Below are 115,343 nucleotides of genomic sequence, written 5' to 3'. Positions count from 1 at the left end.
GCTGGACATTTCGTGGGTCGGGCGCCGCTGGCATTTCTGCTCGCCGGCGCCACCATCTTGATCCTGAGCATTGGGATTGCCGCTGCCGTCTATGATCGGGCCTCGGCGGAGCGCGCCGAACGCGAGGCCAGCGCGCTGAGGCGAAGTGAAGAACGCTTTCGGCTCCTGGTGGAGGGCATCGCCGATCACGCCATGTTCATGATCGAGCCGAATGGGTCCGTCGGAAACTGGAATCTCGGGGCGCGCCGGCTGATGGGTTACGGCGACGACATCGTAGGGACCAGCTACGCGATCCTTCATACCGACGAAGACCGCGCTTCCGGGGCGCCAGCACGTGCTCTCCTGGAGGCGGAGCGGTACGGCAAGTCAGCAGTGGAAGCCTGGCGCGTGCGCCGGGATGGCAGCCGCTTCTGGGCAGAGGCAACCCTGGTCGCGGTACGGAACGAAAGCGGCTTGATCACCGGGTTTGCCAAGATCGTGCGCGACATCAGCGAGAGGAGACGGGCACAGGAAGCGCTGGATCGGGCACGCGAAGCGCTGACGCTGTCGCAGAAAATGGAGACCATCGGTCAACTCACCGGCGGCGTGGCCCACGATTTTAACAACCTGCTCGCCGCCGTTCTCGGCAGCCTCGAGCTCCTGAAAAAACGCCTGCAAACAGACGATCCGAAGATACAGCGTCTCGTGGACAACGCGATGCAAGGCGCGCAGCGGGGCGCACTGCTAACCCAGCGCTTGCTCGCCTTCGCTCGCAAACAGGATCTCAAGCCGGCTGTCGTCGATATCGCCGCACTGGTGCGGGGCATGGCGTCACTGCTGAAATTCGAGGCAGGCGTCCGTATCGACACACTCTTTCCGCTGGACCTGCCAAACGTAAAGATTGACGCCAACCAGCTCGAACTGGCCATCCTCAATCTCGCCGTAAACGCGCGTGATGCGATGCCGGCCGGTGGCCTGATAACCATCTCCGCCAGAGACGAGCAACACGAAGCTGGCGCTCCCCGCTACGTGGCGCTCTCGGTGAGCGACACGGGCTGCGGCATGGACGAGGAAACGCTGAAGCACGCTCAGGAGCCGTTCTTTACGACGAAGGGTATCGGCAAAGGCACCGGGCTCGGACTATCGATGGTTCACGGCCTCGCCGAGCAGTCCGGCGGCAGGCTCGTCCTGAAGAGCCGCCTTGGAGTGGGCACGACGGCCGAGATCTGACTGCCGGTGGCTGAGGAGGAGGCCGCGGTGCCAGCGCCGCGAGCGGAGTCCCCGGCACCCATGCTTCGGGCCGACCACCGGCTTTCCGTGCTTCTGGTCGACGACGACCCTCTCGTGCTGGAGAATACGGCGGCAATGCTGGAGGATCTCGGGCATGCAGTGGTCGAGGCACGCTCGGGCGAAGAGGCATTGGATCTCCTCCGCCGCACGCAGACCATCGAACTCGTCGTCACCGACTATGCGATGCCGGTCATGACCGGCCTGCAGCTTGCTGAAGCCGTGGTCGTGGAGCGTCCCGGTACGGTCATCCTCCTGAGCACCGGATATGCGGAGCTTCCCATCGACGCGCGTTCCAATCTGCGCCGCCTGTCGAAGCCGTTCGATCAGGCTGCCCTTGAGAAGGCTATCGAGGGAGCGATGCGAGAGCGGGAGAGCGCGAGATCTGTCGTCGCCTGACGGTGTCGGGCTGACGGCCGCCGATCGGTGCCGCCAGCACATTTGCCTCCAGCTCCCCGACCAACCAATATGATTGCGTTGAGCCATTAGATCGTGTTTCGACCGGAGAGAATAACGGCGCCTCAGCGACGAGAGATTGCCGCTGTCCCGGTGAAAGCATGCCGGTGCTTGGCAACCGTGTTGCCGATTCGATAAAGGGCTAAATTCAAGTCAGCGTCGCGCGCGGATTCACAACCGTGTACCCCCTCAAAGAACGCGCGTGTATTCTCGTTGCGCGTCCACCTGAGTTGCCGTCGTACGCCATCCAAACGTCGCCCCCGATGTGCTGCTCGAGGACGAAAACGTGCCCGCGTCTTGCCGCGACCATTCCTGGTGCTGGCGACGTACGCGGAAATCTCAGCCAGTTTGCCGCGAGATTCAATTCCGGAACGATGCGACCAAACAGGCGCAGGGCTGCGGCACAACCGCAGAATGAGGAGGGGCAGCCCGCGGGGCGGCCGCCAACGATCCGAGTGCTGACGGGACTATCAGACGCCGCAATATTTGTATTGGCGACGACGGAGAGTTGTTTGGTTCGGTGTATCTGCAATGAGTCTCGCACCTCTCTTCGCTGGTTCGGGATTTGCGCGTAGTTCGAGAAGTCGCATGGCATGGTGACGTTGCATTCAGAGGCGTGCTGCATGCGATAGGGTCGTGCATCGGAATTGAGCGAGGTGATCACAACGAGGCAGCACGCAGAAATAACTTGCTTGAACATCGCAGGCTCCGGGATTGATGGATCCTGCCCCGAGCAACGAGCAACTAACAAAGATTGGCTGAAATGGGTCAAAAGAGCGGCCCAATGCTGGATCAGGGGCCGGCTATACTTCTGGAGTAACTCAAAACGCGTCGTTGAAGAGCGCCTTCTGCCGCAAGTGGGGCCGTGAACGCTGCGCCCGCTTCACGTGTCGATCATGGCCACGTAGTCCACGTGAAGAGTAATTGGTCCCTTCGATCCGTCCAGAATGACGCGGAGGCTCTTCGGATAGTATCCGGCCCCAACCACGGTCCCGGTCTTTCCAGATAAGCGAGGACCGGCTGCCGGCTTTACCTGAATTCGTGAACCCGGCGGAAACTTGACGTTCGTTTGGGCCGACCCTGACATGACGTCCTCGGCAGCAAATGAGCTGATTCTACTCGAAAAATCGCCAGCGCGCGGCACAGCGAACGGGTGGGACAAATTCGCTTCGCGTGCGCTATCAAAAAGAGCTCTCCAGCCACGGTGCTAAAGAGCGGCAAGGCAACCCAGCGCCTAATACTTCCGCGATTCGCAATTGCCCCCGCAAACGAGCTCGCCTTTGGTGCTAAAATACCGGCTCACAGGAGCGCTGATCCGCTTGGATTTTCTCTCTATTTGCGCCACGCCCTTTACTGAACAACGGAAACGCTTCGATGAGAACATCCGTCATCGGAGGTAATCCACGGACATCAATCCGGTTTGCTGCCCGCTACCGGCATTGAACAATTTCGTCGGCGTTGTGCCAGATTCAACATTGATCTTCTCGGCCTCGATTGGCCGCATATCGTTGAATCGTCTTTCAAAACAAGTTTTCCCGCAGATCCGGCGATCAGCGTTGGCGCGTTGTTGTGCAAACTTTCAGCACAATAATCCCTTGGTTACGCCCAATGGAACGGAGATTCCTGCCTCAAACGTAAACATACGTTCACCTCGGTGGGACGCACGATCGGTTGTCGGGCGCTCAGACCTACAGGTCACTGGGGGCTTTCAACACTGACAGGGGAATATCATTGGCAACATTACACTACGCTGCGGGCGGGGGTCTGGACTCGCAAGGTAACTTCGCACCAGCTGAAGCTGGCTTTAATCTCGCAGATGTCCAGTATGTCGACCAGGTGAATGCACTGCCCGACGGTGTGCAGGGTCTGGTCTGGCTCGATCAGTACCACGGCGTGACTCAGGACTTTATCGACCAGGTGACGCCGTTCCTCAACAATCCGAAAGTGTTCGGCTTCTACCTTGTGGATGAGCCTGATCTGACCGGTCAGTGGGGACCGCAAGCCGACCCCGCGGATCTGAAGGCTGAATCCGACTGGATTCATCAGCACGATCCCGGGGCCAAGACGTTCACCGTCCTGATGAACACTGGATCATCGGACGATCCGAACTACATGAACAGCTACAACCAGGCGAACACCCACATCGACTACTTCGGTCTCGATTGGTATCCGGTGTGGACGGACCGTCCGAACGTCGACCTCAGCACGATCGACAAGTACGTCTCTGCCGCTGAGCAAGCCGGAATCCCGCTCGACTCCATCGTTCCGGTTTATCAGGCGTTCGGCGGTGGCGGCTGGTCCACCGAAACCGGCAGCAAGGTCGCTGTGCCGACTGCCGCGCAAGAGCAGGCAATGATCGATCATTGGGCGGACCTCGTTCCCAATCCGGCCTTTGACTATGCTTACGCGTGGGGATCGCAGAATGGCGACACTGCGCTCGAGAATTTGCCGGCACTGCAGCAGGTGTTCCTTGCGCACAATACGAGCCATGGCACGGGGGGCGCGACCGCTCCGCCTGTTACCGATCCGGTGACCGACACGCCGCCGCCGGTGGACGCTGGCGGTAGCACCGGCACGGACGGCAGCACGCCGCCGGTTGACAACGCTGGCGGTAGCACCGGCACGGACGGCAGCACGCCGCCGGTTGACAACGCTGGCGGTAGCACCGGCACGGGCGGCAACACGCCGCCGGTTGCGGACGGTGGCGGTAGCACCGGCACGGACGGCTCCACGCCGCCGGTTGCCGATGCTGGCGGTAGCACCGGAGGCACCCCTCCCGTCTCGGGCTCGGACGGAACGACTGATCCGTCAACCGGCGGTTCGACGGATACTGGCGGCTGGGGTGGTCATCACCACGGCGGCGGCGGCGGCTGGTGGGGCGGTTCGTCCTGGCAGGCGGGCAACGGCGGTGGCGGGCACAACCACAACGGTGGTGGGCTCGATTTCTCGCAGTGGCTCAATAATGCCAGCACGTCGTCCGCATCCGGAGATCATTCCTGGTGGCGGGGTCACACTGCGACGTCGAACACGACTGCGGATGCCGGTTCGGGGCAGACGGATACGACGGACACGGGCTCGTTCGTAGCGCATCTGGCTGATCTGATGTCTCACCACAACGATCATCACGGGTGGCACTCGTAAGCTCGTAGGTCGTCTACATCGACAAGGACATGCGCGCGGTGCGCTGCGCGCATGTCCACTCTGGGGAGTTCCTCGCGACCACCGGGGCGGTCGAGAGGCGGGGTACCATTCCGCGCACGGCGGAATGTTGAAATGCGGGCGTCTTGACGCTCGATCGCATGCAATTTTTCAACCGTTTACCGCCGCCCGGCCAAGGGCGGCCCGGATATGCACATGCACGCTTCGGCAAAACAGTCTGCGCTCGCGGATGTCTTCCGTCGGATACGTCCCGGCCTGCTCGCGGCGGGTGGACTATCCATCTTCATCAATCTGCTGGTGTTCGTGTCGCCGATCTACACCATGCAGATCTACGATCGGGTGCTCACGAGCCGAAACGGGATGACGCTGCTGCTGCTCTCGCTCATCGCGCTCGTGCTCTTCATCAGCTACGCGACGCTCGAGCATTTTCGCAGCCGGGTTCTCGTGCAGACCGGATTGCGCTTCGACCGGTTCGTCTCGGGCGAGACGTTCGAAACCGCGCTCGGGCAGGCGCTGAGCACGAGCAGCTCGCATCATGTTCAGCTGCTGCGCGATGTCGACACCTTGCGCGAGGTGCTGTCGGGGGGCGTCATCACGTCGCTGATGGATGTGCCGTGGACGCCGATCTTCCTCGCGATGTGTTTCCTGCTCCATCCGCTGATCGGCCTGGTCGCCCTGATCGGCGCGATCATCATCCTGACGCTCGCCTTCCTTAACGAGCGGGTTACGAAGGCGCCGCTGAATGCGGCCGCATCGAAGAACCTTCACGCACTGGACCGGTTGACGTCCTCGCTGCGCAACGCAGAAGCGATCCGCGCGCTTGGAATGGGACCCGCGGTCCGCGCCGCCTGGGCGGTAACTCATGGTCAGGCGTTGCTGGAAAGCGCTACGGCCGGAGAGCGGGGCGGGACCTTGCTCGCCATCTCCAAATTCCTGCGCATGGCGATTCAGGTCGCCATCATGGGAGTGGGCGCGTATCTCGCGATCCAGCAGGAGATTTCCGGGGGCGTTCTGTTCGCGGCTTCGCTGATCATGGGACGCGCGCTCGCGCCCGTCGAGGCTGCAGTGTCGCAATGGAAGGCGCTGGTTGCCGCGCGCACATCATATGCCCGGCTGGATCGCGCGCTTGCGAACCGCGCGACTGAGCGACAGCCGACACGGCTGCCGGCCCTGGTCGGCGAAATCTCCGTCGAGGCGGCGACGGTGCTCGTCCCCGGATCGCAACTGCCGGCCATCGCCGACGTCTCGTTCCGGCTGGCCCCTGGCGAAGTCGTCGCCGTGGTCGGCCAGTCCGGCTCCGGAAAATCGTCGTTGGCGCGGGCCCTGGTCGGCGCCTGGCCGCTGGTGCACGGCTGCGTGCGCATCGACGGCAACGACGTCAGGCATTTCGATCCCAATTTCCTTGGACAGAACCTCGGCTACCTTCCGCAGGACGTCGAACTGTTCGCCGGTACCGTGCGTGACAACATTGCACGTTTCCGCGACGACGCCTCCGACGAGGCGGTCGTCGAGGCAGCGCAGCTGGCGTCGGCGCACATGATGATCCAGCGTCTTCCCAAGGGCTATGACACCGTCATCGGGGATAACGGCGCAGGTCTTTCGGGCGGTCAGCGGCAGCGCATCGGGCTCGCGCGCGCACTGTTCGGCAAGCCGGTGCTGGTGGTGCTCGACGAGCCGAACGCAAATCTCGATGGCGACGGCGATCGCGCGCTCGCCGATGCGATCCAGCGGCTGAGGCAGAGCAAGGTGACCATCGTGATCATCAATCACCGCCCGAACCTGCTCGCTGCGGTCGACAAGATCGTGTTCATGCACGAGGGACGGCTTGGGCAAATCGGCACGCGCGAGGAAATGCTGCCTGCACTGCTCGGCAAGACGGTTGCGCCGATGCGGCGCGACGTGCGCGAGCCCGCCGAACATCATCGCGCCGATCGTCATCACCATGCTGACGGCAACCATCGAACCGATGGCGCTCACCGTCCGGCACAGCTTTCAAATCAAGTGCGTCAGGCGCACGCGACGAGGCAATAATGGATAATCTATTGCGGCGGGGACCGGACGCTCTTCACGACGAACTGGCGGAGCTTTTGAAGCAGTTCAACAAAGCAGATAAAGTGGCGCAGGAGCCGCGACCTCCGAGCAAACTCCTTGCGAAGACGGAGACCATGACAAGGTCGCTGGTCGATCTTGCCAAGCTGGTAGATCTTGCCAAGCTGGTCGATCTTGCCAAGGCGAAACTGCCGACCTTGTGGCCCCGGGGGGCAATGGGCAACGATGAGGATCCGTCGGGCGATTGGCAGACCCCCGCGCGGCGAGGCTTCCTGGTCGTCTTCCTGACCTTCGGCGTATTTGGCGGCTGGACCGCCCTCGCATCGATCGACGGTGCCGTGGTGGCCCCCGGCTCCGTCGTTGTCGAGAGCGACCGTAAGGTGGTGCAGCATCTCGAGGGTGGCATCGTCCAGAACCTGTTGGTCACAGGCGATTCTCATGTCGCGGAAGGTCAGGTCCTGTTGCGGCTCGATCCGACCCAGGAGCGGGCCAAGGAAGAGATCGCACGCTCGGCGGTGTACTCGGCGGTTGCCGAGGAGGCGCGCCTACAGGCGGAATCCGAAGGCAAGGACAGCATCACGTTTCCGACCGAGCTGCTCCAGAAGACGTCCGATCCGAACGCGATACGCGCAATGGGTGATCAGAAGCGGCGCTTCGATGAACGTCGCGCTGCACGAAAGATCGAGATCTCGATCCTCGAGGAACGTATCGCGCAGGCGCAGCGGCAGATCCAGGGGAATACCGCGCAGAACAAGGGCGCGCGCGCGCAGTTCGACAGTGTCAGTCAGGAATACACCAAGCTCAAGCCGCTCGTTGATCAGGGCATCGTACCGTTCGCGCGCGTCGCCACGCTGGAGCGCTCCAGAGCCGATCTCGAGGGCAAGATCGGCGCATATGAAGCGGATATCGCTCGCTATGGCCGCATCATCGACGAGTCGCGGCTCCAGATCGATCAGGTCGGGCAGAAGGTGCTGGAGGAAGCGACCGGGAAGCTCACCGACACGCGCGCCCAGCTTGCTGATGCGCGTGAGAAGCTGCGCGTCGCGGTCGATGTTCTGGCGCGGATGGAAGTACGCGCACCGCGATCGGGGCGGATCGTGAACCTCAAGCTTCACACGATCGGTGCCGTGATCAAGGCGGGCGACGTGCTGATGGAGATCGTGCCGGACAACGACGTTCTCGTGGTGGCCGCAAGGGTGTCGGCACTTGATATCAACCACGTCCAGCTCGGCCTTCCGACCGAGGTGCGGCTTCCCTCGTTCAAGGCGCGCTCCACCCCGATCGCTGTCGGCGAGGTTCTTTCGATCTCGGCCGACGCCACGCGCGACGATGTCACCCATCAGCCCTATTACGAGGTGAAAGTCTCGGTCCAGGTGACGCAATTCCCCGACAAAGTCCGCGAGAAGCTCAAGCCGGGCATGATGGCCGACGTCCTGATCGCAACCGGAGAACGCACAATTCTTGCTTATCTGACCCAGCCGATCACGGACGCGATCCGGCGCGGGATGCGGGAGAGCTGAGAACGTGTAGGCTGTGGCTGGTCGGCCCGTGCGAGGGCCGCTGGGTTCAGGGTGCTACGCTGCAATGCCAACGATCATTGTGGAGGAAGTGCTCGAATCCGGCTATCCCTTCGCGTACGCCATGACGACGCGACCGGCGCCCGCGTAGTCCAAGACCACGCTGACATTCTCGTAAGCGTCGTTGCGTTCGAGCAGGGTTGCCACCTGTCGATCCTGGTCGCGACCCACCTCGAACAACAGCAGTCCTCCCGGCCGCAAGTAGCGAGGTGCGTCTTTTGTAACGCGCATATGGATGCTCAGTCCGTAGGGCCCCGGCGGCGAATGCCTCGCGCGGCTCGTTCATGAGTAGAGAGGCGCGATCGCCTTTGAGCCGGGATTCCGAGATATAGGGTGGGTTGCAGACGATCATATCGATGGTTTGCTCGAGTTGCAGGCCTGCGAGAGCTTCGAACAGATCGCCCTGGAGCACGGTGATGCGGGTCTCGGCGCCCTGGCTCGCGGCATTGCGTCGCGCGAGCTCGACACATCCGTCAGTCAGATCGCTCGCCCAGACGCGAGCGTCGGGAATATTGAGCGCGATCGCGCATGCAAGATTGCCGGCGCCGCAGCACATGTCGACGATCCGCGGCGAGGGGAGGTGTGCTCGGCGCAGTGCTTCAACCGCGGTCCTGCCAAGTAACTCCGTCTCCGGCCGAGGCACCAGCGCGCCGGGAGCAACCTGCAGTTCGATTCCCATGAACTGGGTACGTCCTCGCTCGTAAGCCTCGGCTACATTGATCGTCTCGCTCATCGCATTCACACCTCACGCGTGACGTCCTCCCTGTCAGCCGTTCAGCCCGACTTGCGGCTATTCAGCTGGGCGGCCAGGTGCAGACCTTTGCAAATCGCCGGCGAACGGCGTCCAGACCTGTCAGTTCAAATGTTTCCTCGTAGGGCGCAGCCGTTCCAGCATACACTTTCGTCAGAAGCCGGCCCACCCCTGGCATGGAGTTGATGAAGCGAACGGCGTCGCCCGGAAAGGTGAGACTTCGTCCGCCATCAGCAACCCTCCAGCGTTGATCGACAGGCGGTTGATCATTGATCTGGAATACGACCCTTATGTCGGTGCCTGGAGTTTTGGTCCAGGAACTCGCGGCGGAGAGCAAGACCTCGGTCCGATTGGCGCGACAATGAATGGCGAGCGACGAGGGCCCATCCTTCGCGCCGGCTCGCGCGGTGGTCCGGGCGGAGATCTGCGGCTTGTGGTCCACCGGTGATGTCGTTTCGCTCAAGATCCAGTTGGGACTTTGCGGCGGAGCTTGGAAGGACTGCTCAGGTGCTTCCCCAATCTGCTCGTCGACGCAAGTCATGTGCTCCATTCCCTGAAACTGCGTACATGCCCTCGAACGATCTGGCGTGTTGCCGGCTTGCGTGCAGCTTAGATGACCGGTACCCACGAGCAAGACGGCCGCAAGGGTACCGGTTCGCTTCATCGCGATAGTCCGACTGTCGCGCTGGGCGAGCGATCGAGCCATTCCTGCGCCGGACCAAACCGGGCAAGAGTGGGGACGCTGGCGCGGAGATTCACGTCCTTCCATTTTGTATCGAAGCCAGCGGATTGCAGCCGGTCGAGCCGTCCGAACAGGTGGTCAACAAAGCGCACCATGCGCCGATAGCGATCGGTCTGCGGCTGCCAGTTGTAGGCCGCAAGAATCGTCGGGACGGCAATGGTCGCGACCCGCTTGTCCGCCGGCACGAGGTTTGGATAGTCCTTTGAATCGAGGGACGACGGAAGATAATAGTCTTCAAATCTGGGGTCGTATTCGATCGGCAGGAACTTGAAGCCATCATCCCAACGTCCTTTCAAGAAGGCGTCGACCGGCTTTGATGTGATGAAGACGACCGCTGCGATTTCGCCGCTCTTCATCTGCTGCAATGCGACCTGGTGGGGAATGAACATTTTTTCGACGTTCAGTCCCAGCCGACTGAAGATCAGCGGACCAGAATATGCGGCTGCCGTACCCTGGGTGTTGAAATTGACCTTCTTTCCCTTGAGGTCGTCGAGCGACTTGATCTCGGGACGCACGAAGACGTGCAGCTCGGCCGGGAAGAGGTTGAGAACATAGACGATGCGCTTTTCGATCGACGGAACCTGCGCCTTGTACTCGTCAAGGGCATCCATGTTGATGATCGCGGCATCAACGCCCTTGAGATAGAGCAGCGAATTGACGTTCTCGGTCGCGCCGGTCGTCACGATCGGAATGACGTGAAGCTTGTCCTCCTCGTTGGCGACGCGTGCGATCTCTGCGGCGAGCCGAAGCGGTGCGCCCTCGATAAGTCCTCCGGCGAGTCCCACCGTCCATGCATTGATACGTTCCTTTGCGGCCGTATCGGCATTCCGCGGCGCGGTCGGCGCCGGCGGGTCGCGCGGCGAGCGAGATTGGGCATTGGCAGCAAGCTGCAGGCCGACCAGTGCCAATGCGACCGTGAACGCGAGCTTACTCAATGACATGGGGCCTCTCCATTCTCTGGTCTGGCTTCCGAGGCTCGCTCCAGCAGCTATTTGAGCCCCTTGATCCGTCCTTCTGCATCTCGAATGCCGCCGGCCTGGGCTCGTTCATACAGCTCGCGCGCCTTCGCGGAATCGCCGGCGACGCCGCGAGCGTCCCAAGATTGCAGTACGTGAGGATCGTAAGTTTCGGCCAGCATAAAGGCTGCTTGCGCGCTGCCATGTCCAAGCACGTATTCCAGCAAGCCGCGGGCACCGTTGATGTCGGACTGCCGCAACAATGCGCTGGCGCGCGCGAGCAGTCGCTCCTCGTTCGCAAGCGGGGGCGCGGTACTCCGCTCGCGGCGGCCTGTCGCTCCACCGAGGCCATGGCCTTGGAGTCGGCACCGGGCAGGGCAGCCCCCTTTGTGATCTGCGCGCTCGGTTGCGTCGGGGCGGAGGCAGATGGCGCGGGCGGAGGCGAAGCGGCGGGCCGGAGGCTGCTCTGGCTCGGTGCGCGGCCGGTGGGCTCACGCGATGGCGCCGCCACAACCGCGGAGGCATTCCATGCGGCCAGATGATCCCGGACGGATGCGAACGTTGGGAGCGTTGCCGCGCCGCTGCCCGGTTGTTCCTTTTCGCGCTTGGCTGCGGTCTTTGCGGCGGCCTCGGCGGTTCGTGCAGCCTCCGACGTTTCAGCCCGCGCCAGGTCGCGTTGATCCTTCAGCGACGCCGCCTCGCGCGCGAGAGCGTCCGCGCGACCGCGCTGCTGTTCGACCTCGCGTTTCAGTGCCAGTTTTTGCTCGGCGTCTGCAGCTCGGGCGGCAGCCAACTCGGAGCTCGCGGTTTGCGCTGTACGGAGTTCAGCCTGAAGGGGCTGCAGCTGGCGGTCCGCGCTTTCAGCTCGGTCGCGCTGCTTCTCGACCTCTCGTTTCAGTGCCAGTTTTTGCTCGGCGTCTGCAGCTCGGGCCGCAGCCAACTCAGAGCCCGCGGTTTTCGCTGTGCGGAGTTCAGTCTGAAGGGGCTGCAGCTGGCGGTCCGCGTTCTCAGCTCTGTCTCGCTGCTTCTCGACCTCTCGTTTCAGTGCCAGTTTTTGCTCGGCGTCTGCAGCTCGGGCCGCAGCCAACTCAGAGCTCGCGGTTTTCGCTGCGCGGAGTTCAGCCTGAAGGGGCTGCAGCTGGCGGTCCGCGTTCTCAGCTCTGTCCCGCTGCTTCTCGACCTCTCGTTTCAGTGCCAGTTTTTGCTCGGCGTCTGCAGCTCGGGCCGCACCCAACTCAGAGCTCGCGGTTTGCGCTGCACGGAGTTCAGCCTGAAGGGACTGCAGCTGACGGTCCGCGCTCTCAGCTCTGTCCCGCTGCTTCTCGAGCTCGCGTGTCAGCGCCAGCTTTTGATCGACATCTGCAGCGCCGCCCCTCGCGGTCTCGGAGGCCGCGTTCCGAAGGGGGCCGAGTTCGCTGATCAGGGCTTCTGTCTTGTCCTGCTCCTGCTTTAGTTCGCGCTCGAGAGCCTGCCTTTGTGCGGCCTCCGCCGCGGCAGACTTCGTGGCTTCGGATGCTGCGTTGCGCGAGGCCTCAAGCTCCGAGCGAAGCGAGGCAAGCTGGAGGGCAAAGCGTTTGGCCCCATTCCGTCGGTCGACCGGACGCTCCTGCTTCGGTTCGGGTTCGGGCGCCTGCATAGCCTTTGAAGCCGCAACCCTTGCGACGTCGAGCTCCGCCTTCAGGAAGGAGATCTCACGTGACAGATGATCGGTCTTTTCCCGCTCCTGTTCGAGCGCCTGCGTTTGCTGAATACCAATCTCCATGGCGCGGACAGTGTGCGTCTGGGTCTGCCGCGCCGCGTCGAGCTCCACTCGAGCCGCAGCCAATTCGCGCGCAAGCTTGTTCGCTCGTTGCCGCTCCTGATCCAGCAACAGGTTCTGGTTGAGCCGCTCCGTCTCGGAAGCTGCTTGAGCCGCATTTGACACCGGGGGCGGCGTAGACGTCATGTCCTGCGCAGGGGCATCGGCAGCCGCGCGGGGCTGCTCGGTCGCGGTCTTCGCTCCGCGCGGTCCGGTCGCGGCGGGCCTGCTTCCAGCGGGCTGTGTCGCGGCGGGTCGCGCCTCGTCCGCGCGTTGGACGAGCTTCAGCCTTTGTTTAATCCCATCGATCTGCTCTGGTCCGCGCGTACATCTGCACAGATCGAGCATCGCCGGTGTGATGTAGGAGGCACCCCGGTCGCCAACGTCCTGGGATTTGGCATCGGCAGTTCCTGTCAGAACCGGCAGAAAGCAGGTGATCAGAACCACCATGAGCCGGCCGGCTCTGTCGCATGCGCGCGAGCCGTCAGCGATGTCGAACAATCCGAGTTCGCGGAACGCAAATTGCCGGTGCCTGGGCCGGCGCGCAGCTTTGCTCAGCGCGACGGCTGTTCCTTTCGACAAGTCGAATCCGTGTACCCCCATTGCGACGCCCAACTGCTTGGTAGGGACCATGATGCTTGGTAGCTTGGTAGGGATCATGATGCTTGGTAGCGATCATGGCATGTCGTTTATGACGGCGCTTTCATCGACGCGATGTCGATGTCGCAGTTGCGGTAGCCAAAACGGAGTAGTGCGCCGACAATGGGAATTAAGTAGATCGGGCGGAGCTTTGGCCAAAGCTGCTTGCCCCCACGGTTGCGCTTAAATAGCTTGCGACGTGCACGCTTCGTCACACACGCAGGAAGCACAGTCATGAGCAGATCATTTGCCATTTTTGCCGGCGTGGCGGCTGTCGGACTGGTTCTCATTAGCGGCATCGAAACCCGCGGTTCTGCGCAAACCACCCTCTCCACCAAGAATCCCGGCACTGCCGCCAGGAACGCAAATGCCAAGATGGGTGTTGCGACACCTCGGAAGCAGCCGCCGCATCGACTTGTCATCCATGTCGACGTCAACGATCCGGCCGTCATGAATCTCGCTCTCAACAACGTCAGCAACGTCGTTCAGCACTACGGCGACCTCAGTCAAAAGGTCGAAGTCGAAGTCGTCGCTTACGGGCCAGGACTGCACATGCTGCGAGACGATACCTCGCCCGTGAAGGGGCGCATCAAAATGATGACCGAAACAACGCCCGAGCTTACGTTCTCGGCCTGCGGAAATACACGAGAGAACATGACCAAGAATGAGGGCAAAGAAGTGCCTCTCATCACGCAGGCGAAGGTCACCAAATCCGGGGTTGTTCGCCTGATGGAGCTTCAGGAGCAGGGCTGGAGCTACCTGCGGCCCTGATGATCGTACGCGGCACCCCCAAGCGCGAGACGGCGGGTTCGAGCCAGGTTTGAGCCGAACCCGCGTGATCTCCCCGTGCTGTCCTGTGGTGGGCAGGACCGACCCCTCAAAAAGCATTGTGTTGTGGATCAGGAGCAGGACGCCCCGATCGCGCGCTCGATGACGGGGCGATTGATCGAGAGGTGGGGCTCGACCACCAGATCAAGATGTCCCCCGGCGATCGGAATCACGTCCAGTTCTTCAAACAGGGAGTCCCATCCGAGGCGCGGCGTCACGCCAGGCCGATGGCAGGCAAAGACAGTTCCCTTGATGGCCAGACGAGGCTTGGCATCCTCGACCCAGCGTCCGAACGCGCGCATCCGGAGAATCTCCTCGAGCTCGAGCCTGAGCATGAAGCGCGTGTTTGCCAGGCGGGGCCATGTAATGGTGTCGATGAGCCTGCAGAATCGAGCCTCCTGGCCCAAGCGAGCGGCGAACTTCGCCACCGAGCGACAGAACATGCGGTAGATCGTCACTCGATGGGATCGAATCCGCTGTAGCGTGCGAGAGAGGGCTTCTCGGTGATTTGCTCTGCGAGGGCCGACATTGGTGTCGAGGATGCCCAGGAATTTGACGGCACGACCTTGTTCGATCAACCGGCTTGCGACTTCGAAGGCGACGCCGCCGCCCAGGGAATAGCCGATCATTCGGACGTCGCCGCGTGGTTGGGCTGCATTGATCTGCTCGACGGCCATCGCGGCCATCTCCTGCACGGAATCGCGTCCCGCGAGGCTCCAGCTCAGATCTGGATAGCGAATCGGAATCACCCGCGCCACCTTGCCGAGCTGAGCGCCAAATGCGGCCATGCTCGGGCCATAGCCCATGGAGCCGGGCAGTATGACAAGACCTGGGAGAATCTGGTCGTTGAGACGCTGCCGCACCGGTGGCTCCACCGTCGCGATAGCCCGGATCATGTCTTCGGCGCTCATATCGACCGTGAACGCTTCCATGCTGACTTCGCGGCCGATGAGGTCTTCGATATCCATGACGCAGCGCAGGAGCTTTAGGGAATCGCCGCCGGCCTCATCCCAGCGTCCGGCAGCTTCCGGCACGCCGAGGATACTGGTCCACACCTGCTGCACGATCCTGTTGGCCTCGGCCATTCCTTGCATCGTCGGCACAGGCGCGGGCGAGGTCGTTTTGCTCTCGAGATCGAGCAGTTTCAGCTTGGCGTGATCGATCTTACCTCCTGGAAGGCGCGGCATCTCCTGTATCTCGTGCAGCCTGGTCGGATGCAAAGCCGCAGGAACAGCCTGCCGGATGCTGTTGCGAACGTCGGTCCTGAAGTGCGCTTTTGGCGGATCGGCCGGCGATGCAAACAGGACCAGCTCGTTCGCGTCCGTCACGACGGCGACAGCGTCCTTCACATAGGTGAGCTTGCGCAACGCACTCTCGAGCTCGGCCGGCTCAACGCGCTGGCCATTGATCTTGAGCTGGCGTCCCTTCCGTCCAACGATCCGCATCAGTCCGTGCGTATCCACGATGACGAGGTCGCCGGTCTGATAGATGCGAGACTTTGGGTCATCCGGGGAGGGCGATGCCGGAGAAAGCCGTCCGTCTTCCCAGTATCCGAGCATGACGTACCTGCTCTTGATTACCAGTTCGCCGACTTCACCCTGCTGGGCGGGCTTCCCACTTTCGTCGACCACGGCGTACGATATGCCGGGAAGCAGGTAGCCAACAGGAACGCTGACGCCGTCCTCTCGCCATTGCTTGGGAAGAAACCACTGGGTGCCGGTGGTTTCCGTCGACAGATAGCTGACCTGGATGAAGCAACCCGGTGGTATCGCTCGCCGAACGAGCGCGATATCGGTCCACAGGACCTTCTCCCCGCCGATGCGGATCATGCGAAGCGAGTCGAGATCGCCTGGCCGGCTTGCGTTGATCAGTGCGCGCACCAGGGCTGGTACAACGTATGTAATCGTCACCTGTTGCGTGGTGATCTGGCGAAGAACGCTGCGCAATCCGAGCGCCTCGACGTCGACGATGTGCAGTCTTGCCCCCGTCAACAAAGCCGACAGCATCTCCCGGCAACCAGCGATCGTGGTGGGGCCGCTCAGAGGCATGAAGACGTCTGCTGCACCTATGTGGCAGGCGTCCACATATTGCTGGACGCGCTGGAGCAGGTTGCGTTGGCTGTTCACGACCCCCTTCGGAGCTCCGGTGCTGCCGGAGGTATAGAGCACTACGGCAGGCGCATCGACCGAAACCTTGGGGAGTGTTGAAGTTGCTGCGGAAGGGTCGCTGGCGCCGGCGACGTCGAGCCAGCGCAGGCCGTGCTGTTGGATCCACCCGGCGGAGCTGTCGCCGTCTTGCCCGATCAGCACGGAAATCCGGGCGGCCGCGGCGATAGCCGTGAGCCGCTGAACTGGATCGCGGGGATTGAGTGGGACAAGGACTCGTCCGGCCGCCATGCAGGCCAGCATAGCGATCGGCTGCCAGGCCGAGCTGCGCAATAGCCATCCGACGGCTTCCTGCTCCGGGATCAGCGCGCTGATCGCCTGGGCCAAGGTCAAGACGCGGGACAACAGCTGCGCGTACGTGAAGCTGTGATTGCCGTCGCTGATTGCGACCCTGTCGGCGAACTTCGCCGTCACCGCAATCAGGTGTTCGATGGCGGGAACGCAGGCAAAGCCGGCTTCCAGGGGATCGAATGATCGATCGACCGGACCGTTCAGATCGAGAGGGACTTCCACAGGGCTCAGCCAGCTCAGCGTCGCTGGAGCTTGCTGAACGGTCGAGGGCAGGTGCGCGTCAAGGGCGTCGCATGGATCGCCCGACGGATCGCCAGATATCTGAAGCCGCATCACCGTACCCGTCATTTTGCTGTCCCAACGTATTTAATCAGGCCTGGGCACGCATACTTCAAACGAAGGATGCCGGTTTCGCAGCCACCGTCTGGTCGATCGGCTGGCTGCCATATCGGAAGACCCGGGTGATTAACCCAAGCCGCCTGGGGTCATTGCCGTGGTCTCAGGCCAGATGCAGCGTGGTCGGAAACATTGATTACAGGTTCGATGCTTGTCCACCGTACCGCCGTTGTTTTGAAGCTGCGATAGTAATGCATCAAAGTCGATGTTGATGACGGCTCCAGATCCGAGGGCGCGAGCTCGGACGGTACTCCGTGCGTCAGGACACACCAGAGCTTGACACGAGAATCGAGATCCGACGTCCCGGCAAACCGGGTCAAAGTGCTTCGCACGACGTCGCGGCTCGTGCTTCCGGCGCGGACGGCAAGTAGAACGTGATCCGCCCAGGAGGCGAGGAGGCGCACTTCCGGCGCATCATCCAGCGATGGTGCGTTGATGACGACGAGATCGTAGGTGTTTCTGAAGTGCTCGAACAGCGAGGCGACTTTCGGACCCGCCAACGGCCCCAGGCGACTGCCCTCGGACAATCTTGACGATATGTAGTCGAGTCCAAGCTCCGGGATGTGCTGGACGGCCTTGGCGGCCGCTCCGTCGTGCGCCAACAGCTTGAACAGATCTGCAGCCTCGCCGCCGACGCGCCGGGGCAATTGAGAGAAATCCAGGAACAGAACGCGCTGTCCGAGTTGCGCCGCACAAAAGCCGAAACTCCAGGCGATCGCGCTCTTGCCTTCACCGTGCAAGCTGGATGTCACCAGGATGACATGCGGCGTCTGTGGCGAGACCGGATCGGCGGCCATGAGGGATACGACGGTCGAGCGAACGGCCCTGTTATGCGAGACAGCCGATTGCTCTACGAAGCGCTGCGGCGAGATGCTCAGCTCCGGCGGGATCGAGGGGATCAACCCGACGCACGGGATGTCCAATGCCTCTGCAGCTTCCGCCTCCGTGTGCAGACTTCGATCGAAGTACTTCAGGATGATCGCGACGAGGCATGCCAGGAGAGCGAAGATAATCGTGATCGGTGGAACAAGGAGGAACGGGTTCAACGAGCTCGGAAAGTCGGGTGGCGGGGCGTCCGCGATGACGGTCACGTCTGGCTCGGCGACCACGCCCTTCGTGGTGAGATCCTGTCGCTTTCGTATCAGTGTTTCATATTGCTGCGCCAGCGTGGTGATTTTCCACTCCAGCGCGGCGGCGGCCTGTGCGGCTGCCGGTGATGACGAGGTCTGACCTGAGTGACTGGCGTCCCATTCCGCCTTCGCCGTCGACAATTCGCGCTGAACATTCGCCGATTGTGCTGCGATGGCGTCCAGAGCCTGGAGCTCCACGGCCCGCTTCTGCCGGACTAGCTCGTCAGCGTAGGATCGGGCGACCAGGTTTGCGACGTCTGCGGCCCGTTGTGGATTGGGGTCGCTGGCAATTACGCTGATAACTCTGGACCGGCGCTCCTGGCTGACCTTCAGGCGCCCTTTCAATGCTGCCACCGCCGCGCCGTCGCTCGGTTGGTCTTTCCGGAAGGAGAGGAACCCCTTTATCTTTGACAAGGCAGTGCGGAGCATCGAAGCCGTGCCGTTCTCGTTGGCCGGGTTGTCGAGCATCCTCAGTGCCGGCAGGAGCCGCCGCAGATACGCATCGGATGACATGACCGTTACGTGCGTATCGATCGTCGGGTCGTCCGAACCGCCAGTCGGCGTGGAATTGCCGGGTGCACCGGCATTGTCGGCCGCTCCGCCACTTCGAGCGCTCACGACAAGCTGTGCCGTTGCGAGATAGGTGGGTGACATGAAAATACTACCGAGCACTGCGAGCAGCGCGCCCGCGCCGATCATTTTGACGATGAAGAGCTTGTATCGCCTGATGCTCTCGAAGACATGCTTGAATGCTGCGATGGCGTCATCGGGAGGTGACTCGTCGCCTTTTGACCGGCCCTGGGACAGGACAGTCACCGGCAGAATCCGTTTATTTGTGAACGCTTCCATCGCCTGCTCCTTATTGCGCCGGTTCCATCACGCCTGCTGTTCGCGAAGGCCCGGAGGTAACTGCTGAGTCGAGCCAGGACTGCAGCATCAAGACAGCCCACAGCGGTCGTGAGAAATCGCGGCGACCGCTAAGATGTTGAAGCCAGCACTCCTGCACGCGGGAAACGTCCAGAAGATGCTGGTTGCGAAGGCGCGACTCCGAAAGGAGGTCCGACGCCCACGAACGAAGCGGTCCCTTCAGCCAGGAGCCGATCGGCACGTCAAAGCCCTGTTTCGGTCGCTCGAAGAGGTGGCGCGGCAGGTAACGGCCAAGGACCTGGCGCAGGAGCCATTTTCCCTGGCCATGACGCACCTTCGCCGAATTCGGCAGCGCCCAGCTGAACTCGACAACGCGATGATCCAGAAGCGGGCAGCGAGCCTCCAGGCTCGTGGCCATGCTCGCGCGATCAAGCTTCACGAGAATATCGCTCGGGAGATATCCAAGCATATCCCGAACGATAAAATCAGACAGCAGATCGTTGAGCGGCGGGATCGTGTCCGGCTCCGAGCCTGCCTGGGTCCGCGTCAACTGCAGTTCGGAGAGCCGCGTCGACCGACGGTACATCTCGCCGACGTCGTTGCTGCCGATAAGATCTGCCAGGCGGTTGATCCGGTCGCCGTGTGTCATCCTCTGCAACCAACCTGGAAGACGAAGTGTTTCGACGACGCTTTCGCGCATGCCGCGCCCGAGCAGCGCCACACCGCTCGCGGCCATGGTCCGGATCGATCGGTTGGAGTTCAGCAGAGGCGCTAAACGGGCGGAAAGTACGTGCCTGGAATACCCTCCGAAGCACTCGTCACCTCCGTCGCCCGAAAGCGCAACGGTGACGTCCTGCCGTGCAAGTCGAGATAGAAGCAGTGTCGGGATCTGCGATTCATCGGCAAACGGCTCGTCCCAGATGGTTGGAAGTTCGGGGATGACCGCTCTGGCGTCCGCGGAGGTGAGACGTAGCTCGGTATGGCTGGTGCCGAGGTGCCGCGCCACGGCCGCAGCGTTAGCCGTTTCATCAAAGGCGCGCTCACCGAATCCGATCGTGAAGGTCCGTACCGGGCGCGCCGATTGGGCCTGCATCAGGGCCACGACGGTCGAACTGTCTATTCCGCCCGACAGGAACAGCCCGACCGGAACGTCGGCAACCATTCGGTCGGCGACCGCGGCCTTGAGCAGATCGCAAGCCTGGGAGACGAGTTGCTGGTCATCTGCAGTGGCGAGCGCTGCGCGGCCCGTGTGCGCGACATCGGCCAACGACCACCAGGAGCGCGCGCGTTCTTGTAGAGCTGCGGCATCCCGGCAGACCAAGAGGTCCTCGGCACGGATCGATAGGGCGCCCCCGGGTGGAATCTTGAAGACGCCTCGCCATATGCACTGGTCTTCCGGCAACCATCCGCGCGATAGAAACTCCGCAACCGCGCCCGGGTCGATCTCCTGGTGAAAGTCGGGGAATGCCGCGATGGCCTTCAACTCCGACGCGAACACGACCGCATTTGACGTCCGCGCGACGTAGAGCGGCTTTTTCCCCATTCGATCGCGGGCCAGGTGCAGCGTGCGGTTCCGGCGATCCCACAGGCCGATTGCGAACATACCATTGCAGCGCTGGAGAGCCTTCTCCAGGCCCCATTTCTCGATCAGGGCCAGCAAGACCTCCGTATCACTATTGCCGGTGAAGCGCTTGCCTGCGCCCTCGAGCTCTTGCCGCAATGGCTTGTAGTTGTAGATCTCGCCGTTGAACGTAATGACGAAGCGGCCGTCGCTCGAAAGCATTGGCTGCCGGCCCGCATCGGAGAGATCGATGATGGACAGCCTGCGATGCCCGAACGCAACGCCGGCGTCACGATCGCTCCAGAACCCGTCCGCATCAGGACCGCGGTGGCGCAGGCGAGCCGTCATCGGCCCGATCGCCGCCAGGTCGGCGGATCGAGAAGCATGCGGCGTCTGAAGTATTCCTGTAATTCCACACATTGCTTAACTTCCAACTCGCGCTTGCGCCAATGAGCGCCGATCCGAGCCCAGGATGAGGCCCAGCGTGACGGCAAACCACACGGTCGGGTGCCGCAGAATGAAATGGCTGATGCTGAAGACGGCGAGTGCAAAGATCAGGACAGCCAAGGCGTCGAGCCGTGCGCGAAGCAGGAGCGCAAACGTGCCGACAAGCAGGCTGACAATGGCGATCACGCCAGGCAGTCCACCTTGGGTGAACACGTCCAGGAGGGTGCTGTGAGCTTCCACCGGGAGTGCTACGCCCTTGTCCGTGATTCCGCTTGGCTTCTCCAGATGCGGCCCGGGCCCAAGGCCAAGCGACCCGGACTCCAGTCCGGCATGCAAGGCGTCTTGCCAAAGACTTAGCCGCAGATTGGCGGTTGCCTTCGTTGCCTCACCGCCACGATCCTTCATCATGCCGGCGGCCAGCCCCTCGACATCATTCGCCGTTGCCATCCCGTAGGGGAGCAGTGAGAGCGAAAGGGGAATTATGGCGACAACGACGATCGCTGCAGCTGCGAAACGCAAACTCCATCGATGTTCGGGGGATGTCAGCCAGCTTCGCAAGCGCAGCGCAATGAGCAGCGGTATCGACAGCGACATCGAGATAAGAAAGGTATCGCTCTTCGTCAGCCGGCCGACGACGAATGTTACGATGCAGCTAAACACTGCGACGAACCGGCCAAACCGCTTGGCCGTCAGAGCCATGTGAAGCGAGAGTGGTGTCAAAACCGCACAGTAGATTGCAAGCTGGTTTGGATTCTCCGACCACCCGCGGAACCGGTCCCAATACCATGGATCGACCGACGAGATGCTGAGGTAGCCCCAGCCCAATGCAAGTTGCACCGCCACGGCGACGATCCAGAATCCGATCAGGAACCACAGCGATTGGCGTAGGGTATCCTCGGGTCTCAACGTTGCAGCCACCAGGCACGTGAGGGCCGCCACGAGGAGATATGCGAAGATGTCGTGCACGACGAGCTCTGGGTCGACGATCTCCGGGCGCAGCAATGCAAGGAAGCCCCCGAAACTCTGAATCAAGACAAAGCAGCCCCAGAATACAACGAGCCAGAGCAGAGCTTGGGGGTTGTAAATTCTTGAACCCACCAAGAGATGCAGGGATGCGAGACCGAGCCAGAGGACGAGGCAGGCTTCCCCGATGCCCAGGGGGAAGCTGGGAAGACGCAGCTGCGAGGCTGTCCCAAGCACGAGGCCAAGCGCAAGAAGGGCACTGCCGATCATTGTATTTCACTGCTGCTGTGCGCCGCCGGCCGCCAGCCACTGGAATAGCTGCGGGGAAGCAGCTGCGTGTAAAGCTCGGCATAGCGATCGGCGACGACGTTGAGGTCGAACTCCTTGCGCACCACGTTGATCGAGCGTTGACCCATCGTCTTTGCACGCGCGGAATCCTGAAGAAGGTCGAGAATTGAGGCCGCGAGCGCGCGCGGGTCGCGCGGCGCTACAAGTTTACCGTTCCAGTCCTCGCGGACCACGTCATCGCACCCCGGCATGCGGGAGGCGACGATTGGTACGCCAGCCAATCCGGCTTCCAAAAGAACACGGGGAATGCCTTCGCGATATTCAGTTGGAAAGGCAAAGAGGTCGGCGATTCCCAGAAGCGCGGGAATATCCGATCTGGCGCCGGTCGCAATCACATATGGTGCGTGCGCCTCGATCAGCTCCTGACCTACGGCGAATGGACCCTCGCTTTCGCGCGGACCGACGAGCAGAAAGCGGACATTCGGGCGGACCTCATGCACGAGCTTTGCCGCTTCGAGGAGCGTTGTGATTCCTTTTTGGACAGTTAATCGGCTTACTGTCAGGACAATCTCGGCATCGCCGAGCCCGAGTTCGGCGCGCAGCGCGGCAGGCGAGGCCGTTCGCGCTTGCGCCGCTTCGAAAGCGCCGACATCGATCCCCGAGCTTCCGATGATAACAGATGAGCTCTTTCCAAGCAGGCGGTGTCGTTTAAAGAAGCTGCTGTCGGCCTTGTTCTGGAAAACCGTCGCCGCGGTCCAGCAAGCAGCCAGGCGTTGCATCGCCAGATAGACGGGGCGGAAGGCCAAGGCTCTCAGTTCTGTCGATGAGAATACCCATCCCATTCCGTTGATCGTGCGCACAACCGGTACGGAGCCGCGAAGCGCCAGCGGCGCAAACAGATTGGGCTTGGTATCAAACGTCTGGATCACGTCGGGCCGAGCGCTCTTCACGAGCCGCGTCAGTTGACCCATGGCCGCGCGATCGGCAAAGCCGACGCCAAATCTGTCGAACTGATATTGATGATACGGGATTCCGGTCTTCGCGAATGCAGATGCTGCACCAGTGCCGGCCGCGCTCACGCGCAGGCCGCGGTTCTGCAGAGCCGCCAGGAACGGGATACGCAAAGCGTGATCCTCGCCTCCTACGCAAAGCAAGTGCAGCGCCATGTTGGTTCCTTCTAGCCCTTTGAGCAATCCCGCCAAGATGTTAATCTTTGCGGAGGCCCCCGGTTTTCCCGGCGAAAGTTTGACAGGATCAGGTTAGGACGTGGCCGCGGCCTGTCTTCATTCATTCGCATGACAGCGGAAGTGAGCGGTTGGCGGACGTGCTCGAACAGGGCTGAAAAGACGACGCGGCGCGAGTGCATGTTTGCTGAACGCGCCGCGAAGCACGTCGATCTCCGACCAGTCGAGACAACGCGACACCGTATTCCGCGTCCACGCTAGGGCAGGACGGCGAGGCGGCCCAGTAACGCGATCAGGTCTGCTTGCCGGCGTGTCTGTGTTTTGACAAACAGGGAAGCCAACTGGGAGCGTACTGTCGTTCGACTCAATCGTCGCGAACGAGCAATGTCGATCAGGTTGTTGCCTCGCGCCAACTCGAGAGCAAGCTGGGTTTCGGCAGCGGTGAATCCAAACAATCGCTGCAGCGTCCGCGGCGAAGGCTCCGGATGCGCGTCGAGATCCAGCAGGATCAATGCGATGGTCTCGTCGGACCACGCATTCGCGACCTGGTTGATCAGCGCGGTAAATCCTTCCTTGGTGGATGTTGCCAACCAGGAAGTCGAGCCTGCCGGAAACTGTGCGCCGGCGCGGTGGACCAGTTGCTTGACGGCGCCATAGAGCGTTTCGTGGCTCGCATCCACGCGCGCTTCGCGTTCCAATATTGCACGGCCGGCCGGACTGAGCTCGATAACCTTGCCGCGTCTGAGCAAGACCTGTCCGCAGCCGATCCGCGCGAGCACCCCGCGCAAGCCGTCCTGCTTGGGGTTCTGGGCGTCAGAGTGAGCAGATGAAACGGGACTGGAAATATTGAATATCGATTCAGAAGAATGACGCTGTAGAGCAATGGTAGACCTTGGCAATGCTTGGCTTAAGTTCAACATTTTATTCCCCCGGCCGCGCTGACCCGATGGAGTGAACGTGCCACAAAGATTCCCAACTTCTGCCACGCCTGGCAACGTTGAATGGGGGGTAACCCCGCGGCCGTCGGAGGGGGTGAAAGTTGCCGATCTTCCGGGCATCGACCCGGTTGTGATCAACGAAGAGGTAGCAACGCGGGTTGAAGGGGTAGCAAGGCGGGTTTAAGCCTCGCGGGAGCAGCCATGGGGGTATGCGGAAGCTACTCCTGAAGGAGCGCCCTGCTTACTCTTAAGGGAGTACCTCTGTTCGTGCTCAGTTCGAGAAGGCCGGCGCAGGGCGCAATGTGACTTCGATCACATCGCCGGGCTCCACGTCGAAGTCGACGGATGCGGTTATCCTGTCCCACTGCTGACCGAGCCGCCGCACGACGATCACGTCGGGATTGAGCTCACCTGAATTGACGGGGATGGCACCCGAGCCGCCGATGGGCTGCAGTTTCTGGCTGAGCGCCTGCATTCTCACGCGCAAGTCCGCCAATCGAACGTTCGAGTCTTTCTGCTCCCTGAGCAGATTGATCGTGCGCTGGCTGGTCACACGTCCCGCTTGCCGCAGGAAGTCCTCACGCTGGCGCTGGAGCCGCATGAGTTCGACGCTCGTCTGCAGGCGTCGGGTCGACGACAGCAACAGGGCACGCCGGCTTTCGCTGACACGAGGACTTGCAAGCAATCCGGAGCCGAACGCCTTCATGACCCGTTCGAGCTCCTCTTCGTCGGCCTGCACGCCCTTCTCTTCACCTTCCTGTTGCTTCTTGAGCGTAGCGAACTGCGCGTCCGTCTGCTTTACGGCGTCGTCCAGGAAGCGTTGTTCCGTGCGGTAGTCGCTTTGTGAGGTCTTCAGGGAGTCCTTCTCGGCTTGAACGACCGAACCGATCACACCCGCGGGCAGCGAAATGTCGCTTGGAGGTGTGGCGTCGAACGTGTCGCGGCCATCAAGCTCCGCGCCGGTTCGGACGATATGGAAGTATTCCTTGGTGTATTCGGTGGCGAGAGACTGGTAGTCCCGCACAAGATCCGCAGGGTCGGTGGCGCCGGGCTGCATGCCACGCGACCGCAACAGGCTGAAGCCGCCGGCCACTGCCACGGCCTGGCGCACGGTCATTGAAGCCCGATACGTCTGCTGTCCGGGCGTGAGCACATCGCCGGAAACATAGACCGGCCGATATTCCACGACGCTTGCTATGACGTCGCCGGGCTTGACCACGAATGCCTGGTCGCGTCCGTCGGTCAGGCGTTGACGCAGTATCCGTGCCTGCAGCAGCGTCTCGATGCGGTTCTGCATCTGCGCCGGGGTCAGGCCGGCAACTTCAACCGTCCCTCCGCCCGGAAGCGGGATGGTGCCGTCGATCTGGATCTGCGTGCGGTTGCGTTGATCGGGGAGGCCACCGATCGAAATCTCGATGGTATCACCCGGTCCCAGCTTGTACGGCGCGGCAAGGGATAGCCCGCTTGTCGCGAAAAACAGAACTGCCGCGCATGAGCCCAGCAGGAGGGTGGAAGAGGGTCTGCCTTGCTTCTTGCACTTCATGGACGAACTCCCGATGTAACCGAGCCTTCGCCGCTCGCGATTTAGGGACGCCGATATCGGATCCTTCAGCCGGCTCTCTTCAAATCCGGGATGAGGGCGGTCGGAAGGAAGATCTCGTAGTTTCCGAAGAAGTGCCTCTGCTCCTCGACGTGGTCGAACAGGCCCTGGCTCAAGGCAGCGAGGATTTCGCTGATCCCTTGCTGAACGCTGATCTCGGGCGTGAAATTCAATACCCGACGGATCTTGTCGAAGTTCACGCGGTAATTCCGGGGATCGGCGCCGCGCTCCTGATAGGTCACCTTCGATCGCGGAATGTGCCGCATGATCTCCTCAACGACCATCAGCTTGGTGAAGTTGTTTTCCTCGCAGCCCACATTGAAGACTTCGAAGGCGACCTTGCTGGTGGGCGCGCGGAGCACTTCCTCGATCGCGCGGGCAAAATCACGAACATGGCAGTAAGGACGCCAGGTGTTGGGATCGAATACCAGCAGTTCTTTTCCCAGGTGCAGTTCACGCACAAATTCGTTCACCGTGAGATCGAAGCGCATTCGCGAGGAAAGACCAAAGGCCGTCGCAAAGCGGAGAACCGTTGGATGGAATCCAGCCTTTCCCTTGAGACCGAGGATCTTCTGCTCCATCTCCACCTTGTGCTTGGCGTAAAGGGAGAGTGGTGCGAGCGGGTAATTCTCGTCGACGGCCGTGTCTACTTCCACTAGCCCATAGTTCGAGCAGGTGGACACGAAGATCAGCCGATCGACCGGATGGTGTTGCATCGCGTCGATGAAGGACGCGACGCCATTGCGATTGATGGCGTGACTTTCATCGGGGTACTTGCTCGTGATCGGATCGCCGACGAGCCCGGCGAGGATAACGACGTCATCCACACCCTTCAATGCTTGATTGGCGAAACGGGGATCGCGAATATCGCCTTGCATGAACTCGTATTGCGGAACGCTCAGATAAGGCCAGGCACAGCTCTCGTTCTTGTAGATGAGCTGATCCAGGCAACGGACGTGCCAACCCTTTCTCAGAAGATGGCCCGTGATCACTGAGCCCACGTAACCAGCACCACCTACCAGAAGCACAGTTCGCTTTTCAGTCGCCATTTGATCACCCGTCTACTTTTGAAATAAGTTCGCACCGACAGATCCGCCAGTTGGCGCTATGCCGCTCTGGCTCTCCGGTCGGGGTCTTCGCATGCGGTTGAGAAGCGGCTCCCCCACGGCGATCCAGCCGGCCTGAACGATCCACCGGAGATCGGACGTGACGGTTCGATTGGAATAATATGCCAGGTCGATCTTCGCCTTGGCGGGAAACAGAACCTCCCGATAGAAATCCGCCACATTGCCGTCCGGCGGGAACAGCTCATTTTCATGCCGGAAGAGAACCTGGCACGGCCCGACGAGGCCTGGCCGGTGTTCCAGGATCTTTTCGAATCCGTTCCTGAAACAGTCGGCAAATACGAGCGTCTCGGGTCGCGGGCCGACGAAAGACATGTCACCCCGCAGGATGTTCCAGAGCTGCGGTAGCTCATCCAGCTTGAATGCAGCCAGCAGCCCGCCGATCGTCGTCATGCGGTTGTCGTTCACCATCGTGAGCGGACTTCCGCGATCGTCGCAATCGGCTCTGAACTTCCGGAACTTGTACATGCGGAACGGCGCCCCGTTCAGCCCGAGACGGAGTTGCGAATACAGTATCGGTCGCCCGCCTTCGATCCAGACTGCAAGCGCAATGACCAACAGGATCGGCAGCGAGACGAATATGGCCGTCCCGGCACCGAGGACATCGATGACGCGCCGCAAACGCACGGCCGGAGCTGCCGGCCCAGCGCATCCCGCATTGACCGTTTCGCTCATGCCTGTTCGACCTCCGCGGGACAGGTTGCCCGAAGTCCATCCGCGAGGCTGTCTGCCACGTGATCGACGTCGGCGGGAGTCATCGCGGGATGGAGCGGCAAGGTGAGCTCACGTCCGCAAAAATCCTCAGTGTTGGGGAGGCTGATGCCCGGATACTGGTCCTGGTAGAACGTCAACCGATGCACCGGCGGATAGTGAATGGTCGTCTGAACGCCGCGCTTGCTGAGCTGCTCGATCAGGGGCTGCCGCGCGCTTGCCGCGGGGAGAAGAACCGGCATGAGATGGTGGGCCGATACCCACGACGCGTTGAATGGCACCAGGACCGAAGGGCAACGCTCGGCGAGCCGCCGCCGATAGTGCAGCGACAGATGCCGCCTGGCGTCGTTCCAACCTGCCAATTTACGCAGCTGCACCAGGCCGACCGCGGCGCGCAACTCGTCCATGCGGTAGTTGAATCCAAGAAGCGTCACGTCGTACTCGGGGCTGCGGCTGACGAGGCGCTGGCGCGTGTTGGTGGTCATGCCATGCGACCTGGCGCGCTTGATCATGTCGTTCAATATCCGGTGACGCGTTATGATTGCGCCGCCTTCAGCAGTCGTCATGTTCTTGTTGCCGTAGAAGGAGAACGCGGCTGCATCGCCAAACGTGCCGACCCCCTTGACGCCGGGTGCATGCGCGGCGTCCTCGATCAGGAGCAGACCCTTGCTGCGAGCGAAGGCCTGCCACTCGTCTCGATCAGCGAGGTAGCCCCCAAAATGCATGAGGATCACCGCTTTCGTCCGCGAAGTGCACTTGCGGAGCGCATCGGCCGCGGACATCAGGGGAACTGCCCCGGATTGGACATCGACGAACACGGGCCGTGCTCCGACGTAGAGCACGGCATTGGCCGTGGCAACGAACGTGAGAGATGGAACGAGGACTTCGTCGCCGGGGCCGACTCCGAGCGCATGCAGGATGAGGTGAAGTGCGGCCGTGCATGATCCGACTGCAATCGAGTCCTCGGCGCCATGCATGCGTGCAAACGTCTGCTCGAACTCCCGTACGCGGTCCCCCATGGTGATCCAGCCGCTATCGATCGCGGCAACAAGAGCTTCCTTTTCGTCAATTCCCAGGGCCGGTTCTGATACCAACAGCATGTGTTCCTCTTCCCGTTCATTCCCCATGCGAAGGGTGACGCTGCGTCACGCAGCCGCAGTTGCGAATGCAGTCGATTGCTCGTCCCACGCAATGTCCTGGGCTTTCAGGAAGTCCTCGACCCGGCCAATGTCGAGCCACAGGCCAGTATGCTTGAAGACGTTGACGCGGGCTTCTTCCTCGAGCATCTGGAACATCAGGTCGTCGAATCCGAAGGGGACGCCCGATGGAATGCGCTCGAGGACGACCGGATTCATGCAGTAGATTCCCATGCTGACGAGGTTCGTCAGCTCCGGCTTCTCGCGAAATCCGGTCACGCGTCCATCGATTTCATCAATCACACCGAAGTCCATCTTCGTGCTCCGAACGGAGGTTCCGATGGTGATGTTGGCGTCGGATTTTCGGTGATTGTGGATCAGCTGGTTCAGGTTCAGGTCTGTCAGGACGTCACCGTTGAGGACCAGGAACGGCTCGTTGAGCTGTTCTCGCAGCAATGACAGCGGGCCGATCGTGCCGAGCGGCTCGAGCTCCTGCGTATACGTGATCTGCATGTTCCACTGGCTGCCGTCACCACAGACGCTGCGGATCAGGTGGCCCAGATAACCGGTGGTGACGAAGACCTCTCCGATCCCGTTCCGTCTCAACCATTTGAGAACGAGCTCGAGGACGGGACGGGCGCCGATTGGCATGAGGGGTTTTGGCAAAATGGACGTATGTGGACGAAGTCGAGTTCCTCTGCCGCCGCACTGAACTACCGCTTTCATCTGAACCTCCATGTACTCAAAAAAATACGCTTCAAAAAAAACGAGATATGCTTCTCAAGGAAAAAGGTAGGAGCAAACCATGCCTGCGTCTTCGTTCGTTTGCATGAGAGCGTTGGAATCGGACGGCGGAGGAATGCCGGCGGGTTGTCCACGCAGTCGTGCAGCCGAGGCGTACCTCTCCGGAAGACACGGGATCCGCCTTGGCCAAGGGGCTAATGCGGAAGGGTTCGCGAAGGGCGAAAAAACGCCGCACTCGGCGGCCGGGTGAACCCCCGGGGCGCCAAGCCGCGATCGAGTCACAGGACAGCTCGTTTCCTCTGCTTGCCGAACGCGCCGGTCCGTCAGGTATCGGCGGCCAAGTTAACCTTGCTGGCGATGTAACGTGCCATGCCCCGAATTGAATCGAGATTCTCGGGCAGGATCTCATTGTCGTCGACGGCGATGCCGAAAGTCGTCTCGATGAACCCGACCACCTCGAGCACTCCAGTCGAATCGATGATCCCCTGGTCGAGCAGGGAAGCGTCGTCGTTCAGCGCCGCGATGTCGCTGATGTAGAAATTCGATGTCAGAAAAGCGCGGATCTGCTCCTTGCAGCGGTCGGGTGCCAAGACCAGTGTCATTGCGTTGGTGCTCCATGAAAGCGGGTGCGTCGATTGGTCGTCCACAAGCTATCCCGTGATGAGCTCTCTCTTGTTGATCTTGCCCGTATCCGTGCGGGCCAGTTCCGGCACGATAACGACGTACTTGGGGACCATGAAGCTCTCGAGGCGCTTGTGACATTCGCGCTGGATCTGCTTGGCGTCGATCGGCCGCACCTGGTCGATGACCACGAATGCCTTGATCGCGTGGCCGAGCAGATCATCGGGAACGCCGACGACTGCCGCTTCCCTTATGCCGGGAATGTCCAGCAAAGCGCTCTCCACCTCCTTGGGCGCGACCTTCTCGCCGCGTGATTTGATGACCTCGTCGCTCCGGCTGACGAAGTACAGATATCCGTCGGCGTCCATCTGACAGTAGTCGCCGGTGTAAAGCACCTGCTCGCCGGGAAGCGGTCCGGGCTTGAGTTTCTTCGCAGTAGCTTCGGGCTTTCGCCAATAGCCCTTCATGACGGTCGCACCGCGGATCACCAGCTGTCCGGCGATGCCGGCGCCGACCCGTTGATCACGCTCGTCGACGATCCACATTTCGGTATTCGGGATGGCAATTCCTACGCTCGACGGCTTCCGATCGAGATCCTCCGGCGGCAGGTAGGTGCAGCGTTTGCATTCGGTAAGACCGTACATGGAGTAGATGCGGGCGCCGGGGAACGTGTGTCTCAGCTGCCCCAGGTGCCGGACCGGCAGTGCGGCACCGGTGCTCGTCACGTAGCGAATGCTGGATAGATCGTAACTCTTCAACGACTCAAGCTGCAGCAGAGTCGAGAACATCGTCGGCACGCCGGGAAAACCCGTCACTCTCTCTTCTGCAATACGCCGAAGCGTCTCGGCGGGGAAAGCAAACGAGCGTTCGAGAACAAGGCGTGCTCCGGCGCGTACGGCCATGATCATCTGATACAGGCCGTAGTCGAAGGCGAGTGGCAGAGCGTTGAGGATGACCTCATCGTCACGGACGTCGAGATACGACGAAACCGACGTACACGCCGTCATCATGTTCCGGTGCGTCAGCATCACCCCTTTGGGCTCGCCGGTCGAGCCCGAGGTGTAGACAATGGCGGCGAGATCGATATCGATGCAGCGGCGCGCGGGTGCTGCGTCGTGCTCGGTGGCCGTTACAGTGTTCCATCGCACGGCATGCGGCAGCGCGTTCAAATCGGCGTCGTCGATAGGGCCGGACACGATTACGCGGCGCAAGGACGGGCAATGTCGTGCAGGTTCGCGGAACGTTGCGTAAAGGCGCGTTTGCGTAATGAGCGCAGTCGGCTGGCAGTCGTTGAGGAGATAGCCGAGCTTGTCGGGTTTCGTGAGAGGATTGATGAGGCATACGATCGCGTTGGCCTTGAGGACGGCCCAGAAACTGACGGCTGCCTCGACGGTGTTGTCGGCAAAGATCATCACACGATCGCCGCGCTCGACGCCGGCCTCGACCAGGTGGTGCGCGACCGCATTCGACCACGCCTCGAGCTGGTCGTAGGTGACCCGATGACCGTCGCAGACGAGCGCGACCTTCGCGCCGTCTTGATGGGCCGCGTGGATCAGGTAATCGTGCAGGAGCGGCACAGGATCGTTGATCATGCGTAAACTCCCGGTACGTCCTGGTGGTCGACGTCCACGCTGAGCTCGAGACGGTGCGGTGCTTCCTGCCGGTCCGCGACGAACTGCTGGAACAGGAGCTGAGTGGACAGGACGCCGACGAGCGCCATGTTGTCGAAATTGGACAGGTCGCCATCGCCGGCGTGCGCATGGGCTTGGCATTTGGTGCGCAGCCGCTCGACCGCCACCGGGTCGAAGATGTTGGCGGCGCGGACGCTTGCACTTGAAAGAGCTTCGTCGACATAAGGGGGGGCATCCCTGTCGACGAAGCAGAGCGCATTGGGGGTCCGGTAGGGCTGCTTCTTGCGTGTGACGATCTCTGGTGGAACCTGCGACTGTGTTACACGCTTAAGGACGTGCTTCTCGTCGAGGATGCGAAGTTTGCAGGCGTCGGGAAGGGAGTTCGCGAGCTCGACGACGTCGTCGTCAAGGAATGGAAAGCGTCCTTCGACCGAGTGCGCCATCAGCATCCGGTCTCCCTGGGAGGAGAGCAGGTAGCCGGCCAGGAGCGTCTTGGTCTCGAGGTACTGATCTTGTGCAAGCGGCGTCCAGCGGGAAAAATCCGGCGGCAGACGATCGAGCAATTCGGTCACCGGGTCGGCTCGCGAAGTCGCCGCGCGCATGTCTGCGGAGAACAGGCGCTTGATCGCGCTGGTGCTGCGCCAACGCGGAGAGTGAGCGAAGCCGGGCGCATCCGGGGCAGAAATGCCGTGTCCGAAGAACTTTAGCGCGATGGCCTGCATGTGGACCGGCGATCGAGAGATGTAGGGATAGAGCCGGCTCAGGAGGGCGGCGCGCCGCGTTGAGGCCGGCTGACGGCCCCAGAAACGGCGGATCTTGCCTTCCCGAAACACATCGTAGCCGGCGAACATTTCATCTGCGCCTTCGCCGGTCAGCACGACCTTGATGCCGCGCTCGCGTACGAGCTTCGAGAGCAGGAACAGCGGTGCAGGGGCGGTCCGCAGGATTGGCCGCTCAGTGTGGTAGATGACCTTGGGAAATACCTCGGCGATATCCTGCCGCGAGACCATGAGCTCGTGGTGCTCGCTCGCAATCGTGCGTGCCATTAGGCGTTGATAGGAGGTCTCGTCATATTCAGCGTCGGAAAAGCGCACGGAAAACGTCTGGAAGCGCCTGCCCGCAAACCGGCTCCCCAATGCCGCAACAAGCGAACTGTCGAGACCACCGGAGAGATAGCTTCCCACGGGGACGTCGGACCGCACCATTCGGAGCGCCGTAGCCGCCTCCAGTGCACTACGCACAGAATCGATCACATCGTCATTGCAGCCGGCGGACGAAACGCGATGGTCGTCGGACCGGGTCGCATAGCACGGAGTCCAGAATGCGCGGTCCCGGACCGCGCCGCGCACGTAACTGCGGACGTGTCCCGGTTCAATTTCCGTGATCCCCTGAAACACGCTTTGCGGCGGCACGGTGCTCCAGAAGGTAAAGGTCTGGTCGATGCCTGCTGGATCGAATGCCCGAGGGATTGCCGGATCTGCCGCGAAGATGGCCTTGATCTCACTGGCGAAGTAGAGTTGGCCTTGATGGTTGCAGATATAGAGCGGACAGATTCCGGTCCGGTCACGGGACAAGACGAGGCGGCCGGCGGAGGCGTCCCAGATGGCAAGGGCCCATTGGCCGTTCATCCGTTCGAATGCTGCCTCGCCCCAGGCGCGATAGGCCTGAATCACGACCTCCGTGTCGCTGCGGGTGCGGAAGCGATGGCCGAGCGAGATCAGCTGCTCGCGCAGCTCGACATAGTTGAAGATCTCGCCGTTGAACACGATCCAGGCGGGCCCGCCGGGATCGGAGAGAGGCTGTTGTCCGCCCGCTATGTCGATGATCGAGAGCCGGGCGTGCGCCAGGCCCGCGCGTTGGTCCCGGTAGAGGCCTCGCTCGTCTGGCCCGCGATGTGCAAGCGCCCCGGTCATCCGCAACAGCGCTCTCCGCGAAGGACTCGGAGCGTTCGCACTCAGCGCCACGATGCCGGCGATGCCGCACATGCCGTCTAGTCCTCGATTACCGCATCAACGAGTAGAGGCGGGCTGTGAAGATAGCGCGTCGCCCGACGCTTGGAAGTGATGTCCTTGAAGACCTTCTGCACCTGCGCTGTCGCCAGACCTACGGCCTCGGCCACGTTGTCGGCGGAAATGCCGTGGTTGACCGCGTACATGCAAACATCAGTCAATCGATAGGGGGCAGCGAAATAGAACTCCTCCTGGCTCTGCGGCAGCGAGAACGTGTCAGACGTCGGCGGCCGTCGCCTGATCTCGTCGTCGATGCCAAGGTATTCGGCCAGTTGGTAGACCTGGCTCTTGTAGAGATGCGCAATCGGCATGACGTCCGCGTCCCCGTCACCCTGCTTCACGAAGAAGCCCTGATCGTGCTCGAGCCGGTTTGGCGTACCTATCACGGCATATTTCAGACGGTCCGCGTGATAGTACTCGGTCATCTTGCGGACCCGTTGCTTGTAGTTGGTTGCAGCAACGATCTGCAGGTAGACCTCGGGCGGAAGACGCACGGTGGAGGTTTCGCCGTCCGGGTCTTGTACGGTCAGACGGGTGATGTTGATGCCGGCGCTCTCCGAGCCCGAGCTGAGTACCAGCTTGCATTTCCAGTCGGCTCCGTATTCGGGTACGACGGCTTGGATCGCCTCTCGCTGCCGGCGGTATGCGCCCAATGCTTCGAGCGCCGGTGCGATGTCTTCGACAACCGTCGTGAGGCGCAGTTGCGTAGCAACGACCCGGCCGAGCCTCAGCGAATCGGACGACGAATCGCGCTCGGGCATCAGCAGACCGAGGACCTTCGTATTTCCAAATGCGCGCGCACAGAGCGCTGCGACCACGGAGCTGTCGATGCCGCCGGACAGTCCGACGATGGCTCCGCGTCGGCCAAGCACGCCAAGGACACGGTCGCGCAAGAACGCGACGATGCGCGCGACCTCCAATGGCGCATCCAGGACCAGGGCGTCTTTACTGAACGCGGGTTCGGTTTGGCTGTGGGCTGCTTGCAAGGTCACTTGAACAATCCGCCTCTCTCTGGGGAAACTCGGCCGGTGAGTAGGTTTGCGACAGCGCCTTCTGGACGAGGTGCAAGTTCATCGCGAGGTAAGGCGGCATGACCAGATCGGTGTGAGTGCCTGCGCTTGGGACGACATCGATCTGGGCAAACGCACGATCCCATCCCAGAGTTTGCGGCATCTTCTTTCGCTGGCATCGGAACAGAACGGCGGAGAACGGCAGCATCGATTTCGGCTCCGCCAACCAGCGGAAGTAGGCCTTCGCGCGCAAGACTTCCTGCAATTCCTGCTTGAGCCTGAACGACGTGAGATCGAACTGCCCCCTCGCGCGGCGATCGAGCATCCGGGCCAGGTTAGCTTCATGGCCGATCGCAACGGTTGCCTTGGCGAGGGCCCGGCAGACCATCCGGGGCGCGGTGACCCGGTTGTTGCGGATTCGACGGATCGTGCGGGTCAACGTCTCCCATGCAGAACTGCGCTCGCCCATGAGGCTGGTGTCGAGAATTCCGAAGAACTTCACCGAGCGGCCGGCGGCAAACATTCGCGTCGCGACCTCGAAGGCGACCGCCCCACCGAGGGAATGACCGAGAAGTCTGATGTGGCCGCGCGGCTGGATGCGATTGATCTGCTCCACGGCAGCAGCAGCCATATCGCAAACGCTGTCCTGACCCTGCAATATCTTGCCGAGATCCGGGTAGCGGATCGGAACGACATGTGCAATTTCGCGGATTGAGGCTGTCAGGGCGGCGAGGCTGGCTCCATAACCAAGTGAGCCGGGCAGTAGGAAAAGCACGGGCGGCGCCGCCGCCACAATGCACGAGGGCGGAGAAGCCAAATCCTCGCCTGTATCAATCAATGGCCGTAGCTTCATTGGCATGCAACCGACTGACCGAGCTCCAAAATTGGAGTATGAAGACGTTGAAAATCCTCTCATCATTCATTCGCATGAAGCACATGGTCGCGCCCAGGAAATTGGTTATCTTCGCTCCAGCGCGTCTGTCGTCCATGTGCCGCCTCCTCGAGCGGACGCGAAGTTCGGGGCGTGCTCTTTCGACCCTCTGGGTCACACAGGCCCATTGATCGGTGCGCCCGACGTCCGCGCGCCGCCAGGCCCATTCAAGAGAAACAGCGCCACGATAATTCCCAGGGCGTAGCCGGTAGCTCCTCCGGCGGCCATCATGTAGATCACCTGCAACGGGTCGAGGCCGAGGTGAGCACCGATGAGAAGCGGGCCAAATACGAACACGGCCCGCACCAGATCAACCAGCAGACGCAGTTCCTGACGGCGAAAAAGAGTCGGAACTTCCTGAATGGGCGTCGACAAGGCTTGTGCGGCGCACATGAGCGCTAGGGCGCCCATGATCTGACCCGTAGGTATCCAGGATTCTCCGAGCAGCGGAACGACGACGTAGGGGGAGATAAATCCAAGGCCGAGCACCGGCAGAACGATCAGGCCGGCCGCAACGACCAACAGGCCGCATGCGGTGCCGAGCAGATGATGACGGTCGAAGTCTTTGCTGGCCTCGGCGACGAAGACATTGCTGAGCGGCAAGGCGATCAGGGTGACCGGACCGGTCACGAGACGGGCGGCGACGCCAAAATGCCCGGCGAATGCGGTACCGAATAGCGAGCCTATGAAGATTGCGGGGAGATTGATGATCGCGAATCCCGCAAGGGCCGAGGGCAGCTCGAACAGGGGAAATTTGTACTCTCGCCGCGCCGTCGCCGCGACCGAACCCCACGGGGCTTGCGCGATGCGGCGGATGTCCTCCCATTTCAGGAGCCGGACGCAGAGAAATGCGATCAACACAGCCTGGCTCAGGATGTGGGCTTGGATCATTGCGCCGTCCCCGAGGTGCGCGAGGCCGAAGCTCACCTGGAGCACTGCCATCGACGCCGGCAGGATCAGGCGGCCCATGCCGAAGTCACGCATATGATTGAAGCGCAAGCACCAGCAGTTCATTGCGTCGGCAACGCCGACCGCAGCCATCCCGATGGGTACGAGGTAGGTAAGATGTTGCAGTCGTGCTGGCACCACGTCCGACAGCAGGTATCCCGCGGTTAGCACAACAGAGGTCGTAAAGCAGACCGCCACGAGCGTGAGCTTGAGCGCGACCAGCGCGTGAGCTCTGTCCTCAACCACATACAGAGACGTACTGAAGCGAAGTCCGGCTATCGCGCCGACGATGTTTACGATTGAGAGATAGATCGTGAATATTCCAAAATCCTCCGGCGAATAGAGCCGGGTAAGGATGGGAATGGCCGCTACGAGCATGAGCTGGCCGGTGAGTGCGAGGGCGGAGACGCCCGCCGCTGCACGAACAAGAGCCCTTGTCCGCGTCGGACCGGTCGCCGGTTTCGCGGCCATGAAGAACTTCCTCGGTCCAGAATTCATTTCAAAAACGGCAAGATCGTCGCGACGACGGTGCGATCTATTTCGATTCGATCGTAGGATGGAGAGGGGTGCGCGCCATCATTCGTTCGCATGACGCTGACTGAAGTGTCGCGGAATCGAAGGAGAGTTTGCATGAACAGCTCGTGCTTGCGGAATAGACGACGCATGGAGCCCGATCGTGGGGCCGGAACCCAGCTGTGATGCGCGTGGCTTGTGGGCGGATGATGGATGCTCACGCAAGCCGCGCCGACGGGAGACGCCGATCTACAGGCGATGGGGACGTGAGCTGTGCAAGCCGAAGGCCGGTCCGCGCGAGCAAATCCGACAAGGCGGATGGTCTGACGGCGATAAGGTTATCGTCGTCCGGTCCGGGTACGTCAGGAGACGCCGGCTCCAGTCGTCCCGCCCTGAGATGGAAGAGCTCAAACCCGTGATCGGTCAGTCGGTCATACAGCTCCGCACGCGAGGTGCCGGCCCGCCGAAGGTTGAGCTCAGAATCCTCTATGTACAGACATCGGCAATTGGAAATGGTCTGGGCGGCGCCCTTGAGAAGATCGACTTCGAACCCTTCGACATCGACCTTCAGGAGATCGATCGCCCGATTTCCGACGATCGAATCGAGCGTTCGTACTGGAACTCGGAGCGCCGCGATGCCGGCCGGAGGAGTAGCGCATGCGAAGTTCATGTCGTCACTCCGAAAGTCCGTGAAGACGAGCTCGCCTTCCGTGCTGCCGATCGCCGTGTTGTGGACCTCGACGGTCAATCCGTTCAGGCGAATGTTGCCCAGCAGGTATTTGCAGATGCGCGGATGTGCTTCGATAGCGATGACTCGTCCGGACCGGGCAACGCGCATAGCGGCCGCGAGGCTCAACTGTCCGACATTTGCGCCGACATCGACGAAGGTTTCTCCGGGCTGCAGGTAAGATCCGACGAAGTCGGCGTCTTCGGCGCGAAGGTTCCGGTTGCGCCAGAGTCCTGCGGACATGGAGCTGGGATAGAAACGCATTCTGTATCCGGCAGGAAAGCCGAAGGTGATAAAGCGGCACAGTCCGCTCACCCACAGTCCGCGCGATAGCAGGAATCGAGCCTTGTCGGGCTCCTCTTGAATTCGAGCGAGCAGTTGATGCAATTTGTGCAAGGGGCCACCCATCTCTAGCGGTTAGCTGCTCGGCAGAGCCTAGGCTGACCGGAGCGCCCGGCCATCCTTCATTTGCATGATGGTATCGATCGTTCGATTCTGGATCTCCCGGTCCCGCCGTGATCTTGCCGACCTAGCTGACCGCTTCGAGACCTCGCGTCTGGGGATGATCATCGTCATGCGAATGAAGGATGACCAGTCCCATGCCGCTACCTAGCGTTCGTCGTGTGTAATTCGGTCGGTCTTGACGTTCACTGCTTGTCAAGAAGGACACGGTGCAACGCGATGAGGTCGGTTTTCTGCGGAGCGGATCGCGGGTTCGTCAGGGTCGACTGCTTGAATGACATGAACTGAGCTTGAGGGAAAAGCGATGAACCTGTTGCAGCACGACGGGTCGGAGGGCATTCGAGATCCGGACGCCCGCCCCATGATTTCGGTGGCCATACCAACCTTCCGTCGACCGGATATGATACGCCGTACGATTGAAAGCGTGCTGCAGCAGAACTACGCCGACTGGGAAATGGTGATCAGCGACGACGAAGGTCCCAAAGGCGTCAGTTGGAGCATTCTGTCTGAATACGCTCGGAGCGATTCCCGTATTCGAATTGTCCAGAACCACCGGGGACGGGGCCAGGTTGAGAATACGAACAGCGCAATGCTCGCATGCCGCGGTCATTGGATCAAAGTGTTGCATGACGACGACTGGCTGGTGCCGGGATCGCTCGAGACTTTTGCGGAATTGGCGAGGACGTACCCCACCGCTGCGTTCATGACCTCCACATCTCATCTCGTTCAGGATGAAGGCATAAAATACCGCCGGGGAGGGCAGGTCACGCTGTATTCGAGCCAGCAGTGCCTGACGGATCTCTATTTGGTCGGCAAGACCCGGGTGCTGGGAATTGTTCCGTCGACCCTGCTGATCAACAGCGAGGTCATCCAGGCGGGTTGTCTGATGCGAAACTACAAGTCGATCCGGTGGGGAGTGGACCAGCTGTTCTTCGTCGACCTCGCCTGTCATGGCGACATGGTGGCGATCGACGACGGCTTGATCTTCTACGATATGACGGACCACGCGAACATTACCGCTTCCAAATCGTTCTCTCAGATCGATGAGGAGACCCTTGATCTCAAGAATCTGACCTGGAGCCTGGTCGAGGACAAGCAAGGGCTTCCGGATCCCGAAACGGTCGTGCGTGCATTGCGGGTTGCAAGATTGCGCGGAAGATTTCGCCACCAGTCCTGGGGGGCGACGATCCGGGACGCGCTCCAGATCCTGCGTCCCTCGGTTATCAAGGCAGCCAACAAGGCGATCCGGGCGCGAGCGCGTACATCGGCAGCGGGCTCACTAGCTCGTGTGGGTCACGCCTGACGGAGCCGCCGCCGATCATTATCGGGACAGGGCGCTGGTCCGATCGGGGGCATCGAGACGTGTTACGAAGTCGAACACGGGGCCGCCCGCTACCCCCCAATTGCTCGACCAGATCACCTGGGAACCGTCGGGCGACGGCGAGCCGTGAGTCTCGCTCCAGTAGTCGTGCGGGACGTTGCGTGTGTACGCGATGCGTCGGAATTCGCCACTGCCGTCAATTCGCAGAGCAATGACTTCCCGAGCGAAGGGCGCAAACTTTGGTAGCTGGGCGATCTCGGCTGGATCGCCGCCATAGCTTAGAATCACCCAGCCGGGCCAGTGGATCGCGCGCGTGGACGCATGCGAGGCCTCTCCACGCGGAGCAAGGGCGGTAACCACGCCGTCATCCAGCCGGCGCTTGATCACCTGGTATATGTCGGGATCAGCTTTGCTGATTCCGACGTATACCTCGCGTCCGTCTGTGTCCACGGCCATGTCGCCATGACTCGGACGATGATGTTCGGTCCAGCTCTGCACCAGATCGCCTGCGACGGTATAGATGAATGCCTCATCCTTTCCGTCGACCCAGCGGCTGCATCTGATGTAGCTGCCCAGGGCAGATATCTCGCAAACGCCGTCTCGCCCGGGCAGTTTCCCCACTTCGATATCCGGAAACTTCTGTCGGCTCACGAGGTCAAACGCGAATGCGACGACGACGCCGTCGGCGCGCGTGCCTCGCACGGCGATGCGCCGGCCATCCTGAGAGGGATTGCCCTTGCCCGGTCCGAACTGAAGGCCGCGATAGCCCTCGGCCATCAGCATGATCTCTTCGGCATTGGTTCGCGGCGTCCAGAGCGAGATCTTGCGCCCGATCACGCATATCATGCGCTCGGGATCGCGCGGGTGCCATTCGCACTCGTCTTCACGCTGCCGGCGGAACAGCGGAACGTATGTCCGTCCGTCCAGAAAGCAGAGCCCGTTACAACCGTTGGCGATCAGAAGCAGAGTCTGGTCGGCGTTCCAGGCCTGCGCGCTCGAATATCGGTGGGTGCAATAGGCTCGTTGGCAGGCCAGGCCAGCGCCCAAGGGCCCCGGGGTTGTTATCCGGACGATCGTGGCGCCGGTGTCGGGATCGGTGACCGGAACGAGATAGTCGGGCAAGTTCATGCTGCTGGCAGTAGTCAGCTTGGTCTTTGCAAGCGTCTGTGCGGCGGCGATGCCCGCCAATGCAAGCACGACGGCCACGGCGCCGGCCAGGCCAATTCGCGTGTAGAGGGACGGAGACATCCGTATCTTGCTCCATGGCAAGCAGGGGGCTCGGATCATCCGGGTGGGCAAGCGATCGATACAAGGTTCGATGCTTGCCGGTCACCAGGCTCCTGCGGGGACCAGGACTATTGGTTCGACGATGCGTTCTAGCCGCTCGGTCCCAGCGCGCATCATTTGAATGCAGGAGACGCCCCACGAAATGTTGCCGCTCCACGGGCAGGTCCTGATCCTCTCGATCGATAGATCAGTCCGGCGCGGTTAGCCGGGCGGCGCGTATAGGCGCCGCCCGGAATTTGTCGAGGGCTTGATGGGCGTCAGGCCGATCCGCCAGGTTAGTCCGGCTCTGCGGCGCCGATTTCGTGACGTCCGCGGTCGCTTGAGACGAGGCTGAGCGTAGGTTCCCGATCGATTGACAACGGCAGCGCGTGACCATTCGAGACCCGCACCAGTGATCCGTTGTTCATTCCCCAAATTGCGGCCTGCGTCCTATTCTGGACCCGTATCTTGCGCAGGATCGCCTTGACGTGAACCTTCACGGTGGCCTCGGCAATATCGATCTTTCGCGCAATGCACTTGTTGGAATTGCCCTCGATCAGATAGGAGAGAATCGCCCGCTCTCGCGGTGACAGATGAGGTGCTATCCGTTCTTCGGCAGCAACGAGGAGATTTGATCGCTCTTCGATCACTGGCTGAAGCTGAGGCTCGCGATCGAAACCGCTATCGAGCACGAATGACAGGAAAGCCGGTGGAAACACCGTCTCGCCCATCGTTACGAGTTCGATGGACTTGATGAAAGCGTCGCATGAATTGACGTCGACGAAATAGCCGCTGGCGCCGGCCTTGTAGGCCGCGATCAACTCATCCGGCCGGTAGTGGTCCGAAACGATCGCTACGCGCGCATCCGGATAGTTCTCTCTTACAAATCCGATGTGCTTCATGGCTGCATCGAATTCGCCGGTGCTGTGGATAATCACAAACAGGAGCTGCTGATGTGCCTGGAGTGTGCTTGTAACTTCATCGGTGCTCGAGGCCGACACCGCAATTTGAAAATCTGCCGCATGCAGTATTTGAGAAATTCCCTCTCGCAGCAAAATGTTTCGTCCGATCAAAACAACTTTGCAGGATTGCCGCCTCCTCATCTTACCCTCCGCAACCAACGCAATGACACAACTTGAATGAAAAACACGCAGGAAAAGGAACAAAGCATTGCATAGCCCGGTTTTTCTGATTTGCAGAAGCCGGGCGCCGTTTAGTTAATAATTGCTGAAGGTTAGATTCGATCTTTCGATTTTGCCTATATACCTTTGGTTATAGGCCGATGGGTCCCCAAGCTGTTGGTGAACGGCCGTCAGAGATTGACTTGGGGGCGAAAGAGAATACTGATTCAACCTTTGAATGTTCGCCCTGAGCGGGTGAATCCGTTCGCGAAAGCCTTGCTCCATCGCGATGCTTTCGAACTTGCCAAGTGGCAAGACCGCTCTCCAGCGGTTGTGAGCCGAGACCACCGGGTTCATACGGCCCTTTGATCCGGCGAACTTGATGTATATTGCGATCACAGACTCGTGCGGTTATTTGCCTCATAGGTCCGCTACGCCAAATGATACTTTAGGGAATTGCTCGAAGTTTATTTGTTGGTGATCAATTGATGTTGGAGCGGCAAGGGCGGGGGCCTGTAGCTTCAATCGCGGGAATTTTGGGGGCGGCAGGTTAGGGAGCGCCCGATGCGTCGTGCGACTGTAGTGATTGCAGACCGACACCCAATGGTTTTGCAGGGTCTCGCAAGTGTTCTCGGTTCAGAATCCGATTTTGAGGTCGTTGCATCCTGCGGCGATGCTGCGAGTTGCATCCAGGCAATTTTGACGCTTGCGCCCGACATAGCGATCATGGATGCGGCAATGCCGGAGCTGACCGCGCTGATGAACAATTCGCTCAGCCATTCGGACAGCCGACCAACGCGGTTTGTGTTCTTCGCGCCCAGCGAGGACTATGATCTCGTGTTGGCGGGCGCCCCCGCCGGGTACAGTGTCCTTCTCAAGGAGATGACAGGCCAAGCCGTGGTGCAGGGCTTGCGAGACATTGCCAACGGCCAGACCGTTGTTCCGTTGTCGCCCACCGATCAGGCCGCGCCTCGCGAGCACAGTCCGAATCCGGAAAGTGCGCTCGCGGTGCTCACCGAGCGCGAGCGGCAGATCATGCGCCTGGTCTCTCGTGGCCTGTCCAACAAGGAAATCGGCCGCCGGCTCAACATTGCGGACGGCACCATCAAGGTTCACCTCCACAACATTTTCCAGAAGCTTGAAATCGGCAATCGCACTGCGCTTGCGGCCCTCGCCATCTCGCAGGATGACCGCGCCAATTCGGCGCAGGACAAACCGGCGCATGCTGGATCGGATCCGGTGCCCGGGGAACGCTAAGACATCATCTCGCACTGTTTGCAGTGCGATATGCGGGCATTTCGCCGAAGCCCAGCCGAGCGACTATTGCACCTTCAGATTGCGCAAGCGCCGGCAAAGCTGCGTTTTCGGTCTCTTATCCCTCGATGGAGAACTGAAGAACGAACAGCGACCGGCCGCCAAGCTCGGGGCTGTCGCTGACTTCCACCTGCCAGGAAATGTAATGCAGGAGTGGGTCCATCACGTCGTGCTTGAGGATCTCGCCGCTCAGTTCGATCGCAGTGGTCCGTGCCGCGGAAATGTCGGGGAGATCAAGTCCGACATCGTCGAGCACTGAATGACCGTCGTGGATATGAAAGAAATACCGCGGCATGGATGTCTCCGGACAACGCGAACATTCCGATGACTGCAGCGAGCCCCCCGCATCACGGTCAAGATTTCGCATCGCAGGGGCGCGCATAGCAAGCGGCTATTCTAGGAGGGCTCAATCATCATTGATGGGTACCCCGACGTTGATCTCTATGATCACGAATTCAGAATGAACAATTGCTTCTCGAGGACTACGATGATGTTGCGTCGACGGAGCCCACTTCGGCGCAGCGTTGCGGCCCCGGCCCTGCGAATCCCCAATGCCCCCGCCGGGGCCGCGCTCTTTTCTTCGCAAGTTCCGCCTGGTCGTCCATCACCGCCGCGCAGAAGTTGCAACCGATACTCCGATCGATCGGGAGCGGACGGTTTGACCCTTGGGGAGATGATCTCGAAAAATCATATCCGGTAGTAGTCGCGATACCAGCGGACGAAATTGGATATGCCGGTTTCGATAGGGGTGGAGGGCGAAAAGCCGGTATCGCGCATGAGATCGCCAACGTCGGCAAACGTTTCCGGAACATCCCCAGGCTGCATTGGCAGCATTTCCTTCGCCGTGGTTCGTCCCAGCTCTTTCTCGATCAATTCGAGGACGTGCATCAGCGCTTCCGGGCGGTTATTGCCTACATTGTAGAGCTTGGCCGGTGCGCCCGCCGCATCGGCGTTGTCCTCCGGAGCGCGCTCGATCAGCCGCGAGATGACGCGCGTGACGTCGTCGACATAGGTGAAGTCGCGCCGCATCTTGCCATGGTTGAAGAGCTTGATCGGCTTGCCTTTAACGATCGCGTCGGCGAACAGGAATATCGCCATGTCGGGCCGGCCCCACGGGCCGTAGATCGTAAAGAATCGTAAGCCGGTGACCGGGAGCCGGTACAGGTGGCTGTAAGAATGGGCCATCAGCTCGTTGGCTTTCTTCGTCGCGGCATAGAAGCTGACGGGGTGGTCGGCCCTATGCCGGGTCGAAAATGGCAACTCGGCATTGGCGCCGTACACGGACGATGATGATGCGTAGATCAAATGACCACAGGCGTTATGCCTGCAGCCTTCGAGGACGTTGAGGAACCCCTCAAGATTGGCGTCGACATAAGCGTGCGGCTGATCGATCGAATGCCGGACGCCGGCCTGAGCGGCCAAATGGACCACTCTCGCAAAACGATGTTTTGCGAACAACTCGGCCATCGTCGACCGATGTCCAAGATCGATCTGCACGAAGGAAAAACGCGGATCGCGGCGCAGAATGTCGAGACGCGCGCGCTTCAAGGCGGGATCGTAGTAGCTGTTGATGTTGTCCAATCCGACGACCCGGCGTCCCTCGTCGAGCAGCCGACGGGCGACATGAAAACCGATGAAGCCAGCAGCTCCGGTCACCAGAACGTCGTCGGCAACTTGTTCTGAGCGAGATGACATTCGCTGTCCAAGTTAGATGGAGTTTCGAACGGCGAAGAAGGCGCCATCGATCGCAGAAAGTTAACTCTCAATCGCGCCGCATCTCGATTGCGCAAATGAGCACACCTGACGATGGCGGCGGAGCCGAGCTGCCAGCAGCCGCTCGAACGGACTACTCCGTGCATCCCCGCCACTGTCTCAAATTCCAGGGGCGTAGCGTATGTAATGTCCGAGCGAACCCCGTCATCATCCATTTGCATGAAGATGAAGCCAGGCAAACCTGCAGAGATGTTTCGGCGGCGGGCTTGCCCGACGTGGCCGTCGGCTTGGAGTACGCGCTGTCGAACGATCGACGTCGGTGACTTGAGCGCAAACGGCGTGGTCAGGGGTGCTTGCGATGAAGATGGTCCGTGTTGATGCTCTCGGCGCGAATGTATCGAGCATCGGTTTCGGCTGCGCGTCGCTCGGGGGGCGCGTTGGGGCTCGCAGGGGGATCGAGGGGCTCGAGCGCGCATACGACGCCGGAATAACCTGGTACGACGTGGCGCCTTCGTATGGCGATGGGATGGCCGAGTCTATTTTGGGCCAGTTCGTATCCAGCAAGCGCGGCAGCGTCCATATCTGCACAAAGGTCGGGATGCGCCCGCGTGATACCTCCGCCGTTAAGCGGATCCTGAAGCCGATCGCGCGCGCCGCTCTTGCGGTGTTTCCCGGGATCCGACCGCGCCTCTCCGCAATGAAATCGAAGCCCTTCAAAGTGCCGCTATCGGCCGAGCTGATCAGGACGAGCATCGAGGATAGCCTGAGGCGACTTCGCACGGATTATGTAGATGTGCTTGCTCTCCACCGTCCCACCCGCGAAGAGGTCGTTCGCGAAGACATCATTCGAGCGGTCGAGCGCATCGTTCAGGACGGGAAAGCCCGCGCAATTTCGATTGCGGGCAATAACGAGGGCGGAATTGACGACCTCCATGAATCTCTACCATATCGGCTGATACAGATCGCGAATAATCCGCTCGAGCCGAATCTTCAGAGATCGACGGAGATTGCGCGGCGCAGGACGTTTGTCACGTATGGATCATTCTCGAGCGTCGATCCGCTTGTCGCGAGGCTGGGATCGGAGAAGGAAATACTGAACGGCCTTTACGAGATGGGATACCGGGGCGACCTCACCGAGATCGCTGCTGCCTTCGTCGTGGATTACGCGCTGGCAACGAACTCTACAGGAGTCTCACTGTTTTCGATGTTTCGGAAAGAGCATCTCGCGTTCAATCTGCGCCGGTCAGCGCAAATCCCGGCGCTTCATCAGCTCAATCGCATCGTCGCCGAGCTCTCGAACGGGCCGCGGCAAACCGAACGATTGGTCATGCGTGCGTCGGTGTAGCGATCAAGTGCGGAGCTTATGGGCATGAGGTCTACTCCGTCATCATCATACAATCGGCGGCTGCGCGTGCTAGAATTCGCGTCCCACGATACTACTCGCCAATGTTGTCGACGATATTCGACAGGCGCGCGGGCGGCCGGGAGGCGGCTAGCTTGAGCGTCTCGCCGAAGCATGCGCAGCAGGGCAGGCCAAAGGTGAGGGGGCCAGGCCGATGCCGTCGCGTTAGGAGATTGCCCGCAATCGTGGTTGCGCTTGGTGGGCCCGTTGGTAGTTGCTCGGAGAGAGGCCATGTGCGGAATTGTTGGTGTCGTCGGGCGGGGCCCAGCCTCTGCTCTTCTTTTGGATGCGCTGAAGCGGCTTGAATATCGCGGATATGACTCAGCCGGTATTGCTACTCTCGAGGACGGTTCGCTGACGCGACGTCGTGCGGTCGGAAAGCTCGTGAACCTCAAGAGTCGGCTCGACTCGGAGCCGCTTGCCGGGCGGATCGGAATTGGTCACACCCGCTGGGCAACGCACGGCCGTCCCGATGAGACGAATGCGCATCCTCACATGGTTGATGGTGTGGCGATCGTGCACAATGGGATCATCGAGAACCATCGAGAGTTGCGCAATGATCTCAAAGCGGCCGGTGCACATTTTGCGACCGAGACCGACTCCGAAGTGGTTGCGCATCTCGTTAGCCGCGAGCGGAAGAACGGATACGAGCCGGTCGCAGCGGTGCGTAAGGTGCTCCCGCGCTTGAGCGGAACGTTCGCGCTCGCCTTCCTGTTCGAGGGGCACGACAATCTCCTGATCGGTGCCCGAAAGGGCTCGCCGCTTGCTGTCGGCTACGGTTGCGGCGAAATGTTCCTGGGGTCGGATGCGATGGCGCTCGCGCCTCTGACGGACATTGTCGCCTACCTTGAGGACGGCGACCTCGCCGTCGTGACCCGGGAGCAGATCGAGTTTATCGACGTGAACGGCGCGCGCCTGCGCCGTACGTCGGCCAAAATCGCTGGTGCCGCCGTGATTGTTCACAAGGGCGAGCACCGCCACTTCATGGCGAAGGAGATTCACGAACAGCCGAAGGTGGTTGGGCAGACGCTTGCGCAATATATCGCACCCGACGGGACGATCAGGTTGCCGGCAGGCGTGGATGCGGACCTCAGGACAGTCGATCGCGTGTCGATTGTAGCTTGCGGGACCTCCTTCTACGCCGGTCTGATTGCGAAGTACTGGTTCGAGCGCTACGCCAAGCTCCCGGTCGAGATCGATATTGCTTCGGAGTTCCGCTATCGCGATGTTCCGTTCGGCGCGGGCAATCTGGCGATTTTCGTGTCGCAGTCCGGCGAAACGGCCGACACGCTCGCTTCGTTGGAGTTCGCCAAGACCCACGGCCAGCGCGTTCTCGCTGTCGTCAACGTGCAAACCTCGACGATGGCTCGTTCGAGCCACATCGTAATGCCCACATTGGCCGGTCCGGAAATAGGGGTCGCATCGACAAAGGCGTTCACCTGTCAGCTGGCAATCTTGCTCTGCATTGCAATCGCTGCCGGTCGCAGTCGCGGTGTGCTCTCGGCCGAAGAAGAGCGCTCGCTCGTCCGGACCCTTGCCGAGATTCCAGACTATATGGCCCGCGCGCTCGAACTGGAGCCGAAAGTCCATGAGCTCGCGCGTGAGATCGCCAGGGCCAGAGACGCTCTATTCATAGGCCGGGGCACCAATTATCCGCTGGCATTGGAGGGAGCCCTCAAGCTCAAGGAGGTCACTTACATTCACGCAGAGGGCTATGCGGCCGGTGAGCTCAAACATGGACCGATCGCGCTAATCGACAAGGGCTTGCCGGTCATCGTCATTGCGCCGTACGACGCGACGTTCGAAAAGACCATGTCGAACATGCAGGAGGTGATCGCCCGCGGGGGCCGCATTATCCTCTTGACCGACGAGAGAGGTGCTTCACTCGCCGCGTCCAGTGGTTGCTCGGTCTTGGCCTTACCGGATATGCCCCCGATCGTGGCGCCGCTGGCTCTCGCGGTGCCGCTACAGCTCCTTGCCTATCACAGTGCCGCGATTATGGGGACCGACGTGGACCAGCCGCGGAATCTCGCGAAGTCCGTGACCGTCGAATAGTCGGTCCGTTCGCGCCACTTCCGCTTCAGAAAGAGGTGCTGTCGAAAGCAGGATGCTGGTCTGACAGACCGGGGCGCTCCGAAATGGGTGCCTCTTTCGACCAGTCCGCGTTCCCGGCGGCTCGGGGTAAAATCTGGTGGCCTTCGGGCTCAGGTTAAGCACCGATGTCCGCAGGGCAGGCGGCCCCGCTATATTGTAACCGCGTTGGCGGGGCCGCTGCTGCCGAGAAACGAGCTAGGACCTGAGGTCTGCTTCCATCCGGCGAAGCGAGTGGGTCGTCTCGGGGGCAATGCGGCGCGGGACTCGAGATACGCAACTCCTCAGAACCAGCCGCCTTGCGCGCGCTCCGCAGCCGGATCCTCGCAGACTCTTCGGCATCAGGCCGCAAGGGCAGCCCGATCAGGGAGTAGTCCTTTCGGGTTATTGGAAGAATGTTCTGCTTCGAGATAGCTTCAGGCAAGCCCGTCCGGTCGACGAGCTCGTTTGGCATGCTACGTGCGCTTCGCGAGGGATCATGTCGGTTTTGACGGGAACAGCCGGCGCGGACATTCGACGCGGTGATATGATTAAGGTGATCAAAGGGAGGCTGTTCCCGGCGCTCCTTTACGAGCAACATGAGGGCGGCGCCGCCGAAGATATTCCCGAGGGCGCCCGTGCCTATTGCCTCAAAGATAAAGTCTGGCGAACGATGCCTCCGGGCTTCCGCCCCTCCTAGAGCTTGCTGGCAAACCAGCATCGCAAATGGCCGAGCCAGGCTCGGCCAAGTCGTGAGCGGGCGGGCGCCGCAACCTTCGCGGTAGGTCTGGACCGCGGCGGAGCGCCGTGTGTGCAGACTAGCTGCAGCTCAGCGGCAACGGCTGGTCGGGGTGCAGCTCGTACCAATCGTAGCAATCTGGATAGGCGCCGTAGAATCCGTATCCGGATCGATTGCGACCAAAGCGGTGGAACGCATGTTGGCGCAGGCCGATGCCGCCGTTGCCGACATGACCGCCGAATCCGAGATGTTCGCCGCCAAAGCCTCCATCACGCGCCATGCCACCGAAATGCGCGCCGCCGCCCCCGAAGCCCATATGTCCGCCGCCAAAGCCACCACCGCCAAAACTGGCGTGGCCGCCGCCGCCAAAGCCACCACCGTGGCCACCGCCGCCGCCACCGCCGTGCGCCTCGGCCGCGCCGATGGCCAGGGTCGAGGCAAGCGCCGCCGTTGCCAAAATCATGATTGCTCGTTTCATGGGACACTCCTTTCGTGTCGATCTGCCTGGTCATCCATGCAGTCCGCTTCCGCGTCGTGCCGTCGCCAAAAGCTCCTGATGACAAGGCTCGTGATGAAAGGAGAGGTAGGAGCGATGCGCGGCAATCCCACTAAATTCGACTTCAGGAACGAGGCGCACCGGTAGGGAAGGTGATCCTGCCGCGGGGGCCGCGGCTCACAGAAGGGGCGGGCCGAATGTTCCAGCCCGCCCCCGTCGTTCGATGAGGAGCGGCCGACCGAGGCGCCCGGCCGGCCAAGGAAATGCCGTGATCAGAAGCTGCCCGTGCCGGGCTCGCAAGGCACGTTGTTGCCGGTCCACGGCGCCGTCGCGAAAGCGCCGACGCGCGGCGCGGGAACGCAGGCGCGGCCTCCCTGCTGATAGAAGGGCGCATCCGGTGCGGCCGTATCGGTTGTCATCGCCGGCTGTCGCATGACGGAATGGTGCTCGCGCGCCATGACGGGTCCGCCGAGCACGGCGGCTGCAATCAATCCCGTCGACAAGAGTTTGAGAGTGGTCATTTCGGCTTCTCCTTTGATGACATCAGGCCGACCAAGCGGCTCACCATCAACGTATGGACGGCCGGGCGTCGTCCAAATGCACGAATTGCTCACCTGATTTCAACGGCCTGTGACCCGGCGCGGCGCTGCAAGCACGATCGTGCGAATGCGCAACATCCGTTGCCTTGAGAGTAACGGGGAGCGCATCGCAGGCATATGTTCATGAAAGCGCAGTTCAGAATGGAGGCGGAAGATGATCACGACGACAGCGAGACGTATGGCCATCGCGCTGGCCCTGTTGGCGACGGGCTCGGCGCGCTTCCTGAATCGCTATTTAGTGGTGCCCCATGCTCCGCAGGACTATCTCGTCAGACAACGAGTGGCCTATGGCAGGCTGGCGCGGCGCCGCGCGTTCAGAGCGGGCGGGCATTGAACATGACGCTCCGGACCGCCGAGCCCGTGCTCCTCCGCCGCAGGCCGAAACGCCTCGCAGAACGTGGGAGCAGGATCATGACGCGGATTCTTCTGATCGAAGATGATGCCGAAACCGCCGAGGTGATCGTCGCCGAACTCGCCGATCGCGGTTTCGAGGTCCAATGGGCCCCTGACGGCGTCGACGGTCTCGATCGGGCGCGCGCGGCGTGTCCGGATGCCATGATCGTCGATCGCATGCTGCCCGGAATGGACGGGCTGACCGTCATCGAGGCCCTACGCAAGGATCGGGTCGGGACGCCGGTGCTGGTTCTGAGTGCGCTCGGCGCCGTGGACGATCGGGTGCGCGGATTGCGTATGGGGGGAGACGACTATCTCACCAAGCCGTTCGCGATCATCGAGCTCGTCGCACGCATAGAGGCGTTGTTGCGCCGTCCGATGGACAGCCGTGAGACCACGTTGCATGTCGGGCCGCTGGAACTCGACCTGATCGAGCGGACCGCGCGACGGGACGAGCGCGAGATCGACCTGTTGCCGCGTGAGTTCCGCCTGCTCGAATACATGATGCGCCGGAGCGATCAGTTGCTCACGCGCGCGATGCTGCTCGAAGAGGTCTGGAACTACAAGTTCGTTCCGGCAACGACGAATCTGATCGACGTGCATATGGGCCGGCTGCGCCACAAGGTCGATGGTCCCGGCGATACGCAGCTCATCCACAATGTTCGCGGCTCCGGCTTCATTCTGCGTTCGCGCGCATAGAGGCGTGAAACCCAGGGGCTCGCGGAGCACATCTCGGACGAATATCGAGTGCCGGTTCGATGCGCCAAATTCAGTTCATCCGTTCGAACACGTTCCTCTGGGCCCTGGCGGTGGCGGCCGCATTTGCACTGTTCGTGGTCGGGCTGTTCGCGTTCACCTATTGGAAGCTCGACGACTATCTGATCGCACGATCCGATCGCATGATCATGACCCGGATTAACTTCATCGCAGATTTGCCGTCGGCGCGCCGCATCGGAGCGATCTCCGATCATCTCGAGCAGGATTCCAGAGGCGTGCAGTACGCGGGACTTTTCAATGGTGCCGGCACCCGGCTTGCCGGCAACATCGACAGCTTGCCGCGCGCACTCGATCTCGGCGGAGCGGCGCAGGGTGTGCGGCTCGACCTCATTGAGAAATCGGCGGTCCACGGACCGGTCATCAGGGTCGTGGGCAGGCGTCTTGAGAACGGCGATGTCCTGGTGATGGGACGGAATGTCGATGAGACGCGCGAGATATCGAGTGTCGTGGGGCAGGCGCTCGCGCTTGGCCTGCTGCCGGCGTTCTGCCTCTGTCTGCTGGCCGGAGCGTGGCTGAGTGTTCGCGCCCAGAGACGCGTGGAGGAGGTGAACCAGCGGGTACAGCGGATCGTGGCCGGGGAGTTGCGCGAGCGGCTGCCGGAGGACAATTCCGACGATCCGTTCGCGCGACTGGCCAGGATCGTCAACGGCATGCTCGCCGAGATGGAGACCATGATCAACGCGCTTGCCGGTGTCGGCAACGATATCGCCCATGATCTCAGGACGCCGCTCACGCGCGCACGCCTGGCGCTGGAGCGCGGCCGAACGCATGCGACCACTTTGGAGCAGCTCCAGGAGGTCACGGACAAGGCAATGGCCGGAATCGATCAGTCGCTCGCGATCGTCACCGCCTTGCTGCGCCTCACCGAGATCGAGAACAGCCGCCGCACCGCCGGTTTCGGTAACGTTGCGCTCGACGAGATCCTGCGCGAAGTGTGCGACGTCTATGAGCCCATCGCCGAAGACAAGGGCATCGGGCTTGGCGTCGTCATCGATCGCAATGTGCAGGTGTGGGGCGATCGGGACCTGTTGTTCGAAGCGATGGCCAATCTCGTGGACAATGCCGTCAAGTTCACGCCGCCCGGCGGCCAGGTGAGGCTCGAACTGGTGTCGGAAGACGACACGGCACTCGTGCGCGTAAGTGACACCGGGCCCGGCATCAGCACGCAGGAGCGCGAAGCGGTGCTGCGGCGATTCTATCGTTCCGACAAGATGCGCAACACGCCGGGGGTTGGGCTGGGACTGAGCCTGGTGGCTGCCATCGTCAAGCTGCATGGCTTTCGATTGATCATCGGTCCGGCTCCCGGCGGGCGGATCGAGATCCTTGCCTGGACCGGGAGGGCGAGCAAAGCCGCCGCATGCCGGTCCCGGACCCCAACTCTCGAAGCCGTTAATCAGATGTGATGCCCCTCATGATGCGTGATGTTCTCGATGCCATGACATGCCGAGTGACATGCCGAATGTCTGAAGGCGAATTCAGGTTTGTTACGCTCAATTCAGTGGCCTCCTCCTTCGGAGGCTTCCTAGAGTCCGCTTGCCGGTTTCGTATGTGGGAGTGACAGATGCAGAGCCACGAAGTCGCGAGGAATGGTGCCATGGCTGTCGCGGCCGGAGCCCCATCGCTCCCCTTCCTCAGCGCCTATTCCGCCGCCATCAAGCGCTATGAACTGCTTGAGCCCGGTCACGAGCAGCAGCTTGCGCGCCGCTGGCAGGAGACGCGGGACCGCGGTGCCGTGAACGCGCTCGTCACGAGCCATCTCCGGCTCGCAGCCAAGGTGGCGCGCGGCTACAAGGGGTACGGTCTGCCCTTGGCCGATGTGATTGCGGAGGCAAATCTCGGCCTCGTCATCGCGGCGTCACGCTTCGAACCCGGCCGCGGTGCGCGGTTCTCCACCTATGCGGTTTGGTGGATCAAGGCCTCGGTTCACGAATACATCCTGCGCTCCTGGTCTCTGGTCAGGATCGGTACGACGGCAGCGCAGAAGAAGCTGTTCTTCAAGCTCCGTAGCGAGATGAGGAAAGCCGCGGGCGGCGCGATGGCGGCGCTCACGCCCGATGTCGCCGAGACGATCGCGGAAAGGCTCGACGTCACGGCGCGTGAGGTGATCGAGATGGATTCCCGCCTGAACGGTGACATGTCGCTGAACGCGCGCGTTGGCGACGACGAGCAGGGAACCGAATGGGAAGCGTTGCTGGTCGATCAGGCGATCGACGCGGAGACGGTGCTCGCCGATCATGAGCAGACGGAGCGCCGTACCAACGCCTTGCGCGTTGCGCTGGGCATGCTCACGGCGCGCGAGCGTCATATTCTGGAGGCAAGGCGGCTGGCGGAATGCCCGGTTACGCTGGACCAACTCGGCTTCGAGCTTTCGATCTCCAGCGAGCGGGTTCGGCAGATCGAGATCCGCGCCTTTGCCAAGGTCAGGCGAGCCGCAATTCTTGCCGCGCAGGATGCGGCACGCAAGCGCTCCGACGGCGCCTCGGGCTCACGGCCGCGGGAGCTCACCGCTCCATGAGCGATCGAGACGCGGTGATGCCGGTACGAATGATGTCTGTCCTGCCGCGGAGCATCTGAATTCGTTTTCATTTGAACGGATGCTCTCCCGTCCTCATCTGTTCAATGATCCCGCGCAACTTGCTTCAGGCAGAACCACCATGGGAATTGTTCGCTTCGCGCTACGGTTTCCGCACACGTTCTATGTGCTTGCGGCGTTGATCCTGTTTCTCGGCGGCATCGCGATCTGGTCGATGCCGACGGACATTTTTCCGGAGATCCGCATTCCCGTCGTCACGGTGGTGTGGAGCTACACCGGCCTGTCGACGCCCGAGATGGAGCAGCGCGTCAGCACCTACAGCCAGTATTCGATCAGCGCCAATGTCAGCGGCATCAAGAACATCGAGGCGCAAACTCTCAACGGCCTGTCGGTTCAGAAGATCTACTTCCAGCCGGACGTGAATCTCGACCTCGCAATCTCGCAGATCGTCTCGGCAACCAACGCCATCCGCGCTCTGATGCCGCCGGGCATTCAGCCGCCAATCATCGTGCAGTTCAATGCATCGAGCGTGCCGGTGCTGCAGCTCAGCCTCGAGTCCAATAGTCTGAACGAGCAGCAATTATACGATTTCGGCATCTACCGTATCCGGCAGCAATTGGCGCCTGTTCCGGGCGTGACGCTGCCCACGCCTGCCGGCGGCAAGTACCGCCAGATCATGGTCGACATCGATCCGAACAAGCTCCTGTCGCGCGGATTGACGCCGCTCGACATCGTCAATGCGGTGAACACCCAAAATCTGACGCTGCCCACCGGGACGACGAAAATCGGCGACACCCAGTACACCGTTCGAACCAACGCCACGCCAGCCTCGATCAAGGATCTCAACATGATCCCGGTCAAGTTCGTGAACGGGGCCACGATCTTCCTGAAGGACGTTGCCCAGGTCCGGGACGGCTCCCAGGTCCAGCAGAACATCGTGCGCGAGGACGGTCATCGCGCCGTCCTGCTCAGCGTGATCAAGAACGGAAATGCCTCGACGCTCGCTGTCGTCAACGGGGTGAAGAAGGCCTTGAGTTCGATTCGCGCGTCGGCTCCTGCAGGGCTGAAGATCAACGAGCTGTTCGATCAGTCGGTCTTCGTCACCCATTCGGTCGATGGCGTGCTGCGCGAGGGCGCGATCGCGGCCGGCCTCACGGCACTGATGATCCTGCTGTTTCTGGGATCGTGGCGATCGACACTGGTCGTCTTGATCTCGATCCCGCTGGCGATGCTGTCTTCGCTGGTCGTGCTGTATTGTCTCGGCGAGACCTTGAACACGATGACGCTCGGCGGGCTTGCACTCGCGGTCGGTATCCTGGTCGACGATTCCACGGTGACGATCGAGAACACGCACCGGCTCTGGACCGAGGAAGGCATGCCGTTGCCTGATGCGACGCTGCACGGGGCGGCTGAAATCGCGGTGCCGACGCTCGTCTCCACGCTCGCCATCAGCTGTGTGTTCACCTCGGTTGTCTTTCTGGAAGGGCCGGCCAAATACCTCTTCACCCCGCTGGGTCTGGCGGTGGTGTTCGCGATGTTGGCGTCATATGCGTTGTCGCGAACGCTGACGCCGATCACCATCGGCCTGCTGCTGAAGGGCGAACGGCGCCATGGCGAGGGCGGAAGCCCGTCGGGCATCTTCGGCCGCGCCTCGGCGATGTTCGACCGCGGATTCGAACGCCTGCGCAACGGCTATTCCGATTTGCTGTTAACGTTGCTTCGGCGTCGCGTTGTCGTGCCGGTCGTCGCGGTGCTGGTGCTTGCTCTTGGGGCCACCATGTTCGTCTATGTCGGTAGGGACTTCTATCCCCTGATCGACGGCGGCCAGATCCAGCTCCACGTTCGCGCGCCCGCGGGCACCCGCATCGAGAAGACGGAAGCGATCTTTCAGGCGGTCGAAGACAAAATCCGCCAGGTGATTCCGGAGCGGGACCGGGCGCTGATCGTCGACAATATCGGGCTTCCGGCGCGTCCCTACAATCTCGCATTCACCGACGGCTCGACGATCGGTGTGAACGACGGCACCATTCTCGTGTCGCTCAAGGACGGACACAAGCCGACCGCGGACTACGTCAGGAAACTGCGCCAGGTGCTGCCGGCGGCATTCCCGGAGGACACGTTCTATTTCCAGGCGGCCGACATCGTGACGCAGATCCTGAACTTCGGTCTTCCGGCGCAGATCGATGTCCGCACGGTTGGCTACGGCGCCAACAATCTGGCCGTGGCCAAGGAGCTGCAGAAGAGCCTCGCGGCGATCCCCGGTGTCGTCGATGCGCATCTGCAGCAGGAAGTCGATGCTCCGGCGTTCTATGCCGACATCGACCGCACGCGGGCCGCGCAGCTCGGGCTCAACGCGAGCACGGTGGCGACCAATATCAATGTCAGCCTCAGTTCGTCGGCTCAGGTCTCGCCGAACTTCTGGACCGATCCGACGTCGGGCATCCCGTATTATCTGGCCGTGCAGACACCCGAATACAGGGCCAATTCGCTGAACGCACTGGGAAACACGCCGGTGTCGGCCTCGCTTGCCGCGAGCGGGCAGACGGTGCCCGGCCTCCTCAGCAATGTCGCGACGTTCAAGCGGGGGAGTGTCCCCACCAATTCGAACCAGGCAAACGTCCAGCCGGTGTTTGACGTCTATGCGAGCGTCCAGGGTCGCGATCTCGGCGGCGTCGCGGCCGATATCAACAAGGTCACGTCCACACTCCAGAAGCAGCTCCAGCCGGGTAATTCGATCCAGGTCCTGGGACAGATCCAGAGCATGAATCAGTCGTTCCGCAATCTCGGAATCGGCCTGCTGTTTGCCGCCATCCTGGTCTACCTGCTGATGGTCGTGAACTACCAGAACTTCGGCGATCCCTTCGTCGTCATCATGGCGCTGCCGGCGACCTTGTGCGGCATCTTGACGATGCTGTTCATCACCGGAACGACACTGAACGTGCCTTCGCTGATGGGGGCGATCATGGCGGTCGGCGTCGCCTCCGCGAATTCGATCCTGCTCGTGACGTTCGCGCGTGATGAGCAATTGAAGGGACATTCCGCGTTCCAGGCGGCGCTGAGCGCGGGCCGCACCAGGATCCGTCCGGTCCTGATGACTGCTGCCGCGATGATCGTGGGCATGATCCCGATGGCGCTCGGAGGTCCGGGCGAGGAGCAGAACGCCGCGCTCGCGCGCGCGGTGATCGGCGGACTTCTGTTCGCGACCCCGACGACATTGCTGATCGTGCCGTACCTCTTTGCCATGCTGCGCAAAGGTAACGATGGCAAGCCTCACCACGGCGTATTCGAGGAGCAACCGGAATGAGCGACGTTCGTGTGCGGACCAATGACGACGAGGCGAGGGACCCGCCCGATGCGGAGAGCCGCCGCATCGTCGAGCTCCCCGGCAAGGCCGCGCCATCCGGACGCCGTTACGGCGGCGCGCTGCTCGGAGGAGGGATGCTGCTGCTGCTCGCGGGCGGTCTCGGCATTGGCGGCTGGCGGCACTATCAGGCGGCGCGTGAGGTCGCTGCAGTGGCGGAGCAGGTGAGAACCGCCATTCCGGAGGTGCGGGTGGCGGTGGTCCGGCCCAGCGGCGACCTGATGAAGGTTACCTTGCCGGCGACGACGACCGCGTTCGAGGCAGCCAATATCTTCGCGCGGACCAGTGGCTATATCGAAAAGCGCTACGTGGATATCGGCGATCGGGTCAAGAAAGGCGATCTTCTCGCGGCAATCACCGCTCCGGAGCTCGACCAGCAGATCGCCCAGGCCCAGGCGACGTTGGCCCAAAACCAGGCCGCCTTGCAGCAGGCGCAAGCGAGCCGGGAGCTCGCCGACGTCACCAATGCGCGCGACAGCAATCTGGTCAAGCAAGGCTGGCTGACGGCACAGCAGGGCGACAACGATCGTCTCACCCTGCGTGCACAGCAGGCGGCCGTCGGTGTCGCCCAGTCGAACATCACAGCGCAGGAAGCCCAGATTCGGGTGCTCCAGCAGGAGAAGGCCTATCAGCGCGTGGTGGCGCCGTTCGACGGCGTCATCACACAGCGCAACGTGGACAATGGCAGCCTGGTGCAGGCAGGGTCGACCTTCATGTTCACGCTGATGCATTCCAACGTGATCCGAACCCAGGTCTTCGTGCCGCAGGACGAGGCCTTCGGAGTCGGGCCGGGCGTCGACGCGGATATTCGCGTCCCCGAGATCCCGGGGCGGACGTTTCCGGGGAAAGTCACGCGCATCGCAAGCGCATTGCAGCCGGGAAGCCGAACTCTGCTGACCGAGATCGACGTGCCCAATCCGGACGGTGCCTTGAGTCCCGGTATCTACTGCACGGTCGAGCTGTCGATCCCGCGCAAGACGCCGTCGATGACCGTCTCGTCCGATGCGCTCGTCTTCGATCAGAACGGTCTTCATGTCGCGGTCGTGCGGAATGGCACCGTTCATCTGCAGCACGTCTCGATCGCGCGGGACTTGGGCACCACAATTGAAGTGCGCGAGGGCCTCCAGCCCGGCGACCAGGTCGTGCTCAATCCGGCGGTGAACCTGGCGGAGGGCAGCAAGGTCACCATTCGCAAGGTCGAGGTCAGTTAGGAGCATAGAGATGATCCGGATCGTGCTCGCAACAACGATCGCCTTGCTGTTGGGCTGTTCTTCGAGTGAGGCGCAGGTCTCAACGATGGGCACCACGGCGATGGGCCTTCCAACCGTACCGGGTGCGATCGTGACCTCGCCGCTCAATAGTCCGGGTCCGTTTTCCGCAACAACCGAGCCTGGCGTTCCCGACACGACGCTCGCGCCTGTTCCGCTCGCCTCGGATCCGACGACGCCGGGTACGGTCGTCGTCTGCGCCACGCCATCGACGTCCCCGATGCCGGTGCCGGCGACCCCGATCGTATCGAGCATCGGCGCGTCAGCGTCAGGCATCGGCGCTCCGCTATTGCCGGTCACAGGGCAAACCGGCAGCTCCATCGGAACGATTCCCGCAGCGGCACCGGCGGGAACGGGGACGACGGTCGCATGCAGCTCGACGCCGGGAGGGCTCGCGACAAGCGCTGCGTCCCTGCCGCTCTCGATCCCGCAAGTGCCGTCCAGTCTCGCGCCCGGCACGATCCTGGCGGACACCAGCGCCGCCGGCGGCACCGGCATCGATCCGAATGCCGCCGTCATGCCGAGCCCGAACAGCACGGCCTGCGCGGAAGGAGTCTCGATGAACCTCGCAGCGCCTGCGACCGTGTTGCCGGCCAACGCCTCAGGCGCGGCGCCAACGCCGGGAGTGTCGCCGATCTTGCCGCCGGGATGCTGAGGCGACGCCGCTACAGGACTCTCGTCGCACCGCGTGGGGAACGGGGGACGACACTTCGGCTAGCATAGCCTTGGCCGCACCGGCGCTTCACGTTGCCGGTCGTAGCTTCAAAACTTCGGCGTCGGGCGGCAGCATCGTTCCACCGTCCCGGTACTTCCAGTCCACCATCACGCCCTTGTTGGCCCGTACAGTGGTGCGGCCGACGAAGGTCCCCATCGTGCTCTGATGGTCGATGGAACGCCAAATCGCCGGGCCGAACGGCGTTTCGAAGCCGACGTTGCCAAAGCCGTCGGCCATCGCCTCGGTATCGAATTTCCCGAGCTTTGCGATCGGCGCCGCGATGGAGCTGATCAAGGCGTGACCGACCACGGATCCCATCGTGGGAGCCTCGCCATATCGCGCGGAATAGGCCGACACGAAGGCGCTGTTGGCGTGACCCAAGACCTCGGTCACCGGATAGCCGGTCACGATCCATCCCTCCGGGGCGTCCTGCCCGAGGGGAAGAAGGTATTCGGGTTCGCCGGTCGTGAACGACACGACGTGTCGCCCTTCGAACAGGCCGCGATCATTGCCTTGCCGGACAAATCTGGCGAGATCGGGTCCGAAGGTGACGTTGAGGATCGCTTCGGGCTTCTGCTGCGCGAGGGCGTTGACGACCACGCCGGCATCAATGGCACCCAGCGGCGGCCACTGACTGTTGATGAACGCGACGTCGGGGCGACGGCGGCTCAGAAGCTGCGTGAACCATCTTACGGCCGACTGGCCGTATTCGTAGTTCGGGGCGATCGTCGCCCACCGCGTCGCCTTCAATTGAGCTGCCTCCTCCACCAGCATGGCTGCCAGCATGTATGTCGAGGGGCGGAGCCGGTAACAATATCGATGTCCTTGCTCCCAAACGAGGGCGTCGGTGAGCGGTTCGCTCGCCACGAAGAGGATCCGGTTTTGCCGGGCGAAGTCGCTGATAGCCAGTCCGACATTCGACAGATATGCGCCTGCCAGAAGATCGACGTCATTCCGTCGCACCAGTTCTTCGGCGGCACGCAGCGCGACGCTCGGCTTGCCTTCATCGTCCCGGCTGATGACCTGCAGCTCTCGCCCGAGCAGGCCCCCGCCCGCATTCAGCTGTTCGACCGCCAACTGCCAGCCGCGACGATAGGGCAGGGTAAACGCGGGCGCGCTGCTATAGGAGTTGATCTCGCCGATCCTGATCGGTCTCGTGCCCTGGGCGCGGATGATGCCGGGCGAAAACACCGACGCGCCAACACTGCCTAAGACCTGTCGTCGAGAGATGCTCATCTGGTGCGATCCGGAGGATTGAGTGTGAGGGCTGGTCCAGCGCTGCAGGACATGTCGTGCCGGTCGAAAAATCAGCAACCTAGTGGCAGGTGCAGGACGGGGGCCGGTCGTCGCCGCCTGTCGAAATCGAGATGCCCGGACTTGCAGCGAGACCGCGCGCAAAGGCGAGCGCGGGAAGATCGACCTCCCGATCGAACAAAGCGCTGACCGGACCGACGAGATCAAGCGCGGTCTGCTGGCGGTCCGACGCTGCCATGATCCTTGCCCAGGCTGCCGCGACCTTCAGCTCGTAGAAGCGGCATTGCTGCTCTCTGGCAACGGACAGGCCCTCGGAGAACAGGACTTCCGAGCGGGACCGATCTGACGAGCCATCGGCAAGCAGGATCTCGCCCTTGATCCGCAGCAGATCAGCAAGGCACCACAATTGCTGGCCTTGCCGGGAGATGGCCAGGGCATCTTCCACGGCGGCCAGGGCCTGCGCACTCTCGCCGACCGCGAACAGTCCTTCGGCGAGCGATCCGAGAAATTCGGGATTGCGCATCAGCCAGCCGTTCTCGGCCCGCGCTTTCAGTCCGCTGCGCAGCAGCTCTATTCCATCGTGATGTCTGCCTTGCAGGACGAGCAACTGCCCCTTCAGGCAGGACGTCCAGCTCGTCCAGAAAGCTATTCCCTCGCGCGTGACGAGCTCGAGGAGAGACGCTATCGCCTGATCGGCAGTGGCGACATCATGCGTCATCAGCGCAATGGGGCACACGGCGTTCCGCAGCGCGTAAGCGATCGCGAGCTTGTCCTTCTCACGCTGCGCCTCCTCGAGGCATTCCGCGGCCAGGGATCTGCTCTGGGCGATCTTTCCCTGGAGCAGCAGCACGCGGGCTAACATGGCTTTTGCCAGGACGCTCTGGTTGAGCAGGAACCACATCTGGTTCGCGCCGTCCTTCAATCCGTGAGCCGAGTGGTCTAGGGAGAGGGTCAGTTCGCGTCGAGCTTCCTCCTGCGCGCCGTAAAAATGGGTGGCGGCGCCGATCAGGCGGCGGCCGACCGTCTCGTTGGCGGGGTTTCCCGTGCGAAGGGCGATCTCCAGATATCGCTCTCCGACACTCTTGGCCGCGTCGTATTGGCCCGAGTTGAGATTATAGCTCCACAGCGTCCAAACAGCCTTGAGCTGAAGCTCGAGATCGGACAGCTCTTCGCCGAGCGCAAGGCCGATGTTCAGGGCCGCTTTCATGCGATCCGCCGAGCCAGTCGTATTGAGAAGCGCGAACCCCAGCGCGACGTAGAGCTGCGCCTTGAGCCTTGGATTGCAGGTCAGCTCTCCGTCAAGATGGGCGAGAGCGTGCTCGATCCGGGTCGAGCATTCCATGAAGGACAGCAGTTGCATCCACACCGGCACAAAGCCGGCCGTCAGCTCTACGCCGAGCGCGGCATCGCCGCTGGGTGCGAAGGCCCAGTCGAGCGCCGCATGCACGTTTCCAATTTCCTGGGCAAGGCGAGTGAGATCGTCGGAGGCGGGGGAGGCATCGCCAGGTGGCATGATGAGCTGTCTGAGAAAGCCCGCATGCCGTCTGCTGGCCTGCTCGCAGAGCCCTGCTTCTGCCAGCTTCTCCAGAGCATAGGCGCGGGTGGTCTCCAGCAGACGCCACCGCCCTTCGAAGGAGGGATCGAGCGCGACCAGCGATTTTCCGACCAGATTGAACAGTGTTTCGATGACGTCCGACCGGGACAACGCGTCGTCCATCATTGCAATGGCCGCATCGAGTGTGAAACCTGCCGGAAACACCGCGAGCCAGCACAACAGCCTTTGCTCGTCGGGCGACAACAGATCGTAGCTCCAGTCCAGCGTCGCTCGCAGGGTCTGGTGCCGTGGCAGTTGGTCCCTGCGGCCGCCGCTCAGCAACTCCATTCGCCTGTCCAGGCGAAGCAAGACCGTGTCTACCCCAAGATTCGCGGTCTGAGCCGCGGCGAATTCCAGCGCGAGCGGAATTCCGTCGAGCCGGCGACAGATGGCAGCCACTTTCAGCAGATCGTCCGCGCCTGGAGAGAAGTTCGCGCGTAGCGACTGTGTGCGAGCGACGAAGAGCTGCACGGCGCTTGCCTGCAACAGCAAACCGGGATCACGCAAACCAGAGTCCGGAACCGACAGCGGCGGGATGGCCGCGACGTATTCGCCATCGATGCGGAGGCCTTCCCGACTGGTCGAAAGAATAGTGACATTGGGACAATAGCGAAGTGCAGCACTCGCGATCTGTGCAGCGACGTCGATGACATGCTCGCAATTGTCCAGGATGAGAAGCAGACGCCGTGACCCGATGGCCTGGGCGATGCAGGCGGCCGAAACCTCCTTGTCACTCAAGGCAAGCTTGAGCGCACGGGCGGTGGTCGATGTCGCAAGTGCCGGATCATGCAAGGTCGCGAGCTCGACCAGCGCCACCGCACCATCGAATGAGGATGCGACCAGGCGCGCAAGTTCGATGGCCAGCTTTGTTTTCCCGATGCCTCCCGGGCCGACCAAAGTCACGGCCCGATATGCGAACATAAGTTCGGCAATTTCGCTCAGGCAATCCTCGCGCCCGATAAGAGGAGCGCGCGTGTTCGGCAGGTTGTTCGAAAAGGATTCGATGGCCGGGACGGATACCGATGTCGCTGCGGGCTGATCCAAATGCCCGCTTCGCCAGGTCCCGGCGAGGGTATATCCACGGCCCGAGATCGTCTTGAGGAGATCGCGATCTTTGCCCAGCGCCTTGCGGACGGCGGAGATATGGACTTGTAGCGTGTTGTCCTCGACGGCCAGGCCTGACCAGACACTTCCGATCAAATCATCCTTGGTCACCAGGTGACCGGCGCAACCCGCCAGCTTCTCGAGAATCTCGAATGCGCGGCTTCCGATCGGGACCGTGATGTTGTCGCACTTCAGCTCTCTCCGCTGGCAATCGATGAGCCAGTTACCGAAAGAGTAGGTTCGTACGGCGGGCGAAGGCGACATAAGGGGGTCCGTGGATCAGCTTCACTGCCGCAATCTAGGAGAGTGACGTGACCCCCAAAGATCACCGCCCCTGGCAAGATTCTGAAAGCGTCAGTATGCCCAGGTGTCCTACAGGGGAGGCCGTTGGGGTGTCAAGGCGACCTTCTCAGTAGTCGGCTGTTCGCCATGGCTCGATGCAGGCGTCCGAAACGCTCGTTGCTTGCACACGAATTCGTGAGGACGAATGGGAGTGCCAAAATGGGAGAGCGGGCCGGAAGGAGCGTGCAGCACATCCCGACAGCAACACGGGGCAGGGGACTTCGCGTCGCAACGGTTCAGAAGCTCGGCAGCCTGCTTGGTCTCTTCGTTATCGAGCGGTCGAAGCGACACCTGTTCACATCGCGAGCTGCAGGATATCGCGCGGCATCTCGATTGAAAGGATGGCACGACGCATCGCTTCGACGGTGTCGGCATGTCGGCGAAGGAGAGCCTGAAGTTTCCTGATTTTGCGCCTCTTCACTCGCGATCGGGCCATAGCTTGCTACCTTACTCTGCGATCGATGCGCTTCGCCGGAATGGAGCATCATCGTTTGGATTGTCCTTGCCAGAGTAAGATCATGTCTCAGCCATTATTACTGTCGCCACAACCGAAGCATGGCGACACCCAGGCGACCGTCACCGCGGACGAAACAGATTTCCGCTCGGCCATCGCAATGGCCTCGATCGCGCCGCTTCCGAAGGTCATCGCGCCTACCACCGTTTCGCGCAGAGACGATCTGTCCCCCCTTGACGCAACGACGATTGCCTTCGAGCGGCTTGGTCTGGTCATTGCGATCGAAGGGCAGCCACGGCGCAGCTCCAGCATATCCCCGTGTAATCCGGCGCGCGACACCGGCTGGCTGCGCGTCGAAATCCCGTGGCAACGCGCGGCCATGACTGCACCTAGCTCTCTGACAACGGCGTCCATTTGTGACGACGATCCGGTAGTTCAGCGCCTGTCCGAAGCTCTCGTCGCGATGGAGCGATTGAAGGCCACCGATAGCGCCCTTTGCGTCGACGCCCTGCGATTTGCCGTCATTGCCCGGCTCCTCGCCTTGCGGTCCGAGGCGGAGCCGAGGTTCGACGAGCGAACCCGCGTCGGCCAATGCACTTCTGAAAGGCCGGTCCACGGATTGCAGAAGTGGCGGCTCAAGCGGGTGCTCGACTATATCGAGACTCACTTCCGCAAGAAAATCGTGCTGGCGGATCTTGCCGCGGCCGCGGGCCTGAGCCGGATGCATTTCGCCGCCCAGTTCCGCGCCGCGACGGGTTGCAGGCCTCACGAATATATCTTGCGGCACCGGATACAGCGTTCCAAGGATCTGCTGCGGGACTGCGAGATGCCGATTGTTGAGGTCGCGCTCACAGTGGGTTTTCAGAGCCAGGCCCACTTCACGACGACGTTCAGGCGCTTCGCGGGTGACACGCCGAGTCGATGGCGAGATGCCGCTGCGGCTGGATTCGATCTTTGATGCCCTTGCCTCGAGCGAGTAGGCCTCGCCCCCGCGGGGCCTGAGACTGCAGTGGCGAGGTTGGTGAATTCCGCGATGGAGCTGGTATCGCTCTCGGATCCGCTGCAGATGCCGGGCCGCGGCGTTGGTAGGGATCAATGCGTCTCAGACATGGCCGGTCGGAAGAACGGGGCTTCATAGGGCCGCCATTCTTCCTCCAGTCACGTCCGCGAGATGGAAGCCCCCGAAGCGCCGAGATGAACCTCTTCAAGTCCGCGCTGACGATTGCCTTGCGGCAAGGGGGCGCGCTCCGGTTGGCGTGCTCAATAGCCCGACTTGGGCTCGCACGGAGGCCGACGCCAGGGGTCGCTCGCATACGCACCGACGTCGGGAGCGCGAACACAGTTGCGCTTGGACGTCACCGGAACGCGCTGAACCGACGCATAGGCGTCGTCATTGGTCCGGCGCGCCTGGTTGTTGCCTTCGCGAGCCATCGCGGGGGAGGCGATCATGGCCGAAACCATCAGTCCGGCCGACAAGAGCTTCAGTGTAGTCATTGCACGTCTCCTTGACAAAGCGACGCCGGGAACGCCTCGGCTCGCCTGCCAGACATGTGTACGCATGTGTCGGATGAGCAGTATCAATTGAACGATCATTTTCGCCTTTGCACGAAGTCGGCGCCCGCGCTTCATCTCGAAAGCGATTGCTCGCTAGTCGGGCGAAAGCGTTATCTGGTCCGAATGGCCATTCATGAGCGGACCGAACCATTCCCACTTCTCGCCGGTGAAACGCATCATTTGGAGATGCTCGATCGGGCGAAAGTCCGTCGGCGATGTCTTGACCCGGACGCCGGGAATATAGGCCGCCCCCTCGATGTCGAGATTCGTCGCCACCTGCATGATCCTCTCGCGCGTAAGATCGTCGCCACAGCGCCTAAGCACCTCAACGAGCGCGCTCGACATATTGAATGCTACCAGCGGGCCGCTTTCGGATCGATCTGCGTCCGGATAGTATTTCGCCATGAACGCGCGAAAATGCTGCATGCCCGGGTATGAGTCCCACTGCGGGTCGGTCACGTCCATCTGGTACCCGGCACTCAGGACTCCCTTCGCGTTGTCCAGTCCTGCGAGCTTCAACACTGAGCCAACCGAAACCGAGACGTTCGTCATGATGTGGACGGGATGCCAGTCCAGCTCGGCGAGCTTCCTGATCGCCTGAGCCGCGAATTTTGGCGTGGCGACATTGATGAAAATGTCGGGGGCGGCCGCCTTGATCGCCACGATCTGCGAGTCGATTGTCGGCTCGCTGATTTCATATGGCAGGCTCGCAACCACCATTTGCGCGTACCTGTCTTGCAGCACCTCCTTCAGGCCAGCCAGATAATCGCGTCCGAAGTCGTCGTTCTGGTAGAGGATGCCGATCCTGGCGCCAGGGTAATGCGTCAGGACATAGTCCGCGTAGATGCGTGCCTCGGTTCGGTAGCTCGGTAGCCAGCCGATCGTCCACGGAAAGTGGACGGGATCAGCCCAGCGAGATGCTCCCGAAATGGCGAACAATTGCGGCACGTGGCGATTATTCATGTACCTTTGAATGGCGGCGTTGCTCGCGGTGCCGAAGGGGGCGAAGATCGCGAGCACTTCGTCGGCCTCGACGAGCCGCCGTGCCTGCTCGACCGCTCGGGACGGATTGTAGCCATCGTCGTAGGAGATGAACTCGACTGTCCGGCCGTTGATGCCGCCATTGTCGTTGACCATGCGAAAATACGCACTCATCGTCCTGCCGATGATGCCGTAAGCCGATGCCGGGCCGCTATAGGGCATGATGTTGCCGATCCTGATCTCGGTGTCGCTCGCACCGGGATCGTATCGCTGTTGCGCAGAGGCGCTGGCTGCGCCGGCCGCAAATATGACAGTGACGACCGCTAGTTTTCGCAGGCGCCTCGCAATGTCCGGACTCAAATGGCCACTTCCACCGGTGATCAAGCGATGCCTCCATAGCGCTGCTGGTCATCGTGCCTGCCGGGCGGCGGTATGGCGCCAATGGAGGGCCTGCTCGTCCAACAGTCGATAGCCGGAGTGTAGCGCGGGACCCGCCGCGAGCCGGATTACAGAAGCTGAAGAACTGTGAAGTTTTACAATGGTGTGCGTAGAATTGGCCCGTCACCGGCGCCCGATCTGGGGGAGCGTTCTACGCCGTCGTCGCGAACAAACGTCCGGAGCCGATGATATCGATCGAGGCTCCGGACCCGCGGGGTGCGCCGCATGGCGCGGTCGCACTCCGAGCGAGGTCACAGACAGGCATGGTGACGCGGCAATTTGCCTTTGCGTGTTGCCGCCGCTCACCGATGCCCGTGGCGGTTGTAGATGTGGCCCGCTCCGAACACCGGAGCCGCGCCACCGGACCGCTCGAGACCCATTCGCCCTGCCGGCGTCAATGCGCCGCCATTCAGCACGTCGCGATTGGGATACATTGATGCAAATGCGGCGGGCTCCTGATCGGCAAAGGACCAAGCCGCGGAGGCGGATGATATCGTTGCCGTTGAGAGCAGCACTGCGGCGATCAGGGTTTTGAATGCACTCATAGCGAATCTCCATTGTTCGTGACGTGCGGAGAGTCGCTTGGCGATGATCGCTGCTCGGCTGATGGCGTTTCCGGAATTGCTTTCTATACCGGGCTATATAGGCAGTCCGGCCAAAAAACCCCGATTGCTGTGCATCACTCTTGCGAGAAGATGACGGGAATATCAGGCAGAGCGCGCGGTTACGAAGGTCTGATGCGTCTTCGAAGCCGAACTCTGTCACAATTGTCATAGTTGCTCGCGCGATCGTGCATGGTCGAATCGTGTGCGACGCCCAGTTCAAGGTGCAGGTCATACAACATGAGGAGTGTGAGCCATGAGACTGCTCTGGTTTCTCTGCGTCGTTGCCAGCCTTGCGCTCTCGGGCGTTGCATCTGCCCGCGGCGGCATGGGATCTCACATGTCGATGGAGAGCGGCGGCGCGCTCGGTACCAGCGCTGCTGCGCCGGGAACGAACTCGCTCGGCACCGCGCTCCCGTCATCGGAGGGGGTTGGTCATCCGACGAAGGGACCGCTGCTCGGCTCGGATGCGACCATCGACAAGGAGGACGCACGGGTCGAGAAGATGCTGGAAGGATCCATCTGTCGCGGCTGCTGACGTGCGAGCATTGCGATATTTGCGGCGAGTGTCTGGCGGCCTTGGTCGCCGGACAGATTGTGTATTTTGAAAGCGTTGGTGATACGCTGGGCGCAAGATCAAACAACCGCCTGGGGCTATGCCGATGATGGCCGAGCCAAACCAGCGCCCCGTCTACGCTTGCGCTGAATGGGAGATCGATCTTGCCAGACGCGAACTGCGCTCGATGGGAGAGTCCGTTCCTCTGGGCGGTCGTGCCTTTGAGATTCTTGCGGAATTGGCTCAGGCCGAAGGCGGGCTGGTCACCAAGAATGACCTGACAGAGCGTGTCTGGCGCGGCGTCTTCGTCGAGGAGAGTGCACTTCGGGTCCATATCGCGGCGATCCGGAAGGCCTTTGGTTCGGATCGTGACATGCTGGCGACAACGGTCGGCCGGGGCTATCGCCTGCTGGGTTCATGGCGGACCCGGCAGATGGATGCCCCGCTACAATCTGCCGCACCCCAGCCACTGCCGTCGACCAACATTCCCAATGCATCATTCGTTCTCATCGGCCGCACCACCGCGGTCGCGCGTTTGTGGGAGCTTCTGTCGGCTTATCGCGTCGTGAGCCTCGTCGGGCCTGGCGGGATCGGCAAGACGGCCCTTGCACTACAAGCTGCCAGGACGCCGCCAGCCGGTTTTGCGGCCGACCGGTTGCTGGTCGAATTGGCCTCGCTGCCCGATCCCAAGCTCGTGTGCTCGGCCGTCGCCAGCACGCTCGGTATCAAGCTCGAAGGGGAGGAGATCACCCCGGGCTCCATAGCGCGCGCGATTGGCGCCAGGCAGTTGTTGCTCATTCTCGACAATTGCGAGCACGTCGTTGATACCGTGGCCCAACTGGCCGAGACGATCGTCAGCCAGTGTTCCGGAACGATCGTCCTGGCGACAAGTCGCGAAGCGCTGCGCATTGACGGCGAACATGTCTATCGCGTTCCGCCCCTGGGGGTGCCGCCCGAAGTCCGGCTCGGGTCTGACGCCGCATCGGCCTACACGGCGGTAGAATTGTTCACGACCAGAGCGAAAGCGCTGGGCTCCAGCTTCGCGCTCGACGAAGAGAACCTCGATGCCGTCGCAGCCATCTGCCGCCGGCTGGATGGCATTCCGCTCGCGATCGAGTTCGCGGCGGCACGCGCCGTGATGCTCAGTCCGCCGAAGATCGCGGCACTTCTCGACGATAGGTTCAAATTTCTGACGACCGGCCGGCGTACTGCGTTGCCCAGGCAGCAAACGCTTCGTGCGACGCTCGACTGGAGCTACGATCTACTGCCGGACGCCGAGGCGCGGGTCCTGCGGCGGCTCGGCGTGTTTGCCGGAGAGTTTCTGCTCGATGCCGTGATCGCGGTCGCGAGCGAAGGGATGGGCGACGTCACCGCGGAGCTTGCCAACCTGGTGGCAAAGTCGCTCGTCCTTGCGGATATTCGCGGCGAGCGCCCGTACTATCGCCTGCTGGACACCACGCGCGCCTATGCGCTGGAAAAGCTTCACGCCAGCGGCGAATTTCCCGGCGTCGCGCGCCGCCAGGCCGGATACTATGGCGGGTTCTTTGCGAATGCGGAAGCTGACAGCGAAGTGAAGCCGCAGGCGGAGTGGCTCGGCTTCTATGGCCAGCACATCGACAACGTAAGATCCAGCCTCGATTGGGCTTTCTCGCCCGACGGAGATGCGCAGATCGGAGTGGCGCTGACCGCAGGGGCCGTCCCGTTATGGGTACAATTGTCGCTCCTCGCCGAGTGCCGCGAGCGGACCGAACTGGCGTTGGCCAGCCTCGACGGCAGCGCCGCGGGCGCTTTGCGGCTCCGCATGCAATTATCGGCCGCGCTTGGCTGGTCACTGATGTACGGCGTTGGCAGGGCCCGAGAGGCCGGTCCGGCTTGGGCGGCGACCCTGCAGCTGGCCGAGCAGCTCGGCGACAGCGACTATCTCCTGCGCGCGCTTTGGGGGCTGTGCATCGATCAATTCAACAACGGCGAGTTCCGCAAGGCGTTGGAATTCGCGCACCGCTTCGCGGATATCGTGGCCGATTCCCAAAATTCGGTCGACCGGATGATGGGCGATCGGCTGCTTGCCACCACGCTGCACTACCTCGGTGACCAGCGGTTGGCGCATCATCACATTGGGCGGACCTTGTCTCGCCTTTCCGATCTGGCGGCGAAGCCGCAGGTGATCCGTTTCAGGTTCGACCTGCGTGCCTCGGCACGCTATTTCCAGGCGCGCATCCTGTGGCTTCTCGGGTTGGCGGATCAGGCACTGAGCGTCGTCGAGCGCAATGTCGAGGAGGGCCGAGCGAGTGGTCATGCTCTGACCTTCTGCAGCGTGCTTGGCCAGGGCGCCTGTCCGATTGCTTTCCTGGCCGGCGATCTCGATGCTGCGGAAGGCTATTGCACCATGCTGCTCGAGCACACCGAACGTCATCCGATCCGTCTATGGAACGTATGGGCGCGCGCCTTCAGGGGCATGGTCATGGCGCGGCGTGGCGATGTCGCCGCCGGACTGACGTTGCTGCGCAAGGCGCTCGAGCTTGCGGGCGAGGCGCGTTTCCTGCCGCGCTTCCTGCTTCCTCTCGGCGAACTGGCGGCATGTCTCGGAGAGGTCGGCGAAGTATCGCTGGGGCTTGCGACAGCGGATGAGGCGCTCGCGCGCTGCGAGGCGAGGGATGAGCGGTGGTACGCGGCCGAGCTCTGGCGCATCAAGGGCGAGTTGCTCCGGCATCCCGGCGAGCGTCGCTCGGCTATCGCTGCCGAGCAGTGCTTCGACAAGGCGTTCGAAGTGGCGCGCGGCCAAGGTGCGCTGTTCTGGGAGCTGAGGGCGGCCATCAGCCTGGCACGGTTGAGGACGAGTCAGGGCCGTCCCGCCGATGCGCACCAAATCCTGGCTTTTGTGTACGGCAAATTCACCGAAGGTTTCGAGACCGCGGATCTCAGGCTCGCGAGAGCGATGATGACGGAGTTTTCGACCTCATAGGGCTGACGCGCGGTACTACAGGATGCCCCGGGGGCGGCGTCCGATACATGTCATCGGACGCAGGTGCGGCCTCGGCGAGCGCCGCATCCCCCGTGCTCCAGAACGTTGGCTTCGAAGTCCTATTGCCGGACCAAGAATGCGCCGGCCCCTCGACGCGGTCTTTCCACGCCGCGCGCTTCTATCCGGATTGCACGGCATCGCCGCCAGCCGCACGACCTGACCCACAGGAGTTGCGATCACGCCTGATGTCGCTGCGGATTCGCGCACTCCCAGGCGCGCCCGTTGCGGAGCCATCAACTCGCGGCGAGCGAGCCCGAAGGCGGAGACGCCAATTCGGCCAGCAATTCGCTGGCCGCTTTCAGGACGGGCGTATTGAACCCCTCGGTGAATCGTCCATAGATGGGCGCGAGCACGTCTTGCGCTTCACTGCGGCGGCCCCGCCGCTGCAATAGCCCTGCAAGACCGATTGCCGTGCGCAACTCAAAACCGAGCGCCCCCTGATGTCGGGCAAGGTCAAGTGACTGCGCCAGGCTCCGCTCCGCCTCCAGGAAGTCGGGATTGTCCTTGCGGATCAGCACTTCTGCCCTTGCCCGCAACATGTCCGGCATCTCCACCATGAAGTTGCGACGCCGGCCCCGGGCAATCGCCTGATCGAGGATGTCGAGTGCTTCATCTCCACGACCTGTCGCCGCCAGAGCTTCCGCGAGCGGCACGCAAAGTCCGGCCGCCGCGCCGTAGCGCTGGCTCTGCAGCTTCTTGACGGAGGCGTTCAGCATGGCCAGCCCGATATCACTCTCGCCGCGCGCCAACAGCGCAATCCCTTTCATGGCGTCGCCGACCGTCTGGAGGGTGGCGAGATTATGCTTGCGGGTCTCCACGAGGAGCCTGTCAATGTGCTCTTCGCACACGCCCACATCCCCGTTCCAAAGGAAAACACCGAATGCCCAGGGCAGCGCTATGCACAATATGGTCGGATGGTTGATGGCGATCACATCGGAGATGGCTTGGCGCGCCGTCGCCGTGGCCTGATCGGGATGTCCCTCGAGCCACAAGATGCGGGCGAGGGTGATTTGAGGACGCTTCGGGTAATCGGACGTCAGGCCGCCACGGGAGTCGCCTTCCAGTCCCGGATGGGACAGCGCCGCTTCGACGTACGAGCGAGACGCGGCAACCTCGCCCAGATAGTGGCACGACGTTCCGAGCAACATGCGCATGCGCGCCACTCCGACGGAATCGTTGCTGGCGAGGGCAATCGCTTCGCCGCGCTTAGCGGTGGCCAGCGCATCGTCAAAATTGCCGACCAGCAATTGGAGCAGATGCAGTCGGCCAATCAGGCGGATTTGGCCGGCGACATCGCCAATTGTCTCCGCCAACCGGACCGCTCTGTCGAGATAGCCGACGCCCAATTCGTCGATTTGTCCCGTCAGCATCCGCGCCGACGCCAGCGCGGCATGAAGTGCGAGGTCGTGCCTGACACTTCCGCCCGTCTCACGAAGCGCTTCGATTGCGCGCGTGACCCAGAGCTGGCATTCGGTGAAGAGCGACAGCTTGAAGAACAGGGGGATCGCTGCGGCAGCGAGGCCGACGCCGGTTCTGCGGTCGCCTCGATCCGAGAAGCACCACGCCAGCGCGCTGCGTATGTCGCCGAATTGATCGGCCATCGACGACAGGCCTTCATTCGGCTCGTCGGCCGTCTCTTCAAGCAAATCTCGAAAGTAGGAGGCGTGGCGTAGCGGCACGATCTCGGCGTCGGTGCTGGCGGCGAGCTTCTCCTGCGCGTAGGCCCGCGTCGCGTCCGAGCCTGTAGCGAATCGATTGCGAGTCCTGGTTCGGGGCAAGCATCGACTTGGCCACGAGGTTGTCGAGCGCAGCCATGGTCGTGTCGTCGCTGGTCGCATCGCTGCCGGCGATCGCTCGGGCCGCATCGGCGGTGAAGCTGCCGACGAACACGGATAGCTGGCTGAGAACCACCCGTTCGGGCCCGGATAGAAGATCGTAGCTCCACTCGATGGTTGCGCGAAGCGTGCGGTGCCGGGGCAGCGCCGTGCGTCGTCCTTCCCACAGCAGATTGAAGTGCTTGTCGAGGAGTTGGACCATGGCCTTGACGCCGTAGGCGGTCACATGGCCGGCGGTGAGCTCGATCGCGAGCGGGATGCCATTGAGCCGACGGCAGACGTTGCCGACGTCCGACGCGTTCGCATCCGTCAATCCGAACCCACCTCCAGCTGCGGCCGCGCGTTCCACGAAGAGCTTTACGGAGGGGTAGGCAATCGCGCTCTCGGCCGTCAGAACGGCGTTTTCCGGCGGGCTTGTCAGAGGCGAGAGGCGATATGTGTGCTCGCCTTCGACCCGCAGCAGCTCCCGGCTCGTGGCCATGATGTGCAGCTGCGGTGCCTCCTGGTAGAGCCGTTCGGCCAGCGCCGCCGCGGCGTCGACGACATGCTCGCAGCAATCCAGAATGAGCAGCATCCGCCGGTCGCGCAGGAATGCAACAAGACTGTTTGAGGGATCGTCCGATCGCGCCCGCAGTCCGAGCGAAGATGCTGCAATGGCCGGCACCAGAGCGGCATCGCGGGTCTCGCCGAGACTGACGAAGTGAACCTGGCCGGCGAATTCCGCGAGAAGGGCGTGGCCCGCGGAAACAGCGACCGTCGTCTTGCCGATGCCGCCCGGGCCGACGACCGTGATGAAACGCTGGGCTTTGAGCCTTTCCGATATATCCTGGATGGTTTGCTCGCGGCCCACCATCTGCCAGGGATGTGCCGGCAGGTTGTGCGCGCGAACAGGCTTGGTCGGTGCAGGTTGATTCTGCTCCGGTGTCGCGGCCGAACCGACGAAACAATAACCCTGTCCCGAGACCGTGCTCAGATATTTGGCGCCGGCATTGCCGTCCCCGAGCGCCTTGCGGAGTGCTGCGATATGGACGCGCAGGCTGTTGTCATCGACGCTGGAGCCTGGCCATGTCCTGGCTATCAGATCGCCCTTGCTGACGACTTCGCCCGCATGCCGGATCAGTGTCAGCAGCAGGTCAAATGCGCGAGCCGACAGTTGGACCGGATTGCCATCCTTCTCGATCCGTCTCTGCGAAGCGTCCAGACGAAACGGCCCAAAGACGAAAATCTCTTGAGCGGAGCTCTCCTGGAGAGAGGGTCCGGTCGTGGCTGTTGTGGCGTTGCTCTGCCAGCGGTGGACCATTTGGAAATATCAAATCCGACGACCAACTCGTCGTACTCTATGACTTGAACTCGGGCCGAAACGTGTGACCGCGGTGGCAGCTTCAAACGTAACATCCAGCAGTATCGCGGTAAAGGATCACCGATGGATGTCGCTGATCACTTTCGTCCGGAGGGCAGGGAACTCCGGGGAGAGTCCTGATTTTTTGGGAAACGACCGTCGATTGGGGAAATCTCCGCCGATGGGCGATCTCATCGGATCAACACCGGCTTGAGAAGATCCTCCAGGCCGATCCGGCCGAACAGTTCCGTGCGTGCGCGGTCGGCGACGGCGTCGACAGCTGCCGCCCCATCGTCATCCGGGCCGAAATGAACTTTCAGCGGACGTTGTCCGAACGGCATGTTCACGACATTCGCAACTGTGCTTGCGACATCTTGTGGGGCCGTATCCTTCGGCGAAAGCTGCGCGAGTCCCGCAAGCGCGATTTCACTCACGTCGGCGGTCGGACCATCCGCGTATTCTTCCGCCCGAACAGTATCCTGCGGCCGGCCGGATCGGACATAGTGGCCGGGTCCGAGAGCACTGGGAACGATGATGGTCGTCTCGACGCCCCAACGTGCGAGCTCGCCGGCGTAACTGAGTGCCAGCGAATCCAGGGCGGCTTCCGTTGAAGCACAGGCGCCGAGGAACGGAACCGAGCTGCCCCGTGCGCTGCTTGACGTGATCCATATCAGCAAGCCCTGACCTTGCTTGCGCAATTGTGGCAACGCCGCGCGATTGAGGCGCTGTGCGATCAGGACGTTGGTATCGTAGAGCTCGGCGAGCTGCTCCGGCGTGAAGGCTTCTGCGGGTCCGTAAACGACTTGCCGGGCATTGTGCACGACCACGTCGAGGCGGCTGTTTTCGGCGATGATGGTCTCAACGGCCGAGGTCACTGAGGAGTCCGAAGAGACGTCGAACTCGATCGTGCGGAGATCGGCGCCGGGCTGGCCGGGATTTGATCCAGCCTCCTCGATCCCTTGCGCAATAGGGCCACTCATTTCCCGGCTTGAAACGTAGACCGTGTGGCCTGCCTGCATCAGTTGCCGGCAGGTGGTTCGTCCGATGCTGTTTGCAGCACCCGTGACGATGATCACTTTGCTCATTCGATTCCCAATCGCATTCCAGCCTCTGCGGCGCTGGCGGCCCCGTCGCGACACGGTCCATCGTTCGGGAGTCGACCGCCGCCATCGTGCGAAGCGCATCTGGAATAGGGCGGGGCGCAGGGTGGGTCTTTTCGGGCATCACGATCGATTGTCAAATTGCACGAAAAATTTCGAGAATGCCCGAAGCCGGATCCGGTCCGGCGAACGCCGAAGACAGTTCAGGCGTGCCTTCGCGAAATTGGCGGTGGGTTCGAAAAGATCGGGCCTTGGCCGCCGGCTACAAGGAGGCTGCTTCGCTCGAAAGAGCGCCGCGCGCACCCGATCGCCAGGCGGTCTGCGCATCGCAAAGGAGACCGGATGAATCAAGGCAAGCTACCACGTTCGGGGCTTGGGTCCCTCGTCCTGATTGCGGCCGTGGTCGGCGGCGGCGCGGCTGCCTTCGCATACACTGCGGGATGGTTCTCGCCGGGGCGTCTGACGCCGGAACGGATGATCGCGGCGCTGACGCCTCCGAGCGGCCCGCCGCTCGGGCACCGGCGAAATCATGCCAAGGGAATCTGCTTCACCGGGACATTCGAGGCGAATGGAAACGGTGCGGAGCTCTCCCGGGCCAGGGTCTTCGCGCAGGGGCACTATCCGGCCTTGGGCCGTTTCAATCTCGGCACGGCCGATCCGAACGCGGTTGATGCGACCGTGCGCGTCCGCGGCCTCGGATTGCTGATCACGACGGCAGACGGCGAAGAGTGGCGCATGGCGATGATCAACCCGCCGTTCTTTGCGGTTTCCACGCCGCAGGCATTTCACGACCTGCTGATCGCATCCGGCAAGAAGGATCCGGAGGCGATGAAGGCGTTCATTCAGGCCAACCCGGAATTCGGCCCCTTCGCGGCCTGGGCCAAGACGGCGCCCTGGACCGGCAGTTATGCGGAGGAGCCCTATAACGGCCTCAACAGCTTCGTCTTCACGGACGCCGGAGGCGGCGACCACACCGTGCGATGGTCGCTGTTGCCCTCGGCGCAACCCATTCCGATCTCGCAGGCCGACCTCGAAAAGCGCGGGCCGGATTATCTCGAGCAGGAGATCACCGAACGGGTCCGGACCGCCGGTCCACTGCGATGGACCATGGTCACGACCGTCGCCGATCCGGGCGACCCGACCGCGGATCCGAGCAAGGCCTGGCCGGAGAACCGTCGCAAAGTGGAGGTCGGAACGCTGATCGTGCAGCGGATCGAGCCGGAGCGCGATGGACCGTGCCGCGACATCAATTTCGATCCGGCGGTCCTGCCACAGGGAATCCGGGTGTCGGACGATCCGTTCCCGGCTGCACGCTCATCGGTCTACCGCAAATCCTACGATCTGCGCGCGGCCGAAGCCAGGGACTATCCGCGAACCGGGACCGCCAAGCCATGACCAGCGCTCCTCATCGTTTTGCCCTGATCCAGCGGGTTCTGCACTGGCTGATGGCGGTCTGCATCCTCGCCATGCTGTTCATTGGCGTCGGCATGGTCTCCACGGTCGCGCCGAAATATCTGCCGCTCATCCTGGTCCACAAGACGATCGGCGTCATCCTGCTGGTCCTCGTGCTGATCAGGCTGGCGTTGCGGCTGCATTACGGTGCGCCGCCATTGCCGGCCGATCTTTCGAGACCTATGAGGTTTGGAGCAAAATTGTCGCATCAGCTCCTGTATGGCCTCATGATCGTCATGCCGTTGCTCGGTCTCGGCATGCTCTGGGCCGCGGCCTATCCGGTCGTCCTGTATGGCGGGATCCAAATTCCCGCACTGCTGCCGCAGAGCGACCTGATGCACACGCTGCTCTGGAATGCCCACGTCTATCTGGGTTTCGCGTTCTTTGCCCTCGTGCTGCTGCATCTGGCGGCGGGGCTATTCCACGCATTGATCCGTCGCGATGGCGTATTCGAATCGATGTCGCTTCTGCCGCTGCGGGACAGGGTGACACAAGCGAAATGAACCCGCTGCGCGCCGGCGGGCGCCCCTCGCAGGCGTGCGATCCCAAAAGGATCTTTCGCGCCGGAAAGATTCCTCGCGCACCGCGCGGTTAGATGTTTCCAACCTCCAGCAAAGGATGCCGACCATGACCAAAGCTGACCTCCAAAGCCCGACGGATCTCGGAGCGAATGCGAACCGGGACGTTCCAGCCGCGCTGAGAGCGCTGCTCGCCGACGTTTTCGCTCTCTACCTGAAGACCAAGAACTTCCACTGGCACGTGTCGGGCAGCCACTTTCGCGACTACCACCTTATGCTCGACGAGCAGGCCGACCAAATCTTGGCCATGACTGACGACATCGCCGAACGCGCACGCAAGATCGGCGGCACGACGCTACGCTCGATCGGCCACATCGCGCGCGAGCAGCGCATTCTCGACAACGATGCCGACTATGTCGATCCGCAGGACATGCTCGCCGAGCTGCGCAGCGACAACCAGCAGCTAACGCGGGAAATGCGCCGGGTCCACGAGCTCTGCGACGAATACGGCGATGTCGCCACCGCGAGCGTCCTGGAAAACTGGATCGACGAAACGGAACGGCGCATCTGGTTCCTCTACGAGACCGGCCGAAGCGGCCAGAACCCGTAAGTGCAAAGCACGCCGTTGGGCCGGGAGGCGGGTGAAGGATGAGCAGCCTCTCGGAACTCCTGACGGATGGCGGCGTCAAGGCGGAGCGCCTGCTGCTGCGTGAGCTCGCGCACCGGATCGACGACGAGCTCGCCTCGGCGATTGATCTGGTGGCGCAGGCGGCCGATCGTTGCGACGGCATCGAAGCGAGGGCGACCCTCGCTTCCGTGCAGGACCGGCTGGAAGGTCATGCACAACTTCACCACGCGCTGCAAATGCCGCAGTTCACCACCACCGTCGATCTGGCGGCCTATCTTCAGCAATTGTGCCGGTCGATCAGCCGCTCGAGTCTCGAAGACAAGGGTATTGCGCTCTCGCTGCTGCTGCATCCGCTGCAGATGAGTTCTGAGCGCTGCTGGCTGCTGGGGATGATCGTCTTCGAACTGATCACCGGTGCGGTGCGCCACGTATCCCACTGCGGAGCAGGCGCCATTCGTCTCGAAGTATGGCTCACGGCGACGTCGGTTGCGTGCAGCGTCATGGACAACGGCTCGTCCGACGAAAGTCGGTACCGGGAAGAGGACCGCTCCATCGTCGAGACGCTTGCGGCGCGTCTGCACGGGACCGTCGACGTCCGCGGCGGCCCCGACGGATTCAGGACCGTCGTGACCATCCCGCGTTAGTCGCGACGCTCGCGCAACGATCCGTATCGTGCGGATCAAATAATATCGCTGCGTCCTCGAAAGATGACTTGGGACAGATCTCGATACGCTTGCCCTATTCATGATCTGCGGATCGTCGTGCGAACAAGGGTCAAGCCATGACGGACATGTCGAACTCGAAGGCCTCGCTCGGATGGGCGATCCACGCCATCACCGGAAAATGGGGCTGGTTCGTTGCGCTGGGTGTCGGCGAACTGATCCTCGGCGGTGTTGCATCTGCCAATCTTATGGCGGCGAACCTCGCGTCCGTACTGGTCATCGGCGCCACCATGGCGGTCGCCGGCATTTTCCAGATCGTGCAAGCGTTTTCAGTGCGCGGCTTGCGGGGATTCCTGCTTTGGCTACTGGCCGGGATCGTCTATGCGGCCGCCGGGGCCATCATACTCTACGATCCGATCCTCGCTTCGTTCACGCTGTCTCTCGCAGTGTGCGCCTTCCTGGTCGTAGCCGGGGTGATAAGGATCTGGGCCGGGTTCCATATCCGGCCGGCCGCGGGCTGGCGTTGGATCGTGGCTGCGGGCGTCCTGACCTTCTGCGTCGGTGTCATGCTGGTTGCGGCTTGGCCCGCCATCGGTTTGTGGCTGCTTGGTGTGATGCTGGTCGTCGACCTGATCTTCCAGGGATGGGGATTCATCGCATTCGGGGTCGCGCTCAAGAGCCGCGCGTCCCGCCATTCGTCCCAGCCGGCGACGGTATGAGTCATGGCGAAAGGCTCGACATTCACCCGGCATTGGGAGATTGCCTGGCGCGGCGGTCAGACGAGGTCGACCTCGCGGCTGGTTGCCGAGGAGACCGCGATTGCGCTCACCTATAACGGCTCGACCCAGGCGGTGATGATGGGCACGCCGGGAGATCTGGAGGATTTCGGTATCGGCTTCAGCCTCACCGAGGCCATCGTCGAACGTGCGAGCGAGATCAGCAGCATCGAGCTGATCCCGAACGATCTCGGTGTCGAGGTTCGGATGTGGCTCGATGGTGACCGCGCGGCATCCCTGGCTGCACGGCGCCGAACCATCAGCGGCCCCGTTGGCTGCGGGCTATGCGGCATCGAGAGCCTCGAACAGGCTCGCCGCGCGCCGGCGCGGGTGAAGGGCCGGGGCATCGTTTTTCACGCGCGCGACTTGCTGGGCGCCATGCAGGCCCTTTCTCCGCACCAAATCCTCAATCAGCAAACGCGGGCCGTCCACGCGGCGGCCTTCTGGCATCCGCGGGCCGGCATCGGCCTGGTCAGAGAGGACGTCGGCCGGCACAATGCGCTCGACAAGCTCGCCGGCGCGATCGTACGCGAGGGGAGATCGGCGTGCGATGGCGCGGTACTGCTGACCAGCCGCGTTTCGGTCGAGATGGTGCAGAAAGCGGCGATGCTCGGCGCACCGGTCATCGTGGCCGTATCCGCACCCACCGCACTCGCGATCAAGACCGCGGATGAAGCGGGGATCACGCTGCTCGCGATCGCTCGCGATGACGGATACGGCGTATTCACGCACCCGCGTCGCGTTCTGCTGCCGGATGAGGCCGCAACGCACGCCGGCTGCTGACCTCGCGGGCCGACGCACATGGCGATGCAAGCCGTATCTCCGGAACCGGTCGCCGAGACCGGAAGCGTCGTCCATGCTCCGGAGCGATCGGTTCTCGTGGCGTCTCTTCTGAGCATGACGGGCGGCTTTCTCGACGCCTTTACGTGGCTCTCGCTCGGCGGCGTGTTTGCAAGCTCGCAAACCGGCAATGTTATCTTCCTCGGCATCGACGCCATGTCCGGGCAATGGCGGCAGGCAACCCATCATCTTCTTCCGCTTGCCGCCTTTCTGCTCGGCGCATCGCTGGCAATCCGCCTCAAGTCGCCGCTGCTCTGCCTCGCCGGAGAGATCGTCTGCCTGGTAGCGGTGATGCTGTTGTATCATCGGATTCCGGACATGATCACGATCCTCGGAATCTCCTTCGGCGCCGCGCTGCAGTCGGCCAGCTTCAGGCAGGTCGAACGCTGGAAATATCTCACCGTCACCGTCACCGGCAATATGCTCCGTGCCATCGATCAATCAGTTGCGTCCGATCGCGATGCGGCGCGCGGCACCGCAGTCATGCTTCTGGTCTGCCTGATGTTTCCTGTCGGGGGCCGCCATCGGGGCCTGCGTGACGAAATGGCTGCACGCCTGGAGCCTTGTCCTGCCGATCGCATCGTCGGTGTGCGTTCTTTGGCTCTGCCGGCCGCAACTGCGAAGCTGAACCGTCGATCCAAGTCTCGTGATTTCGCTCGTTGACGGTGCGGAGCGCGCACCATGCCATTCGGCAAAAGGACGTTCATTCAAGGAAGCGTGCGCGTCATGCGGTGCGTACACTTTCCAACAGCGCCGAGATGGCCTTTCGACGTCAACTGCCAAGAGGCACGGATGAACGACCTTCGCAAAGAGACGGACAGCCTGGGTGAAGTGGACGTTGCCGCGGACAAGCTCTGGGGGGCGCAGACGCAGCGTTCGCTCGAGCATTTCAGCATCGGCAAGGACCTGATGCCGCGCGAAATGATCCAGTCCTACGCGATCCTGAAGAAGGCGGCCGCGAACGCCAATTGCGCCGGCGGCCGTCTCGACGGCAAGGTCCACAAGCTGATCGCGCATGTCTGCGACGAGATCCTCTCCGGCCAACATCAGGACATGTTTCCGCTTCACGTCTGGATGACCGGCAGCGGAACGCAATTCAACATGAACGTGAACGAGGTGATCTCGAACCGATGCTGCCAGCTCGCGGGCACGCCGCTCGGGAGCAAGCATCCGGTTCACCCGAACGATCACGTCAATATGTCGCAATCCTCGAACGACAGCTTTCCCTCGGCCATGTACATCGCGGCCGCGATGAACGTGACCGAGCGGCTCGTTCCGGCGGTCGAGGCGTTGCACGACGCAATCGCGGCAAAATCGAGCCAGTGGGACGACGTCGTCAAGATCGGCAGAACCCACATGCAGGACGCGACCCCCCTGACGCTCGGGCAGGAATGGTCCGGCTATGCCGGCATGCTCGCCGACGATCTGGCCCGCATCGACGACGCGCTCAAGGGCGTCTTCCGGCTCGCCCTGGGCGGCACGGCCGTCGGCACCGGCATCAATGCCGCGCCGGGCTTCGCCGAGGCCGTCGCCGCGGAAATCGCGCGGCTGACGGGGCTGCCCTTCGTCAGCGCACCGAACAAGTTTGCCGTCCAGGGTGCGCATGACGCGCTGGTGCAGCTATCCGGCACGCTCCGCACGCTCGCGGGGTCGCTCTACAAGATCGCGAACGACATCCGTCTGATGTCCTGCGGCCCGCGCGCGGGCTTTGCCGAATTGCTGATCCCCGAGAACGAGCCGGGTTCGTCGATCATGCCGGGCAAGGTCAACCCGACGCAGGCCGAAGCGCTGACGATGATCGCCGTGCAGGTGATGGCGAACGACGTCGCCGTCGGGTTCGGCGGAGCCGGCGGCTATCTGGAAATGAATGTCTACAAGCCGCTGATCATCCACAACATCGCGCAGTCCGTCACCATCCTGACCGATGGTTGCACCAATTTCCGCACCTTCCTCGTCGAGGGCACCGAGCCGAACCACAGGAAGATCAAGGAGTATGTCGAGAGATCGCTGATGCTCGTGACGGCGCTGGCGCCCGTAATCGGCTACGACAAGGCGTCGCGGATCGCGCACTATGCGATGGACAACGATCTCACGCTGAAGTCGGCGGCGCTCAAGCTCGGTTTCGTGACCGAGCCGGAGTTCGACCGCATCGTGGATCCCGCCAAGATGGTCAAGCCCTATGTGGCCGAGATCAAGGTGCCGCTCGCAATCGGCGCGAAGGCCGGCTGAAGGGGCGGCGGCAATGATCCGGTGCGTCAGACTCTGGACGGGTGCGGATGGCAAGTCGCACTTCGAGGATGGCGTCGTCGAGCTCGCGCGCGGGGCGAGGGGCGATGCGCTCAGCGCAAAGCTTCGGATCGATGCCGCTTCGTTCCACGAAACGGATGCAGATCCGAAACTCGGCTGGCATCCCGACGCAGCGCGCCAGCTCGTCATGTCCCTGAGCGGGACGCTACGGTTCGAAACTGCGGATGGAAGCTTCACGCTGCGCCCGGGCGATGTCCTGTTCACGGAAGATACCGGTGGGACGGGCCACAATTGGACCATGACGGACGAGGCGCCGTGGCGGCGCCTCTACACGGTTCTCGAGCCGGACGCCGAGGTGCCGTTCCGGTCCGAACGACGCCGCGCAGGCGGCGCAACCACAATGCAAGGAGAGACACGATGATCCGCTGTGTGCGCCTATGGACCGGAGAGGACAACAACTCGCATTTCGAGGAAGGCTTCCTCGAGCTGGAGCCGGGACAGCGCGGCGACTTCCTGACCGGAAAGATCGATGCCGCCAGCGTCTCCTTTCAGGAAACGGAATCGGGCGGAGCTTTCGCCTGGCACACCGCGCCGATCCGGCAGCTGGTGATCACGCTCAGCGGATCGCTCGATTTCCAGACGCGTGACGGCCACCACTTCCTGCTCCACCCCGGCAACATCCTGCTGGCGGAGGACACCGCCGGCTCGGGGCATAGCTGGAAATTGACCGACGATTCATCCTGGCGCCGTGCCTACGTGATCCTGCGCCCGGGAGCGGACGTGCCGTTCCGCGCCAAGGTGCGGCAATCGGTGCGGGCCTGATCGAGCCATCCAAAGCAGCAACACCCGACGAAGGAAATAGCCATGTCAGCAGCTTCCGACCGCGAAACTGATGTCGTCCTCATTGGCGCCGGCATCATGAGCGCGACCCTCGGCGTCTTTCTCAAGGAGCTCGAGCCCTCTCTGTCGATCCAGATGTGCGAGATTCTCGGGGATTGCGCGCAGGAAAGCTCCGACTCCTGGAACAATGCCGGTACCGGCCACGCGGCGAACTGCGAGATGAACTATACGCCGCAGCGGCCCGACGGCAGCATCGACATCTCCAAGGCGCTCCAGGTCAATGTCGAGTTCGATCTGTCCCGGCAGTTCTGGTCCTACCTGATCGGGCGCGGAGAGATCGCGGATCCGCAAGCGTTCATCCATCCGGTCCCGCATATGAGCTTCGTGCACGGCGCGGAGAACGTCGAATTTCTCGGAAAGCGGTTCAAGGCGATGTCGGCCCATCATTGCTATGAGGGGATGGAGCATACCGAGGATCCCAGGCAGATTGCCGAATGGGCGCCGCTGGTGATGGACGGACGGACTGGCGACGAGCCGGTTGCCGCAACACGGATCATCACCGGCACCGACGTCGACTACGGCTCGTTGACGCATCTGCTGGTCAAGCATCTGGTCAACCAGCCGGGCTGCGCCGTCCACTACAACAGCTGTGTCACCGGTCTTGACCGGGAGCAGGGCGGCCGGTGGCGCGTCGAAGTGCGCGACACCGCGAGCGGCGAGACGCGATCGGTGCGCGCAAAGTTCGTCTTCATCGGTGCCGGCGGCGGCGCGCTGCCGTTGCTGGAGAAATCCGGTATCCCGGAGGGGCGCGGCTATGGTGGTTTCCCGGTCAGCGGGATCTGGCTGCGCTGCGATGATCCCGAGATCAACAAGCGTCACCATGCCAAGGTCTACGGCAAGGCCGCGGTCGGCTCCCCGCCGATGTCGGTGCCGCATCTCGATACACGGGTGATCGGCGGCCAGCACTCGTTGCTGTTCGGTCCCTATGCCGGCTTCTCGAGCAAATTCCTCAAACACGGCTCGCTGCTCGATCTCTTCGAGTCCATTCGTCCCGCCAACGTCAAGCCGCTGCTTTCGGTGGCGCGCGACAATTTCGATCTCACCGAATACCTGGTCGGGCAGGTGCTGCAATCCGAGGGACACCGGCTCGCGGCGCTCGACGAATATTTCCCGAAGGCCGACCCGAAGGACTGGAGGCTGCAGGTTGCGGGCCAGCGGGTCCAGATCATCAAGCCCAATGTCAAGCGTGGTGGGTTGCTCGAGTTCGGGACCGAGCTCGTCGGCGCGGACGATCATTCGCTGGTGGCCCTGCTCGGTGCTTCACCGGGGGCGTCCACTGCCGCGTTCATCGCCATCAGCGTGCTCGAGAAGTGCTTCGCCGGCGAGCTGACGGCAAGCGCCTGGCTGCCCAAGCTGAAGCAGATCATCCCGTCCTATGGCGTGTCGCTGATCGACGATGCGGATTTCTGTCGCCAGATTCGTGCAGCGACCGCCGCGGTCCTCAAGGTCGACAACATTCCGCAGCCGGCCGCACGCGCGCCGGCGGCCGCGAAACGGGCGTGAACCAACGGAGAATGTTCGATGGACCCGACGGCGCTCCTTCTGTCGCGGCTGCAATTCGCTTTCACCATCTCGTTCCACATCATCTTCCCGGCGTTCACGATCGGGCTTGCCGCCTGGCTCACCGTGCTCGAAGCGATGCACCAGTACAGTGGCAAGCCCGTCTACCGGACCCTGTTCGCGTTCTGGCTGAAGATCTTCGGCGTGGCGTTCGGCATGGGCGTCGTATCGGGCGTGGTGATGGCGTTCCAGTTCGGAACGAACTGGAGCGTGCTCTCGAAGATGTCGGGCCCGATCCAGGGGCCGCTGCTCTCCTACGAGACGTTCACCGCCTTCATGCTGGAGGCGGCCTTCTTCGGCCATCCTCATCTTCGGTCGCCCCCGGGTGCCGCCGTGGTTCTACCTGTTCTCGACGGCGATGGTCGCGCTCGGGACGACGCTTTCGGCGTTCTGGATCATGGTCAACAACAGCTGGATGCAGGTGCCGACCGGCTACGTCCTGCAGAACGACCAGTTCGTGCCTGATGACTGGACGCAGATCATCTTCAATCGCGTGGTCTGGGTCCGGTTTCCGCATATGTTGCTCGCGTCCTACCTGACTGGCGCGTTCTGCGTGGCGGCAACCGGCGCGTGGTATTTGCTGCGGCGGACCTATCGCCCCGAGGCTCATGTCATGCTGCGGATGGGCCTCGCACTTGCGGCGGTGCTGCTGCCGGTCCAGCTCTTCATCGGGCATCTCGTCGGCGACTATGTCCACGATTACCAGCCGGCCAAGTTCGCCGCGATCGAGGCGCGCTGGCATGACGAGCAACCGGCCTCCGAGGTGCTGATCGCGATCCCGGATTCGAGCACCGAATCGAACAAGTACGCGATATCGATTCCCGTGCTCGGGAGCATCATCGGCAGCATGAGCCTGACGTCGAAAGAGGTCGGCCTCACCAGCTTCGCGCCGCAGGACCGGCCGCCGGTGCTGATCCCGTTCTTTGCCTTCCGCATCATGGTCGGCTGCGGCTTCGTGATGCTCGGGCTGGCCTGGCTCGGGACCTGGCTCGGCCTCAAGCATCGGCTCGATCGGAACCGCCTCTTGCTGTGGGGCATCTTCCTCAGCTTCCCGCTGCCGTGGGTCGCGATCCTCACCGGCTGGTACACCGCGGAAGTGGGGCGCCAGCCATGGACGGTCTATGGCGTGTTGCGGACTGCGGACGCCGTGACGCCGTTCCTGACCGCGTCGGCTGCGATGACCTCTTTGATCCTGTTCGTCGCGGTCTACGCCTTCATCTTCTCGTTCGGGACGTATTACATCTATCGGCTGCTGCGCGCCGGCCCGGCGGGACTCGGCGGCAGGCCGCTCCACGTTCCCGTGCCCAATCGGCCGATGTCGCTCGCCGATCAGGTGCCGGCCGCGCGCAGCTATCTCGGGGCGGGAGAATAGCCATGGTGATGTACTGGGTTGCCCTTCTTGCCATCAGCATCCTGATCTATCTCCTCCTCGACGGCTTCGATCTTGGCGTCGGCATGCTGTTCAGCGTGGCCGGCGGCGAGTCGCAGCGGGATGCCATGCTGAGCACTGTCGCTCCGGTCTGGGACGGCAATGAAACCTGGCTGATCGTCACGGGCGTGATCATGTGGGGCTCGTTTCCCGTGGTCTACGCCATGGTGATGTCGGCCTTCTATATCCCTGTTCTCGTGATGCTGCTCGGATTGATCCTGCGCGGCGTAGCGTTCGAGTTTCGCGGCAAGGCGCTCAGTTCGCGCTGGGTCTGGGACGTCAGCTTCGTCGTGGGCTCGTTTGCCGCCAGCTTCATGCAGGGCGCGATGGTCGGCGCTCTCGTCGAAGGACTCCAGTTCTCCAACGGCGATTATACCGGCGGAACGCTCGGCTGGCTGACCGCCTTTTCCGCGCTGTGCGGGATCGGGCTCTGCTTCGGCTATTCGCTGCTCGGCGCCTGCTGGCTGGTGCGGAAGTGCGACGGTCCCGTTCGGGATACCGCACGGCGCCAGATCCCGCCGCTGGCGATCGGCGTCCTGGTCTTCCTGGTCGTCGTCTTTGCGTATGCGCTTGTCGAACATCTTCCGATTCTACTACGCTGGACCGACCGGCCCTATCTGTTCGTGTTTCCCGTGATCGGTGCCGGTGCGGCCGCGATGCTGGCCAAGAGCATCCTGCGCCATGACGACTATTGGCCGTTCCATATGGTCGCCCTGATCTTCGTCGCGGCCTTCGCCACGCTCGCCCTGTCGTTCTGGCCCTACATGATTCCGTTCGTCGTCACGATCGACGAGGCCGCGGCGCCTCATGCAAGTCTCGCATTCATGTTCTGGGGCGCCGGCCTGTTCGTATTCCCGCTGATGCTGCTCTATGTGGCGATCGGCTATCGCGTCTTCCGCGGCAAGTCGGCCCCTGCTGCCGATCACTACTGACGGCTGCACGCGCGAAGTTGCCGTGAGCTGTCACGGATAAAAAGAAAGGCGCCGGTTTCGGCGCCTTTCTCGTTCAGAACTGTTGCGAGGCTGGTTCAGGATTTGGGCATGACGCCGGGGCTGTTGTCCGGCCATTGGGCGATCAGCTTCTCATCGATGTTGAAGTGCTGGGCGACCAGCTTGGGTGGCGTGTGCGTCAGCCAGTAGGAGAGCGACACCTCCTCGTAGCGAGGGGCTCGAAACACGCCGACGAACTGCAGCTCGGTGTCGCCGACGTTCTCGACATAGTGGCCGAGATTGCGCCGGACATAGCCGATGTCGCCGGCCCCGAAGTCCGTCGTCAGCGCATTGGGGCCGGTGTCGAACACCGTCATCCGCGCCTTGCCCTTGATATAGTACTGCCACTCGTCGGCATTCGGATGCCAGTGCATCTCCCTGACAGCCCCCGGCGGCATCGACACCAGCGCCGCAGCGACGGTGGTGGCAACCTTGAAGGTGGTGCTGTCGGCGACGCGGATGCTGCCGGCGGAGCTCTCCTTGACCGGGGCCGAGCCGCCGAGCGAGTGGACGAAGGGGTAGGGAGGCGCTTCGGCGTGCTTTGCAACGGCTGCGCGATCGGCGGCGAGATCGCCGGGCACGGTCCCCTGGAAGATCCAGCGGTTGTGCAGCGGGATCTTTGCGAACGCGTCGGCCGGAACACCGAAGTTCTTCGCCAGCACCTCGGGCGGCGTGTGGGCGAACCAGTCGGTCACCAGGAGCGTGTTGAATTCATTGGCGTGGCCGTCGTCGAAACAGATCACGAACTCGCAACCATCGGGGCCCAAGCCCTGCAGCGAATGCGGCGCGCCCGGCGGAAAATACCAGAGGTCGCCGACTTTGAGGTCGCCGACATAGGGGCGCCCCTGCGTGTCGAGCACGGTGACGCGGCAGGAGCCGTAGGTCAGGATCGCCCATTCGGCAGCCTGGTGCCAATGCAGCTCGCGGATTCCGCCGGCAGCCAGCCGCATATTGACGCCGGAGATCTCCTTCGAGATGGCGAAATCCTCGACCGTGACCTGACGGGCCCAGCCGCCATTCTGGATGCGCCTCGGCGCATTGTTGAACGAGGCCCAATCCATCGGCAGGCCGCCGACGTCCGTCGGGGGCGGGGTTTGGGCTGAGGGGAAGTGCTTGGCAAGGTCTGGATCTTGAGGACCGGGATCGGACAGGCTTCCCGGGCTCTTGGCGTTCACGGCGCCTTGCGGCGGCTCGTCCGGATTGCCGAAAGTTGCGGCCTGCGCGCTGGAGCCGACCATCGCGGCGCCTGCCGCGGACATGGCCAGCAAATCACGTCTTGAGAACATCTTGGGTCGCTCCTGAAAAATGTCGAAAGCCCTCCGTAGCGACGGGGCTCCAACTGACAAACCTAGTTTCCGGTCGCCGTTTCAGCTTCCGTGAACGCGCTCTTTTTGCCGGAATGCACTGGCTGCTGCGGCCGGCTCCGAACATGTGCAATTGCGAAATTCGGCTTCGTTTTGAAAAGACGGCTCTGCCCGCACGATCCTTAACTGGCCCGGAGAATTGCCATATCGCGAGATATCGAGATGACAACGAAATCGGTTCGTCCCTACCGTGAACCCGCCGGCGGCTGGGGCGCACTCAAGGCGCTCAGCGAGGCGCTTCTGGTGCAGCGGGCGCCGCTGAAGGGCGCAGCCACGCTCAGCAGGATGAATCAGCCGGAGGGTTTTGATTGCCCCGGCTGCGCCTGGCCCGATCCGAAGCACACCTCGTCATTCGAATTCTGCGAGAACGGCGGCAAGGCGGTCGCCTGGGAGACGACATCGAAGCGCTGCACGCCCGAATTCTTTGCCGAGCATACCGTCACGGAGCTCGCGAGCTGGAACGATTACGATCTCGAAATGGTCGGTCGGCTCGCCCATCCGATGGCCTATGACGCCGCATCCGACCGCTATCTCCCGGTGCAGTGGGGCGATGCGTTCGCCATGATCGGCCGCGAGCTGAATGCGCTGCCGGATCCGAACATGGCGGAGTTCTATACGTCCGGGCGAACCTCGAACGAAGCCGCCTTCCTCTATCAGCTGTTCGTGCGCGAGTACGGCACCAACAACTTTCCCGACTGCTCGAACATGTGCCACGAGGCGACCAGCGTCGGCCTGCCGGAATCGCTCGGCGTCGGCAAGGGCACCGTGCTGCTGGAGGATTTCGACAAGGCCGATTGCATCTTCATCTTCGGCCAGAATCCAGGCACCAACAGCCCGCGCATGATGACCAGCCTGCGCAACGCGGCCCGCCGAGGGGCCTCGATCATCTCGTTCAATCCGTTCCGCGAGCGGGCGCTGGAGCGCTTCCAGGCGCCGCAGAGCCCGGTTGAGATGATCACGCTGTCGTCGACGACGATCAGCTCGAAGCTTTTCCAGGTGCGTGTCGGTGGCGACGTCGCCGTCCTCAAGGGGATCATGAAGCTCCTCGTCGAAGCGGACGAGGCTGCCCGTGCGGCCGAGCAGCCCGAGATCCTGGACTGGGATTTCATTCGCGGGCACACCGCCGGCATCGAAGCGCTGATCGGCGATCTCAAGCGAACGCAATGGCCCGACATCGAACGCCAGTCCGGCCTAACGCGCGAGGACCTGGAATATGCCGCCGGCGCCTATATGAAGGCGGAGCGCGCCATCCTTGTCTACGGCATGGGCATTACCCAGCACCAGCGTGGTGCGCACAACGTGCAGCAGATCGCCAACCTTGCGCTCTTGCGCGGCAATGTAGGACGCGACGGCGCCGGCGTTTGTCCGGTTCGCGGTCATTCCAACGTGCAGGGCGACCGAACCGTGGGGATCACGGAGATCCCCAAGGCGGATTTTCTCGAGCGCCTCGAGCACCGCTTCGGCTTCAAACCGCCGAGCGCGCCGGGACACAACGTCGTGACGGCGTTGGAGGCGATGATCCGCGGTGAGGTGAAGGTCTTTTTCGCGATGGGCGGCAACTTTGCCGCGGCCATACCCGACTGGCAGGCGACGCAGGCCGCGCTGCGCAAACTCGATCTGACCGTCCACGTCTCCACCAAGCTCAACCGCAGCCATCTGATCCATGGCCGCGCCGCCCTGATCCTGCCGTGCCTCGGGCGAACCGAGATCGACATTCAGGAATCGGGGCCGCAGTCGATCACGGTCGAGGATTCGATGTCGATGGTCCACGCCTCGGGCGGTCGCAACAAGCCGGCATCGGAGCATCTTCTCAGCGAGGTCGCGATCATCGCAGGCCTCGCCAAGGCGACGCTCGGCGAGCGCACGGTGGTCGATTGGGACGGCTTTGTGGGCGACTACGATCGCATCCGGGATGCGATCGAGGCCGTCTTCCCTATCTTCGAGAGCTACAATGCCCGTATCCGCATTCCCGGCGGCTTCCATCTGACCTCGACCGCGCGGGAGCGCATCTGGGCAACGCCGTCCGGCAAGGCCAATTTCCTGGTGTTTGACGGCTGCGGCGAGGACCCACCGCAGGCCGATCCGGATTTCCTGTGGCTCAGCACGATACGCAGCCACGACCAGTACAACACGACGCTCTACTCGCTGTCGGACCGCTATCGCGGCGTCTTCGGCCAGCGCGACGTGGTCTTCCTCAACGAATATGAACTGAAGAAGCGCGGGCTCGCGGACGGCGATCGCGTCGACCTGATCACGGAGTCGACCGACGGCGCCGAGCGTATCGTGCGCAACTTCCGCGTGGTTGCGTATTCGTTTCCGACCGGCTGCTGTGCCGCGTACTATCCGGAGACCAATCCGCTGGTGCCGCTCTATGCCCGTGATCCCCTCAGCTTCACGCCGTCATTCAAGGGCATCCCGATCCGCCTGGTGCGCTCTACCGCCCCGGCGCAATAGAGCAGGCGGGGTCAGGCGTCGGCGTCCCGACCGGATGGCGGCGATGACGCCGGCGTCGCGATCGGCAGCGTAAACCAGAACCGGGCGCCGCGATCGGCGCCAAGGCCTTCGGCGCCAAGGCCTTCGGCGTCGATGCGGCCGCCATGCGCTTCGACGATGGACCTGCAGATCGGCAGTCCCATGCCCATGCCGGACTCCTTGGTCGTGAAAAAGCTTTCGAACAGCCGGCCGGCATGTTCGGCGGAGATGCCGGGACCGTTGTCCTCCACGGAGCAGCACAGGGTCGTCGCGTCCTGCGCGGCGGTGGTGATGACGATCCTGCCATGGTCGCGTCCCGCCTGCGTCATCGCCTGCACGGCGTTGATGGCCAGATTGACGATCACCTGCTGGAGCTGGGTGCGGTCGCCGAGCACGAGTGCAGATTCCGCGTCGGGCCGGTGCAGGATCGTTACGCCGCGGGATTCCATCTCGTGGCGCAGGAACAGAAGCGCCTCGCGAATGACATCGTCAAGCGACAGAACGGCGCGCTCCGGCGCCTTGCGCGAAGCCATCCCGTGAACACGCGCCACGATGTCCGCGGCCCGCCTCGTATCCGTGGCCATATTTTCGATTGTACTGCGGACCTCGGCCATATCGGGAATCGGCCTGTTCAGCCAGCGCAGACCGGCAGCGGCGTTGGTCGCGATGGCGGCCAAAGGCTGGTTGACTTCGTGCGCGATGGAGGCGGTGAGCTCGCCGAGCATCGAGACGCGTGCCGCATGCGCGAACTCCGCCTGCACCTGCCGAAGCCTCTCCTGGGCGCGGACGCGTTGCGAGATGTCGATCGTGGCGACCAGGCTTATTTCGAGATCATTGATTGGGCCGACGCGGGCCGTTGTGAACAGAACGTCGACGACGCGGCCGTCCCAGGTCACCATCTTGGTCTCTTCCTCGAAGTTCGTTTCACCGCGAAAGCGGGACTCCATGGCCCGCCGAAACGTATCCGGGCGTGCCTTCCAGGTGTCGGACATGGAACGCCCGACATAGCCGTCGACGCCTCCTCCGAACATCTGGATGGCTCGTTCGTTGGCTTCCTGAAACGAGAGCGCGTCCATGCAGGTCCGGAGAAAGTCGGGATGGCTGTCGAAATGGCTGCCGAGGTCCTTGATGCCCTCGGCTCGCAGTTTTCGGAACAGCACCACCAATCTGCTGGCGTCGAGCTGACGGAGGGCGATCGGCATGCGACCGAACAGGTGGCGGTACCGCTGCTCGCTCCGCTCCAGCTCGGTGTGGTCCTTCTTCTGGGCGGTGATATCCATGACCGCGCCGATGAACCGAAATTGTCCGCGATCTTCCGACATTCCACGGGCGACCACGCGAATGTGCCTGATCGAGCCATCGCTCAGGATCAGCCGATGCTCCAGGGAAAAGTCGTTCCTGTCGTTCGCGGCGCGATCGAGCGCCTCGCGTACGGCATTGAGATCGTCGGGATGCGTACGCTTCAGGATAGTGTCGAGCGACGGCGGTAAGGTTGGCTCGAGATCGAAGATCCTGAACGTCTCTTCGGACCAGAACAGCTCGCCGCTGGCGACGTTCCAGCCAAAGCTGCCGGTGTGGCTGAGCTTCTGGGCCTCGGCGAGATGGGCGACCTGACGCCGCCGCAAGACGTCCTCTCGCTCGAGCCGGTGCTGCCGCCTGACCAAGCCGGCGATCGCAAGCAACGACAACACGACAATGACGACCAGCAGGGCGAGGGCGCTAGTGGTGAGGTCGATCCCGAGCAGGAAGCAAGCGAATGACAACACGCCGAGCGCAACGCCTCCCAGGACCCAAAGGACGGGATGAGCGTAGCGCGAATGGTCGGGCCACGATGCGCGACAGTCCGTCCTCGTGTGGCGGGCCGTCGCGGGTTCCTTGCCTTCGTGAGCGAGTCCGGGCTGGGCCAGCAGATTGAAGAGGTCCAAGAGATACTCGCCGGGCATGAGACCAATTCCCGAGCCCGGATGTCCGGACGCGGGATGCAAGCCATGTACCGCACCGTGAAAAACCGGTCTTTTGCGTTTTCGCGGACCCTTTGTCAAAACGCACGGCGTCACCATGCGAGCCTGCGCGCAGATCCGGGATGTTGCCGCGGGAAGGATTCCGCAACGTTAAGCCAACGCCGCGGTGGGCCTCGTCACCCCGAAACGCCTCTCGAACTCGGCGACATCGACAACGCCGCGCCGATGGGTCCCGTCGCCGATCTTGCGGCCGCCGTCCCAGGCCTCGACTTCGAACAGGACGCTCCTGGCTTCGACGGCGACGACCCGTGCGACCGCGCGCACGGTGCGGCCTACCGGCGTCGCCGCCAGATGACGGACGTCGACCATCATCCCGACGCTGACATAGCCAGTCGGCAGGGACGGCTGGATCGCCCATCCCGCCGCCATCTCCATGTGCAGGATCATCATCGGCGTGCCGTAGACTTCAGGCATTCCCGGGACCACGTGGCCGACCGTCATCTCCGCCGTGACGGTCACCAGCTTTTCCGCCGTCATGCCGACGCTCACCTGATCAAGCGGACTCATGGCCCAATCCGGCATCTGCTTCACTCGTGGAGGGGGCGGGTGTCTCGACCGCATGTGGCTTGCGGTTGGTGAACCAATTGCCGAGCCGGTCGAGATAGAGATAGACCACGGGCGTGGTGTAGAGCGTCAGGATCTGCGAGAGCATCAAGCCGCCGACGATCGTGTAGCCGAGCGGCTGGCGCAGTTCGGCGCCGGTGCCGTTGCCGAGCATCAGAGGCACACCGCCGAGCAGCGCGGCCATGGTCGTCATCAGGATCGGACGAAAGCGGAGCGTGCAGGCCTGGTAGATCGCTTCCTCAGGGCTCAGCCCTTGATTGCGCTCCACCTCCAGGGCGAAGTCGACCAGCATGATGCCATTCTTCTTGACGATGCCGATCAGCAGGATGATGCCGATGATGGCGATGACGCTGAGATCCATGTGGACTGCCAGCAGCAGCAGCAGCGCGCCGATGCCGGCTGAAGGCAGCGTCGACAGGATCGTGATCGGATGGATCAGGCTCTCATAGAGGACGCCGAGGATGATGTAGATCACGATCAGCGCCGCCCCGATCAGCAACGGCGTGCCGGACAGGGACGACTGGAAGGCTTGCGCGTTGCCCTGGAACGAGGTCGACAGCGAGGCGGGCTTGCCGGTGTCCTTCTCGATCTTCTGGATCGCCGTCACCGCATCGCCCAGCGCTACGCCCGGTCGCAGGTTGAACGAGATCGTCACCGAGGGAAACAGGCCCTGGTGATTGATCAGAATCGGCGCCGGCATGATGACGCTGTGGACCAGCGTGCTCAGAGGGACCTGTTGGCCGGTGGCCGAGTTCAGGTAGATATCCTTGAGCGCGTCAGGCCCATACTGGAAGGCTGGATCGACCTCCATGACCACGTGGTATTGGTTCAGCGAGGTGAACATGGTGGAGACGATGCGCTGACCGAAGGCGTCGTCGAGGGTGTTGTCGATCGTCGTGGGCAGGATGCCGAAGCTCGAGGCGACTTCGCGATTGACGGTGACCTGCAGCCTCGGGCCGGCATTGGCCTGGTCGCTCGCGACGTCGGCGACGACGTCGAGCGCGCGGATCTTCTCCAGGAAGATCGCCGACCAGTGGTTGAGTTCGTTGGAATCGGCGTCCGTCAGCGTGTACTGATACTGCGTCTTCGACAGGCGCGCGCCGATCGTGATGTCCTGGGCCGACTGCATGTAAAGCTTGATGCCCTGGATATGGGCGAGCTGGGGTTCCAGCCGCGCGATCACCTGGTCGGCGCTGGCCTTGCGTTCGGGCTTCGGCTTCAGGACGATGAAGATGCGCCCCTGGTTGAGGGTCGCGGTCGGGCCGCCCGGACCGATATAGCTCGCCACCGACTGGATCGCCGGATCCTTTGACAGGATGTCGACGACCGCCTGCTGGCGTTCGGACATGGCGGGGAAGGAGATGTCCTGGGCAGCCTCGGTGATGCCGACGATCTGTCCGGTATCCTGTTGCGGGAAGAAGCCTTTCGGGATGATCACGTAGAGATAGCCGGTCAGCGCGATGGTCGAGAGCATCACGAGCAGCGTCACGAAGCGATGGCGCAGCACGACGCGCAGGCCGCGCGCGTACAGCGCAAGCAGGCCATCGAAGCCGCGCTCGAACAGGAGATAGAGCCGGCCATGCTTCCTGCGCGATTCGTCCTTCAGGAGGCGCGCGCACATCATCGGCGTCAAGGTGAGCGAGATCACCAGCGACAGCAGCAGCGATGCGGTGATCGTGACGGCGAACTCCTGGAACAGCTTTCCGACGTAGCCGCCCATCAGGAACAGCGGGATGAACACCGCGATCAGCGACAGGGTGATGGAGACGATCGTGAAGCCGATTTCGCTGGAGCCTTTGAGCGCAGCCTCCATGGGCGTCATGCCCTGCTCGAGATGGCGCACGATGTTCTCGATGACCACCACGGCGTCGTCGACCACGAATCCCACCGCGATCGACAGCGCCATCAGCGAGAGGTTGTCGAGACTGTAGCCGAGTACGTAGAGGACCGCGAAGGTGCCGATCAGCGCCAGCGGAACCGTGATCGCCGGGATGATGGTGGCCCAGAAATTCCTCAGGAATAGGAATATGACCATCACCACCAAGGCAACGGTCAACAGCAGCGTGAATTGCACATCGGTAACCGCGGCGCGAATCGTGGCGGTGCGGTCGGCGGCGATCGTCACCTTGATCGCCGGCGGAACGGAGGCCTGCAGCTGCGGCAGCAGTTTCTTGATGCGATCGACGGTTTCGATGACGTTGGCGCCGGGGACGCGCTGGACGGCGAGGATGACGGCGGGGTCCTTGCCGTACCAGCCGGCCAGCAGATCGTTTTCGGGCCCCTCGATCGCCGAGCCGATGTCGCGCAGCCGCACCGGCGAGCCGTTGCGATAGGCGATGATGAGGGCTTCATAGGCGGAGGGCTTCAGCAACTGGTCGTTGGTATTGAGCGTATAAGTGACGCGCGGGCTGTTGAGCGTGCCCTTGGGCAGGTCGACATTGGCGCCGGCGATCACGGTGCGGACGTCTTCGAGGCCGATGCCGCGGGCGGCGAGCGCCTGCGGATTGACGCGGATGCGGATGGCGGGCTTCTGCTGGCCGCCGATCCCGACGAGGCCCACGCCCGGCACCTGGGAAATCTTGGGCAGAAGGATGTTTTCCGCGTAGGCATCGACCGTGGTCTGCGGCATCGACTCTGACGTCAGCGCGATCAGCATGATCGGCGTTTCCGCCGGATTCACCTTCCTGATCGTCGGCGGGTAGGGGATGTTCTGCGGCAGGTACGGGCTCGCGGCATTGATCGCGGAGAGCACGTCGACCGCCGCGCTGTCCACCGTGCGCGACAGCTCGAACTGAACCGTGAGCTGGGCGACGCCGAGTGCGCTGGACGAGGTGAGCTGCGTGACGCCGGGGATCTGGCTGAGCTGCTGTTCGAGTGGCGTCGCGACCGACGAGGCGATGGTTCCGGGGTCGGCGCCGGGCAGTTGCGCCGAGATCTGGATCGTCGGGTAGTTGACGTTCGGCAGCGCGCCGACCGGCAACAGGGGGTAGGCCGCGAGGCCGCACAGCAGCAGGCCCGCCATCAGCAGAGCGGTTGCAATCGGCCGCAGGATGAAGGGCGCGGACAAGTTCATGGGAGCGCGTCCTGCACGGAGCTTTGCAGGTCGGCTTCGCGCGCGGCCTTGCCGTGCAGTTCCCGAACCTGGCTTCCTTCCGTCAGCCGATACTGACCGTCGACGACGACGGTATCGCCTGATTTCAGTCCCTGGTCGATCAGGGCCTGCCCCTCGCTGATCTGCGCGACGTGAACAGGACGCAAGGAAGCGGTCTGGTTGGGAGCGACGACATAGACATAGGTGCCGTTCGGGCCCTGCTGGACTGCGGAGCCGGCGACCGTCAGCGCATCCTTCTGAATCTTCAGCAGCAGCCGGGCATTCACCAGCTGTCCCGGCCACAGCCGGTGCTCGTGATTGGCGAATGTGGCCTTGAGCTGGACGGTGCCGGTCGTCCCTGCGATCTCGTTGTTGACGAGCAGCAGCGTGCCTTCGCCGAGCTTCATCTTGTTGTCCTGGCTGTAGGCGATGACCTTCAACTGGCCTTTTGCTTCGTGTTCCTGGATCACGGGCAGATCCGTCTGCGGAAGGGTGAACAGCAGCGAAATCGGCTCGATCTGGGTGACGACGACGAGACCGTTCGGGTCGGTCGGATGAATCACGTTGCCGACATCGATCTGGCGGACGCCGGTGATGCCGGGAATGGCCGATGTCAGGCGCGTGTAGCTGAGTTGGACGTTGGCCTCGTCGATCTGCGCCTGGTCCGCTTTCACGGCGGCCTTGAGTTGGGCCACCTGCGCGGTCTGCGTCTCGATCAGCTGCGGGGTCGCATAACCCTTGTCACCGAGTTTACTGTAGCGGGAGAGATTGGCTTCGGCATTGGTGAGTTGGGCCTGATCTCGGTCGCGATTGGCCGTCAATTGCTCGATCTGGGCCTCGTAGGGACGCGGGTCGATCTGGGCGAGCAGATCTCCGGCCTTGACGGTCTGTCCCTCAGTGAAGGCGATCTTGACGATCTGTCCCTGAATCTGGCTGCGCACGACATCGGTGTTGTAGGCGATCACGGTGCCGATGCCGCGCAGATAGATCGGAACGTCCTTGCCGGTGACGGCGGCGGTGACCACCGGTACGGCCGCGGGCACTGGCGCGGCGGCGACGACCGGCTTCCGGTCCGCGGCGAAGAACCAGAGGCCGGCTCCGACGAGAATCGCGGCGAGAGCGACAAGCGCGATGGCGAGATTTCGTTTCATGAGATCGTCCTGGATGTCAGGGATTGCTTGAGCCGCTGATCGAAGTCGTGCTGTCGGTTGCGGCAGGGCCTTGCACCGGAACGGACGGACTGATTCCGGCGCCGCCGAGCTCGGTGGCTCCGAGCGGTATCCCGACGCGTCCGACCGTCGATGCTGAAGGCAGCGGAGGCGCCGCCGTGATGCTGCCGTTGCACGTGACGGATGAGCCCCCGGACAGTCCGCCGCCGTCGAACAAGGCTCCGGACGAGGCGGTATTGCCGGATCCGGCACAACCCGCCGTGCTTTGCGCCGGATTGAGCGGCGAAATGCCGGGTGTTGCGATCTCGGTCGATCCCAGCGGAACGCCGACGGGCCGCGTGGATTGCGGGTTGAGCGGCGACGTCGCCAGCATGCCGGTGGAAGGCTGCATTCCCGGCATGGTCGTTTGAGCGGACGTCGCAGCCGGGACGAGCCACAGCATGCCGGCCGTGAGTGCCACGGCGGGCTGTATCAGGGTGAACCGGTGCGATCCGGATCTTCCCGAGCCGACGTCGTTCGATGGGTGCTGCTCTCGCATGGAAAATGCTCCGGCTGAATGCTGTCGAGCACTAGAGAGGTGCGGAACGGCGGGGTATTTCCAGAACGCACGTCCCGCTACCCGGCAGCACGACGACAACGGGCATTCGACGCATCGTAAGTGGGCCGTCTTCGTTCGGCCGCGTCGCCGAGTTGCCTCGCCGATGACAGCGCCGCTGGCCGGCTTTGGCTTCGGCTCGCTTTCGCTATTTCAGAATGGCCCGCACATGCGCGAGTTCCCGGCTGCATGTGCCTGTGTCGCCGTTTTGTTCGGCGGTACGCGCGCGATCAAGCGAATCCAGCGCGTCCGTGAAAACCGCTCCGCGGCCGCCTTCGGCCTCTGCAATCGAGCGAGGCGTCGGTTGATGACTGCGCAGCGCGCTGAGGCTTTCCCGCTGCCAGCCGTGGGCGCCAGCGTCTTTTTCGATGGCCTGATCCAGCTGGATCTGGGTTTGCGCGATGTCATCCTTACAAGTGCCTGCACGCGCGGGCGAAGCTGCGCACAACAGGATGAGAAGCGCGATCTGGAGATTTGCCGTGGATGTCATGTGTCCGATCCCATGCATGGAGTTCAATCAGCATCAGATGCGACCTCTTGAATGACAAAGTCGATCGTTCGTCTTTCGCGTATGAACGCCGGCCGTTCACAGTAATGAGAGGTCTGTACGCCTGACATATGCGCTGCGCTTTGAAGTGCGCGCCCTAGCTAGGCAGTGTCCCGAGGATGCGCGAGGAGCCGCTGTCTCGATCGGCATGTCCCGACGTGCGAAGTGGCAAGGGCCGTTGTTTGCCGAAATACGCGGGCAAGCGTCGACACTACTGTCGCACCATTCCAACCCGGAGTGATCCCGACATGAAACACCTCAACGCTGGCCTCGCCTTCGCTGCCACTCTCTCCCTGTTCGCGACCGTCGCCCCGGCGCGCGCTGAACCCCCGAAGAACATCGTCCTGGTGCACGGCGCCTGGGTCGATGCGTCCGGCTGGAAGCCGGTCTACGAGATCCTGGTCAAGGAAGGCTTCCGCGTCAGCATGCTGCAGGAGCCCGAGACGTCGTTTGGCGATGATGTCACGGCGGCGAAGCGGCTGCTCGATCTCCAGAATGGCCCGACGCTTCTGGTCGGCCACAGCTATGGCGGCTCGATCATCACCGAGGCGGGTGTTCATCCCAACGTGGTCGGCCTGGTCTACGTCGCGGCGCATGCGCCCGACGTCGGAGAGGACGAAGCGGCGCTGGGCAAGAAGACGCCGAGCGTACTTGGAAAGACCGAAGGCGCCATCAAGGTCACGCCCGACAAATTCACCTATCTCGATCCTGTGCAATTCCCCAAGCTGTTCGCCCCCGATCTGCCGCGCGAGCAGGCGGAGTTCGAATCACGCTCCCAGGTTCTGGCCGCGACGCAGGTGTTCAGCACGCCGCTGACGGCGGCTGCGTGGAAGACCAAACCGAGCTGGGGCATCGTTGCCGGCAACGACCAGATCATCAATCCGGATCTCGAGCGCTGGTATTACGAGCGCGCCAAGAGCCACACCACCGTGATCCCGGGTGCAAGCCACTCGGTCTACGAGTCGCATCCGAAGGAAGTGGCGGAGATCATCACCCGTGCCGCTCGCAGCATCGATCAACCGGCCACCCGCTGACGCGTTTTGCCGGTCCTGACGCACGGCCGGCAGAAGGAAGGGCGGCGGGAGAGACAGCACTCCCGCCGGCCCGACTGCCCCTCCGGAGAATTCCATGAGCATGATCGAGACGACCGGCACGATCCTGGACTGGGACGTGACGACGGTGAAGCGGGCTGGACTGAGCCGCGATCTGCCCTCCGGCAATCCGGACCTGATGTGGGTCGCGAATTCGTCGACGCTGATCTACGGCGAGCGGGATGCCATCCTCGTCGACACGTTCCTGACCGCCGGGCAGTCGAAGACGTTGCTGGATTGGGTCGTGTCGCGGGAGCGAAATCTGACCGCGATCTACGTCACGCATGGCCACGGTGATCATTTCTTCGGCCTCGCGCCGCTGCTCGATCGCTTTCCGCGGGCAAGCGCCGTTGCCGTTCCCGAGGTTGTCGACGAGATGAAGACGCAGCTTTCGCCGGCATCGCTCGACGGTTTCTGGCGCAAGCGCTTTCCGGGCGAGATCGCACAGCGCTTGGTCGCTGCAGAGCCTCTCGAAGGCGAGCTCACGCTCGAGGGACACAAGCTCGTCGTCATCGACATGGGACCAACCGACACGGCGCGCTCCACCGCCCTTCATGTCCCGTCTCTCGATCTGATCGTCGCCGGCGACACCGTGTACAACGGCATTCATCCTTATCTCGATCTCGCCGAAACCGACACGCAGAGCCGGCTCGAATGGATCGCCGCGCTCGATCGGCTCGAAGCGTTGAAGCCGCGCTTCGTGGTGGCCGGACACAAGAAGCCGGAGAACGATGACGATCCGCGCAACATCGCGGAGACCCGGCAATATCTGCTCGATTTCAACCGCCTCGACCAGGCGACGATTTCTCCGCGCGAGCTCTACGAGGCGATGCTCGCGCTTCATCCCGACCGTGCCAATCCGGGATCGCTCTGGAGCGGAGCCAACGCCGCAAAGGGGCCAAGGTCATGACGAGCTGGCAGAACAACCGCGCCGCGCGCGATGCCCGCATTGCGGCCGGTGCCGGCCTGGCCCACGGCAAGGTCGTGGAAGCATCCGACGCAACGCGCCTGCTGGAGGCCGTGATCCGGCCGGGCGACCGGGTTTGCCTCGAAGGCGACAACCAGAAGCAGGCGGATCTCTTGAGCCGCGCGCTGCTGGCGGTCGATCTGTCCAAGGTCAACGATCTGCACATGGTGCAGTCGGGCGTCGTTCTGCCCGAACATCTGGACCTGTTCGACCGCGGGGTCGCGAAGCGGCTCGACTATGCCTATTCCGGGCCGCAATCGGCGCGCATCGCGCGCATGCTGTTCGGCGGCAAGATCGAGCTGGGAGCAATTCACACCTATCTCGAACTGTTCGCGCGCTACTTCATCGATCTCACCCCGCACGTCGCCCTGATCGCCGCCGTCAGCGCCGACCGTGACGGCAACCTCTACACCGGCCCGAACACCGAGGACACGCCCACCGTGGTGGAGGCAACGGCGTTCAAGGACGGCGTCGTGATCGCCCAGGTCAACGAGATCGTCGAGACGGTTCCGCGGGTCGATATCCCGGCGGACCGCGTCCATTTCGTCGTCAAGTCCGACAAGCCGTTCTTCGTCGAGCCACTATTCACGCGCGATCCCGCGGCGATCACCGAGGGGCAGATCCTGACCGCGATGCTCGCGATCAAGGGCATCTACGGGCCCTATGGCGTGCAGCGGATCAATCACGGGATCGGCTTCAGCACGGCCGCGATCGAGCTCCTGCTGCCGACGTTCGGCGAGAGGCTGGGCCTGAAGGGCAGGATCGCAACCCACTTCGCCTTGAATCCGCATCCCGCGCTCATTCCCGCGATCGAGTCCGGTTGGGTCCGGCAAATCCACTCGTTCGGCTCGGAGGTCGGGATGGACGAGTACATCCGGGCGCGATCCGACATCTATTTCACCGGTCCCGACGGCTCGCTGCGCTCCAACCGCGCCTTTTGTCAGACCGCCGGGCTCTATGCCTGCGACATGTTCATCGGCTCCACGCTGCAGATCGATCTCCAGGGAAATTCCTCGACCATCACCACCTCGCGCATCGCCGGGTTCGGCGGCGCGCCGAACATGGGCGCGGATGCACGCGGGCGCAGGCATCCGAGCGAGCCCTGGCTGAAGGCCGGAGCGGAGGCCGATCCGGACAGCCCGGCGCCGTTGCGCCGGGGCCGCAAGCTGGTGGTGCAGATTGGCGAGACCTTCGGCGACAAGAACGTCCCGTTGTTCGTCGACAAGCTCGATGCGATCGAGCTCGCCGAGAAGCTCAACCTCGAGCTCGCGCCGGTGATGATCTACGGCGACGACGTCACGCACATCGTTACCGAGGAGGGCGTGGCAAACCTCCTGTTGTGCCGTACGGCGCAAGAACGCGAGCAGGCGATCCGCGGCGTCGCCGGATACACCGATGTCGGTCGCGGGCGGGATCGCAGCATGGTCGCGCAGCTGCGCGAGCGCGGCGTGATCCGGCGGCCGGAAGATATCGGCATCAATCCGCTCGATGCGGATCGCAACATGCTGGCGGCGCGCTCGATCAAGGATCTCGTGCGCTGGTCGGGCGGGCTCTACGCGCCACCGTCGAAATTCAGGAACTGGTGAGGACAGGCCATGGAAGATCTCAGCTTTCATCACCCGGTTCGCGAGCGTGCGGGCGGTATCAGGCAGAGCGCGATCGTGGGCGTGGTCGCCTCGGGCAATCTGGAAGTCCTGGTCGAGCGCGTCCTGCCGGATGCGGAATGCGCGGTGGAGATCAAAACCGCGGCGATGGGCTTCGGCGAAGTCTGGAGCGCCGTCATTGGAGATTTCGTCGAGCGCTATTCGCCTGGCGGGCTGAAATTCTCCATCAATGACGGCGGCGCGCGCCCCGACACGGTCTCGCTTCGGCTGGCGCAGGCGGTGCGATTGATCGCGGGGAGCGAGCAATGACCGCGCCGCTCCCGCACATCGCCCCGGCCGAACGAGCCCGCAGCACGAGCTTCAACGAGGCATCGGCGCGGACGAGGCTTGATCTGCTGCTTGATGCCGGCAGCCTGGTCGAGTTCATCGGGCCGGAACAGCGCGAGGTCAGTCCGCATCTGGAGATATTCGGCCTTCCCGAGCAGTTCGATGACGGCATCGTCGTCGGCCATGGCCGGCTCGGCGGCGCGCCGGTATTCGTCGCCGCGCAGGAAGGACGTTTCATGGGCGGCGCCTTCGGCGAGGTGCACGGCGCCAAACTGCTGGGTCTGCTCCGCGCAGCGCGCGAGATCGGATCGATCCCCGTTCTGATCCTGCTCGATACCGGCGGCGTCCGTCTGCAGGAGGCCAATGCCGGTGAGCTCGCCATCGCCGAGATCATGCGTGCGGTGATGGAGGCGCGCAGTGCTGGCGTGAAGGTCATCGGCCTGATCGGCGGGCGCTCCGGCTGCTATGGCGGCGGCGGTCTGATCGCAGGCTGTTGCTCCGCGCTCGCCGTGTCGGAGGCGGGACGGATCGCGGTTTCGGGCCCCGAGGTGATCGAGACCAATCGCGGCGTCGAGGAGTTCGACTCCCGTGACCGTGCCCTGGTCTGGCGCACCATGGGCGGCAAGCACCGGCGGCTGCTCGGCGCAACCGACGTCTTCGCCGATGACACCGTGCAGGATTTTCGCGAGGCCGCACTCGAGCTGATCGGGTTGATTGGCCCCTTCGGCCTCGACCAGCTCAGGGCGGAGCAGGGACGTCTCGCCGACAGGTTGCGCCGCTTCGGCGCTTGCCAGGACGCCGTCGATATCTGGACCGTGGAAGGTGTTGCGCATGCGGAAACGGTTCCGGAATTGCCGGCCGACCAGTTCATTGCGCTCGCTAGCAGGATCGGGAGGAGCAGTCGTGACGCTCGATGACATTCTCGCCTCGCTGTTTCCCGACGGCCATGAGGTCAGGAACGACAATGGCGTCATTGCCGGCGCCGCGACGCTGCGGTCCGGTGGCAGGATACTCGTGATTGGTGTTGCGGATCGGACTGCGCTCGGCGTCGACGAGGCGATCAGACTTTCCGCGCATGTCCTGGAGTCGATCGACCGGGGGAGCGGACCGATCCTGGTGCTCGTCGACAGCGACAGCCAGCGCATGAGCAAGCGTGACGAGCTGCTCGGGCTCAACGAATTCCTCGCGCATCTGGCGAAAGTGCTGATCCACGCGGACATGCACGGCCGCCCGACCATCGGTCTTCTCTACGGCCACTCGGCGGCGGGGGCCCTGCTTGCGACGGGCCTTGCGACGCGCGTGCTGGTCGGATTGCCCGGCGCCTCTCCCGCGGTGATGGATCTGCCGTCGATGGCGAAGGTCACCAAATTGTCGATGACCGCTCTTGAGGAGAAAGCCAAATCGACGCCGGTTTTCGCGCCGGGGCTCTCCAATCTCGAGCAGATGGGTGCCGTTCATATGACATGGAGCGACGCCACCTCACTCGCAGACCAGCTGGAGGCGCTGCTCGCCGACATGCCGGCTGCGCGGGATCGAAGAGATGCGCTCGGCAAGGAGCGCGGTGGCCGGCCGAAGGCCGCCGATATCGCGGAGCGCGTTCGTGACCTTGCCCTGCAAACCCGCTGAACCGCCGGTCGGTCGCCACGACCTCGTCTTTGTCAGCCCGCAGGGTTGGCGCGCGATGATCGGGATGCGCGACGATCTCGCAGCCGACCCGCTGGTTTCGCGTTGGTCCGAAATGGGATGGCCGACGATCAGGCGGCGCGCTCTGCCTAGCGAAGCGACCGGCCTTGCACTCGGCCTGCCGTTGCCGCCCTCCGCCGGCAAGAAACGGCTGTCGTTTCTCGCGGATATCGACCACGTCACCTCGGTCGCGAGGCCGCCCGCGCTGCGGCAGGTGCGCGGCTCGGCGCCGCGCAACTGGTGGCCGACGCTCGATCGGCTCGACGGGCTCGCGCTTCGTCATTCGGTGGACGTGCGCGTGTTCGGCAGCCTCGCATGGCAATCGCTGACCGGGCTCGATTACGTGACCGCTCGTTCCGACCTCGATATCCTGTTCGCGTTCCCCCGCGAAACCGATCTGGATCGGCTCGCCGCCGACGTGGCTGCGATCGAGACCGATGCGCCGATGCGGCTCGATGGTGAATTGATGCGCGCGGATGGTGCAGCGGTGAACTGGCGCGAATTCCATGCCGGCACGGACCAGCTTCTGGTCAAGACCATCGGGTGCGTGGCCCTGCTCGACAGGGATCGATTCATTTCGGGAGCGATGGGATCATGACCACAGCGGCCGCGCGAAGTATCGAACCGCTTGTTTCCAGCCGGAGGCAGATGCCGTCCGGTATCTGGGCCATCGGCGGCTTCGCTGCCGATTGCCTCGCCATGGAGCTGGAAACCTGGCCCAAGCCGGGGCTCGTGAGCCATGTCGACAATGGCAGTCACGTCGACATGGATGCCGGCACGTTTCGTCGCAGCGCTGCGGCCATCAGGCCTTACCTTCAAAGCCTTGCCGAAGCGGGCGCGCTCGGTTGCGGCATGGGAGTGCTGCGGGTCATCGGCCTGGAGGCCGAACGGGCGATGCTCGAGGCGACCGCGGGCGTCAATACGCATCGCGGCGCGATCTTCGGTCTTGGCCTGTTGTGCGCGGCGGCCGGTGCGAGGGCCGGCGGGCTGGTCGATTCGGCACTTCCGCTCGGCGACGTCGTGGCACGCCTCTGGGGCGCCAGCATACTCGACGGTCCGGTGTTGCTGCACAGCCATGGCAGCGCTGCTCGCCGCCGCTTTCGCGCAGGCGGAGCCCGTATCGAGGCGGCGAGCGGGTTTCCCAGCGTCTACCGGATCGGCTTGCCGGCCCTGAGGAGAACAATGCCTGCCACGCCCGAGGATGCGGAAGCGGCTCGGGTCGAAGCGTGCTTTGCCCTGATTGCGTCAGTGGAAGACACGAATCTGCTGCATCGTGGCGGGCTCGAGGGGCTTCGCTTTGCGCGTCGCGCGGCACGTCGCTTCATCGATGCCGGCGGCGTGCGCGCTCCCGGCTGGCGCGTCAGCGCGCGATGGATCCATGAAAGCTTCGTCGCGCGTCGTCTCAGTCCCGGTGGCTCGGCTGACCTGCTTGCGATGTCGCTCTTCGTCGATGCCCACGACGCGCCGGGGCCATGATGTCCAATGCAATCCTGATGGCGCTGGTGCCGGTGTTCTTTGTCCTGCTGCTGGGATACGCCGCCGGAAGGTTTCATGTCGTCGACAATCTCCATGTCGATGCTCTCAACGCACTCGTGATGGATTTCGCCGTGCCGGCGTCGCTGTTCGCCGCGACCGCCTCGGCGTCGCGCAGCGAGATGATCGAGCAGGTTCCGCTGTTTCTGGTGCTCGGCATAACGATGTCGTTGCTCTATGCCGCCTGGTATCTTGCCGCGCGCAGGTTGTTCAAGGTGTCGCGGCCCGATGCGTCGATTCAGGCACTCACGGTTGGCTTTCCAAATCTTGCCGGCGTCGGTCTTCCAATCCTGACATCCGTCGCGGGACAGGCGGGCGCCGTTCCGGTCGCCGTCGCATTGGCAACCGGTTCGGTCCTCATCAGCCCGGTGACCCTGATCATGGCGGAAATGGACGCCGCCAGGTCCCGTGGCGAGGAAATGGCGGCGCGGCAGATGCTGACGGCAGTGGGGCGCGCGATCACCAAGCCGGTCGTGCTCGCGCCCGTGTTCGGCATCCTGTTTTCGGTGTCGGATCTGAGCCTCGACGCGCTCGCTCATGCCTGCCTCGCGCTGATCGGGAGTTCGGCCGCCGGCGTCGCGCTGTTCCTGACCGGAGCCATCCTGTCGGCACAGTCGTTCCGCCTGAACTGGAAGATCGCGGCCGCAACCGTGGCCGCGGACGTGGTTCGGCCGCTCGCAGCCGTTGCAATCACTCACGTCTTTCCAATCGCTCCCGACACAGCGAGGACGGCCATTCTCCTCGCCGCGGTGCCTTCCGGCTTTTTCGGCATCCTGTTTGCGGTCAACTACCGGCTGGACTCCGCAGCGGTCGGCTCGATGGTCATTTCGAGCACCGGATTCAGCGTCGCGACCATGGCGGTCGCGATCGCCGTGCTCTTTCCGCACTAGGCGGCGATCATGACACTTGCGATCCTGTGCTCGGGACAAGGCGGACAGCATCGGGACATGTTCGCCCTGACGGGCGATGCGCCGGAAGCGACGCACCTGTTTGCACACGCGGCAACGTTGCTGGGCGGCAGGGATCCGCGCGATTTCGTGCGCAGCGAATCTGACGAGGCTCTGCATCGCAACCGGTCCGGCCAGATTCTATGCACGTTGCAGGCACTGGCCGCCGCTGCCGGGCTCGAGGACATCATTCCACATGGCGCCATCATCGCAGGCTATAGCGTCGGTGAGGTGGCGGCATGGGGCGTGGGAGATCTGTTCGAACCGGTCCTCACGCTCGACCTCGCAGTGCGCCGCGCGGAAGCAATGGACGCCGCCACCTGCGCCGGTGACGGGCTGATCTTTGTCCGCGGTCTTTCACATGACGATATTAAGCGCCTTTGCGAGCGCCACGGTGCGGCGATCGCCATCGTCAATCCAGGCGATGCCTTCGTGATCGGCGGTGGCCGGGCGGCATTGAACGGAATTGCCGGAGAGGCGAGGGCGATGCGTGCCACAAGGATCGTCGATCTGCCGGTTCGGGTTGCCTCCCACACCGGACGGCTCGCCGAGGCGTCGGTCGTGTTTCGCGAAGTCTTGCGGTTGGCGCCGGTGGCGTTCCCGTCGGCCGCCGGTGCGCGCATCCTGAGCGGCATCGATGGCGGTTCGGTCGTCTCCGCCGAGACGGGCCACGACAAGCTCGCCGCGCAGATCTCGCAAACCGTGCAGTGGGGAAATTGCCTGCAAAGCTGTCTCGAAGCGGGTGCCACGGCATTTCTCGAATTTGGACCTGGACATGCACTGAGCCGGATGGTTGCGAGCATCGAGCCCGGCCTTCCGGTGCGGTCGCTGGACGATTTCAGGAGTCTTCAGGGCGTGCGCAACTGGCTTGCGCGGCATCTCAGCGACTGAAATGGCGACAGCATCGTTCCGGAATCGGACGGACGGCGCGCTCCGGATCGACGTGCGGCGAGGCAAAAAAAAGGGGCCGTCCTTGTGGGAAGGACGGCCCAATGCTCGCATGCCTGGGAGGAGAAGGCTCGAGCCGTGACTTGGGGTCTCAGTCACTAACACTGCCAGCATCGCCGATCCGGCGTGCAAAGTATTTCACGTCCCCACGCTGTTTCTCATTTCGCATGATTCACGAAGGTCCGCCGGCAGGACATGAGACACCGGCTCGCGTGACGGAACCGGGTCGCATTCAGCGAGCCTGGGTGACGCCAATGCGTTCCGGCTGGTGCATCGCCAACGTGCCGGCGTGTCGCCTGTCAGACGTTTGAAGACCGTCGAGAAATGCGCCTGCGTGCAGAAACCGACGGCCAGCGCCGCCTCGACCAGCGGCGTCTCGGTATTCGACAGGAGAGATTTTGCATGTTCGATGCGCTGTTGCAGGAGATACTCGCGCGGCCGGTATCCAGTCGCGGCGCGAAACTGCGCTGCGAAGTACATCCGGGACAATCCCGCGACGCCGGCGAGGTCGGATAGGCTGATGGAGTGGTCGAAGCGCGCCCTGACATACTCCTCGACGCGTCGGAGCCGCCATTTCGGCAAGGCGTTGACTTTCGTACGCGGGGGCTCGCGCCGAGCGACGTGCATCACCAGCGTCTGGGCGATGCAGCACGCAAATTCGCGATCGGCCGAATGGCCTTGTTCGGTCAGCGCCTTTGCGAGCTGCTCGGCGAACGGGTCGCGCAACAGAAGGAGATCGTTCAGGCATTCGGGCGCGAGCGGCTCCGTTCCCTGCTGTGGAGATGGAAAGCAATTAGCCGAGATGTGGAAGTGCAGGAAATCGCACGGCGCAAGAAACTGCGCGCGGAGCGGCTTCGACGGCGCGCCGACATAGAGCGTGCCTGCCGGCATGGCGCCGTCGAAAATGGTCTGACTGCCTCTGGTCAGCTTGAGACGTGTGCTCTTCAGGGCGATCGAGAAGAAGTACCGGTCGGGAGGCGTCGTTGCATCCTCGCGCCTGACGGCCGTCTGGGCATAGGTAAAGCGCGAGATCGTGATGTCCTCGCGCGCGACGCCCGCGCGTTGCTCGGGCTGGCGCCATTTTCGTTCGTGGGGGAATGCGCGTGCCCCCTGAGAGAAATCCGGTTCGCGGGCGCCGGGTTGATGTGTCAATCGGGCGCCGGCCGCTTGCATATCGGTGAGCATCGTTCGTCCCGTCTTTTGGATTCCGCTGCCGCCGTGACGGCTGCTGAATGCCATTGGTTGACGCTCGAACGATATGTCTGATGCCGCCACAAGGCCCGTTAGCGTTGCTGAAATCGTGTTAGATTTTGCGAAAGCTGCAGGTGCGTCGGAACGTCGCGAAATTCCGAATTAAGCAAGAAGAATCAAAGGCCTGCGCTGTGAGTTCCGATGTTGCGGCGCGATGCAGCTCTCTTCAGGTCGGGCGATCTGACCGGATTCAGGGAAGGCGTGGCGAGGCATCGATGCCGGGGGTGAGTCCGGGCGCGATCTTCTCCGCCGGCGGAATTGCGGGCACCCGCGCGTAGGGAAGCGCCGTCACCTCGGGAGGCTGCTGGGATGGGGATTGGAGGCAGTTGGGGCGCGGCGGATCTCCTGCGCCGAACACATCAAACATTGGGTCCACGAAGGTCGTGCGGAGCCGATGAGGCCAGGTCTGGCGATCGACCGCATTGGGCTGCCGGATCGTCACCGTGGCCGTCATGCCGGAGACCAACGGCACGCCCGGCGGCACCGTGTCGATGGCGACCCGAACCGGTATGCGCTGTGCAAGCCGCACCCAGGTGTAGATCGGGTCCACGTTGGGCAGACCTTGCGTGCCCGCCGCGGCGTTTGACGGGCTGATGCCGCGGGTCACGGTTTTCACATGTCCCAGGATCGGCTTGGAGTAACCGATGAGCTGTGCCTCGACGCGATCGCCGACGCAGACATGCGCCATCTTGGTTTCCTCGAAATAACCGTCGATCCAGAAGCTGTTGGAATCGATGATGGAGACGTTGGTGACGCCGGTCAGCGCATAGTCGCCGACGCGTAGCAGGAGATTGGTGACATAGCCGTCGACGGGGCTGAGCACATTGGTGCGCTTCAAGTTCAATTCCGCCTGTGCAAGCTGGTGAGCGGCCGCTGCGTAGGCGGCCTTCGCCTGCGAGGCGTTGCCGGCGAAGATCTGCTGCTCCTCTGGCGTCGTCGCGAGGTCGGACAGACGCCGGCGCCGGTCGGACTCGGCCTGCTTCACCTCCAGGTCCGCCGCCCGCTGGTCGACGAGGGCCTTGCCGATGCGGACGGCTACGTCGAAGTCGAAGGGATCGATGACGTAAAGCACGTCACCCTTGTGGACGAACTGGTTGTCGGCCACCCGCAGCTCCACGATTTTGCCTGCGATCTGCGGCGCGACATTGGCGACCTGCACGCGCACGCTGCCATTGCGCGTCCAGGGCGCGGTGACATAGTGCTGCCAGGTTGCAACCGATATCAGGATGGCGACCAGGGCGATGGCAAGGGTGGCAAAATGCTTGCCGACGCCGGCCATGGAACGCCCGGCGGCCTTGCGCAGCGAGCGCGTCAATAGCGTCGCCTGACGGGAAGCTTCGCCATCGTTCGCGGCGCGGTCGCTGGTCGCGTGCGCCGCGGCCTCCGTCGGGCTGGAACACGCGACGGCGTCGGCTGCGTCCGCCCATGCTTCGGCTGAAGATTCGGGGTGGGGCGGAAAGGCCGCATCTCGAGGCAGAGCCGCGTCCATGACTTTCTCCCTAGCAAAAGAGCGCGAGCAGGCCGAAGATCGACACGTAGAGGCAGAGCTCGGCCAGCGACGGGTTGCTGAAGATTCTTGTAAATCCCACGAAGCGCAGCACCGGGCGGAGCAGCAGGAATGCGAGCAGCGCCGTGGCCGCATAGGACACGATCGGGGCGATCAGCACGCCGCCCACGACGAGTTCACGATAAGTATTCGTCACGGATGCGTCCCCTGGCCGGAACCGGCGAAACTCCGCCATGGTTCGAGGACGATGCTGGCCGGAACGAGCGCGGCGAGCACCGGCTCGACGGACAGGTTGCTTTGGGCAGCCGTCTGGCGCAGCGCCTCGGCGGCAGTCAGGATTGCGCCTCCATCGCGTAGGGTGAGCGCGGCTCGCGCGGCGCGCACCGCGTTGCCGAGTGAGGTCTCGGCCAGGCGGTCCAGTTCGGCATGGCACCGTCGCAGCACCACGGCCTCGTCGAAGCAGCGCAGCGCTTCCGCGACGACCCGAGGGGGAGGTGCCGTGGCGCCGTTCGTCGTCAGGATCTGCTCGATCCGGGCGGCATCGCGAAACGCGGCTTCCTCCGGCGCGAGATGCCGGGCTCGCCCGGAATCGAGGCGGCTCAGCTCGCGATGGGCCTCGTCCAGCAGCAGCCGGATCCTTCGTTCGCCGGACAAGGACGGCAGCAGGAGCTGCGCCGCGAAGACCAGAACCGAGGAAAGCTGGGCAAACAGACACGTCACAAGGAATACGTCGGGGTCGTAGCTCTGCGGATTGCTCGGTGCGAGAATGACAAGCGTGAACACGAGGGAGAGCCGGCCGAGCGGCGGCAGGACGCCGCTCGGCCGCGTGATCAGCAGCGCTGCGCCGATCACGAGAGGCGCAAGGCCGATCGCCAGCAGTTGGAACTCGGATACGCCGTTGAAGACGAGGTATTTCAGGACGCCGGCGAGCAGGCATGCGATCGGCATGGCAAAAACCGCCAGTGTCGTGAAGGCGCGCGGATCCGGAGCCGTCGCGCTGAGGCCGATGATCACTGCGGCAAGCGAGAGGCAGAGCGCGGTGGTCGGCCATCCCGCCATCACGAAGATGATTGCAATGAGGATGAAGTGGATCGCGGCCCTGACGCCGGCTGCCGCTGCAATGCGAGGCGAGCGGTAAAGCGGCGCGCGCCATTGCCGGAGTGGATGGTTTCCGGCCCGCAGCGCCTCGAGGCTGTCGCGCACGTCTGCATTCCTGCGGATGATCTGATCGCGCAGATGGGTCCGGCAGATCGCGATCAGGCCGGAGGCGTCGGGGTTTCGGTCGTCCCGGGACGTCGCGGATGCGGCCGGCAGCGCGGCAAGCGTACGGGCGTGCGCGAGCTCGCTCACGAGGCCCACCATCGCGGAGCGTGCGGCTGCGGTTCTGGCCGGGCCGCTGATCGACTCCGTGACGAGGCTCGCGATCTCCGGATGCAGGGCCGCGACATCGCGCAACATGTCCGCAGCAGCGGTCGCGGATGAAGCTTCACCGCGGACGGCGCGTTGCGCGAACTCCGTGACCCGGCGATGCAGTGTTTCGAGACGGCTCGCCAGAACCGGATGATAGTCAGGCGCGGCGAGCACCTCGTTGACCAGAGCGACTGCGAGGACGCCGATGGCGATGGCGGCGCCCCGGGCGACGCCGGTCGGAAACACCTGCAACGGGCTGTCGATCTGCTGAATGGCAATCAGGGCAACGGTGATGCAGCTGAGAGCCGCCGCATAAGCGCGATTGCCGTCCAGCATCCCGGCGACGTAGACGCAAAGTCCGACCCAGATCCCCAACACTGCGGGCAGAAGCGCGCCGGTTTGGGAAAAGGTGCCGGCGATGGCGATCGATGCGATCACGCCGATGGCGGTTGCGAGCAGCCGATAGCCCGCCTTTTCCATGCCCTGCGCGCGCGTGGGCAGCGCCAGGATTGCCACGGTGACGGCTGCCGACGAGGGGGATTCGAGTTCGAGCCAGAAGCTCACATAGAGTGCGAGGAGCATTGCCAGCAGGACGCGCAGCGCGAATGCCCAGGAACTCACCGGAAAGCCGGCGAAGACCCGCGGGCGGATGTCGTCGGCAGCGCTGGTGGCGTCCCCTGGCAATTATGCTCCCTCCATGCGCGGCAAAGCGTGCGGCCTGCCGGCGTCGCGAAATCAAAGGGGAGCATGAGCTGTGCCGGCGGTATTTTCGGTCCATCAACCTGCTTTCGGGAACGCACGCCGGGAAGGCGCAGTTTGCCCGAGCCGGGGGCCCGACTATTGCGGCGCGTGGCCCGCCAGGGCCTCTTCGAGGCGGCGGATGATCTCGTCGCCGCTGGACGGCTTGCCGAGATAGCAATGCGCGCCAGCCGCCATGACGCGCTGGCGCACGGGTTCGCTGGGGAAAGCGGTCATGAAAATGATCGGGAAATGGCGGCCGGAGGCAACCAGGCGCGCCTGCAATTCATCGCCGGTAATGACCGGCATCTGAACGTCGGCGATCATGCAGGCCGGATCTTCTCCCGCCGGTTCCCGCAGGAAGGCGACGCCGGACTCGTAGGCGTGGGCTTCATAGCCGAGCGAACGCACGAGGCTCGCCAGCGACGCGCGCACGCCTTCGTCGTCGTCCACGATCGCAATCACCGGGGTTTTGGCCATTGGCACACATCCTGACCGCTGTGTTCCGCAGGGAGGATATCTCCCATTGGGCGGCCGATGGGGCCTTATGCACCGTGCGGCAGTCCCGCCGGAATTATACTCAGGTTTGGTCCGTAGTCTTTCGGTTCTGGGAAATCCCGAGCGCTTCGGCCTTGCGAACGAGGTCGGCCAGCGAGCGGACCTCCATCTTGCGCATGACGTTGCCGCGGTGGATCTTGACGGTGATCTCGCTGAGGCCGATCAGGCCTGCCACCTGCTTGTTCATCAAGCCGGCGGTCACATGGCCCATCACCTCGCGCTCGCGCGCCGTCAGGCTCTCATATTGGATGCGGATATCCTCCTTCGTCGCGGCTTCCGCGCGGCGCTGCGCATCGCGCTCGAGCGCTGCCGTCACGGCGTCGAGCATGTCCTGATCGCGAAACGGCTTGGACAGGAAATCCACGGCGCCAGCCTTCATGGCGCGCACCGACATTGGAATGTCCCCATGACCGGTCATGAAGATGATCGGATATCTGATGCCCTGGCGGGTCAGTTGCCCCTGGAGATCGAGGCCGCTCACGCCCGGGAGCCGGACGTCCAGCACGATGCAGGCCGGTTTGTCGGGCATGACGCCGCCAAGCAGCTCGGCCGGTGAGCCGAACAGGCGTGTCTCGAGGCCGACGGATCGGAACAGGCTGTCGAGCGAGGCACGAATGCTCGCGTCGTCATCAACGATGATGACGACTGCACTGGAGGATTGGGCCGGCGGTTGCACTTGGTTTGGTCGTGTCATGGCAAGGCGTGTTCTTGGCTAAATGGCAGTGTCAGGTGGAATGTCGCGCCCGAGCCCGGAGAGCTCTCCACGGACAATCGGCCGCCGTGAGCTTCCACCGTCGTTCGGCAGATCGCAAGTCCCATGCCCATGCCGCCTCCCTTGGTGGTGAAGAACGGATCAAACAGGTGCGGCAGGTCGTCAGGCTGGATGCCCGGGCCGCTGTCCTCGACCGTGATGGCGAGATTTTCACCATCGACGGTTCCGGCGCGCAACGTGACGGTGCGGGAACCCGGCCGGCCTGACATGGCCTGGCCGGCATTGATCAGAAGATTGACCAGGACCTGCTGAAGCTGGATCCGGTCGCCGCGAACCGGCGGCAGGCCATGCTCCGTCTTGAC

At 62.8% G+C, this 115,343-nt stretch carries 93 protein-coding genes and 3 pseudogenes (2 of these 96 running past the window's edge); 45 read left to right on the top strand and 51 right to left on the bottom strand.

Translation table 11 applies throughout. The annotated features are described in order from the left end of the window. Window positions 1-1,665, top strand: a pseudogene (locus ACVJ5M_RS32985) (MHYT domain-containing protein) (it extends 606 nt beyond the left edge of the window). Between the two features lie 205 nt (window positions 1,666-1,870). Here ACVJ5M_RS32985 and ACVJ5M_RS32980 read toward each other — a convergent pair. Further along, window positions 1,871-2,422 carry a hypothetical protein gene (locus ACVJ5M_RS32980; protein ID WP_063984337.1) on the bottom strand — a complete coding sequence of 184 codons (552 nt, stop codon included), beginning with the start codon at window positions 2,420-2,422 and terminating at the stop codon, window positions 1,871-1,873. Between the two features lie 1,031 nt (window positions 2,423-3,453). Here ACVJ5M_RS32980 and ACVJ5M_RS32975 point away from each other — a divergent pair. The 3 genes from ACVJ5M_RS32975 (at window position 3,454) to ACVJ5M_RS32965 (ending at window position 8,450) form a co-directional block, all read left to right on the top strand. Beyond that, window positions 3,454-4,863, top strand: a complete 1,410-nt coding sequence (locus tag ACVJ5M_RS32975) for a calcium-binding protein (RefSeq protein ID WP_187387759.1) — start codon at window positions 3,454-3,456, stop codon at window positions 4,861-4,863. 207 nt (window positions 4,864-5,070) lie between these two features. After that, complete coding sequence (locus ACVJ5M_RS32970) at window positions 5,071-6,912, top strand: type I secretion system permease/ATPase (RefSeq protein ID WP_063984335.1); 1,842 nt, start codon at window positions 5,071-5,073, stop codon at window positions 6,910-6,912. Between the two features lie 134 nt (window positions 6,913-7,046). Continuing rightward, complete coding sequence (locus ACVJ5M_RS32965) at window positions 7,047-8,450, top strand: HlyD family type I secretion periplasmic adaptor subunit (protein ID WP_231144505.1); 1,404 nt, start codon at window positions 7,047-7,049, stop codon at window positions 8,448-8,450. A 102-nt stretch (window positions 8,451-8,552) separates the two neighbouring features. Here the strand turns inward: ACVJ5M_RS32965 and ACVJ5M_RS32960 are convergent. From ACVJ5M_RS32960 to ACVJ5M_RS32945, 4 genes and pseudogenes are all read right to left on the bottom strand, one after another. Continuing rightward, window positions 8,553-9,240: pseudogene (locus ACVJ5M_RS32960) on the bottom strand (N5-glutamine methyltransferase family protein). A 61-nt stretch (window positions 9,241-9,301) separates the two neighbouring features. After that, window positions 9,302-9,799, bottom strand: a complete 498-nt coding sequence (locus ACVJ5M_RS32955) for a hypothetical protein (protein ID WP_187387758.1) — start codon at window positions 9,797-9,799, stop codon at window positions 9,302-9,304. A gap of 119 nt (window positions 9,800-9,918) precedes the next feature. Then, entirely contained in the window at window positions 9,919-10,941 is a 1,023-nt protein-coding gene (locus ACVJ5M_RS32950; protein WP_063984332.1) for a TAXI family TRAP transporter solute-binding subunit, read from the bottom strand. Next, entirely contained in the window at window positions 10,928-13,387 is a 2,460-nt protein-coding gene (locus ACVJ5M_RS32945) for a hypothetical protein (RefSeq protein ID WP_456679569.1), read from the bottom strand. Before ACVJ5M_RS32945 ends, ACVJ5M_RS32950 begins: the two co-directional genes overlap by 14 nt. 240 nt (window positions 13,388-13,627) lie before the next feature. Between ACVJ5M_RS32945 and ACVJ5M_RS32940 the strand changes: the two genes are divergently transcribed. Then, window positions 13,628-14,164 carry a DsrE family protein gene (locus ACVJ5M_RS32940; RefSeq protein ID WP_063984330.1) on the top strand — a complete coding sequence of 179 codons (537 nt, stop codon included), beginning with the start codon at window positions 13,628-13,630 and terminating at the stop codon, window positions 14,162-14,164. A gap of 128 nt (window positions 14,165-14,292) precedes the next feature. Here ACVJ5M_RS32940 and ACVJ5M_RS32935 read toward each other — a convergent pair whose 3' ends face one another. The 19 genes from ACVJ5M_RS32935 to ACVJ5M_RS32845 all read right to left on the bottom strand — a co-directional run bounded on the left by ACVJ5M_RS32935 (window position 14,293) and on the right by ACVJ5M_RS32845 (window position 38,552). Beyond that, complete coding sequence (locus tag ACVJ5M_RS32935; RefSeq protein ID WP_063984329.1) at window positions 14,293-17,025, bottom strand: non-ribosomal peptide synthetase; 2,733 nt, start codon at window positions 17,023-17,025, stop codon at window positions 14,293-14,295. Window positions 17,026-17,162: 137 nt separating this feature from the next. Beyond that, complete coding sequence (locus ACVJ5M_RS32930; protein ID WP_354099319.1) at window positions 17,163-19,052, bottom strand: GumC domain-containing protein; 1,890 nt, start codon at window positions 19,050-19,052, stop codon at window positions 17,163-17,165. Window positions 19,053-19,062: 10 nt separating this feature from the next. Next, complete coding sequence (gene asnB / locus ACVJ5M_RS32925; RefSeq protein WP_063984327.1) at window positions 19,063-21,051, bottom strand: asparagine synthase (glutamine-hydrolyzing); 1,989 nt, start codon at window positions 21,049-21,051, stop codon at window positions 19,063-19,065. A 3-nt stretch (window positions 21,052-21,054) separates the two neighbouring features. After that, entirely contained in the window at window positions 21,055-22,311 is a 1,257-nt protein-coding gene (locus ACVJ5M_RS32920; protein WP_063984326.1) for an O-antigen ligase family protein, read from the bottom strand. Next, entirely contained in the window at window positions 22,308-23,495 is a 1,188-nt protein-coding gene (locus ACVJ5M_RS32915) for a glycosyltransferase (RefSeq protein WP_063984325.1), read from the bottom strand. Before ACVJ5M_RS32915 ends, ACVJ5M_RS32920 begins: the two co-directional genes overlap by 4 nt. Before the next feature lie 275 nt (window positions 23,496-23,770). After that, window positions 23,771-24,433: a helix-turn-helix transcriptional regulator gene (locus tag ACVJ5M_RS32910; protein ID WP_144030703.1), complete on the bottom strand. Its 663-nt coding sequence runs from the start codon at window positions 24,431-24,433 to the stop codon at window positions 23,771-23,773. A gap of 289 nt (window positions 24,434-24,722) precedes the next feature. Further along, window positions 24,723-25,994 carry a polysaccharide biosynthesis/export family protein gene (locus tag ACVJ5M_RS32905; protein WP_063984324.1) on the bottom strand — a complete coding sequence of 424 codons (1,272 nt, stop codon included), beginning with the start codon at window positions 25,992-25,994 and terminating at the stop codon, window positions 24,723-24,725. Between the two features lie 65 nt (window positions 25,995-26,059). After that, window positions 26,060-27,100 carry an NAD-dependent epimerase/dehydratase family protein gene (locus ACVJ5M_RS32900; RefSeq protein WP_063984323.1) on the bottom strand — a complete coding sequence of 347 codons (1,041 nt, stop codon included), beginning with the start codon at window positions 27,098-27,100 and terminating at the stop codon, window positions 26,060-26,062. A gap of 12 nt (window positions 27,101-27,112) precedes the next feature. After that, entirely contained in the window at window positions 27,113-27,850 is a 738-nt protein-coding gene (locus tag ACVJ5M_RS32895; RefSeq protein ID WP_063984322.1) for a sugar transferase, read from the bottom strand. Continuing rightward, a complete protein-coding gene (locus ACVJ5M_RS32890; RefSeq protein ID WP_063984321.1) occupies window positions 27,847-28,986 on the bottom strand; it encodes a DegT/DnrJ/EryC1/StrS family aminotransferase in 1,140 nt (379 codons plus the stop codon). Before ACVJ5M_RS32890 ends, ACVJ5M_RS32895 begins: the two co-directional genes overlap by 4 nt. 45 nt (window positions 28,987-29,031) lie before the next feature. After that, window positions 29,032-29,748 carry a nucleotidyltransferase family protein gene (locus ACVJ5M_RS32885; protein ID WP_063986521.1) on the bottom strand — a complete coding sequence of 239 codons (717 nt, stop codon included), beginning with the start codon at window positions 29,746-29,748 and terminating at the stop codon, window positions 29,032-29,034. Window positions 29,749-30,089: 341 nt separating this feature from the next. Further along, a complete protein-coding gene (locus tag ACVJ5M_RS32880) occupies window positions 30,090-30,368 on the bottom strand; it encodes an acyl carrier protein (protein ID WP_014496395.1) in 279 nt (92 codons plus the stop codon). A gap of 48 nt (window positions 30,369-30,416) precedes the next feature. Then, the gene (locus tag ACVJ5M_RS32875; protein ID WP_063984320.1) at window positions 30,417-31,979 is read right to left on the bottom strand and encodes a class I adenylate-forming enzyme family protein; all 1,563 of its coding nucleotides are present in this window, start codon (window positions 31,977-31,979) and stop codon (window positions 30,417-30,419) included. Next, a complete protein-coding gene (gene asnB / locus ACVJ5M_RS32870) occupies window positions 31,976-34,003 on the bottom strand; it encodes an asparagine synthase (glutamine-hydrolyzing) (RefSeq protein WP_063984319.1) in 2,028 nt (675 codons plus the stop codon). Before asnB (ACVJ5M_RS32870) ends, ACVJ5M_RS32875 begins: the two co-directional genes overlap by 4 nt. Window positions 34,004-34,008: 5 nt before the next feature. After that, window positions 34,009-35,019, bottom strand: coding sequence for an NAD(+) synthase (gene nadE / locus ACVJ5M_RS32865; protein ID WP_231144506.1), 1,011 nt, complete (start codon window positions 35,017-35,019; stop codon window positions 34,009-34,011). Continuing rightward, window positions 34,973-35,875, bottom strand: a complete 903-nt coding sequence (locus ACVJ5M_RS32860; protein WP_231144507.1) for a thioesterase domain-containing protein — start codon at window positions 35,873-35,875, stop codon at window positions 34,973-34,975. Before ACVJ5M_RS32860 ends, nadE begins: the two co-directional genes overlap by 47 nt. Next, on the bottom strand, window positions 35,868-36,026 hold the full coding sequence (locus ACVJ5M_RS32855) for a hypothetical protein (protein ID WP_354097007.1): 159 nt from the start codon (window positions 36,024-36,026) through the stop codon (window positions 35,868-35,870). Before ACVJ5M_RS32855 ends, ACVJ5M_RS32860 begins: the two co-directional genes overlap by 8 nt. Window positions 36,027-36,082: 56 nt before the next feature. Further along, window positions 36,083-37,387: a lipopolysaccharide biosynthesis protein gene (locus ACVJ5M_RS32850; protein ID WP_063986520.1), complete on the bottom strand. Its 1,305-nt coding sequence runs from the start codon at window positions 37,385-37,387 to the stop codon at window positions 36,083-36,085. A 259-nt stretch (window positions 37,388-37,646) separates the two neighbouring features. Next, complete coding sequence (locus ACVJ5M_RS32845) at window positions 37,647-38,552, bottom strand: FkbM family methyltransferase (RefSeq protein ID WP_231144508.1); 906 nt, start codon at window positions 38,550-38,552, stop codon at window positions 37,647-37,649. Between the two features lie 370 nt (window positions 38,553-38,922). Here ACVJ5M_RS32845 and ACVJ5M_RS32840 point away from each other — a divergent pair, with 370 nt between their 5' ends. Beyond that, window positions 38,923-39,921, top strand: coding sequence for a glycosyltransferase family 2 protein (locus ACVJ5M_RS32840; RefSeq protein WP_063984317.1), 999 nt, complete (start codon window positions 38,923-38,925; stop codon window positions 39,919-39,921). Window positions 39,922-39,939: 18 nt separating this feature from the next. Here the strand turns inward: ACVJ5M_RS32840 and ACVJ5M_RS32835 are convergent, their stop codons facing one another. Both ACVJ5M_RS32835 and ACVJ5M_RS32830 read right to left on the bottom strand, forming a co-directional pair. Continuing rightward, a complete protein-coding gene (locus ACVJ5M_RS32835) occupies window positions 39,940-41,187 on the bottom strand; it encodes a hypothetical protein (RefSeq protein ID WP_231144509.1) in 1,248 nt (415 codons plus the stop codon). Window positions 41,188-41,501: 314 nt separating this feature from the next. Beyond that, complete coding sequence (locus tag ACVJ5M_RS32830; protein WP_063984316.1) at window positions 41,502-42,308, bottom strand: LuxR C-terminal-related transcriptional regulator; 807 nt, start codon at window positions 42,306-42,308, stop codon at window positions 41,502-41,504. 582 nt (window positions 42,309-42,890) lie between these two features. Here ACVJ5M_RS32830 and ACVJ5M_RS32825 point away from each other — a divergent pair. Then, window positions 42,891-43,583, top strand: coding sequence for a LuxR C-terminal-related transcriptional regulator (locus ACVJ5M_RS32825; protein ID WP_084795225.1), 693 nt, complete (start codon window positions 42,891-42,893; stop codon window positions 43,581-43,583). Between the two features lie 115 nt (window positions 43,584-43,698). Here the strand turns inward: ACVJ5M_RS32825 and ACVJ5M_RS32820 are convergent, their stop codons facing one another. Both ACVJ5M_RS32820 and ACVJ5M_RS32815 read right to left on the bottom strand, forming a co-directional pair. Further along, complete coding sequence (locus ACVJ5M_RS32820) at window positions 43,699-43,935, bottom strand: DUF6894 family protein (RefSeq protein WP_028147263.1); 237 nt, start codon at window positions 43,933-43,935, stop codon at window positions 43,699-43,701. Between the two features lie 392 nt (window positions 43,936-44,327). Beyond that, window positions 44,328-45,335 carry an NAD-dependent epimerase gene (locus ACVJ5M_RS32815; RefSeq protein WP_166097372.1) on the bottom strand — a complete coding sequence of 336 codons (1,008 nt, stop codon included), beginning with the start codon at window positions 45,333-45,335 and terminating at the stop codon, window positions 44,328-44,330. A gap of 376 nt (window positions 45,336-45,711) precedes the next feature. On the opposite strand from ACVJ5M_RS32815, the gene ACVJ5M_RS32810 reads away from it, so the two are divergent. The 3 genes from ACVJ5M_RS32810 to ACVJ5M_RS32800 all read left to right on the top strand — a co-directional run bounded on the left by ACVJ5M_RS32810 (window position 45,712) and on the right by ACVJ5M_RS32800 (window position 49,525). Continuing rightward, complete coding sequence (locus tag ACVJ5M_RS32810) at window positions 45,712-46,698, top strand: aldo/keto reductase (RefSeq protein ID WP_063984313.1); 987 nt, start codon at window positions 45,712-45,714, stop codon at window positions 46,696-46,698. Between the two features lie 288 nt (window positions 46,699-46,986). Then, the gene (gene glmS / locus ACVJ5M_RS32805) at window positions 46,987-48,810 is read left to right on the top strand and encodes a glutamine--fructose-6-phosphate transaminase (isomerizing) (protein WP_063986518.1); all 1,824 of its coding nucleotides are present in this window, start codon (window positions 46,987-46,989) and stop codon (window positions 48,808-48,810) included. Between the two features lie 514 nt (window positions 48,811-49,324). Then, window positions 49,325-49,525, top strand: coding sequence for a hypothetical protein (locus ACVJ5M_RS32800; RefSeq protein WP_063984312.1), 201 nt, complete (start codon window positions 49,325-49,327; stop codon window positions 49,523-49,525). A gap of 118 nt (window positions 49,526-49,643) precedes the next feature. On the opposite strand, the gene ACVJ5M_RS32795 is transcribed toward ACVJ5M_RS32800, so the two are convergent. Next, the gene (locus ACVJ5M_RS32795; protein ID WP_063984311.1) at window positions 49,644-50,042 is read right to left on the bottom strand and encodes a hypothetical protein; all 399 of its coding nucleotides are present in this window, start codon (window positions 50,040-50,042) and stop codon (window positions 49,644-49,646) included. A 290-nt stretch (window positions 50,043-50,332) separates the two neighbouring features. Then, complete coding sequence (locus ACVJ5M_RS32790; RefSeq protein ID WP_063984310.1) at window positions 50,333-50,581, bottom strand: hypothetical protein; 249 nt, start codon at window positions 50,579-50,581, stop codon at window positions 50,333-50,335. A gap of 232 nt (window positions 50,582-50,813) precedes the next feature. Between ACVJ5M_RS32790 and ACVJ5M_RS32785 the strand changes: the two genes are divergently transcribed. From ACVJ5M_RS32785 to ACVJ5M_RS32755, 7 genes are all read left to right on the top strand, one after another. After that, window positions 50,814-50,993: a hypothetical protein gene (locus ACVJ5M_RS32785; RefSeq protein WP_166097357.1), complete on the top strand. Its 180-nt coding sequence runs from the start codon at window positions 50,814-50,816 to the stop codon at window positions 50,991-50,993. A 77-nt stretch (window positions 50,994-51,070) separates the two neighbouring features. Further along, window positions 51,071-51,751, top strand: coding sequence for a response regulator transcription factor (locus ACVJ5M_RS32780; RefSeq protein ID WP_014496376.1), 681 nt, complete (start codon window positions 51,071-51,073; stop codon window positions 51,749-51,751). 59 nt (window positions 51,752-51,810) lie between these two features. Continuing rightward, complete coding sequence (locus ACVJ5M_RS32775; RefSeq protein WP_063984309.1) at window positions 51,811-53,232, top strand: sensor histidine kinase; 1,422 nt, start codon at window positions 51,811-51,813, stop codon at window positions 53,230-53,232. Window positions 53,233-53,423: 191 nt separating this feature from the next. After that, the gene (rpoH, locus tag ACVJ5M_RS32770) at window positions 53,424-54,344 is read left to right on the top strand and encodes an RNA polymerase sigma factor RpoH (protein ID WP_063986517.1); all 921 of its coding nucleotides are present in this window, start codon (window positions 53,424-53,426) and stop codon (window positions 54,342-54,344) included. 139 nt (window positions 54,345-54,483) lie between these two features. Beyond that, on the top strand, window positions 54,484-57,666 hold the full coding sequence (locus ACVJ5M_RS32765; RefSeq protein WP_071915337.1) for an efflux RND transporter permease subunit: 3,183 nt from the start codon (window positions 54,484-54,486) through the stop codon (window positions 57,664-57,666). Then, a complete protein-coding gene (locus ACVJ5M_RS32760) occupies window positions 57,663-58,934 on the top strand; it encodes an efflux RND transporter periplasmic adaptor subunit (protein WP_063984307.1) in 1,272 nt (423 codons plus the stop codon). Before ACVJ5M_RS32765 ends, ACVJ5M_RS32760 begins: the two co-directional genes overlap by 4 nt. Window positions 58,935-58,944: 10 nt before the next feature. Continuing rightward, a complete protein-coding gene (locus ACVJ5M_RS32755) occupies window positions 58,945-59,646 on the top strand; it encodes a hypothetical protein (protein ID WP_063984306.1) in 702 nt (233 codons plus the stop codon). An 87-nt stretch (window positions 59,647-59,733) separates the two neighbouring features. Here the strand turns inward: ACVJ5M_RS32755 and ACVJ5M_RS32750 are convergent, their stop codons facing one another. Together ACVJ5M_RS32750 and ACVJ5M_RS32745 are read right to left on the bottom strand one after the other, a co-directional pair. Beyond that, the gene (locus tag ACVJ5M_RS32750) at window positions 59,734-60,942 is read right to left on the bottom strand and encodes an ABC transporter substrate-binding protein (protein WP_208089359.1); all 1,209 of its coding nucleotides are present in this window, start codon (window positions 60,940-60,942) and stop codon (window positions 59,734-59,736) included. A 79-nt stretch (window positions 60,943-61,021) separates the two neighbouring features. Then, window positions 61,022-63,922 (bottom strand): ATP-binding protein, encoded by a 2,901-nt coding sequence (locus ACVJ5M_RS32745; protein WP_063984304.1) that lies wholly within the window; start codon window positions 63,920-63,922, stop codon window positions 61,022-61,024. A gap of 596 nt (window positions 63,923-64,518) precedes the next feature. On the opposite strand from ACVJ5M_RS32745, the gene ACVJ5M_RS32740 reads away from it, so the two are divergent. Next, entirely contained in the window at window positions 64,519-65,412 is an 894-nt protein-coding gene (locus ACVJ5M_RS32740; protein WP_231144511.1) for a helix-turn-helix transcriptional regulator, read from the top strand. Window positions 65,413-65,714: 302 nt separating this feature from the next. On the opposite strand, the gene ACVJ5M_RS32735 is transcribed toward ACVJ5M_RS32740, so the two are convergent. The 3 genes from ACVJ5M_RS32735 to ACVJ5M_RS32725 form a co-directional block, all read right to left on the bottom strand. After that, window positions 65,715-65,948: a hypothetical protein gene (locus tag ACVJ5M_RS32735; protein ID WP_063984302.1), complete on the bottom strand. Its 234-nt coding sequence runs from the start codon at window positions 65,946-65,948 to the stop codon at window positions 65,715-65,717. A 153-nt stretch (window positions 65,949-66,101) separates the two neighbouring features. Next, the gene (locus ACVJ5M_RS32730; RefSeq protein WP_225004968.1) at window positions 66,102-67,349 is read right to left on the bottom strand and encodes an ABC transporter substrate-binding protein; all 1,248 of its coding nucleotides are present in this window, start codon (window positions 67,347-67,349) and stop codon (window positions 66,102-66,104) included. Window positions 67,350-67,729: 380 nt separating this feature from the next. After that, window positions 67,730-67,972, bottom strand: coding sequence for a hypothetical protein (locus ACVJ5M_RS32725; protein WP_063984300.1), 243 nt, complete (start codon window positions 67,970-67,972; stop codon window positions 67,730-67,732). A 313-nt stretch (window positions 67,973-68,285) separates the two neighbouring features. On the opposite strand from ACVJ5M_RS32725, the gene ACVJ5M_RS32720 reads away from it, so the two are divergent. Then, the gene (locus ACVJ5M_RS32720; protein ID WP_028153535.1) at window positions 68,286-68,567 is read left to right on the top strand and encodes a hypothetical protein; all 282 of its coding nucleotides are present in this window, start codon (window positions 68,286-68,288) and stop codon (window positions 68,565-68,567) included. Between the two features lie 124 nt (window positions 68,568-68,691). Then, window positions 68,692-71,547 (top strand): ATP-binding protein, encoded by a 2,856-nt coding sequence (locus tag ACVJ5M_RS32715; RefSeq protein WP_231144512.1) that lies wholly within the window; start codon window positions 68,692-68,694, stop codon window positions 71,545-71,547. 293 nt (window positions 71,548-71,840) lie between these two features. Here the strand turns inward: ACVJ5M_RS32715 and ACVJ5M_RS32710 are convergent, their stop codons facing one another. The 3 genes from ACVJ5M_RS32710 to ACVJ5M_RS32700 form a co-directional block, all read right to left on the bottom strand. Then, the gene (locus tag ACVJ5M_RS32710) at window positions 71,841-73,253 is read right to left on the bottom strand and encodes a hypothetical protein (protein ID WP_354099316.1); all 1,413 of its coding nucleotides are present in this window, start codon (window positions 73,251-73,253) and stop codon (window positions 71,841-71,843) included. Then, window positions 73,246-74,742, bottom strand: coding sequence for an ATP-binding protein (locus ACVJ5M_RS32705; protein WP_354099315.1), 1,497 nt, complete (start codon window positions 74,740-74,742; stop codon window positions 73,246-73,248). The genes ACVJ5M_RS32710 and ACVJ5M_RS32705 overlap by 8 nt, the downstream gene beginning before the upstream one ends. A 230-nt stretch (window positions 74,743-74,972) precedes the next feature. Next, a complete protein-coding gene (locus tag ACVJ5M_RS32700) occupies window positions 74,973-75,866 on the bottom strand; it encodes an SDR family NAD(P)-dependent oxidoreductase (RefSeq protein ID WP_063984298.1) in 894 nt (297 codons plus the stop codon). Window positions 75,867-76,223: 357 nt separating this feature from the next. Here ACVJ5M_RS32700 and ACVJ5M_RS32695 point away from each other — a divergent pair, with 357 nt between their 5' ends. The 13 genes and pseudogenes from ACVJ5M_RS32695 to cydB all read left to right on the top strand — a co-directional run bounded on the left by ACVJ5M_RS32695 (window position 76,224) and on the right by cydB (window position 87,825). Then, window positions 76,224-77,276 carry a catalase family peroxidase gene (locus tag ACVJ5M_RS32695; RefSeq protein WP_063984297.1) on the top strand — a complete coding sequence of 351 codons (1,053 nt, stop codon included), beginning with the start codon at window positions 76,224-76,226 and terminating at the stop codon, window positions 77,274-77,276. Continuing rightward, window positions 77,273-77,836: a cytochrome b gene (locus ACVJ5M_RS32690; RefSeq protein ID WP_063984296.1), complete on the top strand. Its 564-nt coding sequence runs from the start codon at window positions 77,273-77,275 to the stop codon at window positions 77,834-77,836. Before ACVJ5M_RS32695 ends, ACVJ5M_RS32690 begins: the two co-directional genes overlap by 4 nt. Window positions 77,837-77,960: 124 nt before the next feature. Then, window positions 77,961-78,461, top strand: a complete 501-nt coding sequence (locus ACVJ5M_RS32685; protein WP_283018590.1) for a Dps family protein — start codon at window positions 77,961-77,963, stop codon at window positions 78,459-78,461. 38 nt (window positions 78,462-78,499) lie between these two features. Further along, complete coding sequence (locus tag ACVJ5M_RS32680; RefSeq protein ID WP_063984295.1) at window positions 78,500-79,123, top strand: histidine kinase dimerization/phosphoacceptor domain -containing protein; 624 nt, start codon at window positions 78,500-78,502, stop codon at window positions 79,121-79,123. Between the two features lie 137 nt (window positions 79,124-79,260). After that, window positions 79,261-79,860 (top strand): HdeD family acid-resistance protein, encoded by a 600-nt coding sequence (locus tag ACVJ5M_RS32675; protein WP_063984294.1) that lies wholly within the window; start codon window positions 79,261-79,263, stop codon window positions 79,858-79,860. Window positions 79,861-79,863: 3 nt separating this feature from the next. Then, a complete protein-coding gene (fdhD, locus tag ACVJ5M_RS32670) occupies window positions 79,864-80,700 on the top strand; it encodes a formate dehydrogenase accessory sulfurtransferase FdhD (protein WP_063984293.1) in 837 nt (278 codons plus the stop codon). A gap of 18 nt (window positions 80,701-80,718) precedes the next feature. Further along, window positions 80,719-81,420, top strand: a complete 702-nt coding sequence (locus ACVJ5M_RS32665) for a YoaK family protein (RefSeq protein ID WP_456679568.1) — start codon at window positions 80,719-80,721, stop codon at window positions 81,418-81,420. 129 nt (window positions 81,421-81,549) lie between these two features. Continuing rightward, complete coding sequence (fumC, locus tag ACVJ5M_RS32660) at window positions 81,550-82,986, top strand: class II fumarate hydratase (protein WP_231144513.1); 1,437 nt, start codon at window positions 81,550-81,552, stop codon at window positions 82,984-82,986. Window positions 82,987-82,999: 13 nt separating this feature from the next. Next, a complete protein-coding gene (locus tag ACVJ5M_RS32655) occupies window positions 83,000-83,425 on the top strand; it encodes a cupin domain-containing protein (protein ID WP_063984290.1) in 426 nt (141 codons plus the stop codon). Next, the gene (locus tag ACVJ5M_RS32650; protein WP_063984289.1) at window positions 83,422-83,826 is read left to right on the top strand and encodes a cupin domain-containing protein; all 405 of its coding nucleotides are present in this window, start codon (window positions 83,422-83,424) and stop codon (window positions 83,824-83,826) included. Before ACVJ5M_RS32655 ends, ACVJ5M_RS32650 begins: the two co-directional genes overlap by 4 nt. 42 nt (window positions 83,827-83,868) lie before the next feature. Continuing rightward, window positions 83,869-85,407 (top strand): malate dehydrogenase (quinone), encoded by a 1,539-nt coding sequence (mqo, locus tag ACVJ5M_RS32645; RefSeq protein WP_063984288.1) that lies wholly within the window; start codon window positions 83,869-83,871, stop codon window positions 85,405-85,407. 18 nt (window positions 85,408-85,425) lie between these two features. Further along, window positions 85,426-86,836: pseudogene (locus ACVJ5M_RS32640) on the top strand (cytochrome ubiquinol oxidase subunit I). Between the two features lie 2 nt (window positions 86,837-86,838). Next, a complete protein-coding gene (gene cydB / locus ACVJ5M_RS32635) occupies window positions 86,839-87,825 on the top strand; it encodes a cytochrome d ubiquinol oxidase subunit II (RefSeq protein WP_063984286.1) in 987 nt (328 codons plus the stop codon). A 95-nt stretch (window positions 87,826-87,920) separates the two neighbouring features. Here the strand turns inward: cydB and ACVJ5M_RS32630 are convergent, their stop codons facing one another. After that, the gene (locus ACVJ5M_RS32630) at window positions 87,921-89,168 is read right to left on the bottom strand and encodes an oxalate decarboxylase family bicupin (protein ID WP_063984285.1); all 1,248 of its coding nucleotides are present in this window, start codon (window positions 89,166-89,168) and stop codon (window positions 87,921-87,923) included. Between the two features lie 240 nt (window positions 89,169-89,408). Between ACVJ5M_RS32630 and ACVJ5M_RS32625 the strand changes: the two genes are divergently transcribed. Next, window positions 89,409-91,700, top strand: coding sequence for an FdhF/YdeP family oxidoreductase (locus tag ACVJ5M_RS32625; RefSeq protein WP_063984284.1), 2,292 nt, complete (start codon window positions 89,409-89,411; stop codon window positions 91,698-91,700). Between the two features lie 11 nt (window positions 91,701-91,711). Here ACVJ5M_RS32625 and ACVJ5M_RS32620 read toward each other — a convergent pair whose 3' ends face one another. From ACVJ5M_RS32620 to ACVJ5M_RS32605, 4 genes are all read right to left on the bottom strand, one after another. Next, a complete protein-coding gene (locus tag ACVJ5M_RS32620; RefSeq protein WP_084795222.1) occupies window positions 91,712-93,661 on the bottom strand; it encodes a PAS domain-containing sensor histidine kinase in 1,950 nt (649 codons plus the stop codon). Window positions 93,662-93,829: 168 nt separating this feature from the next. Continuing rightward, window positions 93,830-94,246: a thioesterase family protein gene (locus tag ACVJ5M_RS32615; RefSeq protein ID WP_063984283.1), complete on the bottom strand. Its 417-nt coding sequence runs from the start codon at window positions 94,244-94,246 to the stop codon at window positions 93,830-93,832. Next, window positions 94,233-97,376, bottom strand: coding sequence for an efflux RND transporter permease subunit (locus tag ACVJ5M_RS32610; protein WP_063984282.1), 3,144 nt, complete (start codon window positions 97,374-97,376; stop codon window positions 94,233-94,235). The genes ACVJ5M_RS32615 and ACVJ5M_RS32610 overlap by 14 nt, the downstream gene beginning before the upstream one ends. Next, the gene (locus tag ACVJ5M_RS32605) at window positions 97,373-98,545 is read right to left on the bottom strand and encodes an efflux RND transporter periplasmic adaptor subunit (protein WP_063984281.1); all 1,173 of its coding nucleotides are present in this window, start codon (window positions 98,543-98,545) and stop codon (window positions 97,373-97,375) included. The genes ACVJ5M_RS32610 and ACVJ5M_RS32605 overlap by 4 nt, the downstream gene beginning before the upstream one ends. 23 nt (window positions 98,546-98,568) lie before the next feature. Between ACVJ5M_RS32605 and ACVJ5M_RS32600 the strand changes: the two genes are divergently transcribed. Continuing rightward, a complete protein-coding gene (locus tag ACVJ5M_RS32600) occupies window positions 98,569-98,973 on the top strand; it encodes a hypothetical protein (RefSeq protein WP_063984280.1) in 405 nt (134 codons plus the stop codon). A 333-nt stretch (window positions 98,974-99,306) separates the two neighbouring features. Here the strand turns inward: ACVJ5M_RS32600 and ACVJ5M_RS32595 are convergent, their stop codons facing one another. After that, window positions 99,307-99,648, bottom strand: coding sequence for a hypothetical protein (locus tag ACVJ5M_RS32595; protein WP_063984279.1), 342 nt, complete (start codon window positions 99,646-99,648; stop codon window positions 99,307-99,309). Window positions 99,649-99,953: 305 nt separating this feature from the next. On the opposite strand from ACVJ5M_RS32595, the gene ACVJ5M_RS32590 reads away from it, so the two are divergent. The 10 genes from ACVJ5M_RS32590 (at window position 99,954) to ACVJ5M_RS32545 (ending at window position 108,748) form a co-directional block, all read left to right on the top strand. After that, window positions 99,954-100,739, top strand: a complete 786-nt coding sequence (locus ACVJ5M_RS32590; RefSeq protein WP_063984278.1) for an alpha/beta hydrolase — start codon at window positions 99,954-99,956, stop codon at window positions 100,737-100,739. A gap of 94 nt (window positions 100,740-100,833) precedes the next feature. After that, the gene (locus ACVJ5M_RS32585) at window positions 100,834-101,706 is read left to right on the top strand and encodes an MBL fold metallo-hydrolase (RefSeq protein WP_231144515.1); all 873 of its coding nucleotides are present in this window, start codon (window positions 100,834-100,836) and stop codon (window positions 101,704-101,706) included. Beyond that, a complete protein-coding gene (mdcA, locus tag ACVJ5M_RS32580; protein WP_063984276.1) occupies window positions 101,703-103,349 on the top strand; it encodes a malonate decarboxylase subunit alpha in 1,647 nt (548 codons plus the stop codon). Before ACVJ5M_RS32585 ends, mdcA begins: the two co-directional genes overlap by 4 nt. A 9-nt stretch (window positions 103,350-103,358) precedes the next feature. After that, a complete protein-coding gene (gene mdcC, locus ACVJ5M_RS32575; protein ID WP_063984275.1) occupies window positions 103,359-103,676 on the top strand; it encodes a malonate decarboxylase acyl carrier protein in 318 nt (105 codons plus the stop codon). Next, entirely contained in the window at window positions 103,673-104,611 is a 939-nt protein-coding gene (locus ACVJ5M_RS32570) for a biotin-independent malonate decarboxylase subunit beta (protein WP_063984274.1), read from the top strand. The genes mdcC and ACVJ5M_RS32570 overlap by 4 nt, the downstream gene beginning before the upstream one ends. Continuing rightward, window positions 104,598-105,320 (top strand): biotin-independent malonate decarboxylase subunit gamma, encoded by a 723-nt coding sequence (gene mdcE, locus ACVJ5M_RS32565; protein ID WP_063984273.1) that lies wholly within the window; start codon window positions 104,598-104,600, stop codon window positions 105,318-105,320. The genes ACVJ5M_RS32570 and mdcE overlap by 14 nt, the downstream gene beginning before the upstream one ends. Next, the gene (gene mdcG / locus ACVJ5M_RS32560; protein ID WP_456679567.1) at window positions 105,295-105,975 is read left to right on the top strand and encodes a malonate decarboxylase holo-[acyl-carrier-protein] synthase; all 681 of its coding nucleotides are present in this window, start codon (window positions 105,295-105,297) and stop codon (window positions 105,973-105,975) included. The genes mdcE and mdcG overlap by 26 nt, the downstream gene beginning before the upstream one ends. Further along, on the top strand, window positions 105,972-106,853 hold the full coding sequence (gene mdcB / locus ACVJ5M_RS32555; RefSeq protein WP_063984271.1) for a triphosphoribosyl-dephospho-CoA synthase MdcB: 882 nt from the start codon (window positions 105,972-105,974) through the stop codon (window positions 106,851-106,853). Before mdcG ends, mdcB begins: the two co-directional genes overlap by 4 nt. Further along, on the top strand, window positions 106,850-107,800 hold the full coding sequence (locus ACVJ5M_RS32550) for an AEC family transporter (RefSeq protein ID WP_208086004.1): 951 nt from the start codon (window positions 106,850-106,852) through the stop codon (window positions 107,798-107,800). The genes mdcB and ACVJ5M_RS32550 overlap by 4 nt, the downstream gene beginning before the upstream one ends. Window positions 107,801-107,809: 9 nt before the next feature. Beyond that, window positions 107,810-108,748, top strand: a complete 939-nt coding sequence (locus tag ACVJ5M_RS32545) for an ACP S-malonyltransferase (protein WP_063984269.1) — start codon at window positions 107,810-107,812, stop codon at window positions 108,746-108,748. A 195-nt stretch (window positions 108,749-108,943) separates the two neighbouring features. Here the strand turns inward: ACVJ5M_RS32545 and ACVJ5M_RS32540 are convergent, their stop codons facing one another. The 7 genes from ACVJ5M_RS32540 to ACVJ5M_RS32510 form a co-directional block, all read right to left on the bottom strand. After that, complete coding sequence (locus tag ACVJ5M_RS32540; protein WP_354099402.1) at window positions 108,944-109,990, bottom strand: AraC family transcriptional regulator; 1,047 nt, start codon at window positions 109,988-109,990, stop codon at window positions 108,944-108,946. 256 nt (window positions 109,991-110,246) lie between these two features. After that, entirely contained in the window at window positions 110,247-111,545 is a 1,299-nt protein-coding gene (locus tag ACVJ5M_RS32535; protein WP_063984268.1) for a biotin/lipoyl-binding protein, read from the bottom strand. A gap of 10 nt (window positions 111,546-111,555) precedes the next feature. Then, window positions 111,556-111,759 (bottom strand): DUF1656 domain-containing protein, encoded by a 204-nt coding sequence (locus tag ACVJ5M_RS32530; RefSeq protein WP_028155834.1) that lies wholly within the window; start codon window positions 111,757-111,759, stop codon window positions 111,556-111,558. Beyond that, the gene (locus ACVJ5M_RS32525; RefSeq protein WP_063984267.1) at window positions 111,756-113,657 is read right to left on the bottom strand and encodes an FUSC family protein; all 1,902 of its coding nucleotides are present in this window, start codon (window positions 113,655-113,657) and stop codon (window positions 111,756-111,758) included. The genes ACVJ5M_RS32530 and ACVJ5M_RS32525 overlap by 4 nt, the downstream gene beginning before the upstream one ends. Before the next feature lie 153 nt (window positions 113,658-113,810). Next, complete coding sequence (locus ACVJ5M_RS32520) at window positions 113,811-114,191, bottom strand: response regulator transcription factor (protein WP_038955794.1); 381 nt, start codon at window positions 114,189-114,191, stop codon at window positions 113,811-113,813. Window positions 114,192-114,291: 100 nt separating this feature from the next. Next, window positions 114,292-114,963 (bottom strand): response regulator transcription factor, encoded by a 672-nt coding sequence (locus tag ACVJ5M_RS32515; protein ID WP_063984266.1) that lies wholly within the window; start codon window positions 114,961-114,963, stop codon window positions 114,292-114,294. Continuing rightward, window positions 114,960-115,343 carry the 3' end of a PAS domain-containing sensor histidine kinase gene (locus ACVJ5M_RS32510; RefSeq protein ID WP_231144517.1) on the bottom strand. It continues 1,494 nt past the right edge of the window, so 384 of the gene's 1,878 nt are visible here — the last part of the coding sequence; its start codon lies off the right edge, out of view; the stop codon is at window positions 114,960-114,962. Before ACVJ5M_RS32510 ends, ACVJ5M_RS32515 begins: the two co-directional genes overlap by 4 nt.

The sequence above is a fragment of the Bradyrhizobium sp. S3.7.6 genome (assembly GCF_054061875.1).
Note: the sequence above shows the minus strand (reverse complement) of the source record. Positions and strands in the feature narration are given on the sequence as shown.

Coding starts and splice junctions, on each gene's coding strand:
- ACVJ5M_RS32980 (WP_063984337.1), bottom strand. CDS start 2,422: ATGTTCAAGCAAGTTATTTCTGCGTGCTGCCTCGTTGTGATCACCTCG.
- ACVJ5M_RS32970 (WP_063984335.1), top strand. CDS start 5,071: ATGCACATGCACGCTTCGGCAAAACAGTCTGCGCTCGCGGATGTCTTC.
- ACVJ5M_RS32965 (WP_231144505.1), top strand. CDS start 7,047: ATGACAAGGTCGCTGGTCGATCTTGCCAAGCTGGTAGATCTTGCCAAG.
- ACVJ5M_RS32955 (WP_187387758.1), bottom strand. CDS start 9,799: ATGACTTGCGTCGACGAGCAGATTGGGGAAGCACCTGAGCAGTCCTTC.
- ACVJ5M_RS32950 (WP_063984332.1), bottom strand. CDS start 10,941: ATGTCATTGAGTAAGCTCGCGTTCACGGTCGCATTGGCACTGGTCGGC.
- ACVJ5M_RS32945 (WP_456679569.1), bottom strand. CDS start 13,387: ATGGTCCCTACCAAGCAGTTGGGCGTCGCAATGGGGGTACACGGATTC.
- ACVJ5M_RS32940 (WP_063984330.1), top strand. CDS start 13,628: ATGAGCAGATCATTTGCCATTTTTGCCGGCGTGGCGGCTGTCGGACTG.
- ACVJ5M_RS32935 (WP_063984329.1), bottom strand. CDS start 17,025: ATGACGGGTACGGTGATGCGGCTTCAGATATCTGGCGATCCGTCGGGC.
- ACVJ5M_RS32930 (WP_354099319.1), bottom strand. CDS start 19,052: ATGGAAGCGTTCACAAATAAACGGATTCTGCCGGTGACTGTCCTGTCC.
- asnB (WP_063984327.1), bottom strand. CDS start 21,051: ATGTGTGGAATTACAGGAATACTTCAGACGCCGCATGCTTCTCGATCC.
- ACVJ5M_RS32920 (WP_063984326.1), bottom strand. CDS start 22,311: ATGATCGGCAGTGCCCTTCTTGCGCTTGGCCTCGTGCTTGGGACAGCC.
- ACVJ5M_RS32915 (WP_063984325.1), bottom strand. CDS start 23,495: ATGGCGCTGCACTTGCTTTGCGTAGGAGGCGAGGATCACGCTTTGCGT.
- ACVJ5M_RS32910 (WP_144030703.1), bottom strand. CDS start 24,433: ATGTTGAACTTAAGCCAAGCATTGCCAAGGTCTACCATTGCTCTACAG.
- ACVJ5M_RS32905 (WP_063984324.1), bottom strand. CDS start 25,994: ATGAAGTGCAAGAAGCAAGGCAGACCCTCTTCCACCCTCCTGCTGGGC.
- ACVJ5M_RS32900 (WP_063984323.1), bottom strand. CDS start 27,100: ATGGCGACTGAAAAGCGAACTGTGCTTCTGGTAGGTGGTGCTGGTTAC.
- ACVJ5M_RS32895 (WP_063984322.1), bottom strand. CDS start 27,850: ATGAGCGAAACGGTCAATGCGGGATGCGCTGGGCCGGCAGCTCCGGCC.
- ACVJ5M_RS32890 (WP_063984321.1), bottom strand. CDS start 28,986: ATGCTGTTGGTATCAGAACCGGCCCTGGGAATTGACGAAAAGGAAGCT.
- ACVJ5M_RS32885 (WP_063986521.1), bottom strand. CDS start 29,748: ATGAAAGCGGTAGTTCAGTGCGGCGGCAGAGGAACTCGACTTCGTCCA.
- ACVJ5M_RS32880 (WP_014496395.1), bottom strand. CDS start 30,368: ATGACACTGGTCTTGGCACCCGACCGCTGCAAGGAGCAGATCCGCGCT.
- ACVJ5M_RS32875 (WP_063984320.1), bottom strand. CDS start 31,979: ATGATCAACGATCCTGTGCCGCTCCTGCACGATTACCTGATCCACGCG.
- asnB (WP_063984319.1), bottom strand. CDS start 34,003: ATGTGCGGCATCGCCGGCATCGTGGCGCTGAGTGCGAACGCTCCGAGT.
- ACVJ5M_RS32855 (WP_354097007.1), bottom strand. CDS start 36,026: ATGGACGACAGACGCGCTGGAGCGAAGATAACCAATTTCCTGGGCGCG.
- ACVJ5M_RS32850 (WP_063986520.1), bottom strand. CDS start 37,387: ATGGCCGCGAAACCGGCGACCGGTCCGACGCGGACAAGGGCTCTTGTT.
- ACVJ5M_RS32840 (WP_063984317.1), top strand. CDS start 38,923: ATGAACCTGTTGCAGCACGACGGGTCGGAGGGCATTCGAGATCCGGAC.
- ACVJ5M_RS32835 (WP_231144509.1), bottom strand. CDS start 41,187: ATGTCTCCGTCCCTCTACACGCGAATTGGCCTGGCCGGCGCCGTGGCC.
- ACVJ5M_RS32830 (WP_063984316.1), bottom strand. CDS start 42,308: ATGAGGAGGCGGCAATCCTGCAAAGTTGTTTTGATCGGACGAAACATT.
- ACVJ5M_RS32825 (WP_084795225.1), top strand. CDS start 42,891: ATGCGTCGTGCGACTGTAGTGATTGCAGACCGACACCCAATGGTTTTG.
- ACVJ5M_RS32820 (WP_028147263.1), bottom strand. CDS start 43,935: ATGCCGCGGTATTTCTTTCATATCCACGACGGTCATTCAGTGCTCGAC.
- ACVJ5M_RS32815 (WP_166097372.1), bottom strand. CDS start 45,335: ATGTCATCTCGCTCAGAACAAGTTGCCGACGACGTTCTGGTGACCGGA.
- ACVJ5M_RS32810 (WP_063984313.1), top strand. CDS start 45,712: ATGAAGATGGTCCGTGTTGATGCTCTCGGCGCGAATGTATCGAGCATC.
- glmS (WP_063986518.1), top strand. CDS start 46,987: ATGTGCGGAATTGTTGGTGTCGTCGGGCGGGGCCCAGCCTCTGCTCTT.
- ACVJ5M_RS32800 (WP_063984312.1), top strand. CDS start 49,325: ATGTCGGTTTTGACGGGAACAGCCGGCGCGGACATTCGACGCGGTGAT.
- ACVJ5M_RS32795 (WP_063984311.1), bottom strand. CDS start 50,042: ATGAAACGAGCAATCATGATTTTGGCAACGGCGGCGCTTGCCTCGACC.
- ACVJ5M_RS32790 (WP_063984310.1), bottom strand. CDS start 50,581: ATGACCACTCTCAAACTCTTGTCGACGGGATTGATTGCAGCCGCCGTG.
- ACVJ5M_RS32785 (WP_166097357.1), top strand. CDS start 50,814: ATGATCACGACGACAGCGAGACGTATGGCCATCGCGCTGGCCCTGTTG.
- ACVJ5M_RS32780 (WP_014496376.1), top strand. CDS start 51,071: ATGACGCGGATTCTTCTGATCGAAGATGATGCCGAAACCGCCGAGGTG.
- ACVJ5M_RS32775 (WP_063984309.1), top strand. CDS start 51,811: ATGCGCCAAATTCAGTTCATCCGTTCGAACACGTTCCTCTGGGCCCTG.
- rpoH (WP_063986517.1), top strand. CDS start 53,424: ATGGCTGTCGCGGCCGGAGCCCCATCGCTCCCCTTCCTCAGCGCCTAT.
- ACVJ5M_RS32765 (WP_071915337.1), top strand. CDS start 54,484: ATGGGAATTGTTCGCTTCGCGCTACGGTTTCCGCACACGTTCTATGTG.
- ACVJ5M_RS32760 (WP_063984307.1), top strand. CDS start 57,663: ATGAGCGACGTTCGTGTGCGGACCAATGACGACGAGGCGAGGGACCCG.
- ACVJ5M_RS32755 (WP_063984306.1), top strand. CDS start 58,945: ATGATCCGGATCGTGCTCGCAACAACGATCGCCTTGCTGTTGGGCTGT.
- ACVJ5M_RS32750 (WP_208089359.1), bottom strand. CDS start 60,942: ATGAGCATCTCTCGACGACAGGTCTTAGGCAGTGTTGGCGCGTCGGTG.
- ACVJ5M_RS32745 (WP_063984304.1), bottom strand. CDS start 63,922: ATGTCGCCTTCGCCCGCCGTACGAACCTACTCTTTCGGTAACTGGCTC.
- ACVJ5M_RS32740 (WP_231144511.1), top strand. CDS start 64,519: ATGTCTCAGCCATTATTACTGTCGCCACAACCGAAGCATGGCGACACC.
- ACVJ5M_RS32735 (WP_063984302.1), bottom strand. CDS start 65,948: ATGACTACACTGAAGCTCTTGTCGGCCGGACTGATGGTTTCGGCCATG.
- ACVJ5M_RS32725 (WP_063984300.1), bottom strand. CDS start 67,972: ATGAGTGCATTCAAAACCCTGATCGCCGCAGTGCTGCTCTCAACGGCA.
- ACVJ5M_RS32720 (WP_028153535.1), top strand. CDS start 68,286: ATGAGACTGCTCTGGTTTCTCTGCGTCGTTGCCAGCCTTGCGCTCTCG.
- ACVJ5M_RS32715 (WP_231144512.1), top strand. CDS start 68,692: ATGATGGCCGAGCCAAACCAGCGCCCCGTCTACGCTTGCGCTGAATGG.
- ACVJ5M_RS32705 (WP_354099315.1), bottom strand. CDS start 74,742: ATGGTCCACCGCTGGCAGAGCAACGCCACAACAGCCACGACCGGACCC.
- ACVJ5M_RS32700 (WP_063984298.1), bottom strand. CDS start 75,866: ATGAGCAAAGTGATCATCGTCACGGGTGCTGCAAACAGCATCGGACGA.
- ACVJ5M_RS32695 (WP_063984297.1), top strand. CDS start 76,224: ATGAATCAAGGCAAGCTACCACGTTCGGGGCTTGGGTCCCTCGTCCTG.
- ACVJ5M_RS32690 (WP_063984296.1), top strand. CDS start 77,273: ATGACCAGCGCTCCTCATCGTTTTGCCCTGATCCAGCGGGTTCTGCAC.
- ACVJ5M_RS32685 (WP_283018590.1), top strand. CDS start 77,961: ATGACCAAAGCTGACCTCCAAAGCCCGACGGATCTCGGAGCGAATGCG.
- ACVJ5M_RS32680 (WP_063984295.1), top strand. CDS start 78,500: ATGAGCAGCCTCTCGGAACTCCTGACGGATGGCGGCGTCAAGGCGGAG.
- ACVJ5M_RS32675 (WP_063984294.1), top strand. CDS start 79,261: ATGACGGACATGTCGAACTCGAAGGCCTCGCTCGGATGGGCGATCCAC.
- fdhD (WP_063984293.1), top strand. CDS start 79,864: ATGGCGAAAGGCTCGACATTCACCCGGCATTGGGAGATTGCCTGGCGC.
- ACVJ5M_RS32665 (WP_456679568.1), top strand. CDS start 80,719: ATGGCGATGCAAGCCGTATCTCCGGAACCGGTCGCCGAGACCGGAAGC.
- fumC (WP_231144513.1), top strand. CDS start 81,550: ATGAACGACCTTCGCAAAGAGACGGACAGCCTGGGTGAAGTGGACGTT.
- ACVJ5M_RS32655 (WP_063984290.1), top strand. CDS start 83,000: ATGATCCGGTGCGTCAGACTCTGGACGGGTGCGGATGGCAAGTCGCAC.
- ACVJ5M_RS32650 (WP_063984289.1), top strand. CDS start 83,422: ATGATCCGCTGTGTGCGCCTATGGACCGGAGAGGACAACAACTCGCAT.
- mqo (WP_063984288.1), top strand. CDS start 83,869: ATGTCAGCAGCTTCCGACCGCGAAACTGATGTCGTCCTCATTGGCGCC.
- cydB (WP_063984286.1), top strand. CDS start 86,839: ATGGTGATGTACTGGGTTGCCCTTCTTGCCATCAGCATCCTGATCTAT.
- ACVJ5M_RS32630 (WP_063984285.1), bottom strand. CDS start 89,168: ATGTTCTCAAGACGTGATTTGCTGGCCATGTCCGCGGCAGGCGCCGCG.
- ACVJ5M_RS32625 (WP_063984284.1), top strand. CDS start 89,409: ATGACAACGAAATCGGTTCGTCCCTACCGTGAACCCGCCGGCGGCTGG.
- ACVJ5M_RS32620 (WP_084795222.1), bottom strand. CDS start 93,661: ATGCCCGGCGAGTATCTCTTGGACCTCTTCAATCTGCTGGCCCAGCCC.
- ACVJ5M_RS32615 (WP_063984283.1), bottom strand. CDS start 94,246: ATGAGTCCGCTTGATCAGGTGAGCGTCGGCATGACGGCGGAAAAGCTG.
- ACVJ5M_RS32610 (WP_063984282.1), bottom strand. CDS start 97,376: ATGAACTTGTCCGCGCCCTTCATCCTGCGGCCGATTGCAACCGCTCTG.
- ACVJ5M_RS32605 (WP_063984281.1), bottom strand. CDS start 98,545: ATGAAACGAAATCTCGCCATCGCGCTTGTCGCTCTCGCCGCGATTCTC.
- ACVJ5M_RS32595 (WP_063984279.1), bottom strand. CDS start 99,648: ATGACATCCACGGCAAATCTCCAGATCGCGCTTCTCATCCTGTTGTGC.
- ACVJ5M_RS32590 (WP_063984278.1), top strand. CDS start 99,954: ATGAAACACCTCAACGCTGGCCTCGCCTTCGCTGCCACTCTCTCCCTG.
- ACVJ5M_RS32585 (WP_231144515.1), top strand. CDS start 100,834: ATGAGCATGATCGAGACGACCGGCACGATCCTGGACTGGGACGTGACG.
- mdcA (WP_063984276.1), top strand. CDS start 101,703: ATGACGAGCTGGCAGAACAACCGCGCCGCGCGCGATGCCCGCATTGCG.
- mdcC (WP_063984275.1), top strand. CDS start 103,359: ATGGAAGATCTCAGCTTTCATCACCCGGTTCGCGAGCGTGCGGGCGGT.
- ACVJ5M_RS32570 (WP_063984274.1), top strand. CDS start 103,673: ATGACCGCGCCGCTCCCGCACATCGCCCCGGCCGAACGAGCCCGCAGC.
- mdcB (WP_063984271.1), top strand. CDS start 105,972: ATGACCACAGCGGCCGCGCGAAGTATCGAACCGCTTGTTTCCAGCCGG.
- ACVJ5M_RS32550 (WP_208086004.1), top strand. CDS start 106,850: ATGATGTCCAATGCAATCCTGATGGCGCTGGTGCCGGTGTTCTTTGTC.
- ACVJ5M_RS32545 (WP_063984269.1), top strand. CDS start 107,810: ATGACACTTGCGATCCTGTGCTCGGGACAAGGCGGACAGCATCGGGAC.
- ACVJ5M_RS32540 (WP_354099402.1), bottom strand. CDS start 109,990: ATGCTCACCGATATGCAAGCGGCCGGCGCCCGATTGACACATCAACCC.
- ACVJ5M_RS32535 (WP_063984268.1), bottom strand. CDS start 111,545: ATGGACGCGGCTCTGCCTCGAGATGCGGCCTTTCCGCCCCACCCCGAA.
- ACVJ5M_RS32520 (WP_038955794.1), bottom strand. CDS start 114,191: ATGGCCAAAACCCCGGTGATTGCGATCGTGGACGACGACGAAGGCGTG.
- ACVJ5M_RS32515 (WP_063984266.1), bottom strand. CDS start 114,963: ATGACACGACCAAACCAAGTGCAACCGCCGGCCCAATCCTCCAGTGCA.